The sequence below is a fragment of the Paenibacillus oryzae genome (genome assembly GCF_001675045.1).
GTDB lineage: Bacteria > Bacillota > Bacilli > Paenibacillales > Paenibacillaceae > Pristimantibacillus > Pristimantibacillus oryzae.
Map to the genome: position 1 here is coordinate 115,344 of NZ_LYPA01000071.1, position 115,343 is coordinate 230,686.

At 51.0% G+C, this 115,343-nt stretch carries 103 protein-coding genes and 2 riboswitches (2 of these 105 cut by a window edge); of the genes, 20 read left to right on the forward strand and 83 right to left on the reverse strand.

What is annotated here, in order from left to right; translation table 11 throughout:
• The 15 genes from A7K91_RS19980 to spoIID form a co-directional block, all read right to left on the reverse strand.
• Window positions 1–554, reverse strand: partial view of an S-layer homology domain-containing protein gene (locus tag A7K91_RS19980; protein WP_068686030.1) — the 5' end (the start) only. Its footprint begins 3,640 nt before the window's first position; 554 of the gene's 4,194 nt are visible here — the first part of the coding sequence; it begins with the start codon at window positions 552–554; the stop codon falls past the left edge of the window.
• 476 nt (window positions 555–1,030) lie between these two features.
• A complete protein-coding gene (locus A7K91_RS19985; RefSeq protein WP_068686233.1) occupies window positions 1,031–2,170 on the reverse strand; it encodes a glycosyltransferase family 4 protein in 1,140 nt (379 codons plus the stop codon).
• A 235-nt stretch (window positions 2,171–2,405) separates the two neighbouring features.
• Window positions 2,406–3,176, reverse strand: a complete 771-nt coding sequence (locus A7K91_RS19990) for a WecB/TagA/CpsF family glycosyltransferase (RefSeq protein WP_068686031.1) — start codon at window positions 3,174–3,176, stop codon at window positions 2,406–2,408.
• 9 nt (window positions 3,177–3,185) lie between these two features.
• Complete coding sequence (csaB, locus tag A7K91_RS19995) at window positions 3,186–4,415, reverse strand: polysaccharide pyruvyl transferase CsaB (protein ID WP_068686033.1); 1,230 nt, start codon at window positions 4,413–4,415, stop codon at window positions 3,186–3,188.
• The gene (locus tag A7K91_RS20000) at window positions 4,379–6,502 is read right to left on the reverse strand and encodes a DUF5693 family protein (protein ID WP_245697714.1); all 2,124 of its coding nucleotides are present in this window, start codon (window positions 6,500–6,502) and stop codon (window positions 4,379–4,381) included. Before A7K91_RS20000 ends, csaB begins: the two co-directional genes overlap by 37 nt.
• Before the next feature lie 44 nt (window positions 6,503–6,546).
• On the reverse strand, window positions 6,547–8,262 hold the full coding sequence (locus tag A7K91_RS20005; RefSeq protein WP_068686037.1) for a phospho-sugar mutase: 1,716 nt from the start codon (window positions 8,260–8,262) through the stop codon (window positions 6,547–6,549).
• Between the two features lie 31 nt (window positions 8,263–8,293).
• Entirely contained in the window at window positions 8,294–8,722 is a 429-nt protein-coding gene (gene fabZ / locus A7K91_RS20010) for a 3-hydroxyacyl-ACP dehydratase FabZ (protein WP_068686039.1), read from the reverse strand.
• A gap of 134 nt (window positions 8,723–8,856) precedes the next feature.
• Window positions 8,857–9,423, reverse strand: a complete 567-nt coding sequence (locus A7K91_RS20015) for a CDP-alcohol phosphatidyltransferase family protein (RefSeq protein WP_082967608.1) — start codon at window positions 9,421–9,423, stop codon at window positions 8,857–8,859.
• A gap of 256 nt (window positions 9,424–9,679) precedes the next feature.
• A complete protein-coding gene (locus A7K91_RS26200; protein WP_169833434.1) occupies window positions 9,680–10,183 on the reverse strand; it encodes a DNA-directed RNA polymerase subunit beta in 504 nt (167 codons plus the stop codon).
• Window positions 10,184–10,204: 21 nt separating this feature from the next.
• Window positions 10,205–11,044, reverse strand: a complete 840-nt coding sequence (locus A7K91_RS20025; protein ID WP_068686041.1) for a flagellar hook-basal body protein — start codon at window positions 11,042–11,044, stop codon at window positions 10,205–10,207.
• A 63-nt stretch (window positions 11,045–11,107) separates the two neighbouring features.
• Window positions 11,108–11,971 carry a flagellar hook-basal body protein gene (locus A7K91_RS20030; RefSeq protein ID WP_068686043.1) on the reverse strand — a complete coding sequence of 288 codons (864 nt, stop codon included), beginning with the start codon at window positions 11,969–11,971 and terminating at the stop codon, window positions 11,108–11,110.
• Window positions 11,972–12,126: 155 nt separating this feature from the next.
• Window positions 12,127–13,116, reverse strand: a complete 990-nt coding sequence (mreB, locus tag A7K91_RS20035) for a rod shape-determining protein MreB (protein WP_068686045.1) — start codon at window positions 13,114–13,116, stop codon at window positions 12,127–12,129.
• A 236-nt stretch (window positions 13,117–13,352) separates the two neighbouring features.
• Window positions 13,353–13,640 carry a sporulation transcriptional regulator SpoIIID gene (spoIIID, locus tag A7K91_RS20040; protein ID WP_068686047.1) on the reverse strand — a complete coding sequence of 96 codons (288 nt, stop codon included), beginning with the start codon at window positions 13,638–13,640 and terminating at the stop codon, window positions 13,353–13,355.
• Between the two features lie 174 nt (window positions 13,641–13,814).
• Window positions 13,815–14,582: a M23 family metallopeptidase gene (locus tag A7K91_RS20045; RefSeq protein ID WP_068686049.1), complete on the reverse strand. Its 768-nt coding sequence runs from the start codon at window positions 14,580–14,582 to the stop codon at window positions 13,815–13,817.
• A gap of 65 nt (window positions 14,583–14,647) precedes the next feature.
• A complete protein-coding gene (gene spoIID / locus A7K91_RS20050) occupies window positions 14,648–15,889 on the reverse strand; it encodes a stage II sporulation protein D (RefSeq protein ID WP_245697701.1) in 1,242 nt (413 codons plus the stop codon).
• Window positions 15,890–16,121: 232 nt separating this feature from the next.
• On the opposite strand from spoIID, the gene A7K91_RS20055 reads away from it, so the two are divergent.
• Window positions 16,122–17,102: a quinone oxidoreductase family protein gene (locus A7K91_RS20055; protein WP_068686051.1), complete on the forward strand. Its 981-nt coding sequence runs from the start codon at window positions 16,122–16,124 to the stop codon at window positions 17,100–17,102.
• On the opposite strand, the gene A7K91_RS20060 is transcribed toward A7K91_RS20055, so the two are convergent.
• The 9 genes from A7K91_RS20060 to A7K91_RS20100 form a co-directional block, all read right to left on the reverse strand.
• On the reverse strand, window positions 17,091–18,074 hold the full coding sequence (locus A7K91_RS20060) for a LacI family DNA-binding transcriptional regulator (RefSeq protein WP_068686052.1): 984 nt from the start codon (window positions 18,072–18,074) through the stop codon (window positions 17,091–17,093). The two genes, A7K91_RS20055 and A7K91_RS20060, sit on opposite strands and share 12 nt — an antisense overlap.
• A gap of 146 nt (window positions 18,075–18,220) precedes the next feature.
• Window positions 18,221–19,174, reverse strand: coding sequence for a ribose ABC transporter substrate-binding protein RbsB (gene rbsB / locus A7K91_RS20065; protein WP_068686054.1), 954 nt, complete (start codon window positions 19,172–19,174; stop codon window positions 18,221–18,223).
• Between the two features lie 44 nt (window positions 19,175–19,218).
• Window positions 19,219–20,166 carry an ABC transporter permease subunit gene (locus A7K91_RS20070; RefSeq protein WP_068686055.1) on the reverse strand — a complete coding sequence of 316 codons (948 nt, stop codon included), beginning with the start codon at window positions 20,164–20,166 and terminating at the stop codon, window positions 19,219–19,221.
• Window positions 20,153–21,658, reverse strand: coding sequence for a sugar ABC transporter ATP-binding protein (locus tag A7K91_RS20075; RefSeq protein WP_068686057.1), 1,506 nt, complete (start codon window positions 21,656–21,658; stop codon window positions 20,153–20,155). Before A7K91_RS20075 ends, A7K91_RS20070 begins: the two co-directional genes overlap by 14 nt.
• Before the next feature lie 33 nt (window positions 21,659–21,691).
• Window positions 21,692–22,090 (reverse strand): D-ribose pyranase, encoded by a 399-nt coding sequence (gene rbsD, locus A7K91_RS20080; protein ID WP_068686059.1) that lies wholly within the window; start codon window positions 22,088–22,090, stop codon window positions 21,692–21,694.
• Window positions 22,091–22,189: 99 nt separating this feature from the next.
• A complete protein-coding gene (rbsK, locus tag A7K91_RS20085; protein WP_068686061.1) occupies window positions 22,190–23,095 on the reverse strand; it encodes a ribokinase in 906 nt (301 codons plus the stop codon).
• Between the two features lie 189 nt (window positions 23,096–23,284).
• Window positions 23,285–24,688: a UDP-N-acetylglucosamine 1-carboxyvinyltransferase gene (gene murA, locus A7K91_RS20090; RefSeq protein ID WP_068686064.1), complete on the reverse strand. Its 1,404-nt coding sequence runs from the start codon at window positions 24,686–24,688 to the stop codon at window positions 23,285–23,287.
• A gap of 201 nt (window positions 24,689–24,889) precedes the next feature.
• Window positions 24,890–25,159 carry a DUF1146 family protein gene (locus tag A7K91_RS20095; protein WP_068686065.1) on the reverse strand — a complete coding sequence of 90 codons (270 nt, stop codon included), beginning with the start codon at window positions 25,157–25,159 and terminating at the stop codon, window positions 24,890–24,892.
• Window positions 25,160–25,181: 22 nt separating this feature from the next.
• A complete protein-coding gene (locus tag A7K91_RS20100; protein WP_156739707.1) occupies window positions 25,182–28,673 on the reverse strand; it encodes a S8 family serine peptidase in 3,492 nt (1,163 codons plus the stop codon).
• A 430-nt stretch (window positions 28,674–29,103) separates the two neighbouring features.
• Between A7K91_RS20100 and A7K91_RS20105 the strand changes: the two genes are divergently transcribed.
• Window positions 29,104–29,724, forward strand: coding sequence for a TetR/AcrR family transcriptional regulator (locus tag A7K91_RS20105; protein ID WP_068686067.1), 621 nt, complete (start codon window positions 29,104–29,106; stop codon window positions 29,722–29,724).
• 3 nt (window positions 29,725–29,727) lie between these two features.
• A complete protein-coding gene (locus tag A7K91_RS20110; RefSeq protein ID WP_068686069.1) occupies window positions 29,728–30,075 on the forward strand; it encodes a DUF4260 domain-containing protein in 348 nt (115 codons plus the stop codon).
• 106 nt (window positions 30,076–30,181) lie between these two features.
• Here the strand turns inward: A7K91_RS20110 and A7K91_RS20115 are convergent, their stop codons facing one another.
• The 21 genes from A7K91_RS20115 to A7K91_RS20215 all read right to left on the reverse strand — a co-directional run bounded on the left by A7K91_RS20115 (window position 30,182) and on the right by A7K91_RS20215 (window position 52,381).
• Window positions 30,182–31,153, reverse strand: a complete 972-nt coding sequence (locus A7K91_RS20115; protein ID WP_068686071.1) for a carbohydrate kinase family protein — start codon at window positions 31,151–31,153, stop codon at window positions 30,182–30,184.
• Between the two features lie 103 nt (window positions 31,154–31,256).
• Complete coding sequence (locus A7K91_RS20120) at window positions 31,257–31,883, reverse strand: proton-conducting transporter transmembrane domain-containing protein (RefSeq protein WP_068686073.1); 627 nt, start codon at window positions 31,881–31,883, stop codon at window positions 31,257–31,259.
• Window positions 31,884–31,885: 2 nt separating this feature from the next.
• Entirely contained in the window at window positions 31,886–33,511 is a 1,626-nt protein-coding gene (locus A7K91_RS20125) for a complex I subunit 4 family protein (protein WP_068686075.1), read from the reverse strand.
• The gene (locus A7K91_RS20130) at window positions 33,508–35,367 is read right to left on the reverse strand and encodes a proton-conducting transporter transmembrane domain-containing protein (protein ID WP_068686077.1); all 1,860 of its coding nucleotides are present in this window, start codon (window positions 35,365–35,367) and stop codon (window positions 33,508–33,510) included. Before A7K91_RS20130 ends, A7K91_RS20125 begins: the two co-directional genes overlap by 4 nt.
• A gap of 353 nt (window positions 35,368–35,720) precedes the next feature.
• A complete protein-coding gene (locus A7K91_RS20135) occupies window positions 35,721–37,943 on the reverse strand; it encodes a methyl-accepting chemotaxis protein (RefSeq protein WP_068686079.1) in 2,223 nt (740 codons plus the stop codon).
• Window positions 37,944–38,502: 559 nt separating this feature from the next.
• Window positions 38,503–38,901 (reverse strand): F0F1 ATP synthase subunit epsilon, encoded by a 399-nt coding sequence (locus tag A7K91_RS20140; protein WP_068686081.1) that lies wholly within the window; start codon window positions 38,899–38,901, stop codon window positions 38,503–38,505.
• 205 nt (window positions 38,902–39,106) lie between these two features.
• Entirely contained in the window at window positions 39,107–40,510 is a 1,404-nt protein-coding gene (atpD, locus tag A7K91_RS20145) for a F0F1 ATP synthase subunit beta (protein ID WP_068686083.1), read from the reverse strand.
• Between the two features lie 32 nt (window positions 40,511–40,542).
• Window positions 40,543–41,403, reverse strand: a complete 861-nt coding sequence (gene atpG, locus A7K91_RS20150) for an ATP synthase F1 subunit gamma (RefSeq protein WP_068686085.1) — start codon at window positions 41,401–41,403, stop codon at window positions 40,543–40,545.
• A gap of 183 nt (window positions 41,404–41,586) precedes the next feature.
• On the reverse strand, window positions 41,587–43,092 hold the full coding sequence (gene atpA, locus A7K91_RS20155; protein WP_068686087.1) for a F0F1 ATP synthase subunit alpha: 1,506 nt from the start codon (window positions 43,090–43,092) through the stop codon (window positions 41,587–41,589).
• Window positions 43,093–43,107: 15 nt separating this feature from the next.
• Window positions 43,108–43,656 carry a F0F1 ATP synthase subunit delta gene (locus A7K91_RS20160; protein WP_068686089.1) on the reverse strand — a complete coding sequence of 183 codons (549 nt, stop codon included), beginning with the start codon at window positions 43,654–43,656 and terminating at the stop codon, window positions 43,108–43,110.
• Complete coding sequence (gene atpF / locus A7K91_RS20165; RefSeq protein WP_068686091.1) at window positions 43,653–44,135, reverse strand: F0F1 ATP synthase subunit B; 483 nt, start codon at window positions 44,133–44,135, stop codon at window positions 43,653–43,655. Before atpF ends, A7K91_RS20160 begins: the two co-directional genes overlap by 4 nt.
• A gap of 92 nt (window positions 44,136–44,227) precedes the next feature.
• The gene (gene atpE, locus A7K91_RS20170; protein WP_068686092.1) at window positions 44,228–44,440 is read right to left on the reverse strand and encodes a F0F1 ATP synthase subunit C; all 213 of its coding nucleotides are present in this window, start codon (window positions 44,438–44,440) and stop codon (window positions 44,228–44,230) included.
• Window positions 44,441–44,587: 147 nt separating this feature from the next.
• Entirely contained in the window at window positions 44,588–45,364 is a 777-nt protein-coding gene (gene atpB, locus A7K91_RS20175; protein WP_068686094.1) for a F0F1 ATP synthase subunit A, read from the reverse strand.
• A gap of 9 nt (window positions 45,365–45,373) precedes the next feature.
• Complete coding sequence (locus A7K91_RS20180) at window positions 45,374–45,757, reverse strand: ATP synthase subunit I (protein ID WP_068686096.1); 384 nt, start codon at window positions 45,755–45,757, stop codon at window positions 45,374–45,376.
• Entirely contained in the window at window positions 45,750–45,983 is a 234-nt protein-coding gene (locus A7K91_RS20185; protein WP_068686098.1) for an AtpZ/AtpI family protein, read from the reverse strand. The genes A7K91_RS20180 and A7K91_RS20185 overlap by 8 nt, the downstream gene beginning before the upstream one ends.
• Before the next feature lie 180 nt (window positions 45,984–46,163).
• Entirely contained in the window at window positions 46,164–47,324 is a 1,161-nt protein-coding gene (gene wecB, locus A7K91_RS20190) for a non-hydrolyzing UDP-N-acetylglucosamine 2-epimerase (RefSeq protein WP_068686100.1), read from the reverse strand.
• A 33-nt stretch (window positions 47,325–47,357) separates the two neighbouring features.
• Complete coding sequence (gene upp / locus A7K91_RS20195; RefSeq protein ID WP_068686102.1) at window positions 47,358–47,993, reverse strand: uracil phosphoribosyltransferase; 636 nt, start codon at window positions 47,991–47,993, stop codon at window positions 47,358–47,360.
• Between the two features lie 175 nt (window positions 47,994–48,168).
• Window positions 48,169–49,308 carry an acyltransferase family protein gene (locus tag A7K91_RS20200; RefSeq protein WP_068686104.1) on the reverse strand — a complete coding sequence of 380 codons (1,140 nt, stop codon included), beginning with the start codon at window positions 49,306–49,308 and terminating at the stop codon, window positions 48,169–48,171.
• The gene (locus tag A7K91_RS20205; protein WP_156739709.1) at window positions 49,305–50,177 is read right to left on the reverse strand and encodes a D-alanyl-D-alanine carboxypeptidase family protein; all 873 of its coding nucleotides are present in this window, start codon (window positions 50,175–50,177) and stop codon (window positions 49,305–49,307) included. The genes A7K91_RS20200 and A7K91_RS20205 overlap by 4 nt, the downstream gene beginning before the upstream one ends.
• Before the next feature lie 17 nt (window positions 50,178–50,194).
• A complete protein-coding gene (gene alr / locus A7K91_RS20210) occupies window positions 50,195–51,301 on the reverse strand; it encodes an alanine racemase (protein ID WP_068686106.1) in 1,107 nt (368 codons plus the stop codon).
• Window positions 51,302–51,310: 9 nt separating this feature from the next.
• Window positions 51,311–52,381, reverse strand: coding sequence for a D-alanine--D-alanine ligase family protein (locus tag A7K91_RS20215; protein ID WP_082967627.1), 1,071 nt, complete (start codon window positions 52,379–52,381; stop codon window positions 51,311–51,313).
• A 237-nt stretch (window positions 52,382–52,618) separates the two neighbouring features.
• Between A7K91_RS20215 and A7K91_RS20220 the strand changes: the two genes are divergently transcribed.
• Entirely contained in the window at window positions 52,619–54,832 is a 2,214-nt protein-coding gene (locus A7K91_RS20220) for a hypothetical protein (RefSeq protein WP_068686110.1), read from the forward strand.
• Between the two features lie 139 nt (window positions 54,833–54,971).
• Here A7K91_RS20220 and A7K91_RS20225 read toward each other — a convergent pair whose 3' ends face one another.
• The 16 genes from A7K91_RS20225 to spoIIR all read right to left on the reverse strand — a co-directional run bounded on the left by A7K91_RS20225 (window position 54,972) and on the right by spoIIR (window position 72,860).
• Window positions 54,972–55,928, reverse strand: a complete 957-nt coding sequence (locus A7K91_RS20225) for an ABC transporter ATP-binding protein (protein ID WP_068686111.1) — start codon at window positions 55,926–55,928, stop codon at window positions 54,972–54,974.
• The gene (locus A7K91_RS20230; protein WP_068686113.1) at window positions 55,925–56,929 is read right to left on the reverse strand and encodes an ABC transporter ATP-binding protein; all 1,005 of its coding nucleotides are present in this window, start codon (window positions 56,927–56,929) and stop codon (window positions 55,925–55,927) included. The genes A7K91_RS20225 and A7K91_RS20230 overlap by 4 nt, the downstream gene beginning before the upstream one ends.
• A 30-nt stretch (window positions 56,930–56,959) precedes the next feature.
• Complete coding sequence (locus A7K91_RS20235) at window positions 56,960–57,901, reverse strand: ABC transporter permease (RefSeq protein WP_068686116.1); 942 nt, start codon at window positions 57,899–57,901, stop codon at window positions 56,960–56,962.
• A 2-nt stretch (window positions 57,902–57,903) separates the two neighbouring features.
• Window positions 57,904–58,833, reverse strand: a complete 930-nt coding sequence (locus A7K91_RS20240) for an ABC transporter permease (RefSeq protein ID WP_068686243.1) — start codon at window positions 58,831–58,833, stop codon at window positions 57,904–57,906.
• A gap of 236 nt (window positions 58,834–59,069) precedes the next feature.
• Window positions 59,070–60,773 (reverse strand): peptide ABC transporter substrate-binding protein, encoded by a 1,704-nt coding sequence (locus A7K91_RS20245; RefSeq protein WP_082967613.1) that lies wholly within the window; start codon window positions 60,771–60,773, stop codon window positions 59,070–59,072.
• A gap of 674 nt (window positions 60,774–61,447) precedes the next feature.
• A complete protein-coding gene (locus A7K91_RS20250) occupies window positions 61,448–62,410 on the reverse strand; it encodes a hypothetical protein (protein WP_068686117.1) in 963 nt (320 codons plus the stop codon).
• Window positions 62,411–62,423: 13 nt separating this feature from the next.
• Entirely contained in the window at window positions 62,424–63,698 is a 1,275-nt protein-coding gene (locus A7K91_RS20255) for an ABC transporter permease (protein ID WP_068686119.1), read from the reverse strand.
• Window positions 63,695–64,420: an ABC transporter ATP-binding protein gene (locus A7K91_RS20260; protein ID WP_245697716.1), complete on the reverse strand. Its 726-nt coding sequence runs from the start codon at window positions 64,418–64,420 to the stop codon at window positions 63,695–63,697. Before A7K91_RS20260 ends, A7K91_RS20255 begins: the two co-directional genes overlap by 4 nt.
• Window positions 64,421–64,686: 266 nt before the next feature.
• On the reverse strand, window positions 64,687–66,354 hold the full coding sequence (locus A7K91_RS20270) for an alkaline phosphatase (RefSeq protein WP_425415666.1): 1,668 nt from the start codon (window positions 66,352–66,354) through the stop codon (window positions 64,687–64,689).
• A gap of 246 nt (window positions 66,355–66,600) precedes the next feature.
• Window positions 66,601–67,848, reverse strand: a complete 1,248-nt coding sequence (locus A7K91_RS20275) for a serine hydroxymethyltransferase (protein WP_068686125.1) — start codon at window positions 67,846–67,848, stop codon at window positions 66,601–66,603.
• A gap of 51 nt (window positions 67,849–67,899) precedes the next feature.
• Window positions 67,900–68,511: a TIGR01440 family protein gene (locus A7K91_RS20280; protein WP_068686127.1), complete on the reverse strand. Its 612-nt coding sequence runs from the start codon at window positions 68,509–68,511 to the stop codon at window positions 67,900–67,902.
• Window positions 68,512–68,567: 56 nt separating this feature from the next.
• On the reverse strand, window positions 68,568–69,014 hold the full coding sequence (rpiB, locus tag A7K91_RS20285) for a ribose 5-phosphate isomerase B (protein ID WP_068686129.1): 447 nt from the start codon (window positions 69,012–69,014) through the stop codon (window positions 68,568–68,570).
• A gap of 185 nt (window positions 69,015–69,199) precedes the next feature.
• Window positions 69,200–69,281, reverse strand: a riboswitch (ZMP/ZTP riboswitch).
• A 39-nt stretch (window positions 69,282–69,320) separates the two neighbouring features.
• Window positions 69,321–69,926 (reverse strand): low molecular weight protein arginine phosphatase, encoded by a 606-nt coding sequence (locus A7K91_RS20290; RefSeq protein ID WP_068686249.1) that lies wholly within the window; start codon window positions 69,924–69,926, stop codon window positions 69,321–69,323.
• Between the two features lie 92 nt (window positions 69,927–70,018).
• Window positions 70,019–70,579: a manganese efflux pump MntP gene (locus A7K91_RS20295; protein ID WP_082967614.1), complete on the reverse strand. Its 561-nt coding sequence runs from the start codon at window positions 70,577–70,579 to the stop codon at window positions 70,019–70,021.
• A gap of 190 nt (window positions 70,580–70,769) precedes the next feature.
• Complete coding sequence (locus tag A7K91_RS20300) at window positions 70,770–71,888, reverse strand: L-threonylcarbamoyladenylate synthase (RefSeq protein ID WP_082967629.1); 1,119 nt, start codon at window positions 71,886–71,888, stop codon at window positions 70,770–70,772.
• A 123-nt stretch (window positions 71,889–72,011) separates the two neighbouring features.
• Entirely contained in the window at window positions 72,012–72,860 is an 849-nt protein-coding gene (gene spoIIR, locus A7K91_RS20305; RefSeq protein ID WP_082967615.1) for a stage II sporulation protein R, read from the reverse strand.
• Window positions 72,861–73,044: 184 nt separating this feature from the next.
• Here spoIIR and A7K91_RS20310 point away from each other — a divergent pair, with 184 nt between their 5' ends.
• Window positions 73,045–73,941: an RNA polymerase sigma-70 factor gene (locus A7K91_RS20310; protein ID WP_082967616.1), complete on the forward strand. Its 897-nt coding sequence runs from the start codon at window positions 73,045–73,047 to the stop codon at window positions 73,939–73,941.
• A 53-nt stretch (window positions 73,942–73,994) separates the two neighbouring features.
• Window positions 73,995–74,432: a carboxymuconolactone decarboxylase family protein gene (locus tag A7K91_RS20315; RefSeq protein WP_068686135.1), complete on the forward strand. Its 438-nt coding sequence runs from the start codon at window positions 73,995–73,997 to the stop codon at window positions 74,430–74,432.
• A gap of 99 nt (window positions 74,433–74,531) precedes the next feature.
• Here A7K91_RS20315 and prmC read toward each other — a convergent pair whose 3' ends face one another.
• The 3 genes from prmC to ychF form a co-directional block, all read right to left on the reverse strand.
• The gene (gene prmC, locus A7K91_RS20320) at window positions 74,532–75,557 is read right to left on the reverse strand and encodes a peptide chain release factor N(5)-glutamine methyltransferase (RefSeq protein ID WP_068686137.1); all 1,026 of its coding nucleotides are present in this window, start codon (window positions 75,555–75,557) and stop codon (window positions 74,532–74,534) included.
• A gap of 172 nt (window positions 75,558–75,729) precedes the next feature.
• Window positions 75,730–76,806 (reverse strand): peptide chain release factor 1, encoded by a 1,077-nt coding sequence (gene prfA, locus A7K91_RS20325; protein ID WP_068686139.1) that lies wholly within the window; start codon window positions 76,804–76,806, stop codon window positions 75,730–75,732.
• A 516-nt stretch (window positions 76,807–77,322) separates the two neighbouring features.
• Window positions 77,323–78,423 carry a redox-regulated ATPase YchF gene (ychF, locus tag A7K91_RS20330; protein WP_068686141.1) on the reverse strand — a complete coding sequence of 367 codons (1,101 nt, stop codon included), beginning with the start codon at window positions 78,421–78,423 and terminating at the stop codon, window positions 77,323–77,325.
• A gap of 168 nt (window positions 78,424–78,591) precedes the next feature.
• Here ychF and A7K91_RS26770 point away from each other — a divergent pair, with 168 nt between their 5' ends.
• Entirely contained in the window at window positions 78,592–78,735 is a 144-nt protein-coding gene (locus A7K91_RS26770) for a hypothetical protein (RefSeq protein WP_169833435.1), read from the forward strand.
• 372 nt (window positions 78,736–79,107) lie between these two features.
• On the opposite strand, the gene A7K91_RS20335 is transcribed toward A7K91_RS26770, so the two are convergent.
• The 5 genes from A7K91_RS20335 to abc-f all read right to left on the reverse strand — a co-directional run bounded on the left by A7K91_RS20335 (window position 79,108) and on the right by abc-f (window position 85,221).
• Window positions 79,108–81,480 carry a YcdB/YcdC domain-containing protein gene (locus A7K91_RS20335; RefSeq protein WP_068686142.1) on the reverse strand — a complete coding sequence of 791 codons (2,373 nt, stop codon included), beginning with the start codon at window positions 81,478–81,480 and terminating at the stop codon, window positions 79,108–79,110.
• Window positions 81,481–81,715: 235 nt separating this feature from the next.
• Window positions 81,716–82,030: a thioredoxin gene (trxA, locus tag A7K91_RS20340; RefSeq protein ID WP_068686255.1), complete on the reverse strand. Its 315-nt coding sequence runs from the start codon at window positions 82,028–82,030 to the stop codon at window positions 81,716–81,718.
• 57 nt (window positions 82,031–82,087) lie between these two features.
• Window positions 82,088–82,528 carry an RrF2 family transcriptional regulator gene (locus A7K91_RS20345; RefSeq protein WP_068686144.1) on the reverse strand — a complete coding sequence of 147 codons (441 nt, stop codon included), beginning with the start codon at window positions 82,526–82,528 and terminating at the stop codon, window positions 82,088–82,090.
• A gap of 204 nt (window positions 82,529–82,732) precedes the next feature.
• Entirely contained in the window at window positions 82,733–83,188 is a 456-nt protein-coding gene (locus tag A7K91_RS20350; RefSeq protein ID WP_068686146.1) for a GNAT family N-acetyltransferase, read from the reverse strand.
• 20 nt (window positions 83,189–83,208) lie between these two features.
• Window positions 83,209–85,221 (reverse strand): ribosomal protection-like ABC-F family protein, encoded by a 2,013-nt coding sequence (gene abc-f / locus A7K91_RS20355; RefSeq protein ID WP_068686148.1) that lies wholly within the window; start codon window positions 85,219–85,221, stop codon window positions 83,209–83,211.
• Between the two features lie 453 nt (window positions 85,222–85,674).
• On the opposite strand from abc-f, the gene A7K91_RS20360 reads away from it, so the two are divergent.
• Both A7K91_RS20360 and A7K91_RS26210 read left to right on the forward strand, forming a co-directional pair.
• Window positions 85,675–85,884, forward strand: a complete 210-nt coding sequence (locus A7K91_RS20360) for a hypothetical protein (protein WP_068686150.1) — start codon at window positions 85,675–85,677, stop codon at window positions 85,882–85,884.
• Window positions 85,885–86,070: 186 nt separating this feature from the next.
• Window positions 86,071–89,157 carry an FAD-dependent oxidoreductase gene (locus A7K91_RS26210; protein WP_082967618.1) on the forward strand — a complete coding sequence of 1,029 codons (3,087 nt, stop codon included), beginning with the start codon at window positions 86,071–86,073 and terminating at the stop codon, window positions 89,155–89,157.
• 126 nt (window positions 89,158–89,283) lie between these two features.
• Here the strand turns inward: A7K91_RS26210 and hisC are convergent, their stop codons facing one another.
• The 5 genes from hisC to A7K91_RS20390 form a co-directional block, all read right to left on the reverse strand.
• Window positions 89,284–90,345 carry a histidinol-phosphate transaminase gene (hisC, locus tag A7K91_RS20370; protein WP_068686152.1) on the reverse strand — a complete coding sequence of 354 codons (1,062 nt, stop codon included), beginning with the start codon at window positions 90,343–90,345 and terminating at the stop codon, window positions 89,284–89,286.
• Window positions 90,346–90,728: 383 nt separating this feature from the next.
• Window positions 90,729–91,184 (reverse strand): VanZ family protein, encoded by a 456-nt coding sequence (locus tag A7K91_RS20375; RefSeq protein ID WP_068686154.1) that lies wholly within the window; start codon window positions 91,182–91,184, stop codon window positions 90,729–90,731.
• A 70-nt stretch (window positions 91,185–91,254) separates the two neighbouring features.
• Window positions 91,255–91,779 (reverse strand): GNAT family N-acetyltransferase, encoded by a 525-nt coding sequence (locus A7K91_RS20380; RefSeq protein ID WP_068686156.1) that lies wholly within the window; start codon window positions 91,777–91,779, stop codon window positions 91,255–91,257.
• On the reverse strand, window positions 91,776–92,468 hold the full coding sequence (gene mobA, locus A7K91_RS20385; RefSeq protein ID WP_068686158.1) for a molybdenum cofactor guanylyltransferase: 693 nt from the start codon (window positions 92,466–92,468) through the stop codon (window positions 91,776–91,778). The genes A7K91_RS20380 and mobA overlap by 4 nt, the downstream gene beginning before the upstream one ends.
• Before the next feature lie 121 nt (window positions 92,469–92,589).
• Window positions 92,590–94,263, reverse strand: a complete 1,674-nt coding sequence (locus A7K91_RS20390) for a glutamine--tRNA ligase/YqeY domain fusion protein (protein ID WP_068686160.1) — start codon at window positions 94,261–94,263, stop codon at window positions 92,590–92,592.
• Window positions 94,264–94,500: 237 nt separating this feature from the next.
• Window positions 94,501–94,650: riboswitch (cyclic di-AMP (ydaO/yuaA leader) on the forward strand.
• 4 nt (window positions 94,651–94,654) lie between these two features.
• Here A7K91_RS20390 and A7K91_RS20395 point away from each other — a divergent pair.
• The 4 genes from A7K91_RS20395 (at window position 94,655) to A7K91_RS20410 (ending at window position 97,693) form a co-directional block, all read left to right on the forward strand.
• Entirely contained in the window at window positions 94,655–95,137 is a 483-nt protein-coding gene (locus A7K91_RS20395) for a C40 family peptidase (RefSeq protein WP_068686161.1), read from the forward strand.
• A 139-nt stretch (window positions 95,138–95,276) separates the two neighbouring features.
• Complete coding sequence (locus tag A7K91_RS20400) at window positions 95,277–96,392, forward strand: AAA family ATPase (protein WP_245697718.1); 1,116 nt, start codon at window positions 95,277–95,279, stop codon at window positions 96,390–96,392.
• A gap of 1 nt (window position 96,393) precedes the next feature.
• Entirely contained in the window at window positions 96,394–97,146 is a 753-nt protein-coding gene (locus tag A7K91_RS20405) for a hypothetical protein (protein ID WP_068686165.1), read from the forward strand.
• Between the two features lie 58 nt (window positions 97,147–97,204).
• Window positions 97,205–97,693, forward strand: a complete 489-nt coding sequence (locus tag A7K91_RS20410; protein ID WP_068686258.1) for a GNAT family N-acetyltransferase — start codon at window positions 97,205–97,207, stop codon at window positions 97,691–97,693.
• Here the strand turns inward: A7K91_RS20410 and A7K91_RS20415 are convergent.
• The 5 genes from A7K91_RS20415 to phnD form a co-directional block, all read right to left on the reverse strand.
• The gene (locus tag A7K91_RS20415) at window positions 97,656–98,876 is read right to left on the reverse strand and encodes an EAL domain-containing protein (protein WP_068686167.1); all 1,221 of its coding nucleotides are present in this window, start codon (window positions 98,874–98,876) and stop codon (window positions 97,656–97,658) included. The two genes, A7K91_RS20410 and A7K91_RS20415, sit on opposite strands and share 38 nt — an antisense overlap.
• A gap of 415 nt (window positions 98,877–99,291) precedes the next feature.
• Window positions 99,292–100,098, reverse strand: coding sequence for a phosphonate ABC transporter, permease protein PhnE (gene phnE, locus A7K91_RS20420; protein ID WP_068686171.1), 807 nt, complete (start codon window positions 100,096–100,098; stop codon window positions 99,292–99,294).
• On the reverse strand, window positions 100,095–100,895 hold the full coding sequence (gene phnE / locus A7K91_RS20425) for a phosphonate ABC transporter, permease protein PhnE (RefSeq protein ID WP_068686260.1): 801 nt from the start codon (window positions 100,893–100,895) through the stop codon (window positions 100,095–100,097). Before phnE (A7K91_RS20425) ends, phnE (A7K91_RS20420) begins: the two co-directional genes overlap by 4 nt.
• Before the next feature lie 8 nt (window positions 100,896–100,903).
• A complete protein-coding gene (gene phnC, locus A7K91_RS20430; protein WP_068686173.1) occupies window positions 100,904–101,704 on the reverse strand; it encodes a phosphonate ABC transporter ATP-binding protein in 801 nt (266 codons plus the stop codon).
• A gap of 92 nt (window positions 101,705–101,796) precedes the next feature.
• Window positions 101,797–102,783, reverse strand: a complete 987-nt coding sequence (phnD, locus tag A7K91_RS20435) for a phosphate/phosphite/phosphonate ABC transporter substrate-binding protein (protein WP_068686261.1) — start codon at window positions 102,781–102,783, stop codon at window positions 101,797–101,799.
• Between the two features lie 277 nt (window positions 102,784–103,060).
• Here phnD and A7K91_RS20440 point away from each other — a divergent pair, with 277 nt between their 5' ends.
• Window positions 103,061–104,752 (forward strand): bifunctional metallophosphatase/5'-nucleotidase, encoded by a 1,692-nt coding sequence (locus A7K91_RS20440; protein ID WP_082967620.1) that lies wholly within the window; start codon window positions 103,061–103,063, stop codon window positions 104,750–104,752.
• A 159-nt stretch (window positions 104,753–104,911) separates the two neighbouring features.
• Here A7K91_RS20440 and A7K91_RS20445 read toward each other — a convergent pair whose 3' ends face one another.
• The gene (locus A7K91_RS20445; protein ID WP_068686177.1) at window positions 104,912–105,205 is read right to left on the reverse strand and encodes a hypothetical protein; all 294 of its coding nucleotides are present in this window, start codon (window positions 105,203–105,205) and stop codon (window positions 104,912–104,914) included.
• A 159-nt stretch (window positions 105,206–105,364) separates the two neighbouring features.
• Here A7K91_RS20445 and motA point away from each other — a divergent pair, with 159 nt between their 5' ends.
• Window positions 105,365–106,171 carry a flagellar motor stator protein MotA gene (gene motA, locus A7K91_RS20450; RefSeq protein ID WP_068686179.1) on the forward strand — a complete coding sequence of 269 codons (807 nt, stop codon included), beginning with the start codon at window positions 105,365–105,367 and terminating at the stop codon, window positions 106,169–106,171.
• Entirely contained in the window at window positions 106,149–107,006 is an 858-nt protein-coding gene (locus tag A7K91_RS20455) for a flagellar motor protein MotB (protein ID WP_068686181.1), read from the forward strand. The genes motA and A7K91_RS20455 overlap by 23 nt, the downstream gene beginning before the upstream one ends.
• Before the next feature lie 96 nt (window positions 107,007–107,102).
• Here A7K91_RS20455 and rluF read toward each other — a convergent pair whose 3' ends face one another.
• Window positions 107,103–107,804 (reverse strand): 23S rRNA pseudouridine(2604) synthase RluF, encoded by a 702-nt coding sequence (gene rluF / locus A7K91_RS20460; protein WP_068686183.1) that lies wholly within the window; start codon window positions 107,802–107,804, stop codon window positions 107,103–107,105.
• 62 nt (window positions 107,805–107,866) lie between these two features.
• Window positions 107,867–109,672 (reverse strand): sensor histidine kinase, encoded by a 1,806-nt coding sequence (locus A7K91_RS20465; protein WP_068686185.1) that lies wholly within the window; start codon window positions 109,670–109,672, stop codon window positions 107,867–107,869.
• A 226-nt stretch (window positions 109,673–109,898) separates the two neighbouring features.
• On the opposite strand from A7K91_RS20465, the gene tadA reads away from it, so the two are divergent.
• Window positions 109,899–110,363 (forward strand): tRNA adenosine(34) deaminase TadA, encoded by a 465-nt coding sequence (gene tadA / locus A7K91_RS20470; protein ID WP_068686187.1) that lies wholly within the window; start codon window positions 109,899–109,901, stop codon window positions 110,361–110,363.
• A gap of 6 nt (window positions 110,364–110,369) precedes the next feature.
• On the opposite strand, the gene A7K91_RS20475 is transcribed toward tadA, so the two are convergent.
• A complete protein-coding gene (locus A7K91_RS20475; protein WP_068686189.1) occupies window positions 110,370–110,564 on the reverse strand; it encodes an aspartyl-phosphate phosphatase Spo0E family protein in 195 nt (64 codons plus the stop codon).
• A gap of 385 nt (window positions 110,565–110,949) precedes the next feature.
• On the opposite strand from A7K91_RS20475, the gene A7K91_RS20480 reads away from it, so the two are divergent.
• The 3 genes in view from A7K91_RS20480 to A7K91_RS20490 are tightly spaced (at most 51 nt apart) and all read left to right on the forward strand, a layout consistent with a single transcriptional unit that may run on beyond the window.
• A complete protein-coding gene (locus A7K91_RS20480; RefSeq protein WP_068686191.1) occupies window positions 110,950–112,428 on the forward strand; it encodes a UDP-N-acetylmuramoyl-L-alanyl-D-glutamate--2,6-diaminopimelate ligase in 1,479 nt (492 codons plus the stop codon).
• A gap of 51 nt (window positions 112,429–112,479) precedes the next feature.
• Window positions 112,480–114,321 carry an asparagine synthase (glutamine-hydrolyzing) gene (gene asnB, locus A7K91_RS20485; RefSeq protein ID WP_068686193.1) on the forward strand — a complete coding sequence of 614 codons (1,842 nt, stop codon included), beginning with the start codon at window positions 112,480–112,482 and terminating at the stop codon, window positions 114,319–114,321.
• Window positions 114,318–115,343, forward strand: partial view of a C39 family peptidase gene (locus A7K91_RS20490; RefSeq protein WP_068686195.1) — the 5' portion only. It continues 111 nt past the right edge of the window; the window shows 1,026 of its 1,137 coding nt (coding positions 1–1,026); the start codon lies at window positions 114,318–114,320; the stop codon falls past the right edge of the window. The genes asnB and A7K91_RS20490 overlap by 4 nt, the downstream gene beginning before the upstream one ends.

Consider the following 115,343-nt stretch of genomic DNA (forward strand, 5'->3'; position numbering starts at 1 on the left):
GCGTTTGGCGCACGGCCTGTAATAACGATAGTTCCTGTGCTTTGCACAGTTGTAGCCGAAGAATACAGCATGGTAGGCTGATCCTCCAGGAAGTCATACTCCTGATTTTCAAACTGAACCTTTAAATCATACAGCATCGGGCTATCCCGGTATTCAATATAGATAGACTCCGATACAGTGGAGGAGCCCGCTACGCCTTTAAATGTAATTTTATTCATACCTGGAAACAGGATTACACTGCTCACCGTAACACGATTATCGCCAGTGGTTAGAATACCCGTCGTAATTTCTTCTGTAGTATTTAATTCTCTTTCTGTACCCGTAGGCGTTACCTGTTTAATATTATAGCTAATGGAACTGCCAACTACTCCATTAATGGTACCCGTCAATTCAATATTTTGAGTGGAAACAATCCGCGCATTTTCCCGCGTAGCATTTTCATTAGGAAATAAGAAATAAGACCCCGCAGCCTCAACCTTCTTGGATACGCCATAAATAGGCGTCAGGGTAACAATCAGGGCAATCGTCAAAAATAGTGCCAGCGCTCTTTTCAAAACGTTGTTCCTCCTTGTGCAAATAATCGTTTTTATGAAGTCAAAATGGAAAAAACTCTAGTCGCACCATCGCATACGCAAAACAGCCTCAGCTGCGCTTAGAGACAGGTATTATAAACAATAAGCTTAATGTTCCGCCATGCACGGCATCGTTTCAGTGCGTGAACTCCGACCTCCTGCTTCCACCCGCACATAACTTCCGCTTTCTTATAAATAAACCTCCCTTTTCCTCATTATCCTTTTTCTTCTCCCCGGTTATAGACGCAATAACTTCCGAAAAGTTCTATATCTTTTTTTATCGGCTATTCTCCCGTATATGTTTAGGGCGTGTCTTAAAACTCCGCAGGGGGCGGAAAGGCAGTGATAGATGACCCTGAGCGAGTTTTAAGACACGCCCTTATCACAACACAATAAAAACCTCCGCTCCCGACAGGGAACAAGAGGTTTTGGGATGATTAATAATAATCCATAATGGCTTATTTACCGCGCGTTGCCTCACCTGTCTTGAGCAATCTCAATCGGATGCGTGAGAGCAGCGTTATAAGCGGACGATGCGATTTGTCTACAATGCCGATCAGCTCTGCGCCAATCTGCAGGAAAAAAATTGTCATGCAAATGACGCCGAAGGTAATCCAGTTAGCCGCGCTGGATTGAACCACCGCAGACTGTACGATAGCAAGAACGCCAAATACGGCGGATACTCCCCATATAATCAGCACCGTGCGGCGATGGCTAAAGCCAAGATCCTGCAAGCGATGATGCAGATGGCCTTTGTCAGGCGCAAAAATCGGCTTTTTGTTGACCCAGCGCCTTACGATTGCAAAAAAGGTATCGGACAACGGCACACCGATAATAAGCAGCGGCGTCACAAAGGATACGATCGTCACTTGCTTGAAGCCAAGCATCGACAGCGTAGCCAGGCTAAAGCCAAGAAACAGCGAGCCGGAATCGCCCATAAAAATTTTGGCTGGATGAAAGTTGAACACAAGAAACCCGATAATGCCGCCAAGCAGCAGCGTGCTAAGCAAAATAACAGGCTGAAAACCCATCAGACTTGCCATAACCGCGATGGTTGCAATGGAAATGCCGGAAACGCCTGCGGCTAGTCCGTCCAGTCCATCAATGAGGTTGATGGCGTTGGTAACGCCCACGATCCAAATAATCGTAAGCGGAATGCCGATCCATTCTGCGATAGGCTGCATGGTTTCCCCAAAAGGAACGTTAACCAGGTCAATATGCACATCAAAGCCAAAAACAACTACGCAAGCGGCCGCGATTTGGCCCAGCAGCTTAACCTTGGCCGAAAGCTCGAAGCGGTCGTCCAGAGCTCCCAATATAATAATGATGGTTCCGCCAACAAGCAGCGCATTAATCATATTCACATCGCGAGGACGAAGAAGTCCCTCCGGAATAAAAGGCGACACGGCGAAAAAAGCTCCTACAAACGCGGCATAAATCGCCAGTCCGCCCAAACGCGGCATAATACGCGTATGTACCTTTCGGTGGTTAGGCTTGTCAATGGCCCCGATTTTAAAAGCGAATGTTTTGACGAGCGGCGTCATAATAAGTGCTAAAGCCAGTGCCGCAATAAATCCGATGGCATACAAAAGGCCAATTGGCATGTGTACAACTCTCCTTTTTTGAAAATATAAGGGGACAGGCGAACCGCCATGCTCCGCTTATATTTCACCGCAGAAACGTTCCTTATGCGGCGGCGGCAGCGAAAATGCCCCGGCCTGTTTCCGTTCCAGACCGTATGCTCTTCGCAGACCAACGAAGTGAATTATACTCTCATCGAAAAAGAAACACCAACCCCGTTTTCGTGCAATTTTCATGAAAATTGGTTGCTTTTTAGGCTAAAGGTGTTGGTTTTGTCACGTTTTCTTTGTTGCGGATCACTTTCACGACGAATTTCGGGAGCGCAAGCATCCTTTTGTAACGGCTTGGCTCCTGAAGCAGGCGGTACAGCCATTCCAGCTTCATCTTTTGAAAAACGCCAGGAGCGCGCTTCAGCTTGCCAGACACAACGTCAAAGCTGCCCCCAACGCCCATAATAAACGGAACGCCTAGTTTCTCCTTGTAATCGGCATTCCATCCTTCCTTCTCCATCCCCCTTGCTACAAAAAGCAAATGAGGAGCCAAGGATCGGATTTCTTCAATAATTTCCTCATCCTGCTCAGATGTAAAAAAGCCATTGCGATAACCAACAATTTTGACTTGAGGATACTGAAGCTGGAGCTTTTCAGCAGCCGATTCGATAATGTCCTGCGAAGTTCCAAGCAGGTACGCTCGCCATCTACGCTTTTCTCCCTCTTTCAGCAGCCGGTGCATCAGATCAAAGCCCGTCACCCGCTCTGCAACCGGGCTGCCGCAATAACGGGCCGCCCAGACTACGCCCGCTCCGTCAGGCACAATCAGGTCTGCGCGGGACATTACTTTGGCAAAGCCCGGATTTTCCAGTGCAGCCATCACCATGATGGGATTGGCGGTAACGACATGATGCTGTTCTCCGGCTTCAATAGAAGCTGTTAAATAATGAACCGTTTCGTCCATCCCCATTTTGGAGAACGGAATTCCAAAAATGGATACAGTGGAAACCTTTGTTGGCATTGTTTTCGACATAAGAGGAGCTCACCTCGAACTATATTGACGCATCATTGTCAGAATTTGTTGCGCAGGGCGCTGCGCTTGCTGGCGAAGCGCTTGAATCGTCTCGCCGTGCTTGCTGCGCCAGCCGTCGGCATCGTCCAGCAAGCTGCATGCCGCCGCAACAAAAGCTTCGATATGCATATCTTCCGTCGTGCCGATGGGCTTCAAGTCCAACCGGGCCAAAAACTGATCGATTTTGGGATCATAGGAAATCCCCAATAGCGGAACCTCCCGCCCTGCGGCATAGATAAGCGCATGAAGCCTCATGCCAACAAGAAGCTGGCAGCGGCCCACAGCCAGCAGCATTTGCTGCGGATCATCGCCAGGGTCGTGCAGTTCGGCAGAGCTGCCCGCTCCCAAACGGCTCTCCAGCTTCGCAATCAACTCCTCTGACAACTCGCGGTCCGAGGGCTTATGAAATGGCAAAAATCGCAGAATCACGGGTCTGCGCTGTGACAAGGCTTCCAGCGCGGCTGCGATCCGGGCAATATCCGCTCCATCCTGACGCCATCGGCGCAGTGACACGCCAACAACGGGAACTCCGGCCTGAGGCGTTTCAGTTGAAATCTCCATCTCCGCCTCATTCCCTGATCCTGCCGACTGACCTGCGGACAACTGCCCCGAACTGCCGCTTAATGCGGCAGATGCCATCGCTTCAGCCTTCGGTAAAGGCAAGCCCATAACAGGGTCCGGAACAACCTCTATCCTGTCCTGAGGAATGCCGATCCTGTTTAGCAGCGAAGAGGACTCTTCATCCCGTACCGAGATATAGGCGCTTTTGTTCATAACGCCCGCAATCATGGGATAAAGCCAGCGTCTGTTAACGGGTCCTATGCCTTGCGCATACGCAAACGTCGGCTTGCCCAGCATCTGGGCAAGCTTCATCACCCCGGTATAATAGGGAATGGTTTTAGTGCTTGTTGCATCTTGAAGGAGACTGCCTCCCCCGCTGATGAGGCCATGACTGCTTTTTATGGCTCGCAGCACCTCGGCGGGGCGCATGCGGTGCGCTGACTCCACGCCGTACATCTTGCTGGTCCAAGCAGGGTCCGCACTAAGCACAATCGGCTCTACCTCAAGGCCCAAAGCCTGCCCCTGCTCCTCCAAAGCCAGCAGGATGGAACGAAGCACTGCCTCGTCGCCGCTATTGTTAAATCCGTAATAACCGGAAATAGCTAAGCGGATTTTTGTTGAAACCGCGGCATTACCCATTTACGGAAAGCTCCTTCCGCCACCGTCCAGAGGCCGATCGCAATAAGGCCGAAGATAAGCCCCGCTCCCAGACCCAGAAGAGTGCGAATAATGGAAATATACAGCGGCGTATGAATATGGGTGAAGGTGCTGACCATAGTCAGCTGACCCATTGCTCCAACAATCATTAATACCCATGCCGCGCGATAACGAATCGCAAGGAACAAACCAAGCAAAAGCGGCGGATGTCCCAGCATAAACTCTTTAAATCTCGGCCGAACGCCAAACGCCGATTCCAGCCACCCGCGAATAAGCAGCTCAAGCGGCGGAACTTGTCCATTGTTTCCCGTCCGCGACAAATAATAAAAACCAATTGCTCCAACTATCGCTATGCCAAGAACCCATAACAGCGTAATTGGCTGCTTTAGCAGGGCCAAGCCGCGCTTCAAAACGCCGTTCCCTTCGGAGTCCTCATAAAGGAAAACATAAATAGCAACCAGCACCAGCGGTCCAAAATGAAGCGCGCTTACGCCTCGGAATTGCTCCAGTACCAGACTATACGTAATATTGTTCAGCAAGCCGAACACAATAGGCACGGCGGACAGCGTAATCAACGTTGCTCCGACAAACCAGCCCAGCGCCATGGCCAGACGGCGCGGCGCTGAAACCTCAGGGAAAACCCAGGTCGTCCGGCTCTCCTGCGCGAGCGAAGGATGTCCTGCGCCGCCAACCGTCCAGGCCTCTCCTCCAATCATGCGCCTTGAACCTATCGTTCTGGCATAAATCCGGTTTAATACCCAGATGAGCGCCAACGTCGGCGCGCTCACTGCCGCTCCCAGCGCCAGCGCCTGCTCCAGCAACGAGCTGTTCAGTACATACAGACCCGCCGAACCGGCAAGTCCTAACAGGAACAATGGGATAGCTGTATGAGGAATAAAAGCAGAAATTAAAAGTGCAATCAGCGCAACGGCTCCAAGCACAGACAGCGCGCGCAGCGGTTTTTCCCAGGACGGCTTATCAAATTGGAAGGACTCCGCAACACCGTTCGGGAAACCCTCCTTCTCCAGCAGCGAAATTGCTCCGTCCTCGCCGCCCATGGCAAGAGCCAGCTTGTCTACAGAATCATTCAGACGTCCTGAATCCGTGCTGGATTGCAGCATGGTGTTCAGGAAAAACATTCGGATGTTTCGATCCTTGGCTGCAAGAAGGAAACGCTCCTTCAGAACAGTAGACGAAATCTCCAAACTTTCCTCCGGGGACAGCGAATATAGCCTTACTACATTATATTGACTCAAATAGGCCAGTTTATTAATGCCTTGCTGCGGCTTCTTGAGGTTTTCGATAACCGTCAATCCAATGCCATGATGCTTGAGCAGCTCGCCAAAGCTATCCAGGCTTTTCAGCTCACCTTGATCGCTGGCCCCTTTGGCTTTTTCTCCATCAAACAAAACGCGGGTAGCTCCATATTCCTTCAGACGAACCAATTGAGCATCCGTGCGCTCGCTGTCATATGGAACAACACGATCGGAAAAACGGGGAAGGATATGGAACCCGGCCTCCGTCAGCTCCTCCAGCGTCATGGGGTCAAAATCAAAGGTTTTCAAGTTGAGAGCGGCAAGAGGCTCCTGCACCACGAGACCTTGGCGCCCTCCGAAGGACCAATCGGCATAGCTAACGCCGTAACGATCGAGCCCGTCCCGAATGAGCGGACCAATTTTCTCGGCTTCCTCCGCTCCGCTAAACAGGATATAGGAATGGTTAACCCGCTCGTCCGCCAGCTTGCCTTGCAGCAGAGCGGCATCCCGTTCATTGTAATAAACGAGACGGCCCGACCGCTGCAGCTCCCTGAGCGTGCTTTCATACACGGACATCGTGCCGATACCGGCGTCCTTCAACAGATCAAGCTTGTCCTCCAGATATTGCCTCGGATTGCTTTGCTGCTCCGATACTTCCAAAAGATCAATATAGTCGAATACAAATTCGACGGTATTAGCCGACTGCTCCATTTGCATTCTGGACAGGCCTAGCGGCAACGAAGCCACTACGCCAGCCAGAACGATGATCCAGAGCCACGTTTTTGCACGCCGGTTCCAGCGCTGCCATCTCATTAACACGTTAATCCTCCGTTCCTTTCTTGACGCTGCTGTATGGCCTATTCCTTACGGTCAACACGGGACATAACGGAAGACTTCAAGGCTTGCAGCGCTTTTTCGGCGGCAGCAGGACTCTCTTGCTTTACAGCAAAATAAACCTTGATCTTCGGTTCCGTACCTGAAGGCCTCAGACAGAACCAGGAGCCGTCCTCCAATTTATATTTCAGCACATTTTCCGGACGAAGCCCTTGCAGCCCTGCGCTGTAATCAAGCACCTCGGCAACCTTGACGCCGCCAATCTCGACAGGCGGATGGCTTCTCCAGTCATTCATAATGCCTTGAATCTGCTGCGCGCCGTCCAGTCCCTTCATCGTGCGGGACTCCTGTCCCTCCAGATAAGCGCCAAACGCGCCGTAAAGCTCCAGAAGCACATCATACAGCGTTTTGCCCTGACTGCTATAATAAGCGGCTGCTTCGCAGATCAACAAAGCGGCTACAATAGCGTCTTTATCGCGGGCATAGGTCCCTGTCAAATAGCCGTAGCTTTCCTCATAGCCAAACAGGAAGCTTTTTTCGCCCGTTTTTTCGTAAGCCGTCATTTTTTCGCCGATATATTTAAAGCCCGTCAGTGTGTTTTCCACATCAACACCAAAAGAAGCCGCAATGTCGGCGCCCATTTCGCTAGTTACGATTGTTTTAATGACGACCCCGTTATCCGGCAGACGACCTTGCTCCTTAAGCATAGTAAGCACGTAATACACCATCAGCGCGCCGGACTGATTGCCTGTCAGCACGACATATTCGCCTTCGCTATTCCGTACAACTGCGCCCATCCGGTCGGCATCGGGGTCCGTTCCGACGATAATGTCCGCATTTACCTTTTTGGCCAGCTCGATTGCCAGCGTAAACGCTTCGCGCTCCTCCGGATTTGGCGATTTAACCGTGCTGAAATAGCCGTCCGGCTGCTCCTGCTCCGCTACAATATGGACATTGCGGAAGCCCGCTCCCTCAAGCGCCTGGCGAACAGGCAAATTGCCCGTTCCATGCAGCGGCGTAAATACAACGCTGAACTTTTCTCCAAGCTCTCCTTTGAGCAAATCCGAATTCAAGCTTTGAGCAACTACCGTTTGGACATAATCCCGGTCAGCTGCTTCGTCAAGCCATACCAAAAGGCCCTGCTGTTCAGCATCTTCACGCGACAGGCGCTTCACCTCTCCAAAGCCCTCAATCGCAGCAATGGCGGCAATCACCTGCTCCGCATCCTCGGGAATCAATTGGCAGCCGTCGCTGCCATAGGCCTTGTAGCCGTTATATTCCGGCGGATTATGGCTTGCGGTAATCACAATCCCGCTGGATGCGCCAAGCGCTCTGACGGCAAAAGAAAGCTGAGGCGTAGGACGAAGCGACTTGAACAAATACGTCTTGATTCCGTTGCCGGCCAGCACAAGAGCAGAATCCAGGGCAAACTCCGGCGAGTAATTACGGGAATCATGCGCAATCACCGCGGACGGCGAAGCTTTGCCTTGAGACAACAGCCAGTTCGCCAGCCCTTGCGTCGCTTTGCCGACCGTATAGGCGTTAAGGCGGTTAGTACCGGCGCCCATTACTCCGCGCAAGCCTCCCGTGCCGAATTCCAGATCGCGATAAAAGCGGTCAGCTATCTCTTTTTCCTGCCCAGCAATGCCGCGCAGCTCCTCCTTGGTTGCATCGTCAATAAGGTTATCGTTCAGCCAAGCCTCGTAGGCAGCGGTGTGATCATTGTTTGGTTTGCTCATTGGATAGGTTCCTCCACATTAAGTTAATGATTTAAGGGTTGGTTAAAGCGAACATCAATTCGCCTTCGGCTACAACCTTGCCGTCTACTTTCGCGGTAGCCTGGCCTTTGCCGATCGATCCTTTCAGCCTCGTAATTTGCACCTCAAGCGTCAGCGTATCCCCAGGCATAACCTGCCCTCTAAAACGGAAGCCGTCAATGCCCGCAAAAAAACCAAGCTTGCCTTTGTTTGCCTCCACCATTAGCATCGCTACCGTGCCCACCTGGGCAAGCGCCTCTACAATAAGGACTCCTGGCATGACCGGGTATCTCGGGAAATGGCCGACAAAATGCGGTTCATTCATAGTCACATTTTTAATGCCAACGGCGCGTACGCCCGGTTCTACCTCCAAAATACGGTCAATCAGCAAAAAAGGCGGTCGATGGGGAATAATCTCCTGGATTTGGTTAATATCAAGCATGTTTCAAGCTCCTCTCGTCTATTCACTGGAATAAAACATGTTCATTTCAGTCACACTATACTTATCCCTCGTAAAACTGCAGTTTGCGAAGGTTAAGATAAGGGGGCTTGGCCAAGGACCTGAAGCGTCCGGGGTCAAGCCTCTTTCTGATTCTGCGGCTCCTCAGGTCCGGAGGGCCTTTCGGGCTGCGACGATTGCTTGGGGTTCAATTTCCGGTAAGCACCTGCATAAACAATGGAGGTCAGGAAAGAAAAAGCAATCACCGCCCACAAAAAGCCTTCCGCAAAGGACGCCTGGAAAAAAATAAACATAATGGCGCCATAAAGCAGCACCGTTGTCAGTTTGCCCATCCAGTTGGCCGGCACATTTTTTTTGCCTCGAAAATGAAGGATCAGCCCGCCAACAATCATGCCCAGATCACGCAGAAACAAAGCCCCCGCCGCCCACCACGAAATATGGCCGGCATAAAGAAGCGTCACAATAACTGCGATAATCATCAGCTTGTCAGCTAGCGGGTCCAGCATCTGGCCCGCAGGGGTAATCATCCCGTATCTTCTGGCAATATGTCCGTCCAGCACATCTGTAACTCCCGCCGCTATCACAACAAGAAATGCAGGAATCATATGTCCGCTGGCGAAAATGATTATGTAAACGGGGATGAGAAAAAAACGCAACGCTGTTAACATATTTGGCAGATTCAATCGCACACGCTCCTATACATTCCTGCGGAATGCCCCGCCATCGTTCCCGGTCGCAGGGACTAGCCTGCATTGTCCGGCTGTTTCAGCACCGAGAAACAATCTCTATTATAAACTACCTCCCGTCAAATGGAAACAAAGGGGCTTTCCAGGCAGCAGCCCAAAGCCCCGTTAACGCAAAAAAGCCCTCTGGAAAGCCTGAGCATCAGGCCATACAGAGAGCAGCTGCTTCTCTTCTTCTTCCTGTCGCCTTCCGGCATCAGGACTCCGCAAAAATCAGATCGTAAAGATGTTGCCAGGTAGACCATTCAAACACATCATCCTTGGACGATTTGCCCAGATATACGTACCCGATATACAAACCTGCAAGCAGCATAACAACCATTATGACAGGAACTATGCTTTTGCGAAACAGCCAAAAAGCTACCCGCGCCCAAGTCGGAAAGCGTTTTTCTTCCTCATCCTCTTCAGGCCATGTTGCCTTGGTTTCCTTGGTCCGGCTTTTAGCTTTTACTTTACTATCTCCAGCCTCGGCGCTTTTCCCTCTACCCGAATTCTTCCCTTCGCCGGGAGCGCTATCGCTGCCAGATGCGCTGTTAAGCCGTTGTCTCCGCAGATCACCGCCTGGATAGATGCCCGGATATACGCCGGTTGGACTGTCGGGCGTTCGGTTGCCTCCAGCCGCATTTCCTGTCATTCTGCCGTTGCCGGCTGATTGGCGAGGCAATTCATTCCCATTGGAATTCATCGCATCGTCGGTCATACGCATCACCTTCATTCTAGCCTACGCGCGTATCGAGTTCGCAATGCCCATCATCGTGTCGCTGGACGATAAAGCTCTTGCTGCAAGCTGATAGGCGCGTTGAACATTGATAAGCTCCGTTATCTCGTCGGACAGCTGGACATTGGATTGCTCCAGGAAGCCTTGACGCAGAGCGATTCGATTATCCGGATCAGGTGTGACTTCTTGCACAATATCATCAGGGTTCACGCCATCGGCAATAATGAACAGATTATCGGACACCGCAGTTAATGCCGCAGGCCGGGAAACCTGAAGAAGCTTGATGCTTCCAAGCTCGATGGTATTGTTGGAAGAAACGCCCAGCACCGTTCCGTCGGCATTGACGCGCAGCGAATAACCTCTTGGCACAACAATATTGCCCTCCACCAGGTTGCCGTTAGCGTCAGGCACATTAGCAACAACCGGATAACCATTTTCCGTTGCCAAAATCGTATCACCGTTTGCAGCCATCGTCAACTGGAAGGCTCCATTACGGGTATAGGCTCTTGTATTGGCATCGTCGATTGTAACCTCGAACACAGCACTACCTTCAATGGCAATGTCGGTCAAATTTTCCGTTCCCTTAAGCGGACCCTGGGATAAGTTAGGCTGAATAACAGACAGCTTAGTGCCCCAGCCCTGGTTAAAATCCAGCGCTGTCCGCCTGCCGGGCTGGTTGAAGGTCTCCGGCTGATTTTTCAGATTGGTCAGCAAATCCTCGAAGGTAACCTCTTTTTTCTTATAGCCTACCGTATTTACGTTAGCAATATTGTCAGCCATGACGTCCAGCTTTTGCTGGAGCGCATTCATGGATACCATGGCATTAATCATGGAAGCGTTCAAGACAATGCATCCTCCCCTCGTTCACTTTGTGCAAAAAGCCATGCTCAGCCTATCTTGCACGGGCTAGATTCGGCCGATTTCATTCGCCGCTTTTTGCAGGCTTTGATCGTAGAACTGAATGACCTTTTGGTTGGCCTCGTAAGCTCTCAGGGCCGCCATCAGATCCACGGCAGATTGGGCGGCATCCACATTGGAGCGTTCCACATAGCCTTGACGAACCTCAACGCGGTCTCCCGCGCCGATAAGGGCAGCTTGTCCATTATCATCCGCAAACCGGAAATTGCCGTTGCCTTCCCGTACAAGCTGATTCGGATTTTCGATCCGGGTAATCATCAACTGGTTTCCGACCGCATTGCCGTTGCCGTCCAGGAAGGTTTGGTTTTCCGTCAGCACCAGATCATCAAGCCCAACGCCGGCAGGAAGCTGGATCGGATTGCCGCCAACGTCAAGCACGTTGGAGCCGTCGCTCGCCAGCAAAAAGCCTCCGCCGTCCAGCGTAAACGCCCCGCCTCTTGTATAGCGGATTTCTCCGTTCTGGTCACGCACCGTAAAAAACGCCTGCGGCTGAAACACGGCAGTGCCGTCATCCGTAATCGCTTTGCCGGATGCGTCAAAAGCAAGGCCGTTTAGCTCCAGATTGGAAACAAGGGCAAAATCGGACGAGCGGTTGGTCTGCATCAAATCGCCTTGTACGTGAATGGACAAGCTTTCTTCCGCAAAAACGCCGCTGGTCCAGGTGCCGATCGACGCGCGTTCAGCGTTTTGCACTCCAGTCATGGAAAGCAGCATCTCCGGAAAAGAACGAGTAACCGCATTAATCTGCTTGTATCCCGGCGTATTCAGGTTGGCTATATTATTTGTAACGGTATCGTGACGGCGCTGCTGGGCAATCATGCCAGACGCAGCCGTGTACAAACCTCTCAGCATCGTTATCCTCCTGTCCTGGTTGGCAAAAGTCAGGCCTCTACTTTATATCGGACGAAATTCGGCAAGTCTGAATAGCCGCTGCATGAGACCATAGGCTTATTTCCGCCTCGGCGCGCCCCCCTAAGGCGCCCTACCCGCGAAATGCCCTGCTCCCGCTATTTTTGAAGCTTGTCCAGATTGTCCAGCAGAATGCCTGTCCCTTTCACTACGCAGTGCATGGGGTTCTCCGCTACAAGCACCGGCACCCTTAGCTCTTCTGCCAGCAAAGTATCCAGTCCGCCCAGCAGCGCTCCGCCGCCTGTCAAAATAACACCGCGGTCGATAATGTCCGCCGACAGCTCGGGAGGCGTCTGCTCCAGCACGTATTTTGCGGCCGCAACCACAGACATGACGGGATCCCTCAATGCTTCTCTTACTTCTCCGGTGCGGATCGTAACGCTTTGCGGAAGACCCGACACCATATCGCGTCCGCGGATATCGATTTCCCCGCGCGTGCCATCATCGTAAACCGAGCCTATCTTAATCTTAATATCTTCGCTGGTCCTTTCGCCGATCAGCAGCTTGTACTTATTTTTGATGTACTTCATAATGGCATCGTCAAACTTGTCGCCTGCCACCTTGATGGAGGAAGCCGTAACGATGTCGCCCATGGACAAGACGGCTACGTCCGTTGTTCCGCCTCCGATATCGACGACCATATTGCCGCTAGGCTGGAAAATATCCATTCCAGCCCCGATTGCGGCCGCCTTTGGCTCCTCCTCCAGATACACTTCCTTGGCGCCGCTTCGTTCAGCCGCCTCCCGAATCGCTTTCTGCTCCACCGACGTTATATTTGTAGGAGCGCAGATAAGGATGCGCGGACGGCTGAACCATTTGCGGCCATCAACCCGGTCAATAAACGCTTTCAACATAATTTCCGTAATTTCGAAGTCAGCAATAACGCCATCCCGAAGCGGCCTGATGGCAATAATATTGCCTGGCGTGCGCCCCACCATCCGATGGGCATCCTCGCCAACCGCCAGCACCTTCTTGCTGTCGCTTTCGATGGCAACAACCGAAGGCTCGTCAAGCACGACGCCTTTTCCTTTCACATGAATGGATACATTGGCCGTCCCAAGATCAATCCCGATATCCTTGCTCAGCATAAGGCTAAAGTCCCCCAACCAATAATGTTAATCAACGCTCATAATCGTTCCATTTGCATTATTCGCCAAAAAGGACAAAATTCCTCTATGCACGGCAAAAATAATAAATCGGCACGCAGCCCCATCGCTCCGGGACGGCCAATAGCTGCTGCAAGACTGTTCAAAAACCGCACTCCGATGCAAGGCATGTCTAGAGACATGGCCGGAGCCTTATACAGAGCATGCAAGATGCGACTTTACGCCTTCCCCGCCGCAAGCACCTCCCGCTTTTTCCCGCTGTTCTTTTTATATTTGATCTTGGTCGCTTCTCCTCCTCTCAAATGCCGGATGGATTTGTGGTATTCGAGAATGTGCTTGACCTGATCGGCCAAATCAGGGTTGATTTCCGGCAGACGTTCGGTCAAATCCTTATGCACCGTGCTTTTGGACACGCCGAACTCTTTTGCGATTGTGCGCACCGTATGCTTCGTTTCCACGATGCAGCGGCCTATTTTAATGGTTCGCTCTTTGATGTAATCGTGCACGTTCCCGCCTCCCTGCTGTAGATAGTTTGGTACAGTATATGAGGGGAGTGGGCATATATTCTTTATGTCCAAGCGTGACAAGCCTTGAAAGTGAATAATTTTTCAAAATAACAAAGCGGGCAAGGGAATAATCCCTTGCCCGCCGCGGCTTCAGCTATAGTTCTCTGGATGCAGTTATTCCGTAATATAGTCCTTCGGATTAACGGAATCTCCATTTAGGCGAGTTTCAAAGTGAAGGTGAATGCCTGTTTCGGCTTCCTGCTCGCTGCGTCCGGCCTTAGCAATGACCGTGCCCTGATTCACGCTGTCGCCTTCCTCCACTTCAACGCCGGCCAAACTGTGGTATACGGTAACCAGCCCGTTGCCATGGCTGATTTCAACAATATTACCTAACAAGGGATGGCTATCGGCCCTGGTAACCTTGCCGGACATAGCCGCCAATACATCAAAGGCGACTCCGTCGGGATGAACAAAGTCAACGCCAGTGTGCGGCGCGAAGGTTGAACCCACCTGTACGACAGCTGCCTCCTTGTCGGATTGGCTGCCTTTTTCATCATAAAAACCGACATCAACCTGCAGGTCTTCCACTTTGCTTACCGGCCACTGCATAATCTCGTTGCTTGCGACTTCCTCCACTACATTGCCATCGCCGCCGCCAACACCATTTTCCTGCTTCGTGCCCTCTTGCTGTCCGCCCTCTTGCGTCACCTCAGTGCCGTCTTCCGGAGCCGTTGTTGGCTTGGCCGGATCATTGCCCTGATAGATCCACATTAAGGTTACAATAATTGCTGCCGCAGCCATGAAGATTGCTGGAGAAACCCAACGCTTTGCGAATAGTTTCTTCAGTCCGCTGCTAGATTTGGCGGCAGATGCTCCTCCCAGACTATTTTTGGGAGTTTCTTCGGGTCTTTGCTTCCCTTTGTTTTGGTTTTGATCATTCATTAGCGATCACCTCACTAGCCATTGTTGCCATATCTAACGGCTTTATACGTGAGGCTTATCATTTTTTACGAGGATAGAGTCATTGGTAGCTTAGAAGCTTGTACGATGGAAGCTCCCGAATAATAGTGCTGCAATATATCAACCGCCGTTTTCCCTTCCTTGGCCATGCCATTAGCCCCCCATTGGCTCATTCCGACCCCATGACCCATGCCATAGGTTGTAAAGGAAATCTTTTTCCCGTCAATCTTCCAAGTGAATTGCGACGAGGCCAGACCCAGCTTCTCCCGCACCTCTCTTCCAGTAAACAAAACGCCGTTAATTTTGACCTCCTTTACCCGGTTGCCCTCCGTTTCGGAAACCAGCTTTATAACCGGCTTCCCCTTTGCCGCTTTGCCGGACAAACCCAGCTTGGCATAAAGCTCGCTCTGCCGAAGCTCCGTCTGCTGCTTATATCTCGGCGACAGCTCCTTGTCCCACGGGCTGGCTACGCTTCGCAAATAAGGAAGCTGCAGCTCCCAATACTCCTCCGAATTTTCGGTATAGCCATTGCTGGTGGAAAAAAAGGCCGCTTCAATCGGACCGCCGTTGTAGGTAATAATCAGACCTCTTGTTTCCGCAACGGCTTGCTCCAGCTTTTTGAATGGCTCCGCATCGGCTCCGCCTGGCCAGCGCTCCAAAAGCTCCTTTCTGGGAATATAGACCTGATGCTGTATTGTATTGGTTACATCTGCGCCTTTTTTCTTCAATGCCTCGTCAGAAGCGGATGAAAGCTTTCTTACAATATACGTTCTGGCCGCTATCGCCTGCGCCTTCAGCGCCTCCAGCTCGAAATCGGCCGTCATTTCCCCGGCAAGCACGCCAAGCACGTAGGTTTCCAGCGGAACCTTCTCCACCTTCTTTTTGGCGCTCAAATAAACCTTTACCTGCACCTTGTCCAGCGGCCCTGCCGCCCCGGAGGCCAGCGGCTTGGCTGCAGCAGGTTTCTCCGATGCTTGGAGGCGTCCCTCACTACCCGCGCCGTCTTCTGCTCCATCGCCGGTCGTTACCGGTTCGGATGGGCCCACCTGCTCTTTCGCAACAGCCCCTGCACGCTCACGCACGTCTTCATCCCGCAGGCCTTGTCCTCCCGATGCAGATGCTAAGCTGCGGCTAGGAATGTTATCCGCTCCGGCATTTTGTTGAATTCCTATTTCAGACCCTCTACTGATTCCGGGATGCAGCTTTGAGAGAAACCCCTCCATTCCAAATACAACACCGCCTAGCAAAATTCCGGCCATAAAAAGAAGGCTCCATTGCTTTCCGCTCATCCGCGCTCCTTTCCTCCAGCGTTTTGTATAGAAAACTCCGGCTAAAACGCTCGTTTTGATGATTGTCCGGATACTGTATTCTATGATTGCCTTTGGTAGGTTAGAATGCTATCTCCCCTAGTTGAAGAGAATTCGTGCTAGAGGCATAGAGCATCGATTTGACATAGGAAATGTTTAATTATACGATTGTTATTATGAAACATAGTTCCATTAGATGAAACAGGAGGTCGTTATGAAAGCTATAGTCGTTGATCAATTTGGCCCCATCGAGCACATGAGCTACAGGGATGTAAATATTCCAGCCTTCGGCCCGAAGCAGCTATTAATAAAAGTGGTTATAACAAGCATAAATTTTGCGGATATCAAGGCGCGCCACGGCGGAAAAGGCGCTTCGACTCCTTACATACCTGGTCTTGAGGCTGCCGGCATTGTCGCACAAGCAGGAGAAGAAGTCAGCGGATTTACAGTAGGTCAGAGGGTTTTAGCATTTCCTCAGCAGGGTACATATGCCGAATATGCCGTAGCGGACGAGGCTTTGACCTTTACCCTTCCAGAGGCGGTTACCTTTGAAATGGCGGCGGCCAGCGGCATTGTCGGTTTTTTGTCATGGAAGCTGCTTGCTGATGTAGCCTGCATGAAAAAAGGAGAAAATGTCCTCATTTATGCAGCAGCAGGTGGTGTAGGAGGCGCTTCTATTCAAATAGCCAAGTCTCTGGGCGCTGCCAGCGTCATTGGCATTGTTGGCGATGATTCAAAGCAAATAGCGGCGGAGGATGCGGGCGCCGACCATGTGCTGGTATACAGAGGAGAGGATTTTTCAGCCCAAGTTAAGGAATGGACTCAAGGCAGGGGCGCCGATATTATTCTGGATTCTGTCGGAGGTGAACTGACAACCCTGAGCATGGGCTGCCTCGCCCGCTTTGGCCGTTTGGTCGCATTCGGCAACTCCAGTGGTCAATATGGACAAATCTCAACAGCCGAGCTTCATGCCAGTTGCCGCTCTGTACTGGGCTTTAGCCTTGGCACAACAAGAAAAGAACAGCCGGAAACGTTAAGGGATACGGCCCATCACGTTTTCCGGCTGCTCCAAAACGGGCAGCTTCAAGTTCAGATCAGTCAGAAGCTCCCCCTCGCCGACGCCGCTTTGGGACATCAACTGGTGGAAAGCAGGCAAAGCACGGGAAAACTGTTGCTTCAAGTGTCAGGTTGTTGATTTGGGAAGCAGCCGAACCTCAAGCTCATAGTTTTTGCGCTCGATAGGTTCATCATGGATTTGGCGAATCAAATAATCCATGGCCGTTTTCCCCAACGTATAGATTTGCTGCGAGACTGTCGACAGCTCCGGAAAAACCATATCCATGACGATACCGTCAAAACCGATAATTTTAATTTTGTCTGGAACGGAAAGTCCCAATTCGTGAATGGCCTTTAGCGCGCCCGCCGCCATGAGATCATTGCCCGCAAAAACGCCATCCACGTCCTGATGCATCCGGTAAATCTCCTTCATGGCCTTATACCCTCCAGCTACGCTGAACCCTCCGAATGCGGTCAGGCTTGGCGTATACCAAGGCATTCCGGCACAGCTATCTTCATAGGCCAGCGCCCTCTCATAGGCAGAATGAACATGGGAAGGACCGCAAATATGGGCGATCTTTTGACAGCCGCTCTCCAGCAGATGGCGGATCGCCAGTTTGCCGCCTTCCCTGTTCGCCGCTGTAACCGACAGGATGGGATAACCGTCGTATGGCTTATCGATAGCAACGATCGGAATCGAGCGCTCCTGAAGCGCAACGATTTGCCCGGGAGAAATGGTGTAGGACGAGATCATAATGCCGTCTATCTGTTTGTTAATCAGAGCTTCAATATACATTTTTTCCTTATCGGGATTATTGTCTGTATTGCATAACACCAGCGTATATCCTCTGGCCGCCGCCTCATCTTCGGCTGCGCGCGCAAGCTCGGGAAAAAAGGGATTGAGAATATCCGGCACCATCAGAGCTACTGCGGATGTTTTTTTCCCCGCGAGGCTTCTGGCGATGGTGTTGGGTTTGTAGTTCAGCTTCTTGACGGCAGCCATGATGGCGACCTCCGCTTCCTTGCTCACATAACCGCTCTGATTGAGCAGACGCGATACGGTTGCGACTGAAACGCCGGCCAGCTTGCTGACATCTCGAATTGTCGTCATATCGGCCATTTCCTTTCAACAATCTGCAATTTACCTGGACGAAAACGTCGCTTGCCGCCCCGACAAAAAACAAGTGTGTTCACGTTTTGGGAAAACGTTAGCACACTTGTTCGGAGCAGTCAAGAATACGATGGGAATAAACTAAATCAGTTTCCGGAATCCTTGCTGACGAGCTCCAGATCTACCGGAATGGAGGCCTCTACCTGCTCGCCTTTGGCTACCTTAATTGCAGTCTGCACTGCCAAAATACCCATTTCTTCCGGCTTTTGAGCTACTGTTGCGCTAAGCGCGCCGGAAGAAACCTCCTTCAAAGCATCGTCCGTGGCGTCAAAGCCAACAACGACCACATCGGACATGCCTGCCGCCTCCAACGCCTTCAATGCGCCTAGCGCCATCTCGTCGTTGTGTGCGAATACGGCTTTAATATCCTTGCTGCCTTGAATGATATTTTCCATAACCGTCAAGCCTTTGGCACGGTCAAAATCAGCCGGCTGCTTGGCAGACACCTTGATGCCGGAGGTTTTGGCAATTTCCTCGTTAAAGCCGGCTCCGCGCTCGCGGGCAGCAGAGGAACCGGGGATGCCCTCCAGTTCGACGACATTGCCGTTACCACCCAGCTTTTCGGCAATATATTGAGCAGCAAGAGCGCCGCCCGCTTTATTGTCGGAAGCAATATGACTCACGACAGTTCCGCCATCGGAGACGCGGTCAACGGTAATAACCGGGATACCCGCAGCATTGGCGGATTGCACCGCCGGCACAATCGCCGAAGAGTCGGTCGGATTGATTATAATCACATCGACCTTTTGCTGAATCAGGTCTTCAATAGAGGAAGCCTGCTTGGCCGCATCATCCTGCGCGTCCACGACAGTCAGCTTGGCTTCTCCAGCCAGAGCCGCCCGCTCTGCGCCTTCTTTTAGCGTAACAAAAAACGGATTGCTTTGCGTGGATACAGCCAGTCCGATTGTAATGCCTTCCGTTTTGGCGGGAGTGCCGCCTTCCTCTGGCTTTGGAGAGCTTCCCGGAGCGTTAGTGGAACAGCCCGCGAGCATCATAGCAGTAATGAGGCCTACACTTGCGACTTTCAACATTTTTTTCATAGGATGACCGCCTTTTCTGTTAGTTTGTTGTTGAACATTTATGATTAGCTGCTTGTTTTCTTGCGATCCAGCAAGACGGCAAGCAGAATAACCAGCCCTTTGACCACCTGTTGATAAAAGGATGACACGCCGAGCAAATTGAGCCCGTTATTCAAAACGCCAATAATGAGCGCTCCAATCAGCGTGCCGACGATCCAGCCGCGTCCTCCTGAAAGGCTGGTGCCGCCCAATACAACAGCGGCGATGGCGTCCAGCTCATAGCCCATGCCAGCATTGGCTTGAGCCGAGTTAAGGCGCGAGGTCAGAATAATACCCGCCAGCGCGGATAAGACACCCGTCAGCGTATACACATAAACCTTGAAACGGCCGGTTTTGATGCCGGAAAGGCGTGCAGCCTCCTCGTTTCCTCCAATGGCGTAAACGTTTCTACCAAAGGTTGTTTTCCGCAATACGAAGAACAATCCCCCGAACAAAATCAGCATAAGAATGACGGGGACGGGAACGCCGAAGAAATAACCGCCGCCTATCATCGTAAACGCCTCGCTGTTAAAGCCGGTAATCGGTCTGCCGTCGGTATAGACCAGCGCCAGTCCTCGGAATATCGTCATCGTTGCCAGCGTGGCAATAAATGGCGCAATTCTGGCTTTTGTAATCAGAAGTCCGTTTATGGCGCCCATCACGCCGCCTGCCAGCACGCCGATCAAAACGGCTGTCATCGGGTCTACGCCCGCTCCCATCATGCCTGCGGTAAGCGCCCCCGACAGTGCCAATATAGCCCCTACGGACAAATCAATGCCGCCTGTCAAAATAACAAACGTCATACCAAAAGCAATTAACGCATTGATGGAAACCTGGCGAAAAATATTAAGAATATTGTTTAACGTCAAAAAGTTGGGACTTGCGATAATGAGAATGATAATAATGATGCATAGTCCGATCAGCGGACCAAGCTTTTGCAAGGCGGCTGACAACGATTTTTTATTGATGGCCATGGCCCTTTCCTCCTGTCGCGGCATACATAATGGATTCCTGGTTTATTTGTTCCTTGGAAAGCTCGGCTGCAATTCGTCCTTCATGAACAACAACGACGCGGTCGCTTACGCCAAGCACCTCCGGCAAATCGGAGGACACCATAATGATGGCTACCCCTTGCTCGCTAAGCTCGTTCATCATGCTGTAAATTTCTTTTTTGGCTCCAACATCAACGCCTCGCGTAGGCTCATCCAGAATAAAAATGCGGGGCAGCTTGCCAAGCCATTTGCCAATGGCGATTTTTTGTTGATTGCCGCCGCTTAACGACTTGACGGTTTGCTCAGAATCCCTTGCTTTAATAAGAAAGCGTTTAATCATTTGCTGGGACAAAGCCTGCTCCTTGCCATTTGAAATAATGCCGAACGGAGCAATCTGATCGTAATTGGATATCGACAGATTTTCTCGGACAGACATATCCAGCAGCAGTCCCTGATGCTTGCGATCCTCCGTTACAAAAGCAATGCCTGCTTTGATTGCGCTTGCAGGATTTTTAATATCAACCTTCTGGCCGTCGATATAAATGTCGCCCGACTTTTTACGGTCTGCCCCGAACAACAATCGCATGATTTCGGTTCGCCCCGCTCCCATCAGCCCGGCAACGCCAACAATTTCGCCAGCCTTGACCGAAAAATGAATATCCTTCAAGTTCCGTCCGTCGCTCAAGCCTTCTACCCGCAGCCGCTCTTTGCCGATAACCGATTTCCGGGCGGGATATCTTTCCCCGATTTCGCGGCCCACCATCAAGCGAACAATATGCTCAACCGTCGTTTTGGCTGTTGTTTCCGTTCCTAGAAATGCACCATCCCGAAGAACGGATATCCGGTCGCAAATAGCGAAAATTTCTTCCATGCGATGCGAGATATACACGATGCCAACTCCTTCTCTGCGAAGCTGGTCCATAATGCGGAACAACGCTTCTATTTCACGGTCGGTCAAAGCAGCCGTGGGCTCGTCCATAATAATGACCTCGGCTTTTTTGGATAAGGCTTTGCCGATTTCGATCATTTGTTGCTGCCCGATAGACAATGTTTCCGCTGGCGCTGACGGGTCCAGATCGACGTTAAGGCGGCCAAGGTATTCGCGAGTCAGCCTCGCCATTTCCTTTTCTCGCAGAATGCCTGTTTTTCCGTACGTAAGCTGCCGGCCCAGAAACATATTTTCTGCTACGGTCAGCTTGGGAATAATATTAAGCTCCTGATGAATGATAGCCACTCCGTAACGCTCGGCTTCCGTGGGATCGGCAAATGCCATCTCCCGGCCTTTAACCTTGATTACGCCTGCGTCAGACTTGTATACGCCGGTCAATATTTTCATCAGCGTTGATTTGCCGGCGCCGTTTTCGCCCATCAAAGCGTGTATTTCTCCAGGTTTAAGCCGGAACGCGGCATCCTTTAATACCTGAACGGTAGAAAACGACTTGGAGATGCCGCTCATTTCCACAAGGTATTCCATCTATGACTCCTCCTTTGCCTTTATTTCAACGGTTTATCCGAATATAACGCCCGCCTTCAAAATAATGTTGGCGTACGGCGTAGCTTCTCCCGTACGGATGACCGCTTTGGCTTGTCCCGTTAATTGCTTGAGCCTTTCATGGCTTACTTCCTGTATTTCCGTTTCTCCAAGCATGGACACCACTTGCTTTCGAAGAACGCCGTTGCGCTCCGCCATCTCACTGGCGATAACCGCTTCCTCCACTTCCATATCCCCAAGCACCGCCTCCAGCGTCTCCGCAAAAGAAGGCGTTCCCTGCTTAAGCGCCAAATCGATTCGTTTCACATGATCCGGGATAGGCAGTCCACAATCGCATATAACAATGCAATCCGTATGTCCCATCCGGGAAAGAATCGTAGATATTTCACTATTTAGTATGCCTGTTTTTTTCATCCCGATGACCTCTCGCCGTAAAAGTAATTGTATTGTTTTGCCGAACGGACTGGCCGTCCGGCAGTATCCAATAAACTAAAGCCAACATTGATTCTTCTCTTACTCCGCCATAAGGGCTTCCACCTCTGCGCGCAACGGCATGCCGCTTTGCGCGCCCAGCTTCGTTACGGACAAGGCGCTGGCCGCTACGGCAAAGGCTACAGCCTCCCCTAGCTCCGCTCCTTCGCTCAGCCTGACGGCAAGCGCACCGTTGAAGGTATCTCCCGCTCCCGTTGTGTCCACCGCCTCAACCTTGCGGCCCGGGACATGACCTTGCTCCATGCCCGATGATTTATAATAGGCCCCGTCGCTGCCCGCGGTCATGACAAGGGGATAAGGATAATCGGCTAATAGCTCGTTAAAGCCTCGTCCTCCGCTCTCCTCCCCCGTTACGATGGCAAGCTCATATTCATTGGGGGTGAGCAGATGAATTTTTTCCAGAAGCTCTTGCGGCAGCCGGGTTGCAGGCGCCGGGTTCAAAATAACGCGAACATTTAGCTCATGAGCCAAATCAATCGCCGCCTCCACCGTAGCCAGCGGGATTTCCTGCTGGATCAAAATGATGTCCGAGCCTGCGATGACATCCCGCTTGTCCATAATATCCTCCGGACGCAAGCAATGATTGGCTCCGGGAATGACGATAATCCGGTTGTCGCTGTCGCTAACGGTAATCGCAGCTATTCCCGTAGGTTTATGAGGAACCGTTTTCACATATTCCGTACGAATACCCTCGCGCTCGAGCGCCTCCTTAAGCTGCTGAGCCATAGCATCTTCGCCTACGCATCCAATCATCGTCACCTTTGCGCCTAAGCGGGCGCAAGCTACAGCCTGATTAGCTCCCTTTCCGCCTGTAAAGCTAGAGAAATCGCTTCCAATTACGGTCTCGCCTTGCCCTGGAACTACGCTTGTTTCCGTTACCATATCTATGTTCAAGCTGCCAATTACGGTAATATTCACGTTGGACATCTTGTCACTCCTCACATGGAATCATTGATGTGTGTAATCGTTTACACATTTATGTTTCTCATTTTAGCCCGCATTTCCTCCCTTGTCAATAGCACAGTCCGACCATCTGCGTACCAAAAAATGCAACAAAAAAACAGGAGTCCTTGTAGGTTTCCACAAAGTCTCCTGTTTATGTAAGGGTCTGATGGGTTACGCCCAGGTTGGCTGTACCTTCAGAACCGCAACTTCCTTTTCCCGCTTGTATGCCACTGTGGATTCCGAAGCTTTGGCAGCCACAACCGTTTGGTGAACAACGGCCGCCGGAGCTGGACTTTCCTCAACGGCAGCTTCTCCGTCTCCCTCAATCCGCCGGATGTCGGCTCCCAGGGAAGCAAGCTTGCCTGTAATATCGACATAACCACGGTCAACGTGATGAAGCCCCGTCACCTCAGTTTCACCGTCTGCGCGTAAAGCGGCGCAGATTAGCGCAGCTCCTGCACGAAGGTCGGTGGCGCAAACCTTTGCTCCTGTAAGCGGCACCCCGCCTGTCACAATAGCTGAACGCCCATCCACTTTGATGTTGGCATTCATTTTGTGAAATTCCTCCACATGCATGAAGCGATTTTCAAACACGGTCTCCGTAACCACGCTTGTGCCCTCGGATACAAGCAGCAGCGCCATCATCTGAGACTGCATATCCGTCGGAAAGCCAGGATGAGGAAGCGTTTTGACATCGACGGCTTTAAGAGGCCTGGTGGCCGTTACGCGGATTCCATTATCACTCTCCGCAATTTCCACGCCCATTTCCTGAAGCTTGGAAATAACCGGAGTCAAATGATCCGCGATAGCTCCTTCCACAAATACATCTCCGCCGGTCATGGCGGAAGCGATCATGTAGGTGCCTGCCTCCACGCGGTCGGGAATCACGTTATGGCGCGCGCCCTTGAGCCGCTCTACGCCTTCAATACGAATCATGCCCGTTCCAGCGCCGCGAACTTTGCCGCCCATCGCATTAATATAGTTGGCCAAATCCACGATTTCCGGCTCGCGGGCCGCATTTTCAATCGTCGTTGTACCGTGTGCAAGGGACGCCGCCATCATAATGTTTTCGGTCGCCCCAACGCTTGCAACATCCAGATAAATCTTTGCGCCCTTCAGGCGGCCGTTAACGGAGGCTTCGATAAAGCCCTGCCCCAATGTAATTTCGGCTCCCATCGCCTCAAAGCCCTTGAGATGCTGATCGATCGGACGGGTTCCGATGGCGCATCCGCCAGGCAGCGATATGCGTACCTTGCCGATGCGAGCCAAAAGCGGGCCCATAACGAGAAAAGAAGCTCTCATTTTGCGAATCAGCTCGTACGGCGCTTCGTAAGAAGTTATAATCGGCACCGACACGCTCATCGTTTCGTTGTTGTATGTGGTTTGCGCGCCCAGTGTCTGAAGCACGCTCTGAATCGTCATAACGTCGTCCAGGAGGGGAACGTCACAGATGACGCTGTCTCCTTCCGTCGCCAATAATGAGGCAGCCAATATGGGGAGCACTGCATTTTTAGCGCCGCTGACGCGTACTGTGCCCGTTAAACGCTGGCCTCCGCGGACGATAATTTTTGTCATCTTTGCGTTCCCTCCGCGATTGCATTTTTCTATTTCAATAGTTTATCGCCAATCATTTTTTTCGGTAAGAGCCAAGCTCCAAACAACCACTAACCTTCATCTTAACATCTGATGGCAATAATCGACAAGAGTAAAATAAATTCCATTTATTTACCCCAAGCCTGGCCGTATTACTCCCATTGTTGACATGTTTCGCTGTTGTTATTCGACAAAGTTCCTCAGCATGGCCGTATAGTCCATATACTGCAGAAAAAACTGAGCGATGGCATGGCCAAATACAATTGCGATCAGCACCTGGCACATTCTGGCCCTGGCATTGCGGGGATGGCGAAAAATGGCCTCCCATTTCACTTCTTTAATCAGCACCCATGACAGCACGATGGCCAGCAGCTCAACCGTGATTGCAAACAAGCCGCTTATGCCCTCAAATGCAAACCAGCCGCCTTCTGCCGCAAACAAAACAGGCTCCATTAGGTCTCAGGTCCTCCAATTCTTAACTATTCTTATAGTATCGGAACAACAATGCGGAAAATGAAGCTCTGCTAGCCTGGCCGACCGGCTTAAACAGGTTAGGCTGAACGCCGCTGAGCTTGCCGTCATTTTTCATTGCGCGAAGCATCGGCGCATACCAATCCGTTGCCGATACGTCCGCAAACGGGCGAATGCTTGAGATTTGCGGCTTGATGCCTTTGGCCTTGCCGATCATGACGGCCATTTCGGCCCGAGTCACAGCCTGATCCGGGCGGAAGGTGCCGTCCGGGAAGCCGGTTACCCAGCCTTGCTGTACACCCTTGCTTATAGAGTCGGCTGCCCAATGAGAGCTTTGGACATCCTTAAAGGCCGCCCGCGCTGTTACTCCAGTGGATAAAGGCTTAAAGGCCTTGGCAATCATAGCTACAGCTTCGGCCCTTGTAATGGTGCGGTCGGGAGCGAAGCGGTAGTTGCCGACGCCGTTAATAATGCCGTCGCGGGAAAGAGCCGTTATTTCATCTTTGGCCCAATGATCACCAATATCCCTGAATCCCGACTCCAACTCCTCCACCATAACCTTTAAACGGTAATACTGATCATGAAACACTCCGTCCGCCGTGAGCTTGACATAATAAACGCCTGCCTGCAAAACCAATTCCTTGCTCTGAAGACGGCCGGATGAACTCGTATTGGATGAAATCAACGGGCGCATCTGTTTGTCGTAGCCGTCCACTCGAAGCGATACACTTGTCGGAACATCCGTCACGCTGAGGCTAACCACGCTTTCTTTGGATAGACGGAATTGGAACCAGTCTGTATCGCTAGCCTTGTCAATGACGCCTAAATATTCGCTGCCGGGTCTCATCATAATGGCCTCGTAGCTTTTGTCATTAGGTTCATTCGGGTCGGTCAGCTGAGGCTTGAAATCAATTTTGAGATTGTAGACGCCCGTTACAGGACTGGCATCCAGGGAAATGGCATTATGAACACGAATATAATATTTGCCAGGTGTGACGGATATGACTGGCGTTACTTCCGTGCCGCCTTCTCCATGATCGTCATACAGCACAAGCGACTGCCCTTCGCGCTGCAAGGACAATCCCGCATCCATTCTGGCAGTGCTGACGCTTACGGAAAGCTGCAGCTTGCCAGCTTGCTTAAACTCCATCACATACCAGTCCCGATCAGCTGTTTGGTGGAAGTTTCCTAGAATCGTTGCGTTTTTTGGCTGTAGCACGGCGGCGTCGGCCATACGGTCATTGGGCTCAAAAGCATCTGGCGCAATACCGAAGGTAGAGACCAAGCTGTAAGCAAGCGGCAAGCTTTGATTGGGATTGCCAAAGCTCACTTTGATGTGCTGCTTGCCTTTTTTCACATCAAAAGCAACGGATTTGCTGCTTAGCCGGGCATCCTCAGACCGCTGCAGCTGACCGCCTGCATAATGTGAAATACGAACGGCGGGCATCGTTTGTTTAACAGCTAACAGCCCTTCGAAATCAAGGGTCAGCTTGCCATCGTAAGGCGCATCGATAACAAACCAATCCTCGTCCTTGGATGATGACAGCTCAGCCAAAAGCTGTGTTCCTAGCGGGAATACAGACGCTGTCGAAAGTGTATTGTTAGGCTCGTATGCATCGGCTTCCAGCTGCTCCTGTATCGCCTTATCAATCTGAATCAGGCCATAGCCCGATTGTTGGTCAACGCCAGCAGCTCCCGGGCTTTTTGCCGTTTGACGCAGCAAGGCTCTTATTTGCGCCGGTGAAAAATCGGGATTCCTCCCCCAGGCAAGAGCAGCAGCAGCAGCAACCTGCGGAGCTGCCATGGAGGTGCCCTCTTCCTTCTTATAACCCCCGCCCAGCGCCGTTGTATACACATTCCATGGCGCAATCAAATCCAGCTCCGGCCCAGTATTGGAACGTCCATCCGGAGCGCCTCCCGGCTTGGCCCCTCCCACCGCAAGCACGGTCGGGTAAGCCGCAGGGTATTTGACGGAAGCCTTTGAACCTAGCGAAACGCCGTCATTGCCGGATGAAGCAACAAGTAAAACTCCTTTATTTTCAGCATATTTAACGATGTCCATCATGTAGGGAGAATAGCGGTAAAGGCCCACCGACATAATAATGATTTTGGCGTCTTTACGAATGGCTTGAAGAATGCCTTCGCCCAAATCCTTTTCGGTGCCGTCGCCCCATTTGTCCAGCGCTTTGACCGGCATGATGCTGGCCTTCCAAAGCACGCCGGAAACGCCAACGCCATTATTGCCCACAGCCCCCACTACGCCAGCCACGCTGGTTCCGTGGCCGTTATCGTCCTGAGGCTCTTTTTGAGGGTCAATGAGGTTGATGCCGGGAACCAGATTATCGGCCAAATCAGGATGATTCAAATCTACTCCCGTATCGATCAAGGCTATGGTCAAATCGGTATTGCCGGTTAATTGCTCCCAAGCCTTCAAAGCGCCGATTTCACGTAAATAGGCTTGCCGCGATAGCTCGGGATCATTAGCTTTACCCGTATTCTGCTCAGCCTTTGCAGCTTGGGCCGCCGAAGGCGACGGCGATTCGCCTGCCGTCTGCACGGTCACGCCCCGCTCCTCAGAGCCTGAAAGGGGATCATCAGCAGCGGCGGCAGACAGGGAGTCGGACTTTTTGTCATCAGTGCCGGCCTCCGTTCCCTTTTCGCCGCCTTCGTTTGAAACGGCTGATGAGGCAGACGAGCTGGCGGCTTCGGGTGACGCGGTTGACTTGGCAGAGGAATTGGCAGCTTCGGTTGCTGCTGTCCGGCCGTTGGACAAACTGCCGGCTTCTTTTGAAGGAGCTGACACATTGGACGAATCCATATGTACCGTTGAAGGAGCCTCGCCTACATAGGATACCCCATCCGTTGCGTCCTCATCATCAATCAAGCTGTCCGATGCAGGCGCAAGACCGGAATTTGTCCGTTCCTCCGCCCCTGCCGATGGTGCCGGTGCGGGAGACAGGATGTGCACCATATTGTTCGGGTGCACATATGACACCCCGGCCTCGCCGCGCAGCCCGCTCAGCCATTCCTCGATGTCCACGCCAGCATCGGCGGGACGCACCAGCTCCACCGCCGTTTCACTCTGGCGGTGCAGCACCTCGACCCCGCGCAGCTCCCGCGCCTGCTCGGGGTCGGCCCATTTCAGCAGCCAGCTTTGCGGCTGCTGCGATACGCCCGCGGCGCCCTGCGCGGGCGGCTCTTCTACGCCCGCGACGCTCTGCGCGGGCGACACAATTGCCGGAGCAGGAGCTCCGGCAGCCCTTACCGCCGGCGCAAAGCCGGCTGGTGACAGGCTGCCGAGCGCTATGCTCCACAGCAGCAGCGCAGGCAGCGCGCGCCGGAGGCCTTTGCGCGCCGCCTGCGGCAGGCGAGAAGCGCCCCGAGCCGATGCCGGGGGCGCAAACGATCGCCGCCAGCTTGCGGCGGCGGCATCAATGCCGGACGTTTCGTCCGGCCGCAATTTTTTTTTAAACAGTAAGCCAAAATGTATATTCATTGTGATTCTGCCTTTGCGAAACGTATTTCATCAAAAAACCTCTATAGGGGTCTCTAGATGATAGGCGACCGTGTCTAGAAGTGGGTTTAACGCCAAAATGAATGTGATTTTTATTTGCTCATCAAAAAATTACTGCTAGAGTAATAATTCGATTGAACGGCAAGCAAACCCTTCTTTTTTTCATGAAAAAACGCTCATCCGGCAAAAAACGACAATCCGCCCCGCTTTCTAGGCCTCTTTTGTTATAAGCTTCGTGCAGCGCTCCCCATTTAAGACCGTAGCAGCCCACATTTTTTCAATAAAAACGGTTCAAAACAAATATCAATGCATGAATCACAGATAGAAATATGTTGACTGTTCGTCCAAACAGTTTTAAGATAGAGACAATTAATTTGACTGTTCAACCAAACAGTATTGGAGCGTGAACAAAATGACCAAAACACAATCTGACAACCAGGACCAGCGAAGAAATGCCATATTGGAGGCAGCGTTTTCTTTATTCGGACAGGTGGGTTATACAAAGGCGACCATGAAGGATATCGCAGCCAAGGCAGGCGTGGCGCAGGGATTAATCGGATACCATTTCAGCACAAAAGAAACGCTGCTGGTGGAGGTGGTTAAAGAGTGGATGATCAACAGAGGGCTGAAGGAGGCTTTTGCAAAGCTTGATTTTCACGTTTCACCCTCGGAGCTTCTCCAGCAAGGGCTCCTGCATGTCGTTACCTTTCGGAAAGAAAACCCGGAGTGGTTTACTCTGCTAATCAGCCTTTGGACAGAGAGTGTAAGCAATGAAAAGCTGGCCAATGAGGTGCGTGAGCTGTACAAGGAAATGAAAGCAAGCATCATTGTCATAATTAATTCTTTAGAGCTTGAGCTGAGCCCTGGAGAAAAAGAAACATTGGCGTCGCTCTTCCAGGCTATTTTTGACGGGTTAACCCTGCAATCACCATTGCTGCTATCTCCTGAGCCTCTTTCCTACGAGCAGGTATCGCAGGGTATAGGCTGGATGCTTGACGGAATCAGAAGCCATTCACAGAAAAAAGGAGACTAGATTATGACTAATAAACTGATTAGATTTGAAGGGCTACTTGTGCTGATAGCAGGAACCTATATGTATTTTGCCAGCGGATACCATTGGCTCGCTTATGCGCTCTTGCTGCTGGCGCCCGACCTTTCGATCCTCGGTTACGCCATCAGCAAAAAGGCAGGAGCCCGTATCTATAACGCAGTTCACACGATTACCACGCCTTTGCTGTTATTGCTGGCAGGCTTTGTTTTTTCCATAGATGTCCTCCTGATGCTCGGCTTCATCTGGATAGCCCATATCGGTATGGACCGGATGGCAGGTTATGGCTTAAAATACGAATCTGATTTTAAAGAAACCCACATCCAAAGGATCTGATAGAATCGTAAGCCTTGACGGCATTTCAGCCTGGAATTAGCCGCCCCCTTCACTCTCCAATTGAGCAAGGGGGCAAATTCCTCTTGAGGTTTTACAATAAAAAAGGTTACATACGTTGGTTCCCCAATAACGCCTCTACCTCGCCAAGCGTAGGCAAAGCATCAATAGCGCCGGCCTTTGTTGCAGTTGCCGCTCCCGTTGCATTGGCGAAGGCCAGCCATTCCGCTGCTGTTTTCCGATCCAGAGCAGACAGTCCGGCGCCCTCCTGCTGAAGCCTATACAGCAAACCTCCGATAAAGGAGTCCCCCGCTCCCGTCGTATCGGCAACCTCCACCTTAAAGCCGGACACGGTTACGCTATCGCCTGATTTAGAAAACCATGTAGCGCCTTCCGCCCCGCGAGTATAAATGATATGCTTTACGTCGCCAACAAACAAGGACCGAATGGCCTCTGCTTCATCGCTGATTCCGGTTATAAAACCTAATTCCTCGTCGCTTACCTTCACCATATCGGCAAGAGGCAAAAAGGCCAGAATGGCCTCCCGGCATGCCTCCTCGCTTGTCCATAGCGGCAGACGCACGTTTGGATCAAAGCTAATTATGCCGCCTTGCTGCTTCATCAGGGCAATCGCTTTTTTGTGAGCATATTTCACAGGAGCTTCTATTAAATCCACGGAGCAGAAATGGAGCATGTCGCCAGCAGCAAACCAATTTTCCCCGATATGGCTTTCCGACAAAAGCATATCCGCGCTAGGGTTGCGATAGAACGAAAAGTCCCGGTTGCCGTCTTCCTTCAGGCTTACAAAAGCCAGGGCCGTTCCAGCTTCCCGTGTGCGGAATACATGAGTCACATCGACATGGGCAGCCTCCAGCGTCTCCACCAGATGGTCGCCGAACGCATCTTCTCCCACCATGCCAATAAACGCCGATTCTCCGCCAAGCATCGCTACCGCGCAAGCCACATTTGCGGGGGCTCCGCCAGCCGCTCTGGCAAAGCTGCCAACATCCTTGAGCTGCGCTCCTTTACGGTCCGGTATAAAATCAATAAGCGCTTCTCCAATCGTAAAAACCTTAGCCATTGCTTCCCCGCCTCCTTTTATTTTTCTATACCCTTCCCTTCGTCATGCCTGCCCAAAAGTCCGGTTTCCAGCACCAAGAACCAAGAAAATGGCCTGCAGCCTCTTATAACAGCAAACCCGGAACAAGCCCCAAAACAATGCTTCCCAAAGCGCAAGCCCCTATCATCGTCCGCTGAAGCAAGGAGAGCTTTATTCCGATCTTGTCCGCTCCGTCGTAGCTGCGCATGTACATCTGAACAATAAAGCCAAACAGCGTATAACAGGTTACGGCAGCAGCGGCAAGGAGCGAGGCGCCAACCCAATACAACCCCGCCGACACCGTCTCCAGCAAAATAAACAGCCGTCCAAAAAAACCGCCCGATACAGGAAGTCCCGCCAATGAAAGCAAAAGCGCGGTCATAGCCGCAGCCAGCCAAGGGGAACGATAATACATTCCGCCAAAGCCTTTTAGCTTGCCATGTCCGGCCTCTTGTTTGACTGCCCCAGCTATTAGCAGCGCTCCCGCCAGCATCAGACCAAAAGCCGCAGCCTGAAGCAAAAATGCTCCTTGCGCTTCAAGCCTTCCGGTACGGAGCGACAAACCAAGCGGCACCAGCAAAAAGGCGGCGTTCACTCCTGCGGCCAAGGTAATCAATGCCCGTGCATGCTCCTGACGCAGACCGGCGATGGCAGAACATATACCTAGCGCCGCTGCAGCAAGCAGCACAAAAGCAGCAGCCAGCTCCAGCATGTTTATCCCCCCGCCCTTGTTGCCGTGATGTGTTGCACAAATCCTTCAATGCTGAACTCTGCCATACCCGTCAATACGGTCGGAAAACAGCCCAATACAATAATAAAGGCCAGCAGCACGATCATCGGCAACGCTTCAGCAAACCTTGCATCCCGCTTGACGGCCAGTTCTTCCTTTACGCCCCCGAATAAAACAGGCAATACGCCGCGCAGAGCATAAGCCGCTGTCAAAACCAGGCCAAACATCGCTCCAAACGCCAGCCCGCGATAACCTTCGAATACTCCTAACAGCGAAAGGAAATTCCCCAAAAATCCGGACATCCCCGGCAGGCCAAGCAAAGCCAGGCTTCCCGCAAGCCATATTCCGCTCACAAACGGCATGGGCCTCAGCAGCCCGCCTATGCCGGACATCTCCGTCGTGCCGATTCTCTCCTGCAAGCTGCCTGCAACCAGAAACAGCAAGGCAAAAATGAAGCCATGAGACAGCATCTGCAAAACGGCTCCTTGCATCCCCAGCTCATTAAAAGCTGCAATGCCCATCCATACTACGCCCATCTGGCTGAATGCCGCGTAACCCAGCATACTCTTTAAGTCGGTTTGCCTCCAGGCCAAAATAGCGCCATATAACAGCTGACACAGGCCCAGCAGCGCTATTGCCCCAGCCAGCTCCGCAGCCTGCACAGGAAACAGAAACAGCCCATATCTCAAAAATCCGTATGCGCCAGCCTTCAGCATAACTCCGCAATGGAGCAAGGCAACCGCCGTTGGCGCCTCCTTATACAGCTTGACACACCAGGCATGAACGGGGAGCGCTGCAGATTTTATCGCAAAACCCGCCAGCAAAAGAATAAAAGCTCCCCACTCCGTTCGCTCGCCCATAGGCGCAGGCCGCCATTCCCCAACTCCGTTAGGCCATAGCTTGTTCCACATGCCGGGTTCAGCCAAGTTGGCTGCAATATCCCGGTACAGGGAGCTATAATGGCCGATCAGCGCTTCGCCTTCCTCCAGACGGAAGCCGGCTCCTGCAACAAGCACAGTAATGCCAAGCAGCAGCAAAGCAGACCCTACACCGTTGCTTGCCAAAAACAGCTTCGCCGCTTTTTCCCTGCCGCTGCCTCCCCAAGTCCCGATCAGCAGAAATAGTGCAAGCATCGACATTTCCATAAAAATAAAGAACAATATAACATCCCGCGCCAAAAATAACCCGATAAGCCCTATCTCCAGCAGCAGCAGCCAGACCAAAAAGGAGCGCTGACGCTTTTTGACGTATAGTGACGCCACCATCGCTACAACACCCAGCAGCGTAGTTAGCAAAAGCAGCGGCAGCGACAATCCGTCAATGCCAAGAGCATAGGTCAAGGAAATCTGCAATTCCCCCTGAAACCCTGCGGGCGTTTGCAGCGCCAGATTAGCCCATTGTACAAGCTCGTCATAACCAGCGGAAGCCTGTCCTCTTCCAAAATCCGCATATAGCCATAATGACAGAGCCAGCGGCAGAAGCGATGCAAAAACGGCAACCCGGTAAAACCACTGGCCTTTATGTAACGGAAGCAGGAGCAAGGCCAATATGCCTGCAGCCGGAGACCATACAATCAGTGATAATAGGGGCAAGCTGTGAAGAAAGCTCATAACAGCAGCTCCTTTCCTGCAGCAGCTATCAACAACAAAACAAGCAGCGCCAGCGCAATCCAGCCGTATTTTCTTTTTCCCGGCTTACCAAAGTCCCTTATCGTTCGCCCCGATAGTTTTGCGCCCGATGAAAGAAAACTGGCCGTTCCGGCGGAAAGCGCACTCTCCATTCCCCTAACTATAAACTTAAAGGCAATCAATAACACATACGGCACTATAACCAGCAGCTTGTCCAGCCAAGCTTCGATAACAAGCAAAACACGCGTAAAGCTATAGCTTCGCGCATCTGCTTGTCCTTGCAGCTCCTGCTTGCCATCTGCCGCTTTGCTTCTGGAATAATGACGGCGCCAGGCAGCATAACAGCCACTCAAAGCAACAAAAGGCGATACGGCGGACAGCCCCCAATTAACCTGCTGCAAGGAAGTCCCCGGCGTCAGCCAGCCGGACACCGCTTCACGCCAATTTACAACAGTTAAACCGAATCCCAATACAAGTAGCAGAAGAATCACGACAGGCAGCTTCTCCATCAGGAAGGCCCATCTGAGCTTCAAGTCCTTTGGGTCCTCCTTTTTGGAGGAAGACGTTCCGGCGAGCATCGCGTTGGTTACAGCAAAGGCCAGCCCAAAGCCGGAGACAAGCAGCCCCGCTGCAAGCAGGGGACTAACCTCCAGCGCGGCAGAAAAAACCGCCCCCCTGGTTTCGTAACCTGCAATTGGCAGCAGACCTGACAACCCAGCTCCTCCAATCACCGCACCCGCCACGGCAACAGCACCGAAGCGCGAGCTGCCGCATAGCGCAAAAACAAGCAAGCTGGAATAAATCATAAGGAATAACAAAGCCAAATTGCCTTCTGCCCGCAGCCCCATGCCAAAAACACTGAATAAAAAGCCGCCTTGGCTTATCCATACATAACCAAGCATGATACGGCTATCCCGTTGTGCCAGGGCGAATAAGGCTGCAACAGCAGCAGTGCCTCCACCCGTCCACATCAGGACATCCATTGCGGCGGGCGACGCCCGAAAAAGATCATAGGCCCGGGCAATCATAAATACGCCTGCCGTTCCCATCAGGCCAAGCCCGATAACGGAGGCCGCTGAAGCCGGGTTTCGAAGTAAGCCCGGCAGCCAGCCGTGGAGCGGAAGCTGAGCGGCTTGACCGGCAGCTCCCAGAAATAACAGCAGCGCGCTTGCCGTGGCAATACCTGTCGCCGTCAAGCCGCTCCGCCCCTCGAACACGCTTTCCAGCGTAGTGAAATCCAGGCCATGATCGGGCATATACCAGAATAATAGAAGCAGCGCGGCAATAAAACCGGCGTTCCCGATAGCAATAGAGAGAAATGCCTTGAACAGAGCATCCTTAGTCCCGTTTTGCCAATAACGGAGTCCTGCCATGAGCAGCACGCTTGTTCCGGCAATTTGCCATAATACAAAAAAAGTGAACAAGCTATCGCTTATCGCAAGACCCGACATAGCAAAGGCAAACAGGGACAAATAATTCTGCCATGCGCTTTGTTCGCCATCTGGCTCTGTTTTCTTGACTGCCGACCACAAACCCGCCAGCATAATAAGCAGCATGAAGGCGCAAAGCACCACTGAATTAAAGCCCGTAACCTCAAAGCCCATCCGCAAGCGGTAACTATCCAGCGTGATCCAGTCAAAGCTGTATGTATAATCCAAGGCGCCGCCCGAGGCTCGCTCCATCAGCACCAGCACGGACAAAATAAAAGCCGACACATACGCTGTCATCGCGAGCAGTGAAGCCAGCTTCCTGTAGCTCCTGCCCAGTGCGGTCTGCAGCAGAAAAGCGGCAAACGGAAGCAGCGGAACGATCCAGGCCGCTTTTGCATACATATCCATGTCCGCCCTCCTCTCTTCCAAATGGTCGCTATCGTATCGTGAAATAAAAACAAAAGGGCCGAGCAATTTTTCAGTCGCAGCGGCCCGGAAATATGACAATAACAGGGTCCTTTTTCCCCTTTACAATTATAGCAAAAGCTCCAACACCCGTCTATGTTTCCGTCGATTCCTGCACGCTGGAGGCGTCGCTCCCCCCAGGCACGGAATAGGAACCTTCAGCTCCTGGCGGCATTGCACCGTGCTTGTCCATACCGTGTCGTCATTCAACAATTTACGCATAAAAGCTAAGGCCGATCTCATTCCCCTTCAAGGAAAGAGCTCTGCCTTATCTGTTGGAAGACTATTGGCATGGCTTAACGAAGGCGGTTTTTGGTAAGCCGGAATTGGCCGATTAGCAGCTGGAGCTGCCTCGTTACCGCCTCTACGCTTTGGGAGGTTTGCTGCACATTGTCCATTTCGGCGGTCAATTCCGTTACTTTTCCCTCTACATCGGCGGATACCTCTCTATTCTCGCGGCTCACCAGCGCAATATTTTCAAGAAGGCCAACCACTTCGTTTACCGCTTCCGTTTTTCGCTTATCGGCGCTTCCGGCTTCGGCCAGCGTATTCATTGCCGCAGCTATAAGCTGACTGCCTTCTTCAACGACCTTCGTTCCTTCTTCCATAGAGGAAAATGCCCTTTTTGCTCCCGCATAGATGTTTTGTGTGATGGCATGCACTTCCTCCGTCGACTCCTTGGTTGAATTGGCCAGCTTGCGGATTTCATTGGCAACCACGGCAAAGCCCTTTCCTTGCTCTCCAACTCGTGCAGCCTCAATCGACGCATTAAGCGCAAGCAGATTGGTTTGAGCGGAAATTTGCTGAATGACTCCCAATACAGCTTGAATCTGCTGTACGGTTTCCATAAAGCTATGTACCGTTGCATTGGTTTCTCCGACCTTAAGGGAGATCTGGTTCATTTTTTCCCCTATTCGATCCACCTCGGATTGTGCGACGCCAATCTGGGCGGCAGCCTGCTCCTCAAGCCCAAGCAGCGTTTGACGCATGGCATCTGCCGCTTCCTTAGCCGTTTCGATATCCTGAAGCTGTAGCCTGATGCTGCCTATCATGTCGGTTATGCGGCGGTTAACTTCACCTGTAGAGCTTACGGTGTTGGCTGCCGAGTCCGCCATAGCAACCTGACTGGCAGAAACATCCGCGGTCGCCAGCTTCACCTGCAGCATAATCCCTTCAAGCGAATCCATCATGTTGTTCATCCACTTCGCAATATCCTTAAGCTCATCGTTGTCAAAATGCTGGAGCGGCAGCCGCTGCGTCAAATCGCCTTTTCCCTCCGCATTCATTCGGATAAAGCGGGTCAAGGAGCGAATGTGCCGAACAAGACGCGTATCCTCCTTGCGTTTAAAAGGACCTATCCCGACCAGACCTGTCAGCAAAGCCAGCAAGCCTGCGGCTCCGCCCAATTGCCAAGCCGATAAATGATCCCCTGCCATGCCGGCAAAGACGGCAATAACGATAGCCGGAAGCCAAACCTGCAGGAGGCTTAACCTGCGCTGCCGCCAGCCAAGACTTCTAAGCCGATAGACCTCCTCCAGATCACCTTCGCACATCATTCCCCATTGGTCGGGACAATGAGGAAGCTGGAACGTTACTCCCTTTCCAATTACCGGAATATGTCTGTAATCGGAGTAGCCGGGAAACGCAACATCCAGATTGCTGCCGTTGGCGATTGTTTTGGCGACGCCGGGATGCAGCTCGCCGGTTGCGGGGTCCGTAAAAAGCAGCTCAAGCTCGGTATGCTCACGAACGGAGACAGTCCCCCATTTTGTCGTTACGCCATCCTTCAAATTTTCGCCATGCGTAAACGTCCGGTCCTCAAAGCGGCTGCGCGACAGAGCTGTACCCGGCTTTATGCCCCGCTCCAGCCCGGGCTTCGCCATAAAAACATAATTATCTCCTGAATCGGGGTAAATATGGCCGGATTCACGCTGAATCAAATCTCCAATGACATCATTGGGGATGCGTCCGCAGAGCGTAGCTACAGCTTTATTTTGTACATGAATGGAATACATGAAGGTTAATGTCATCGCATCGTGGAAGGAAGAGCTTCTGGGTCCTATTGTGAGGGTCATGGGGTCTGAATAAGGGCCAAACAAGCAGTGCTGCTTTGACTCCGCCGACAAGTATTGCAGGCCTTGGGCCAAGGGGCTGTCCTTGCTGTAATGGGCGCCGATATGTGACGTGAAGGTGGAGGCCAATACAGTTCCTGCTTCATCCATTAAAAATAATTCCGTAACATCCGTCGCTCTGGAGTAGGTCATTCTCATGAGGTCTGTCATTCTCCCCAGCCACTCCGGGGATAGTTCTTGTTCGACGGACAGGGGCATATGTTCCTGAATCCTTTGGCCCAGCCGTTCGATTAATAACCACTGACTGGAGGCCCAGCTCATTAGCAGCTCCTTGCGGGTATCGGCGAACCCCTCAAAGGTTTGCTCGACATCCACTTTTAAATCCTTGTTAAGTTGCCAGGATATCCATAATGGAAACCCCGTCTTAAAGCCCAGCCAATCATACATGCCGCTCCCCTCCATCTCTGCGAGTGATAAGCTTGACTTCACTTATCTCTTTGTATGTGAACTATCTTAACATAATCATTTGTTTTTTTGTGATAATTTTATAATTTATTTGTCGAAATATGTATGAACAATATCGCATACGAGGTGTCTGCAAGTAGTACCATGGTCGGAAGCTAGCTGCGCGCTACGGATATTCTTGACCTTTAAAGGCTGGATTTGATGAAATGTGCATTTGTAATGGTCAGGCATGACCGTAAGAGCTTAGATTCAGCCCCAAAACGCGGCTTTTTAGCGTCTAAAGGACACGGGTGACCGTTGCTCAAAGCTAATGTGTCCATTTGAGGCTCTAACGGTCATCGGTGACGGCAGGTGGGACTGCATACGGGTAAACGGCAGCTATCGACGTCCATTTTGAGAAGAAGGTTACCGTCTTCCGTATTCAACACTCTTGCTCGATGAAATCAAGCGCTGATTAAACGGTTGAGCCGATTTTTTTCACGCAAAAAACCTGCAATATCCGGTTGGACATCACAGGTTTTTTCAGGCTGTTAGCCTTTATTTATTTGCCCCGCACATGAAGGCGGTTCATCGCGCGCTGCAGAGCCATCTCTGCACGCCGGAAGTCAACCTCATCGCGTCTGGCAGCTAACCGCTGCTCCGCACGCTGCTTGGCAGCTTCGGCACGCTCGATATTAATATCTCTGGCAAGCTCCGCACTTTCCGCAAGAATAATGATTTTATCCTTGCGGACTTCTACAAAGCCGCCGTTTACGGCTACGATATCAACAGTGCCATTGCGTTTGATCGTTACGGGAGCGATGCGAAGCGGAGTAACAAGCGGAATATGGTTTGGCAATATGCCAAGCTCGCCTTCCACGCCTGTAACCACAACCATGTTCGCCGTCTCTTCGTAGACCTTGCGCTCAGGCGTTACGATTTCTACCAAAAAGGTACTCATGTGGATTCCTCCCGCCTTTCGCTATTAGTTCATGTTCAAAAAGTACGGTTTTCAGTACCGAGAAGATGGGATGAAGCTAGAAATGGAGGAGCGGAGCGTAGTTTTAGCTACGTGAGCACCGGACATTTCGGCTGAATCCCATATTCGACGCTGACTATGCCGCTTGGCATACTTCGTAATGGAAATTGGACTTTTTGACCGACCTCTAAAGCGTGCTGGCTTTCTCCACGGCTTCTTCAATGACACCTACATAACGGAAAGCTTCTTCCGGAAGATGGTCATATTTGCCCTCGAGAATTTCCTTAAAGCTGCGAACCGATTCTTTAACCGGCACGTATTTGCCTTTAATGCCTGTAAACGGCTCGGCAACGTGGAACGGCTGAGACAGGAACAATTGGATTCTGCGCGCGCGCGCAACTGTAATCTTGTCTTCTTCGCTAAGCTCGTCCATACCGAGGATCGCGATAATATCTTGAAGCTCTTTGTAGCGTTGAAGAATTTTCTTAACGCCTTGAGCAACATTGTAATGCTCTTCGCCAAGCACATCCGGGTTCAGGATACGGGAAGACGAAGCAAGCGGGTCAACCGCTGGGAAGATACCCATTTCGGAAATTTTACGCTCCAGGTTTGTCGTTGCGTCCAAGTGGGCAAACGTTGTTGCAGGAGCCGGATCCGTATAGTCATCCGCAGGAACGTAGATCGCCTGAATGGATGTTACGGAACCTTTTTTCGTCGAAGTAATACGCTCTTGCAGCTGGCCCATTTCTGTTGCCAGGGTTGGCTGGTAGCCTACCGCGGAAGGCATACGTCCGAGAAGGGCGGATACCTCGGAGCCTGCTTGCGTGAAACGGAAGATATTGTCGACGAACAGCAATACGTCGCGGCCTTCTTCATCACGGAAAAACTCCGCCATGGTCAGACCTGTCAAAGCTACGCGTTGACGCGCGCCCGGCGGTTCGTTCATTTGTCCGAATACCATTGCCGTTTTGGACAATACGCCGGAGTCTTTCATCTCATGATACAAGTCATTGCCTTCGCGAGTACGCTCGCCTACGCCGGCAAATACGGAAATACCGCCATGCTCCTGGGCAATGTTGTTGATAAGCTCTTGGATGGTAACCGTTTTACCTACGCCAGCGCCGCCGAACAGGCCGATTTTACCGCCTTTGGCGTATGGAGCAAGCAAGTCGATAACCTTGATGCCGGTTTCCAGAATTTCGGATTGCGTCGACAGCTCGTCGAACGCAGGCGCTTGACGGTGAATTGGCAAATTCACGTCGGAAGTTACATCGCCAGCTTCGTCAATCGGCTCGCCCAGAACGTTAAATACGCGGCCTAGGGTAGCCGTGCCTACTGGAATCGTAATCGGAGCTCCGGTATCAACGGCCTCCATGCCGCGAACCAGACCATCCGTTGTGCTCATCGCAACGGCACGCACCAGGTTATCGCCGAGATGAACGGCAACCTCAAGCGTCAGATTGATATCTACACCGCCAGCTGTAGCCGCTTGTTGAATCTTGACGGCGTTCAGAATTTCCGGCAAGTTGCCGCGTTCGAACTCAAGGTCGACGACCGGGCCCATGACGGATACAACGCGTCCTTTTTTCATTGCTTTCCCTCCTGCTTCCTTCTTATATGAACTTACGACTGTGCACTAGCTCCCGCAACGATTTCCGTTATTTCCTGGGTAATCGCAGCCTGACGCGCCCGGTTGTACGTAAGCGTCAGTTGGTTGATCATCGTTGTAGCATTTTTCGTTGCGCTGCCCATCGCAGTCATACGGGCGCCGAATTCACTTGCTTTGCCGTCTAGCAGGGCGCTGTAGATCAGCGTTTCCGCATATTTAGGCAGCAGTGCTTCCAACACGCCTTCAGGCGATGGCTCATACTCGTAAGTGGAAACCGTTGCGCCTTCGCTAATCGCATCCAGAGGCAGCAGACGGGTTTCTGTCGGAATTTGCGTAAGAGCATTAACGAATTTGTTGTAATAAATGTACAACTCATCGTAGCTGCCGTCTGCAAACATGCTTACCGCCGCAGCTGCAATGGTTTTGATATCCGCAAATACGGGAGCATCCGACAAACCGATGACTTCGTCAACCATTGGCATATTGCGCCGGCGGAAGTAATCACGGCCTTTGCGTCCGATAACGAATAAGGCATATTCATCGCTGGAGGAATGCTTTTGCGCAATGGTTTGCGTCAATTTACGCAAAATATTGGCGTTGTAGCCGCCAGCAAGACCACGATCGGAGGTAATAACGAGATATCCCGTCTTTTTGATCGGCCGCGATTCCAGCATAGGATGCTTCACATCCGTAGAAGATGCGGCGATGCTGGCAACAACCTCTTTCAGCTTATCGGCGTAAGGACGCGCCGATACAGCCGCTTCCTGCGCTCTTCTGAGCTTGGAGGCTGCTACCATCTCCATCGCTTTGGTGATTTGCTTCATATTTTGCTTGCTCTTAATTTCGCGTTTAATATCGCGCATGCCTTTTGCCATTTCATTTCACCCGCCTTCGTTGCCCGGAGCGTAAACTGCCGGGCGTAGTAAAGGGATCTGCGCAGCATATCCTTTCGGCTGCCCGCGCAGACTGCTGAATTACAGCCTTTTGAAGGCTGACCTGCGTTTAACACGGCCGTGATAAACGCACCGTTTCAACTTATACTCCCTATGGTTACACTTTTAGGCAAAGCTTTTTTTGAATTTATTGATCGCGTCAACAAGCGCCTTTTCATTATCCGGCACCATATCTTTGGTATCGCGGATTGAAGCGCCGATTTCCGGATGGTTTGAATCCAGGAATGAATGGAATTCTCTTTCAAAGCGGAGAATTTTATCGACGGCAATATCGTCCAAATGGCCTTTAACAGCCGAATAGATGGAAATAACCTGCTTTTCAACCGGCATAGGCTGGTTGACGTTTTGCTTCAGAATTTCCATGGTGCGAGCGCCGCGGTTCAGACGGGCAAGCGTCGATTTGTCCAGGTCGGAGCCGAACTGGGCAAAGGCCTGCAGCTCGCGGTATGCCGCAAGGTCCAGACGCAGCGTACCGGCAACCTTCTTCATCGCCTTGATCTGCGCAGAGCCGCCTACGCGGGATACGGAAATACCGACGTTAACCGCTGGACGTTGGCCGGAGTAGAACAGATCCGCTTCAAGGAAGATCTGGCCGTCCGTAATAGAGATAACGTTTGTCGGAATATAGGCCGATACGTCTGATGCTTGAGTTTCGATAAACGGCAGGGCGGTCAAAGAACCGCCGCCGAGCTTGTCGCTCAGCTTGGCCGCACGTTCCAGCAAGCGGGAATGCAGGTAGAATACGTCGCCCGGATAAGCCTCGCGGCCCGGCGGACGGCGAAGCAGCAAGGAAAGCTCGCGATACGCGGCAGCTTGCTTCGACAAGTCATCATAAATGATCAGGACGTGCTCGCCCTTGTACATGAAATATTCACCCATTGTGCAGCCTGCATAAGGAGCCAGGAACAACAACGGAGCAGGCTCGGAAGCGCCGGCCGTTACAACGATGGTGTAATCCATCGCGCCGTGGCGGCGAAGGGTTTCCACAACGTTTGCAACAGTGGATTGCTTTTGGCCAACGGCAACGTAAATACATTTTACACCGTTGCCTTTTTGGTTGATGATCGCGTCAATCGCAATCGCCGTTTTACCTGTTTGGCGGTCGCCGATAATCAGCTCGCGCTGGCCGCGGCCGATTGGCACCATCGCGTCGATTGCCTTGATGCCCGTTTGCATAGGCTCGTGAACGGATTTCCGGTCGATAACGCCCGGAGCCGGTGATTCAATTGCACGAGTTTCTGTAGTGTTGATTGGGCCTTTGCCGTCAAGCGGCTGTCCCAGAGGGTTCACAACGCGGCCCAGCAGCGCTTCGCCAACCGGAACCTCCATGATGCGGCCAGTACGTTTTACCTGGTCGCCTTCGCGGATATCCGTGTATGGACCGAGGATAACGACACCGACATTGCTTTCCTCAAGGTTAAGGGCCATGCCCACTACGCCGTTTGCGAATTCCAGCAATTCGCCCTGCATCGCATTTTCGAGGCCGTGTACGCGTGCGATACCGTCACCGACGGTGATGACAGTGCCAACATCCACGACTTGAATTTCGGATTTATATTGTTCGATCTGTTGCTTAATCAGCGTGCTGATTTCATCAGGTCTAATACTCAATTCGCTCACCCCTATCTACAATGCTTTAGAATTTAGCGTTTTTTGTAAACGATCCAGCTTGCCGGACAAGCTACCGTCATACAGACGGTCTCCGATGCGGACTTGAATGCCGCCCAGCAGCGCCGGCTCGACAATTTGCTCAGCAATAATTTTTTTACCTGTAATGCCTCCGAATTGAGCCTCTACTCCGCTCAGCTCCTGCTCCGTCAGCGCTTTGGCCGTATAGACGGTAGCATGAGCCTGGCCAAGAGCCTGGGCTGCAATCCTCGTGTAGGCTTCGTACACCGCTTCCAGAATAGACTCCCGTCCACGCGACAGGATAAGCACAAGCGCGTTCAGAACGACCTGGGAGAGCTGGCCGCCAAAAGCGGACTTCAGCGCCTCCACTTTTTTGGAGGTATCTACGTTTGGAAGGGAAAGAAATTTGCCGATTTCGGCATCCTGCTTCAACGATTCGGCGATCAGCTTAAGCTGCTCTTCCACTTCGGGAACAATACCCTCGGAAGAAGCCAGCTCAAACATCGCCTTGCCGTAGCGCTTCGCTACTACCGTGTCGCGGCTCATTTGCTTCCAACCTCTTTCAGATATTGGTCAACAAGCTGCTCCTGCGACTTTTCATCCACTTGCTTCTCAATAATTTTGGAGGCAATTTTTACGGAAATACCGCCAACCTCTGTACGAAGTGCGGCAATCGCTTTGTTTTTCTCGCTTTCAATATCTTTAAGCGCGGCATCCTTAAGGCGATCCGCCTCGTTTTTGGCCGTCTGCACAATCTCCTCAGCCTGCTTGGAGCTTGTAGATCTTGCTTGCTCCAGAATGCCGTACGCTTCCTTGCGAGCCTGATCAAGAGCGGCTTTCTGCTCCTGCAGCGATTCCTCGGCTTGCTTGCGGCTGGATTCAGCCGTATTCATCTGCTCAAGGATCAGCTGTCTGCGCTTTTCCATAACACCAAACAGTGGACCAAACGCCCATTTATTAAGCGCCAGATACAGTGCAATAAAAGAAATGATCGTAATGATGGTGCTTGTTGGATGAAAATCCATATTCGCACTCCCTTCCCGTTTCTGGGTGACCAGTAATCAAAACAAAGGCGAAGAGGGCTAGGCCTTCCCCGCCAATCGCTCAGTTCTGCTGCTTATCTGAAGAAAGCCAAGAAACCGATAACTACGCCGATGATTGGTACTACTTCGACGATACCGGCGCCGATAAACATGGTTGTTTGAAGTGCGGATTTTTGCTCAGGCTGACGCGCGATGCCTTCAACCGTTTTGCTGACGATCATACCGTTACCGATACCTGCGCCGATAGCGCCCAGACCTACTGCGATTGCTGCTGCCAATACTTCCATTTTGAAAATCCTCCTCGAAAATATGTTGTTTTTTAGTAAATTCGGTTTTGCATAAAGCTTGTCTTGCTTTTGGGTATATGGAACCCTGGATGACCGAAAACAAATCATTTCGATAACCAAAGCTTGTTGCCTTGCAAGTAATGGGCGCTAATGCTTGTGCTCCACCTGCTCATGATCGTCATGCACGGTCGCCTGCGAGATATAAACCATCGTAAGCACCGTAAACAGGAACGCCTGAATAGCGCCGACAAAAATACTGAAGCCTTGCCAAGCGATCATAAACGGAATGCCGAAGTACCCGATTTTGAGAATCGTCGAGATCAAAACCTCGCCTGCGTAAATGTTGGCGTATAGCCGCAGCGCCAGCGTAAGCGGTTTTGCAAACGTCTCAATGATGTTGACGGGCAAAAACACCGGATATGGATGCAGATAATGGTGAAGGTAATGCTTGCGGTTCAGTTTTAGACCCAGATAATGGACCAGAACAAACACCACAAGCGCAAGTCCCGCCGTTACCGACAAGTCGGCTGTAGGGGATTTCCACCAAGCCATATGAGCGGCTCCGCCGTGGCTGTTCAAGTAGTCCGCGGTAATGCCAAGCCATTCCATCGGCTCATGAATATCGGTCACGACCAGTAACGGCAGTCCCAGCAGGTTGGATATAAAAATGAACATAATCAATGTCATACCCAGAGCCAGATAAGGCCTTACCTTGTGAACCGGCATGGAGCTCGCGATGGTGGAATGCATAAATTCCGCAACCCACTCCATAAAGTTTTGCATCTTGGATGGATTTTCCACCGAGAGATTGCGAACCGCCAGCCGCGCCACTACAAACGTAATGACACAAGAAACCAGAATGGCGAATATTGCAGACAAATCAAATTTGAGACCATTCCATTCTACAATGGGGAATAAATGCATAGTACAGTATCACCCCTTTCCGCTGCTGTTTTCTTTCATCGTGTGCATAATGGCTGCCGCCAGAATCAGAAAAGGCATGATCATAGTTCCCGACAAGGCTGCCGGCATATTAATAATGTCCGGGTATCGGTACGCGATCATCGCAAGCAGCAGCACGGAAGCGATCCGGCTGCCAAAGCCAATTCCCTTTCTTCTTGCTTTTTCCTGCATCGCGGCCTCCGCTATCATGCCAACCCTGCGTCTCAATAAAAACGCATTCATGGCGCTGACCGCAAGACCGGAAGCAATTCCAAGCGACACGGTCCTGATGTCCGGCAAAAACGCCCACAGGATGAGACATGCCGACAACAGGTAAAGCAACCAGATCGTCGCCGTTTTCATAATGTTATCCATCGGAGTCCTTCAACACCTTCCTGACAATCAGAATAGCTGAAAGCAGACCGACGGCAAGACCGACCAGCAGTCCTCCGGCCATCCATTGCTTGGGATCGCCATAAAGGTTGCCTGCCATTGAGCCGAGCCAATAACCCAGAAGAACACATACTCCGACATCGATGCCCAAAGCTCCGACAAGCGCCGCAGCTTTCCATGGATTGTCTTGTTTGCCCTTTCCGTTCATAGGTCTCCAACCCCTGTCAATCCTCATTTATTTTATCCAAGCGGATAAAGGTTTGTCAATTGTAATTCCCATGCGTATTCTCGCATTTAGGGCGTCAAAACCCTTGCGGGACAAGGTCTCTCAGGTTTTACAAACCGTACAGCGCTACTGTACGCTGTATATTTTGCCACATATCCGTCACTATTCCGTAATTTGTGAACTTTTTGTGAACGCCTGAGGCCTTTCCTTTCTTTTCCCAAAATGATGCAAAATCCCGTCCACAATTCGTTCCGATGCAGCTCCATCTCCATACGGGTTGGCCGCCTGGCTCATCCGGCAATACAGAGCTGTATCATTAAGGAGCGCCTTGGCCCTTGAATAAACCGTCTCCTCATCCGTGCCTACCAGCTCAAGCGTTCCGGCTTTGATCCCCTCGGGCCGCTCCGTCGTATCGCGAAGCACCAGCGTCGGTACGCCAAAAGAAGGCGCTTCCTCCTGCAGCCCGCCGGAATCCGTCATAATGAAGTAAGCATGAGGATAGAAGTTATGGAATTCAAAAACATCCAGCGGCTCAATCAAGCGAATACGGGGGTGATTCCCCAAAATTTCATTAGCCGGCTCCCTAACCGCAGGGTTGAGGTGAACCGCGTATACAATAGCAATATCCTCGTGCTCATCCGCAATCCGTTTGACCGCGCGGAAGATGTTGCGATGGGGCTCGCCCAGCGCTTCGCGCCGATGGGCCGTCATCAGGATCAGCCGTTTTCCCTTGCTCCATTCCAATACGGGATGGGTGAAGGAATCATCCACCGTATATTGAAACACATCCGTTGCGGTATTGCCCGTCACATAAATGCTTTCTTCGGACTTATTTTCCTTGCGCAGGTTATTCGCCGACCAGTCCGTCGGGGCAAAATGAACATCGCTCAGAACGCCTGCCAGCTGACGGTTCATTTCCTCGGGATACGGGGACATTTTGTTCCAGGTGCGAAGTCCCGCTTCAACATGTCCAACCTTGATTTTTTTCAAAAAGGCAGCGTAGCTTGCCAGAAACGTCGTTTGGGTATCGCCATGCACCAGCACAATATCGGGTTTGGCTTCCTCCAGCACTGGCTCAAGCCCCTCCAGCACGCGTACAGTAGTCTCCGTCAGCGTCTGGCGTTCCTTCATAACATTCAAATCGTAATTAGGTTTGATCTCAAAAAAATCAAGAACCTGGTCCAGCATTTGGCGATGCTGGGCCGTCACGCATACCAGCGATTCAATCTCTTCCTCTCGACGCTGAAGCTCCAGCACCAATGGCGCCATCTTGATGGCTTCCGGACGCGTTCCGAATATCGTCATTACTTTTAGTTTGGTCAAAAGTTTCCACTCCTACCTCTTAATCAAGACATCCTAGTTTGTGCCGAACATCCGGTCTCCGGCATCGCCCAGACCAGGAATAATATAGCCCTTTTCATTGAGACGCTCGTCCAGCGCGGCAATGTAAATATCCACGTCGGGATGCGCTTCCTGAACCGCGCGCACGCCTTCTGGCGCCGCAATAAGGCACATCAGCTTGATTTGCTCGCAGGAGCGCTGCTTAAGCGAGGAAATGGCTGCAATGGCAGAACCGCCCGTCGCCAGCATGGGATCGATTACGATCAGCAGACGCTCATGGGCATCGGTAGGCAGATTAATATAGTATTCGCGCGGCAGCAGCGTCTCATGATCCCGCGCCAGGCCGATATGGCCTACTTTGGCGGAAGGAATCAGCTTCAGGATGCCTTCTACCATGCCCAAGCCTGCGCGCAGGATCGGCACGAGGCCCACCATTCTGCCGGAGATGACTTTGGCTTCGGTTTCCGCTACGGGGGTACGCACGCTTATCGTGTCCAGCGGAAGATCTCTCGTAATTTCATACGCCATTAAGGTCGCGACTTCATCCACCAATTCACGAAAATCCTTCGTGTTGGTTTCCTGGTTCCGGATAAACGTCAGTTTATGCTGAATCAGGGGATGCTCGCAAATAACTACTTTGCTTTTGCTCATGGAGCGCAATTCCTCCCAGGTTTCCTTTGTGGGGCGGCCATGTCTGTAGCATGGTCACAATCCCATTCATTATAGCATTGTACTATAGCCGTTGCATCCTGCCAGCCTAAAAAAATGTAAGGCGCAAACCGCTCCCTCTCCGAGCGCAAAAAAACCGCTTGCCCGCACCGGAAACTTATTTCCCGGAGCGAGAGCGGTTTTGAATGAATGCAGTACCGTGTGGAACCATAGCCGACATCACCCAGGCCGCAGCGGAGGAGACCAGCACTACCGCCGCGAAGTGGACCAGCGTTTGTCCGATCAGCAGCTTCTCCGCCCCTGCCACACGGGCAACGAGCCGAACTGCTACGATTCCGGCGGGATGCAGCAGATACAGCCACAGGCTGAACGAGCCAAGCAAAGCCCGATAACGGACGGAAACCCGCAACGAGAGATGAAACATGCACCACACTGCCGGCAAAAGCATCGCATACATACTGTCATGCCTTGGCCATCCTACCTCCCGAAGCCAATACGCTTCGACAAGCAAAAGAGCGAGAGCAGCGGCAAACAATCCCATAGCAAGCCAACGGCTCCGGGTCCATGGGGCAGAATGCCGGACCCGTCGTGGAACATTACCAGCTTCATAACGCTTCTCCTGACGATGCGTCGCTTGCTCCCGCCTTGCCGCCAGCAGACCAAGCACCAGAAACGGCGGGGCAAAAAAGAAACCGTTGCGGGTATAGTCCATCCATTGAAACATCGATTCGTACAGCCCGTTCAGGACCGGAATTCCGGCCGACCATCCATAATAACTGTCGCCCAATAGACCAATGGCATACAGCAGCGCCGCTGCGGCTCCAGCCGCCCAAAGGGGCAACAGCCGGTAAAGGGCGTATACAATCGCCATGCCGAAAATCAGCGCGGGAAGATACCACAAATGATAAAAGGTTCCGTCCATTAGCAAATCTCGGATCACTACGGCCGCCGAAAGCTCTCCCTTGAAATCCCCCTTATATGCGTTGAAGGGAAGATAGATAAGAATGGCTGCAACATAGATTAGCGCCACTTTTCGCAAGTAGCCCAGAAGCAGAGAAAAATCGGCAGCGGTATTCCCGCTGACTTTTCGAAAAAAGAAAAAGCCGGACGCCATAAAGAAAAAAGGCACCGCAAGGCGGGCCAACGCGCCGGTCAGCCAGAAGTCGGCGTCTTCTCCCCAGGACAACAGTGGTCCGGTGTGCACCGCAACAACCAGCAGCGCCGCAATAACTCTCATGTATTGAACGCCGCCGTATTGTCTTTTGGAAGAACGGGTTAGCCGGGTTTGATCTATCATGTAGCAGCCCTTCTGGTCATTGTAATGATATAACCGTCCATATTGTTGCCGGATACAGCAAAGGCGTCACAGTCCGGCAGTTGAATGGATGCACCCTGCCCACCCGCCTCCACGTACAAAATATCACAGATCTCACCGTTCCCGCTCCAGGTCAGGCAGCCATTCTGCGGTGTAAATGTCTTGATAAAGGCAAGGTATTCCTCCAGACATAAATCCATCTCCTGAATCAATTGGCTATGGGGAGTACCGACATAGCGAAAATGCCAAGGCTCGCAGGCAATGGAGGTAATGGACTCCTTGCCTTCCTTATACCGCTGGATAAAGCCATAATCCGCCGCCTTTTGCTTGAAAGCGAGGCATGCTCCCTCGTCCGGAAAAGCGGGAGCGATGAAATCAAGAGGAGTGCCCGCAAGACCAACATCAACGGCAAGACCCGTCTGGTGTTCGCTGCAGCCCGGATATGCTACGTATTGGGATGTATAAAGCGGACCATTTTCCGCAAGCGACGTTTCGTAAATCTCCTCCTGCTCCTGCCGTGTCCGGTAACCGCTGACCGCCATAATGTCCGTTTCTCCACCGGCAGCCTTAATCAATGAGGCAAGCATCTTCAAACATTCCGATTCCAAAAGGATGCGATCCTCCAGAAGGGCAAAGCACCCCGCCTTTAACGCAGGCTCAAGCTCATCATCCGATGGTTGAGCCACTACAGGGTGATTACGGTTGACCAAGAGCAGCTTCCCTCTGTGAATATCATCTCTGCTCAGTTCAAGCCTAACCCGTCGGGCATGCTGCTCCTTGTTTATTCGTTCGGTCCCGACGCTCCAATTTTTCTTCAGTCCCTTCATCAGCCCAACCTTGACAGCCCTCACAAGCTTCACCTTCCCCTTTATGAAATATAAACCCTCTCAACTCGCGGGGACAGGGATGAGGATACCTCCTGCGGCACGCTGCTCAGATGCATGGCAAGCTCGGCTGCCGCAATGCAATTGCCGCCCTGATTCCCGATTAGCACTACAGGCGTTCCCGCAGGACATGCCCGCGGCAGCTTGACCATTAGCTGGTCCATACATATCTTGCCGACTATCGGAGCTCTCTGTCCTTCAACAAGCACCTCCGCATGCCGCAGCCCTTGATGCCAGCCATCGGCATAACCAATCGGCACCGTTCCAATCCACTCTTCCCCGCTTGCCGTGTAGGAGTTGTCGTAGCCAAGGCTTTCTCCAGCTACAAGCTTCCTGACCGCAATCAGGCTGCTTTTCAAAGCCATCGCCGGCTTCAAAGCAATCTCAAGGCTGGGCTTGGCCGGACTAAACCCATACATGGCTGCGCCAATCCGAACCATATCCATAGAGAGGCCCGGAAACCGCAAGGCAGCGGCGCTTCCGGCGCAATGGCAATGGCGAGGCTGAATGCCAGACGCCGCACACCAGCCCAGCATCTCCTGAAAACGGACGTATTGCCGTTCCAGGAAGGACGTATCCGCTTTGCCCGCCGTCGCAAAGTGGGTATAGAACCCATCCACCTCGATATCGTCGGCCTTCAGCCAGGGCACAAGCGCCTCCCATTCCTCCAGACTGCGCAAGCCAAGTCTGCCAAGGCCCGTATCCGCCTTGATATGAACCTTAAGCTTGCCGGGCAGCTTACCTCCAAGCTCCTTGCGCATGGCGTCAAACCAATCCGCTCCCGCAACCGTGATCATCAGCTCGTGACGCAGCGCCTGAAGCACATCGGCGGGGTGAATAGGCGTCAGTATTAAAATCGGCAATTCAATACCTTCAGCCCTCAAATCCAGCGCTTCCTCCAAATAAGCAACCGCCAGCCGTTCCGCGCCTCCGTCAACGGCCATCCGGGCGGACTCCGCCGCGCCATGGCCGTAGCCGTTTGCTTTGACCACCGCCATTAGCCTCACTCCATCCGGAAGCGCGTCCCTGATGGCCTTTACATTATCCCGGATAGCGCCCAAGCTGATTTCCGCAACTGTTCCTCTTCCCATGACCTCACCCTACCTCGCAAATTGAAGCCGTCGTTTTTCTTCATGTCTGGCAATGCCGTAGTCCAGCAGACGATCCAGCAATTCGCCATATGGAATACCCGAGGTGCGCTCCCACATGACGGGATACATGCTGGTCCCCGTAAATCCCGGCAATGCATTAATTTCGTTCAAAAAGATACCGCCTTGTCCATCGACAAAAAAATCAACCCGCGCCAGACCAGCGCAATCAAGCGCTATATAAGCTCTAAGCGCAAGCGTCCGAATCTCCTCCAGCAAATGAGATGGCAGCTCCGCCGGAACCGACATTCTCAAGCTTTGATCCATATATTTGGCTTGAAAATCGAAGAAATCAACACCATGCAAAAATTCCCCCGGCAGCGAAGCCACGGGCGCCCCGTTGCCCATCACGGCGACCTGTATTTCCCGCCCAACAATTTCTGTCTCCACGACCAGCTTGCGATCATAGCGAAACGCCTGGACAATACCTGCTTCCAGCTCGCTTCGCGACGGACAGCGGCTGATTCCAATGCTGGAGCCAAGAGATGCCGGCTTTACATAACAAGGATAGCCGACCTCTCCCTCTATCCAGTCCATCACGTCTTCCCTTCCATCAAGCCACTGCTCCGGGCTGAGGGTGACATGTCTGGTTTGCGCAATGCCCTCCTGCTCCAGCACCTTTTTGCACATTGCTTTATCCAAAGTCAGAGCGGCGGACAAAACCCCGTTGCCGACATATGGAATATCCAGCAGCTCCAGCAGTCCTTGCACCGTGCCATCTTCGCCGTAGGAGCCATGCAGCAGCGGCAGGACCGCTTTTTTTCCCGGAAGACTGAAATAACGGCTCAATACCTCTCCAATACTGCCTGCAGGGTCGCCGCCTGCCGCCGTCAGAACCAGCTCCTCCTTGCTGGCAAACGGTTCCTTCATGGCCCCGTTGCAGCTCCATAGCCCGTCTGTTGTTATATAGACCGGATAAACGTCATACCGGCTCCTATCCATTGACCCAAGCACCGTAAATGCCGTGCGCAGCGAAACCTCATGCTCTGCCGAACGCCCTCCGTACAACACAAACACCTTCATTTTCACAACAAAAAACCTCCCCGCGTGTCTCGATATCCTTGTCTATAAGATACCGCTCCAACGTTAAGAGGCTTATAAGCAAACCATAAAAAAAGCTTAACGAATTCTTTCAGTTATTATAAATCCATGGACCAAAGTTTACTTTTCAATACCACAACTTCTATAAATGTATTCATTTTTGGGCTCTGCAAGCCGTTAATAGTAAGAGTAACAGGTTCCAAAGAAAGGAAGGATACAGTGGGAAAAGAAAGCAGTTGGAAAATGTTGCGCGCAGGCTTCAAGGGTGCATTCGCCATCCTCTTGGCCGCAAGCCTGGTTTTAAACGGATGGACAGGCAGTGCAGGCGCAGCTGAAGAAACCGTCACTGGCGTTGAAATTAATTATGACGAGTCCGATTATGACAACAGCAGTTCCGCGCTGAAAATGTACGTGGAGGACGACAAGGTTATTGTTAATCTGTTTGCCTCCATCTCCGGCTCTTCCTCCAAAAAGGATGTCACTGCGGAAGCGTCCTGGAAAACCTCCAGCAGTTCTGTCGTTAAAGTCGATAAGGGCATTTTGACCGGCGTAGGTTCAGGCACTGCAACGATCAGCGCAACCTACAAAGGCTATACAGCCTCCATCAAGGCAACCTCCCAGTACGTATACGACGAAATCGTATTGATGGACGGTGACAAGGAAGCACCCGCAGTCATCAGCGAGATCCAATTAGGAGAGTCTCTCGACTACACCCTCGTTGGCCGCAAAAACAATGTCTCGACTTCTATTGCCTCCGAAGCGGTGTGGACAACAACAAGCTCGTCTGTCGCCACAGTGGATGAAGGTAAAATTACGCTAGTTGGAACGGGCACAACAACCATTACCGCAAAATATAAAGGCAAATCCGACAGCGTCAAGCTAACCGTCACATCGCCTTACAAATCCATCGACCTTGTTGCTCCCCTTGAAAACGGAGTGCTGGAGCTTGAGGTAGGGACAGATGATACGGCGCTCACGGCAACGGCTTCGCCAAAATTGGGCGGAACAATAGATGTCACACAACAAGCAACATGGACAAGCGCCAACACTAAAGTATTGACCGTCGTCAAAGGGGTCGTAACTCCAGTTGCGCCGGGTAAAACCAAACTGACCGTCTCTCACCTGGGCGTCACCAGCTCGATTGATGTTGTCGTGCGAACGCCATATCAATTCATGAAGCTGACGCCGGAAAAAGAGCTTCATATTCAGATGCAGCAATCACCGGTTCAGGTACAGGCCGAGGTTTTGAACAACAGTAATATTTCATATCCTGTTACAACAATGGCGGAATGGACATCCTCCGATATTCTGATCGCTACAGTCGTAGACGGCAAAGTGACGCCAAGATCGCCGGGTACGGCAAAGGTGACCGCTTCCTATAAGGGCGTTAGCCGCAGCATTGATGTTGTGGTATATCCCAGCATCACCAAAATAACGGCGGAAAAAACGACGCTGGATGGCTTCAAAGGGATAGAGGGCGATTTGCCAAAGCTGACCGCAACTACCTTTAACGGCTCCATGGTTGATGTGAGCAAGCTGGCTGTATGGACCGTTTCGGATACCAACATCGCCACAGTAGAAGGAAACAAATGGACAGCAAAGGCAATTGGCGAGGTAACCCTAACAGCCAATGTACAGGGTTATCAGACAGAGGTTAAGCTTATCGTACATGTGAAACCGCTCAAATTGCTGGCGGAAAGCAAGGACGTAAGTATCGTTATCGGCAAAACCGTCAGCTTGCCCAAGGTTACGGTCATAAATGAAGACGGGGAAGAAGAAGATGTTACCTCTACTGTCGTTTGGACAACCAAATCCGACAATCTCGTCATTAAAGATACAACAATGAGAGGATTGGAAGCCTCGAGCATTGCGCTTACAGGAACTTATCTGAATAAAACGGTTTCGGTGCGCATCAAAATCGAAGAAGAAATCGTTAAGCTGGTAGCCGAACCAAGCCAGGTTGAACTGAATCCCGGCCGCTCCAAAACGATTAAAGTAACGGGATATTACAAAGACGGGAAAACCATATCGGTTGGCTCCAAGGTGAACTGGAGTATTGCCCAGACTTCTGTTGCCACACTCACTGGCTCCTCCGGCGTTAAAGCCGTCGCACCCGGCTCAACGATCTTGAAGGGTACTTATCAGGAGCAAACCGTACAAATCACGGTTGTGGTTAAACCAAAGCTGAAGTCGCTACAGCTATCAATCAAATCGCTGCAGCTCAGTCCTGGCGCATCCCAAAACATATCGCTTCAGGCCGTTTATACAACCGGCAATCCGGTTGTTGTAACAGACACTGCAACATGGACAAGCTCGAAACCTGGGGTTGCTACGATTAAAGACGGAAAAATAACGGCAGTCGCAAAAGGCAGCACATCCATTAAAGCCACCTTTGACGGAAAAAGCGTAACTATACGCGTAACTGTAAAATAGACAGCAGGATATCAGTCTCAATTAAAAGACTTCAAGCAGCGATCATAACCTGCTTGAAGTCTTTTTAATTCCTTGATAAAGGTGCAAAAAAGAGGCATCCTTGTCATCGACAAAAATGCCTCCTTATATTCAAATTCGATTATGCATAATGACAAGCGGCAAAATGGCCTTTGCTTACTTCAAGCAGCTTTGGCGCATCCTTTTTGCACTTGTCGGTCGCAACCGGACAGCGGGTATGGAACTGACAGCCCGTTGGCGGGTTGATTGGACTAGGCAGATCGCCCTTCAATACGATACGCTCTCTTGTCGCTTCAACTTCCGGATCAGGAATCGGAATTGCGGACAATAGCGCGCGCGTATACGGATGGCGCGGATTATCGTAAAGCTCGCTGCTTTCCGCAAGCTCCACGATTTTGCCTAGGTACATAACAGCAACACGGTCGCTGATGTGTTTAACCATAGACAAATCATGCGCAATAAACAGGTACGTCAACCCCATCTTGCGCTGCAAATCCTGCATCAGGTTAACTACCTGCGCCTGAATGGAAACGTCAAGGGCAGAGATGGGCTCATCCGCGATAATAAATTTGGGATCTACCGCAAGCGCACGAGCAATCCCTATTCTCTGGCGTTGTCCCCCTGAAAACTCATGCGGATAACGTGTGGCATGGTCCGGATTCAGATTAACCAGATCCAGAAGTTCTTCTACTCTCTTTTTCCGCTCGGCACGGCTCGACACCAGATTATGAATGTCCAGCGCTTCCCCGATAATGTCTGTAACCGTCATCCGGGGATTAAGGGAAGCATACGGGTCTTGGAAAATCATTTGCATATTACGGCGCAACGATTTCAGCTCTGCGCCCTTCAGCTTGTAAATATCTTTACCTTCAAAGGTGACGCCACCGCTGGTCGGCTCATACAGACGCATAATGGTTCGTCCCGCTGTCGATTTGCCGCAGCCGGATTCTCCTACAACGCCAACCGTTTCACCACGGGCAATACTAAAGCTGACTTCATTGACAGCCTTCAGAATGTTACCGCCGCCCAAATTAAAAAATTTGCGCAGGTCTTTTACCTCTACAAATGAAGAACTCATACCGGCACCTCCCCTTTGGCATACGGATGCAAGAGCCAGCAAGCTGCTCGCTGCGACTCGCTACCCTCAATATCCACCAAATCGGGACTATTGGCTACGCAAACCTCCATCGCCTCGTCGCAACGCGCACAAAAGCTGCAGCCGGCAGGCGGCTTGATCAGATCCGGCGGCGTGCCGAAAATCGGAATCAGCGGTTCGTCTTTCTTTTGATCCAAACGAGGCAGAGAACGAAGAAGGCCTTTAGTATAAGGATGCTGCGGGTTTTTGAAAATTTCCCACTTCGTACCTTGCTCCACTATTTTCCCCGCATACATAACAATTACTCGATCGCAAACGTCGGCTACCACGCCCAGATCATGCGTAATCAGAATAATGGACGTATCGAGCTTGTTCTGCAGGTCTTTCATGACGCGCATAATTTGTGCCTGTATCGTTACGTCAAGTGCCGTTGTAGGCTCGTCCGCAATTAGCAGTGATGGATTGCATGCAAGAGCAATCGCGATCATAACGCGTTGGCGCATGCCTCCCGAAAATTGGTGCGCATATTGCTTCAGACGAGATGCAGGGTTTGGAATGCCGACCAGGTTAAGCATTTCGATAGCACGTTCCCGCGCCTTGCCTTTGCTGACTCCTTGATGCTTGATCAAGCCCTCCATAATTTGGTCGCCTACTGTCAAGGTGGGATTGAGAGATGTCATGGGGTCCTGGAAGATCATACCAATCTTGTTCCCACGGACCTTTTGCATTTCCTTCTCCGAAAGATTCAATAATTCCATCCCGTCAAACTTGATCGACGAACCTGGCTTAATCCAGCTTGGCGGTGAAGGATTCAACCTCATAATGGATTGAGCCGTTACGCTTTTTCCGGAGCCAGACTCACCTACGATGGCTACAGCCTCGCCTTTTCTAACCTCAAAACTAATATCGCGAATAGCTTGAACCTCGCCGCTGTACACTTGGAAGGACACGCTTAAATTTTTAACTTCCAGTAATGGTTTCATGATATGGACCTCCTCTCTTGAAGAAGCTGATTATTTTTTCAGTTTTGGGTCGAATGCATCACGCAAACCATCCCCGAACACATTAAAGGCAAAAATTGTCAAGCTCAGGAAAAAAGCCGGGAACAACAAGCGCCAAGGATAAATCGTCATCGCTTTTACGCCATCGTCAATCATCGTCCCCCATGAAGCGGCCGGGGACTGAACTCCCAGACCCAGGAAGCTCAGGAAAGCCTCAGTAAAAATAGCGTTTGGAACGGTCAGCGTAAGGGTAACAAGAATAGGCCCCATCGCATTAGGAATAAGATGGCGGAAAATGATTCTCATCGCACCGGCGCCAAGCGATTTGGAAGCAAGCGCGTATTCCTGATTTTTGAGCTGCATAATTTGAGCACGAACAATCCACGCCATATTGATCCAACCTGTAATGGACATAGCGACAATAATCGTTGTTAAGCTCGGCTCCATAACCACAAGCAGCAGGATAACAACCAGCAGGTAAGGAATGGAGTAGATAATTTCAGCAAAACGGTTCATCACTTCATCCACTTTGCCGCCGTAATAGCCCATAATACCGCCGTAAATGATGCCTATGATCAAGTCGATCAGAGCAGCCACAATACCTACAAACATGGAGATTTGCGCGCCCTTGAAGGTTCTTACCAGCATGTCGCGTCCCAAATCGTCCGTACCGAACCAGTTTGTTCCATTTGGCACCTTGTTGGTACTGGACAGATCATTAGTAAAGTGGTCAAAGGGTGAAAGCCACGGTATAAGAATGGCAGCTGCAATGATACCCACAATTATCCAAAAACCGGTCATCGCCAGTTTGTTCTCCATCATCCGCATACGGATGTCCTGCCAGGAGGTCAAGCTTTTGCGGGTAACGGCTTCAGCCGAATACTCATCCCGCTTCAGTTTTCTAAATAGCTCCGGCTTCAGAAACGACGGCGTGCTTTGTTTTTGCTCGGACATGACTATTTGGCCCCCTTTCCGGTTCTCATACGCGGATCAACTAATACATAAGCAATGTCCGCGAGGAAACGAGTAGTCATCAGCAGAACCGCATAAAAAATGGTTGTGCCCATAATGAGCGGATAATCCCTATTTATAACACTCTCAACAAAGAACTTCCCGATGCCTGGAATCGCGAAGATTTTTTCAATGACGACAGAGCCCGTAATAACACCCGCTGTGAGGTAACCCAGATAGGTTACAACAGGCAGCATGGAATTGCGAAGCGCGTGTCGCACCACGATTACATAACCGGAAAGGCCTTTGGATTTGGCAGTTTTAATAAAGTCTGAATTCAATACTTCAATCATTGTGGAACGAAGCAATCTTGCGATAACAGCGATTGGCCCAGACGCAAGCGCAATAGTAGGCAATACATAATCCATCGGATTTTCCAAACCTGCAACCTCAAACCATCGTAACTTGACAGCAAAGAAATACTGCAATAGTGGCCCCATTACCATACTTGGCACGGCTAGCCCGATAACAGCCAGTATCATGGCCACATTATCCAGAAGCTTGCGGTGATGCATAGCTGCAATAATACCTAAAGTGCAGCCAACTACAACAGACGTAATAATAGCAGAGATACCCAGTCTGAGAGACGGGCCAAAGGAATTGGCAATCATTTTATCAACGGATTGGAATTTCTTTTTCATGGAAATTCCAAGATCGCCCTTAACCAGGTTTTTCAAATAAGTTCCGTATTGGACAATCAGCGGCTTGTCCAAGCCATAATAGGCCTCCAGGTTTTTCTGGACCTGTTCACTGGTTGCTTTCTCCGACTGCAAGGGGCTGCCGGGGATAGCGTTCATTAACAGAAATGTGGCCGATACCAATACAAACAGCGATAGAAGCATAAATATAAACTTGCTTGCAATATAGCGGAACATTTCGTCACCCACTCTCTTCCAAATCTTTATGTGCATTTCAAAAGGGTATATATAGTTAGCTATATATACCCTTTGAAATTTGCTGTTGTTAGAGCCAGACCGATGAAATACAAGAAACGTGATGCTACTCTCGGGATGATCTCTTACTTCGTCCACGCCGGAAGCCGATGCCGCCAAAGACGACATCGGCCCTTTGCGCCGCCTTCGCTCTATGGTTGCATTTAGATCAGAGTGGGTTAGTTAGTTTTTTTACCGAATACCCAGTCCAGGTGACCGGAGTAGTCGGAGAATACGCCTTCGAAGCCTGGTTTAATCAAAGTAGGCGTCGTGTAGTAGTAAACAGGCATTACACCCATTTCGTCAATAGCGATTTTTTCTGCTTTAGCCAGCATGTCCATGCTCTCTGCTTGAGTAGCAGCAACCAACGAGCCGTCAAGCAGCTTCTGTACTTCAGCATTGTTGTATTTGCCATCGTTATTGCCGGACAGCGGGTGAATCAGATCATACGTAAAGTTGATCGGATGGTTGATGTCTGCGCCCCAACCGGAACGCGCAATATCAAATTGGCCCGCTTTTCTTGATTCCAAGAACGTACCCCACTCTTGGTTCGCAAGCTTAACTTCAACGCCAAGCGATTTACGCCACATATCAGTGAGCGCTTCAGCCAGCTTCTTGTGAGCTTCACTTGTGTTGTACAGCAATGTTACTTCCGGGAATGAACTCAAGCCCAGCTCAGAGAGACCTTCTTCCAGCAATTTTTTTGCATCTTCAACATTTTCGCTAATGTAGTCGGTGTCCGGATACATTTCACGGAATGTTTTACCTTCAAGGCCTGCGATGCTTGGTGGTACAAGAGCGTGCGCAGGAGTTTGGTTTGCTTGCAGAACGTTGTCAATCAAAGCTTGTCTGTCAATTGCCATGGCCAAAGCTTTGCGAACCTTGGCATTATTGAAAGGAACCTTGTTATTGTTAAACAGGTAGTAGTAAACAGAAGCAACTGATGTAACTTCCGCTTTGCCATCAGCAATCAGACCGCCAACCAAATCAGTTGGAATGGAGCCCGCTTGAGCACCGATCCAGTCGATTTTATCCGTTTCAAACAGATTGTAAACAGTGCTGTCAGACTCAACCAAAGAAATGTTAACTGTGGTGAAGTTGATGGCATCTTTGTTGTAGTAATCAGGGTTTTTCTTCATAACCAGCTTGTCGTTATGCACCCATTGATCCAGAAGGAAAGGACCGTTGGAAACGATAGACTTGGCTTCTGTGGCCCAGTCATCCGCAGCATCCACTGTTGCAGGGTGAACAGGCAGGTAGGTGTAATGTGCAAGCAAGCTTGTGAAGTAAGGGGCTGGCGTGAACAGCTTAACTTCCAGTGTGTAATCTCCAGTTGCTTTTACGCCAACTTGGTCGGCATCTGTAATTTCACCTGTGTTGTACTTTTCGCCATTTTCGAGATAGTAAAGCATATATGCGTATTCGGAGGCTGTCTCAGGGTTCAACGTACGCTTCCAGGAATATTCAAAATCAGAAGCCTTTACAGAATCGCCGTTGCTCCATTTAGCATCGTCGCGCAATGTAATGGTAAACGTTTTGCCATCTTCGGAAACTTTGATTTCCTTCGCAATTGCATTCTCGGGCTCGCCATCCTTGTTCAGACGGGTCAAACCTTCATACAAGCCAGCAGCTACGATACCGGATTGAGCATCCGTCATAAGAGCTGGATCCAAGCTAGGCGGCTCGCTCGCCAGTGTGAAACGGAATTCTTGAGGAGCTTCTTTTTCTCCGCCCGTCTCAGTGTTGCCGCTTCCGCTGTTTTCTGTGCCGCTGTTAGTCGGCGTAGGCTTGTTACTGTTGCTTGTGCACGCTGTGAGCAGCATGCTGAACGCAACAATAAGAACCAGCATAAATTGTGCCGGTTTTTTGAAACTTCCCTTCACACTAATCAACTCCCATTTTCTATAATAATTTTTTTGTTAAAACCAAATGCTGGGTAAAGCCTCGAAACTTGGATCATGTCATGATTATTAACATGAAAAACTCGTTTATTCGATGTTTATCAATATACATCTTTAATTAAACAATTGTCAACTCGAAAGTTCACTTTTTTTGTCTAAGCAGCCCTAATTTTTACTATTTCCTGACGTTTTTCTTTTATGAGTCGCGTTTCAGAGTTATTTCTTTAACACATTAAAGCGGATTTGCATTAATACGCGATTGCATTAATGCAAATCCGCGATAATGCGGCTCTGTATTACTGCCCATTTGCACTGATGCGATTAAGTATTTGGGTAAGATTACCGGATTTTTTCTGTGATATCCGTCATGGATAGCGGCATTTAAGGGAATTATAATGTATAGCAACGCATACGGACCTTTATAGAATTGGCGAGAACGTTAGTCTCCGTCAAGCAATGTCCATTTTACAGAAAAGTAATATTCATACATTTATAAAAATTGAAATCATAGTTATTATATCAAAATGGAAGAAAAATTATTATCCCCTTCCTGAAATCATATCATTAATTTCTTCATCTATAGTTGAAGAAATATGAATCAGAATGTACCAATAACCTGCAAAAAAAACGACCCCCGTTGGCGGGAGCCGGAGCAATTAATTTTTAATTTCCTCGAATGTTGCATCGTATAGGCGAAACATGGTTTTATAGCCCGATTCATCAATCTTGATCCCTACATCAAGCCTTCCCTCCAGCTTTAACGGCTTTGACGTATACCTCAATTTGGTTCCATCTTTAACAAACACAATCATAATCTTATTCCAATAGGTTTCATCTCCGTTGTCGAACGGACATTCGGCGCCGGGTTCAGGAATCAGCAGAAACCAGTTTTTGTCGAAGGACAACACCTCGCCCATAAATCCTTTAATGTTGACAGTTTGACGCTCCTCGGATAGATCCCAAAATGCCGCTGAAGGCGTCGTTTGATCCTCATTGTCAAAAAACTGATCCCATCCAATTAACGGCAACGTATTTGAGGATGCGCTGCGGCCCGATGGTTGACCGCCCGAATCCGTAACAGCTTTAGCGCTCGCAATAGCTTTAGCATTCGCAGCAGGCTCGACTTGCCGGGAAACCGGTTTTGGGGTTGCCAGCCCAGCCGGAGCAGCTTCCTCTTTAGCTGCTTCATTGCCTTGCTCCTGCTTTACTGTTTCAAGACTTTCTGTTTCCTGCTGCTCCGTGACAGCAGGCTTCATGGCGGGCGCAGGCTCTATAGTGCCTGCGGATGCGTCATTGGCCATATTTAAACTTTTGAATTCCATTTCCCGGGATACTGATTCCGTCGCTTGCTGCAAGTCCCCTGAAGGAGAAGGGTTTATTCCGGCTGTACGCCCCTGCTCTGCGGCTGCCGCCTGCCCATTTTCTCTTTTATCGGGTGTCAGCCCGCTATCTAACGTCTCGGATGGTTCCGTCGCGTATCCCTGAGCATCCTGAAAAAAGCCTGTTTCGGCATTAAGCTCTGACTTTTCCGCACCGCAACCTCCAGCTAGACATAAGGAAGCCAAAAGCAATGCCGGCAGCAGAACGTAGCGATGCCTGTTAAACGCTGACCTTTTCATAATATCCCTCCTCTTAATTGCGAAATAAGGAAATGGCGTCAATCCGATAAACCCGAAGAGCAGGTATGGCCGAAGCCACCACGCCAAGCGCCAGCGCGAACAGCAGGAACGCCCCCTCGTCTGTCGCCATTCCGTAAGGAGCTAGCTGAATCCCCGTTTTCTCAAAAAGAACGTCTCCAAACAGCCACGCCGCCACCCTCCCCGACAGGCTGCCCAGCAAAATGCCGCCCGCCGTAAGAGCCACGCCTTCACCAATCAGGCACATAAAAATAAATCGTCCCGGCTTCCCGATTAAACGGAGCAGTCCGACATCGCGTTTTTTCTCTGCCATGGAAGAGGTCAGCGCCAGAAGCAGAGTCGAAGCCGCCAGCATTGCGCATACTCCCATAACGATCAGCAGCAGCTGCGAGCCGCTGTCAACCACGTTCAGCACATCGGCAACCGCCTTGCTGGTGTATACAGCCTGAACCCGATCCAGCTCGTCATACTTGTTTTTGAGCTCGCTTGCGCCCAGCAAGGTGGCAGGCTTTATAATGATAGCTGTTACTTCGCGAGGTCCGGAATCAAGGCCATGCACAATCCATGCATGATCCATGGACGTAAAGATGGCGCGGTCATCTCCAGTGCCCAACTTTGGCAATACGCCCACAATTGTGTAAATAAAGCTGTCATGATGATCTGCGCCAGGCCTGTCCTGATCATTTCCTGCGTCGCTGTCATGAGCCAAGCCTTCATCATCGTGATCGTTTGAGACGTGATTTGTCTCATCAGGATCATACTCAATTGCCTGCACCATACCGTGCGAGCCAGTAAAGGTATCTCCTGTCTTCAAATTCAGCGCTCTGGCTGCGGCATACCCGATTACAACCTCGCCAGGCTCCCGATAAAGCCTTCCGGAGTTCAGTTTTCGATCATCATAGCGGGAAGGGAAATAAGCAGGGTCAACGCCTACAATAGGAAACCCTCTATAGCTGTCGCCGCTCGTTACGCCAAAAGCCATTTCAACCTCGCTGCTGCTTCTGACCTCTTCCAAAAGAGCCAGAGGCACGTTGCCGGTAGGCGAACCAATCCTGTAAAAGGTATGGAGCACCAGTTGGGACGAGCTCCCTTCCGCTCCAATGACCAGCTCGAACGGGCCGTATCCTTTTTGAGCCCCATGCTCCACTCCATCCCGGCTTAACAGCATCAGCGTAAATAAAGCTACAGTCAGCGCTACAGCCAAAATCGTAATGCCGCACAGTAGCTTCCTTCTTTTTATATGACTCCAGACATAGCTCCAGGCACTCACGCGCCGACACCTCCCGCCCCAGCCGCCTTGTATCCATTTTCCTTGGGCTGCTCACGCCGCCCTGCTCCGTTTATTTCGGAAATGTGAAGCTTGACAGGAAAGAGCTCGGCCAAGTGAAGATCATGAGTAACCGTAATAAGCGTTGAGCCGTTTTCCTGACAAACCTCAAGCAAAAGCCGCATGACCCCGTCAGCCGTCTCCCAGTCCAGGCTGCCAGTCGGCTCGTCTGCAAGAATAAGCGTCGGGCGATTGGCGATTGCCCGAACAATTGCGGCTCTCTGCTGCTGACCCCGCGACAATTTGTGCGGAAGCTTGTTCATATGCTCCAGCAGCCCCACTCTGCGAAAATAGTGCTCAAGCAGGTCGGCCCGCTCTCCTCGACTTAATTTTTTGCCCAAAACAAGCTCCACATTTTGCCGGATACTCAAGGAAGGAATTAAATAAAAATCCTGAAAAACATAACCTATCCTATCCGCCCTGTAAGCATCTCTTTCCGGCTCGCTCATGGCGCTTAAATCGAACCCGGAAATTTCCAATTTTCCGGAATCCGGCTTCAGCACGCCGCCCAGCATGTGCAGCAATGTGCTTTTACCGCTTCCGCTTGGGCCCAGCAGTGCAATTCGTTCGCCCGTTTCAACGGACCACCGTTTAATCTCGATGATCGGCCTCTCGTTTTGTTGAATCCTGTAGGACTTGCAAAGACCTTCCGCTTGTATCATCATAACCACCTTGGTATCTCCCCCAATTTCAAGGCCTCATCCAACAAGGGACTATCCGAAAAGTCTGTTACGGTGAATAGTGATTCAGCAAAACCGGTACCTTCCGGAAAAAGGTGTCTTGGAAGCTCAAACAAAAGCGGATAAAAAAACTCGCCCTCAAGACACCCTTTTCCCTCCGGTCCCCACAACTGAATCATAATTCATTCCGCTTGACTTTTCGGACAGCCCCTTCATGAGTGTTGTTCAATAAAGTTCGCTCTTTTAAAGGATTATGACTTCACAATACGCTCGGACAAGCTATCCCATGTCAGCTTCAAGCCCGTTAATGAATTAAAGGCCTCCAGCGGCAGATAAAGCTTGCCATTATCCACATTGCTGGTCAGCGCAGCCGAATTGCCGTTTAAGGTAACAGCGCCGCTATCCAGTTGAACGGAGATGACCGTTGACCCTTGGGAGATCGTGGCTGTGCGGTTCGCTCCATTCCATTTCACGCTAGCCCCAAGCGCTTCCCCCAGAGCTTTTGCCGGATAAAGAATCTCTCCGTTTCTTGCCACCTTGAATTTGGGATACAGGTATTTTGCCTGAAGCGCCGCGCTTGTTCCTGCCAGATCAAGCCCCAGCACCTCCGCGGAAGCCGTCGCTACACGCGTATTGTCGATTTGTCCCTTGACCAGGTCGGCAATCGGCCCATAAGCCCAGACACCTACGTCAACCGCCGAATGGCCGTGTCCGCTCCAGCCTACGAGAAGCCTTTTGCTAATGACCGCGTTGTAGGCTCCCTCTTGAGCGTACGAAGAGCCGTCTCCGGCGAGAATTTGCTCCGCTTCTTCATCGGACAAATCTTTTATCCAGGTATTGGAGGACACAATGCTTTTAACCTCCGCAATCGTTGTTGCGGACTTCAGCTTGGAGGCAATAAACTCCGAAGAGTTCTTTTGCTGATCCCACAGATCAAGGTTCAACTCATAAATGTTGTCGCGCGACAGCGACAATCCGCCTGTCTCATGATCGGCTGTAATAACAATGGACGTATTTCCGTCCGCTTTCGCAAACTCAAGGGCTACCTTAACCGCCGCGTCAAAATCCAGAACCTCCTGTACAGTGGAAGGGAAATCATTGGCATGAGAGGCATGGTCTATCCGGCCGCCTTCAATCATAACGGCAAAGCCCTTGTCATCCTTGGACAAAATGTTCAAAGCAGCGTCCGTCATTTCAGCCAGCGACGGCGTTTCTGCTGTGCGATCCGGGACATAAGCGACATGCGAGCTCCCAAACAGCCCCAGCACTTTATCGCTATCGCCCACTTGCATCAGCCCTGCCCGATTCGTTACATATTCGTAGCCTTTATCCTCAAAATCGCTAATAATGCTTTTATCCGAACGCTTCCCCTTGTCATCCTTGCTCAAGAAGTTAGCGCTGCCTCCGCCCAGCAAAACGTCAATGCCGCTGTCCAGATATTGCGAGGCAATCGCATTTTCGTTATCCCGGCTTCTGACATGGGAGCCGTATACGGCAGGCGTTGCATGGGTAATACGCGCGGTCGTGACAAGCCCCGTCGCTTTTCCGGCCGCTGTTGCAGCTTCAATAACGGAAGCAAACGGCTTGGAGACATCCTCGTTGGAGACGCTTATTGCGGCGTTGTATGTTTTATGGCCGGTGGCAAAAGCCGTGCCCGCAGACGCGGAATCCGTGACGACGCCGGAAACAACGGCGCCTCCGTCCTCTCCGCGGTCAGCGTAAGTAGTCGCTTGGCCTACATAGATGCTATCCAGCGTGAGATGGTCCACATTTTTGTTGTACATAAGATAATTTCTTGCAGCGGTTACTTGAGCCGGACCCATGCCGTCTCCAATCAGCACAATCAGATTCCGGGAGGAAGTTGTCCCGGCCTCTGAACTTTTTGCGGAATCCTCTGCCGCAAATGCCATTGGAGTCATCATGACGGACATTGCCATACACCCCGCCAGAACGGCGCGAACTGCTTTCTTTTTCAAAAAAATCTCCTCCGCTTTGAAACCGATTTAAAATCTATTTCATTATGAAAGCGAATCGTAAACGGAGAATTAGAGCAAAGTTAAGAAATAGTAAAAGAGGGCATTCATTGAAACAAAAAAAAGCCGCCGGGCTAATGAAAGCCCAAGCGGCGCTTGATTGGTGTCCTGCCAAACGGGGCAGGGCAACCCTTAATATTTAATGGACGGGTAAAGAGGGAACTTGGCTGTCAGGTCAGCGACCAGACCGCGAGCTTTAGTCAAAACAGCTTCGTCCTCCGGATTTTTCAACACCATAGCAATGACCTCGGCAATAACCTTCATAGCCGCCTCATCCATGCCGCGTGTTGTAGCTGCAGGCGTGCCGATCCGAACGCCGCTTGTAATAAACGGGCTGGTTGGATCAAACGGAATGGCATTTTTGTTGGCAGTGATGCCAACGGAATCCAGCACATGCTCCGCTACTTTGCCTGTAATGTTCAGGTTGCGCGTATCAATCAGCATCAAGTGGTTGTCTGTGCCGCCGGAAACAATGTTCAGGCCTTTAGCAACAAGCTCCTCGGACAACACTTTGGCGTTGTTGATAACGTTTTGCGCATATTCCTTGAAGGAAGGCTGCAGAGCCTCACCTAAAGCTACTGCTTTGGCTGCAATGATATGCATCAGAGGGCCGCCTTGAGTGCCAGGGAAAACCGCTTTGTCGATTGCCGCCGCCCACGATTTGCGGCAAAGAATCAGGCCGCCGCGAGGACCGCGAAGCGTTTTGTGCGTTGTTGTCGTAACAAAATGGGCGTGAGGCACCGGATTCGGGTGAAGTCCGGCAGCGACAAGACCAGCGATATGAGCCATGTCGACCATAAACAGCGCGCCTACATCATTGGCGATAGCAGCCAGCTTTTCAAAATCGATCGTACGCGGATAAGCGCTTGCTCCGGCAACCAGCATGCGAGGGCGATGCTTGAACGCCAGCTTGCGAACTTCCTCGTAATCAATAGTGAAGCTGTCTTCCTGTACGCCGTATGCAACGAAGTTGTACAGCAAGCCGGAAGCATTAACCGGGCTGCCGTGCGTCAAGTGGCCGCCATGGGCCAGGTTCATGCCCAATACGGTGTCGCCAGGCTTCAATGCAGCCAAATACACAGCCATGTTGGCTTGAGCGCCGGAATGGGGCTGAACATTGGCATGCTCCGCGCCAAACAATTCCTTGGCACGATCGCGAGCCAGGTCCTCAACGATATCAACATGCTCGCAGCCGCCGTAGTAACGCTTGCCCGGATAACCCTCGGCATATTTATTCGTAAGCACCGTGCCCATAGCTTCAAGCACCGCTTCGCTCACGATGTTTTCCGATGCAATCAGTTCGATGTTGTCGCGCTGGCGTTGCAATTCAAGTCCAATCGCCTTCAATACCTCTGGGTCTTGCTTTGAAATGTTTTCCATGTTCAAGCTCCTCCTTGTTTATCATTCATTATGGTTGGTAGAAGTTGCAGATTAGTTGCAGTGCCCGGAGGCGTCCTCCTGCCCGGCAGCAGGATGAATTTCATAGACGGCGCGAACGCCGCCAATCAATTTCGGTCTTGTATAAGCCATCGTGACATGAGCTTCGCCGATTGAACTGACAGACGGCCTCACGGGCACTGCCACGGGACGCAAATGCATGCCGATAAACGTATCGCCGATATCGATGCCCGCATGCGCCTTCACGGACTCCACCAGACAAGGGTCCTTCAGCCGGCTATAAGCATAAGCCGCCATAGAGCCTCCCGCTGTGCGTACCGGAATGGCGTGTACGGGATCCAAACCATATTTTTCGGCAGCATGCCTCTCCAGCACCAGCGCCCGGTTCAAATGCTCGCAGCACTGGAATACCGGCACAAAGCCGATATCCTTGCGGGCCGCTTCAATGCCTTCATATAAAGCCGAAGCAGTCTCCAGCGCGCCCGCCGTACCGATGGCGCGTCCCAACACCTCGCTGGTACTGGTTCCAACAACTATCAGTTGACCGGGCTTCAAGCCTCCCGCTTCCGACAATTCGCGAACTGCCGTTTCCACTTGGGACGACCAGAGCCGAAGCTCTGGCGTAATGTGATTGTTCTGACTCATGCTGAATTCCGCTCCTTTTGGGTTAAACCGATTCTTGCAAGAAGGGACGGGAAAATTTACTTCTTCTCCTCCAGCTGCATCACCTTACGAATGCGTCCTGCATGACGCTCCCCGCCTGAAAACGGCGTTTCAAGCCAAGTGCGGACGATTTCCTGAGCCAAGCCAGGTCCAATGACCCGTTCGCCCATGGCAAGCACGTTAGTGTCGTTATGCTCCCGCGTTGCCTTGGCCGAAAACAGGTCGTGCACCAGCGCGCAGCGAATGCCGGCGTGCTTGTTCGCCGCGATGGACATCCCGATGCCCGTACCGCAAATCAGAATGCCGCGGTCCGCATCGCCTTGGGCCACCAAATCGCATACCGGCAGCGCATAGTCCGGATAATCAACGGACTGCTCGCAGTCGCAGCCCAAATCCTGAATGTCGTGGCCCAGCGATTTCAACAACGGAACAATTTCATCCTTCAAGCGGTAGCCGGCATGGTCTGCGCCAATGGCTATTTTCATCGTCATCTCTCTCCTCATCGTTCTTTCTCCGAATTCGGGCTTCTTTTTGCCAAACAAGCCCTATGACGATAGTATACCTTTTCTTCAGACAAGAAACGACACCAAAGAGCTTGTGCAAAAGCGAAAAAGCAAGCATACCGGATGAAAACAAAAAAAGAGCATGACATGCTCCTACCAGCATGTTTGCTCTTTGCCCAGGCGACCGGCCGTATACTCCGATGCTCCACCGTGGTTATCCCACTTCCGTCGCCAGTTACATCGGAATCCGTATATGTGAGTCCATCATATCGCAAACTTGCAAAATAATCAATCCGCTTCTGTGCCGGAAAATGTGGAATCCGAATCCAGCTTGTCCAGCAGCTTGCCAATTGCCTCCTGTATTTCTTGCGAACAGCTCTCGTAGGTAGATAACGAGCCTCCAAACGGATCTGCGATATCAAAGCTTGGAATCGTCTTCTCCAGCTCCAGCATCCTCTGTCTTTCCTCCTTGGTTAGCTGGCCGCCAATCGCCCCCCTCATCTGCATGTCGCTGTACAGGCTCTCCAGCTCCGAAATATTCGCCGCCACGGCCGTATCGCTATATACAAACTCTTTGAGCGTATAGGTCTTGTCCACCGCTTCGGGATGATAATGCAGCACGTCCCGCTTATGCCCGCTTGTCATCGTAAGAATCAGATCCGCCCATTCAACGGCTTCCGCTGTAAGCCGGCTTGAGGAGCCGGCGTGGGAAACCTTTCTCCGGCGCAACGATTCCAGCGCATTCCCGGACACAGGAAGCCCGTCCACCGTAGAGACGCCCGCCGAACGCACCGACACAGCCATGCCTCTCGCCTGCGCCATCTCTCGCAGCAGGGCCTCGGCCATCGGGGAACGGCATGTATTGCCCGTGCAAACAAACAAAATCGATTTCACAAAGCCCACCCCTTCCTTTATTTCCATCATTCATTGAACAGGCTCTGGCTGAGCGGGAGACCCCGTCTCCCATGTTTTCAGTCAGTCATATCTTAGAGGATAAATAAAATGCCAAATATGAATAAAATAGCCCCGCCGCAGGCTTCCCCGTATTCGCCCAAATTTCCGCTTACCTTTCTGCCCAGCAGCAAACCAAGCATTGACATCAGACCGCCCAAAATGCCGAATAAAGCAACCGTCAGCCACAAATTTGCGGAAAACACGCCCAGCGTAATGCCAACCGAAAAAGCATCAACGCTGACGCTGAAAGCAAGGACAAGAAGCCCCCATAGCGACCGGTGATCCAGTGACCGGACCTCCTCTCCCCGAAAGGAGCTGTACATCATATGAACGCCAAGCAGCACTAGAAGCACGCCTGCCGCCGTTGTCGCCATTTTGCCAAGCAGACCGCTTACCAGGTGGCCGGTCCATACACCGCCTAGCGGCATTAACACATGGAACAGGCCGATTACAAAGCCCATCTTGGCGATATCCCTAAGCCGAATGCCTTTTAGCCCGATGCCGAGCCCCAACGAAAAGGCGTCAAAACCGAGTGCCAGCGCAATAAATAGCAGCGTCAGCGCTTGTCCGATAATTGCATGAGCATCCCACACGCCATCTCTCCCCCATGTCCGCAGCGTTCTTTAAACCAGCATATGCGGACGAGGGGCCAAACATGTCCCGATCGAGACTATGGCTGCGACTGCGACTGCGACTGCGACTGCGACTGCGACTGCGACTGCGACTGCGACTGCGACTGCGACAAGTTTATCCTGAAATCAGATGCCTAGCAAGGTCGAGCTGTCAGTTCAGCTTAATAACTTTGCTGGCTGCTTTGCTCAAGCGGTTCATCAATGCCCGGCCTATCCCTTCTTCGGAGCAGGACTCCGCCCATAAGGATACGGCTCCCTCTTCGTCAAAACGGCGCAGCGCGGCATACAAGCGGGCAGCCGCCTCGTCAAGCCTCTGACGGCTTCCCATATTCATTTTCACATCAGCTTCATACCGACGAATGCTTTCTGAAAAAGCCAACACGCCTGTTCGTTCGCCGCGAGCTGAGGCCTCTGCCAGCCGGGCCGCAATATATGCCTCCGTTTGCTCGGGGCTGCCCTCCACCAGCGTCAACTCGCCTTGTGGCGCATAATGAATATACTTCATCCCGGGCGAGCGGGGAGCTTCCTCTTGATCCGACAAGCCATCCTCGCCTCCCAGGACAGCAATATCCGGAAGAGCGCGCCGCAGCTTTTCCAGCGTTATCCCTCCCGGTCTCAAAATAGCAACGGTTTGCTCATCCAGCAGCTCGACTACGGTGGATTCAAGCCCCACTCCGGTTGCGCCGCCATCCACTATCCCGTGTATCAATCCATCCAAGTCGTCAAGCACATGGGACGCTTCCGTAGGACTAGGCCTGCCGGAGCGATTAGCGCTAGGCGCTGCGACGGGACAGCCCGCCCGCCTGAGCAATTCCAGTGCCAAAGGATGATCCGGCATGCGAACGCCGACCGTAGGCAGGTTAGCCGTCACCAGCGGCGATAACGCCCCTGATTGCACTGGCAGCACTATGGTCAACGGCCCCGGCCAAAATAGCTCCATCAGCTTCCCCGCAAGCGGCGGATAAGGCTTAACCAGCTCATCCAGTTGACCGCTATCCGCGATGTGCACGATCAGCGGATTGTCCGACGGGCGCCCCTTCGCTCTGAAGATCCCGGCAACCGCATCGGTATTTCGCGCGTCCGCTCCCAGGCCGTACACCGTCTCCGTAGGAAAAGCCACGAGCCCGCCTCCCTGAAGCGTCTCCGCGGCCTCCTCAAGCCATGCGGCAGCCTCATGGGTTCCGCATCTATTATTGTTGTGCTGCGCATCCTGATCCCGGAATGAGCCCTTCACATTATCGTTATAAGTCGTCCATCTTTTGGTTTCCATCATTTCTGCGTGTCATTCCCTGTTCTATCCATGTAGGTATTGCCTTTGAACCTTGCCGGTTCACGGCTATTATAACATGACTAAAAGTTTGTGTTCAAAAATAATCCCGACCTTGAACAATCTCTAAAACAAGGATTTGAACCAGTTAATAATTCCTTCAATCAGCTCCCATAAGAAAAACCGCACCTCGGGAGCTTCTTCTTTGCTGTCACCATCCCCTTCAGCCGTCGAGGAGGAAGCATCTCCGCCCAATTCTGTCGATGCTGCCGCTTCGTCTTCAAGGCCTTGGCCGTTTACTGTATCAGATCGCGAGCTTTGGCTGCTCGTCTTCCCTTCGGCAGCAGCCGCCGTTTCGTTTGCCGATGCCGCAGACGCTTCTCCCGTAGCCGCATCGATGAAGCATAATGGAGGAAACAGCACGCACCACCAGTTTTGGCCTTCGCCTTCGCCGATTGTAATCAGCAAAGCTTCATACTCTCCGGCAGGATACACCTTGCTGCCGTACATTTTGGTCGGAAACTGAACATTGCCCAGAATGGCCGATGATTGATGGGGAAACCCTCTGCTCTCCAGCACGCCTGCCACTATGCCCTCCACCTCCGGCAGCCGGGACTGTATGACCTCGCGCGCTTCGGAAATATCGTTAAGGCCAATGGCCCAGCTGTTCATTGCTTTTACCACTTCATCCCGCACAACACGCTTGACCGCCTGGTCGGCAGGACTGTCGGAATTGGCCAAAATACGCAGCCGAATGGCTTCTTGCGGAATATCACCTTGCGCCACTGCCGCATCCATGCGGCCGGCTTCCCAGCTCATCACCAGCACAAGCAGCGCCATTATAATAAAACCGTATGATTTACGGTAAGAAAATCGGTAGGGTCTTAGAGATGAAGCATCAGATAAAGGACGAGTCGTAATCGAAAGAGTAGAATCGGATGAATATGAAGGATAAAGGGAATAATTACGGGACATTACACAAGCTCCTCTCGCGCACCCGCCGGTGCGTCTGCTTGCGTTCCGGAACGTCTCTATCCCCAGTATGTCCGCCTCTCTCAATCTATAAACCTATTCATTTGCAAAAAAGAGGGCTATGATTGCTATATTGAAAAAATAGAGCGACTATCAAGCATCTTTCCAAAAAGAAGGAGTGTTGACATTGCAGCAGCCCCCTTTATACGAAACCTATCGCCCTCTCCTGCTGGCCTTGGCCTACCGCATGCTTGGCTCCCGAAGCGACGCAGAGGATGTGGTGCAGGAAGTATTCACCCACTATTTTCAGCTTGATCAGGACAAAATCGAGCATTCAAAGTCATACCTAATCCGCATGACAACCAATCACTGCCTGAATCTGCAAGGCTCGGCCTATAAACGAAAAGAAAGCTACGTTGGAGAGTGGCTGCCGGAACCATCTGTCCTTTATGATGATGGCGCATCCCATGACCCTGCTCTCTTGTGGGACAAAAATGAAACCGTCACTTATGCCATGCTCGTAATGCTGGAGCATCTAGGGCCCGTTGAGCGAGCCGTTTTTCTGCTGCGGGAGACACTCTCCTATGAATATGCGGAAATTGGCGATATTTTGGGCAAAAGCGAGGCGGCCTGCCGAAAAATCAACAGCCGGGCGAAACAAAAGCTTCATGCAGACAAGCCCGCGCCAGCCTTTAACCACGAACGCGCCGGCGCAATGGCGCAGGCGTTTATCAAAGCGGCGGAAACCGGGAATACAGAGACATTGCTCTCCATATTGACCGAAGATGCCGTATTGCTGTCCGACGGCGGAGGAAAAGCTCGCTCTGCCATCTTGCCCATTACGGGGAGGCGCCGCATTCTTGCTTTTTTTGCTGGTCTGCACCGGAAAGGCAGGTTCGAGAATGGTTTTCTTCCTGCCGTTGTTAACGGCCAAGCGGGCATGGTGCTGCTATCGGAACAATCGCCCCATATGATTTTGACTTTCAGATGGGACAAAAAAGGCGAAAAAATCGAAGCCGTTTATATTGTGGTCAATCCTGAAAAGCTGAAGCATGTCACAAAACGGAATGCCATCTTGTCTTAAGAGTATAGCCGATCCTATAAACCGGCTCATCTCATGACAAGGGGCGATTAACCATGAAAACAAGAATGCTGATGCACCAGGAGCATCCCGAGGCCTATAGCGCTATGATGGGGATGGAGAAATTCATTAATTCTTCCAAGCTGGACAAAACACTTGTAGAGCTGATAAAAATTCGCGCCTCTCAAATAAACGGCTGCGCTTTCTGTATCCATATGCATACAAGCGACGCTCGTAAAAACGGCGAAAGCGAAAAACGGATTTACGCGCTAAACGCCTGGAGAGAAACTCCATATTTTACGGATGAAGAAAGGGCTGTTTTAGCGCTGACGGAAGCTATGACGCTTATTGCAGGAAGCCACGTGCCAGACGAGGTATACGACGAGGCCGCACGCCATTTCTCCAACAAAACGTTGAGCGAAGTCATTATCGCCATCATTACCATCAACGGCTGGAACCGTCTTGCCATTGCAACAGGCCGCATCCCCGATTAAGCAGCTGAACGGGCCAAGCAATCTAGTATGGATAGCAACCGAACGAGCCTTTCTAATCGCTGTAGACGCGGCAAACGCACAAAAGCTCATGGGGCAACATCAGGCCCCATGAGCTTTTGTACGCACGGCTACAATATGCCGCTTGATTCCATTCAAGTCCGTCACGATGGAGATATCGTCCCATATCTCCATTTCCCGCATCCATGCCGCCACAATTTCCGGCTGGCCCATGCCCAGCTCGAACGCCACAATGCGCGGCATGGCAGGGAGCAGCGGCAGCTGCTCCAGCATGACACGGTACGGGGCCAGCCCGTCAGTACCGCCATCCAGCGCGAGATGCGGCTCATAGTCCCGCACCTCGCGCTGCAAGCCGCTCAAATCCGCCGCCGGAATATACGGCGGATTTGACACCAGCACATCGATGGCAACGGCCCCATCGATAGCAGCTCCACCGCGCCCCGCGTCAATGAAGGGCGCGAGCAGGTCGCCCTGCGCAAATGCCAGCCGACCCGCCACACCATGGCGGCTGGCGTTCTCGCGGGCGACCTCCAGCGCGTCCGGGGACAGGTCGGACGCGGTCACCCGCCAGCCGGGACGCAGCGCTGCAAGCGTCACGGCGATGGCGCCGCTGCCCGTGCCGACATCAACGACTGTCGGCATGGCATTTTTCTCGCTGTCAGCAGGCCCTGCCGACCCGCCCGCCTGTCCTGCAACAGTTGTTGCTGACTCAGGGCTGCCCCACAGGCGGTCCGCCGCCTCCAAAACGGCCTCCACCAGCAGCTCCGTTTCCGGACGGGGAATCAGCACCGCAGGCGACACCCGGAACGAACGGCCGTAGAACCAGCCTTCTCCTATAATGTATTGAAGCGGCTCGCCAGCCCCGCGCCGGGCGATTTTGCTTATCCACTGCTCCGCGCGATCGACGGGAAACGGCTCGTTCCATCGGAACAGCAAGGACGCTTTGTCCAGCTCCAGCACATGCATCAGAAACAGCTCCGCATCGTTCCGCGCCTCGTCTACGCCTTGCCCGGAGAGCCATTCCGCAGCTCCCGCGCAAGCCTGCCGAAGAGTGCAGCCAGGCTTAAACCAATCCACGCTTTGCTGTACTTGATTTTCACCATTCATAAACTCGCCGCACCTTTCAATTCTGTTCAACGCCTTTCATGAGAAAACCCCTGCCGCATCCGCGTCTTAAACGCGGCCATGACTGGCAGAGGTCAGTTTCTTGCTTTGCAGAGGTCAGTTTCTTGCTTTGCAGAGGCCTGTTTCTTGTTTTGTATGAAGAGGTCCTTCGGACTTAGACGCCCATACTCTCCCGCTCCATGATTTCAGCCTGCTCCGCAATGGTAAGCGACGAAATGATGTCGTTCATATCGCCGTTCATGACGGAATCCAGACGATGCAGCGTAAGATTGATGCGGTGGTCGGTTACCCGGCTTTGCGGAAAATTGTACGTGCGAATCCGCTCGCTTCGATCTCCCGTTCCCACCTTGCTTTTGCGCTCGCCCGCATATTTGGCTTCTTCCTCCTGACGGCGGATATCATAAATCCGCGCGCGCAGAACCTGAAGCGCCTTGGCCTTGTTGTCGTTTTGGGATTTGCCGTCCTGGCAAGTCGCCATAATGCCCGTCGGCACGTGCAAAACACGAACCGCGGATTTGGTTGTATTGACGGATTGCCCGCCGGCGCCGCTGGAGCAGAAAGTATCAATCCGAATATCCTTGTCAAGGATTTCGATTTCTACATCCTCAACCTCCGGCATCACCGCGACGGTCGAAGTCGACGTATGAATGCGGCCGCCGGATTCCGTTACCGGAATACGCTGAACGCGATGCGCGCCGCTCTCATATTTCAGCTTGCTGTAGGCCCCTTTACCGTTGACCATAAAAATAACTTCCTTGAAGCCGCCCAAATCATTTTCGCTGAAATCCATCAGCTCGACTCTCCAGCCTTGGGAGTCGGCATATTTCGTATACATCCGGTACAAATCGTAAGCGAACAAAGCCGCTTCGTCGCCGCCCGCCGCGCCGCGGATTTCCACAATGACGTTTTTGTCATCGTTAGGGTCCTTTGGCAGCAGAAGAATTCTCATCTGCTCCTCCAATTGCTCCTTGCGCTCGGACAATTCTTCAATTTCCATCTTTACCATTTCGCGCATTTCGTCGTCCAGCTTTTCGCCTTGCATAAGCTTGGCGTCGTCCAGCTGAGCAACTACGCTTTTATATTCCGTGTACGCATCAAATGCCTCTTGTAAATCCGACTGCTCCTTGGACAGCTCGCGGAGCCGTTTGGGATCAGAGGACACGTCCGGATCGCATAGCAGTTCACTCAGCTTTTCATACCGGTCGGCAAGCGCTTGTAATCGGTCAAACACAGCTATTCACCTCTGTTTTGTTTCCTGATCTTATTCCTTCAGTATACCACATCATAAGCCGTCTATCGATAGATGTTCATAATCGCCAAGCGGTATTTCTATCCACAAATTGTACACAACCTGTGCACATCTTGTCCACAAGCCTTCAAAAAAAACGCCATTTCCATCAATTATCCTAACCTGCAATACTAAATTGCTTTTCATTCCATCATCTTGTGATATTTAACTACATCTCATTAATCGCAAGTACACTCACCAGACATGTTCACATGACATTCCGACTTTCCGTCAAAAAAATGATTTACAGCCTGTCCTGCCGCATCCTTGCCCAATCCTTCTTCCATTCACTTGCAGCCTGCAAACCCCAAACAGCCCGCAGCAAGAACTGGCTGATCCAGTCTTGCTGCGGGCTGACTATTAAGTTGAAGCACGGGTCAAAGCCGCCGATTTACAGTCTTATACTCCATACTTCAGCCTTAGCCTTAGTCTTAAGGTTTAAGGTTTAAGATTTAAGATTTAAACATTAAATCTGAAGTGCATAACATCGCCGTCGCGTACAACGTAGTCCTTGCCCTCCAGACGGAGCTGGCCTCTCTCCCGTACAGCCGCCATAGAGCCTGCGGCCGCCAAATCATCATACGACACCACTTCCGCACGGATAAAGCCGCGTTCAAAATCGGTATGAATGACGCCGGCAGCTTGCGGAGCCTTGGTGCCTTTGCGAATAGTCCATGCGCGCACCTCTTGAACGCCGGCCGTAAAATACGTATACAGGCCAAGCAGCTTGTATGCGGCATTAATCAGACGATTCAAGCCGGACTCCGTCATGCCCAGCTCAGCCAGAAACATTTCTTTGTCCTCGCCCTCAAGCTCGGCGATTTCAGATTCCACTTTAGCGCTGATCGGCACAACCTCCGCGCCTTCCTCCGCAGCAAACTGGCGAACAAGCTGAACGTATTGATTTCCTTCCGTATCGCCAGCTTCTTCCTCGCTCACGTTGGTGGCGTACAGAACAGGCTTCATGGTCAAAAGATGCAAATCGCGGATCAAAATCCTTTCATCATCGGACAATTCCAGACTGCGAGCCGGCTTGTCATTGTACAGGGCATCCTTCAGACGCTCCAGCACTTCAACCTCCTGCGCAATCTTTTTGTCGCCGGATTTCAGGTTTTTGCGGGAACGCTCAATCCGTTTTTCCACCGTATCCAAATCCGCCAAAATCAGCTCAAGATTAATGGTCGTAATATCCCCGATGGGGTCAACCTTGCCTGCAACGTGGGTAATATTTTCATCAACAAAGCAGCGAACTACGTGAACGATGGCGTCAACCTCGCGAATATGGGCCAAAAACTTGTTGCCCAATCCTTCGCCCTTGCTTGCGCCAGCAACCAGACCCGCGATATCCACAAATTCAAAAGCGGTTGGCACGATGCTTTTAGGCACCACCAGCTCAACCAGCTTGTTCAAACGCTCGTCAGGCACTTCAACAACGCCTACATTGGGATCAATTGTACAAAATGGATAGTTTGCAGACTCAGCGCCCGCTTGCGTAATTGCATTAAACAGAGTAGATTTCCCTACGTTTGGAAGACCTACGATTCCAGCTTTCAAAGCCATTTATTAGACACTCCTCATATTCCGAAAGTAAGCAACTCAAAACATTATACCCCAGCAGCCCCCGCAAGAAAAGCATCTGGCTCAAATCCCGGCCTGCGCTTGTTGCCTACTAACCGGGTAGAGCGCCCCGTAAAACGACATAATAAGGTCAAGGAGGTGGAAGCCGCTATGGAAAACAAAAAGCACAAGGGCAACTATAAAGGAACAACCGCCATGAAGGCCCAAAACCAGGACATGGCTTTTGTCAACGACAACCTGGAGGACGCCAAATCCGTTTCCAACTTTTCGGGCAAAAAGAAAAGGACCGATTAACGACCCCGAATGGTCTTCAATAGTCCTTAACAGTCTGCAACGCAGTCCACAACGTAGTCTGCAACGCAGTCCGCAACGAATCTGGAGCACACCAGTCATCTAAGTTGCTGCCGGAATTGTCATCCGATCGCCTTCTGAGCTGCCTGCTGGTCCGTTTATCATCCGCTTTCCGGTCATAAATGACCGTTAAAATGGCTAAAAGCGGGATTAACAAAATCTAGCGGACACAGATGTCCGCTAGAACCCGAAATTAAGACAAATGGCGGGAAAATAGAGCTCTTGCGGACCAAAATGACCGTTACAAACGGATTTTTGCTAAGATTATCGTTTTAACGGCCACAAACGTCCGCAGAAGCTCATCTTTTCCTCAAACTACATGCGCAGAGGGGCTTCCCGCAGCTCTTCCCGCTTCTGCAAATAGCGGAAAAACGCGGTGGCTGCTTCCGCTCTTGTTACCTTTTTCTCCGGCAGGAACTTGCCGTCCGACAGACTCAAAATTTTCAAGCCCACTGTAATGGCGGCTTGCCCCTTGTTCTTGATGGCGTCGGCATCCTTGAAGGATACTTTGAACATATAGTCATAGTTCGCCAGCGTGTTGTACCCCAAAGCGCGTACGATAAGCTCCGACATGTCATCCCGCGTTACAGGCTCATCGGGATTAAAGGCGCCGTCGCCCAAATCAATCAGGTTTTGCTGGAGCGCCGTTTCTACATAGGCGAAATAATCGGAGTCTGCAGCTACGTCTGCAAACGAAGCTGCGGCAGCTGAATTTTTAACCATCGCTTCAAACTCATATGAACGTCCGTTATTCCTTGCCAGAACGAGCATTTTGATCAATTCGCCCCGTGTGATGACTGCGCCCGGCATGACTTTACCGTCCTTCAGGTCAAGAGCACGGTAAGCTACCATCAGCTGCAAGGCCTCTTCCGCCCAGTGTCCCTCGGCGTCCGTTGCTCTCGGCAGCTCCAGACTGGTAACTGCGCCCGTCGCTTGGCTTCGCCATTCCCCGCTTTGCGCATCCAGAAATAACGACTCGGGCCGATCCTTGTCAGCCAGCTGATAAATCAGTTCAATATCGCTCTTCAACTCCGCTCTGGCAAAGGCAGGGTCCCCTGCCGCACGCATCAAATTCACCTTATCAAGAGACAATAACATGCCATCCAGCGTATATTGCTGATTGACCCGGTAGGTCAATTGAACATCATAATAGTCCATCCACTTGGCCAATGCTTCAGGACGAGTAATCAGCGCCGGCGCTTTCGCAGGGTACTCAAAAGGCCGGATAGAGCTGTTGTAGGATCTGACTTGACCTGAAACCGCATCAATGGATACATAAATGCTATCGTAGTCAACAACGGCCCCATTGACCTTCCTCTGGAATTGGATATCGTAGCTGTAAATCTCCTCTGGCTTACGGCCTTCAAAAATCTTTGGAGACGGGGAAACCGTATATAACTCGTGGCTCATCCATGGCAGCTGCTGCTTGACAAGCTCCTCCGCTTTTGCAATCGCTTGTTCCAACGTTATGCTCTTGCTCTCCGTGGCTTCTCTGTTCCTATAGGCGTAGTAGCTTTCTATTTCGCCCGTGCTGCCGTTTACTCTGGCAGAAATATTGCCGGATTCGCCGCCTTCCCTTTTGACGGACCACTCCAGATTCCAGGAGGAGCTGGTTTTGCTATCTCCCTCTTCGCGAGACTCCGTATAGCCGGTTCCCCGGAGCTCGCTGCCCTCCGGCAATGGAAATGCCTTTTCAACCGCTGCAATGGCGTCTTTTTCCGATATCACTGTTGGCTTGGGCTTGGCAGCAAGTGGTTCTATTGTTAGCGATGTTTTGGCTGCTTCGCCATAGTAATAGCCGTAAGCATCACCATATTCTGCTTTCTGGCCTGTTACCGCATCAACCGCCACTGCCCCCATTCCGTAGCCCAAGCGAGGAGTTTGCTCATCCGCCGATGCGTTATAAGGCAGCACATACCGAAGCTCAAGTGACGCGGCATCCTGAAGCGCCTTCGCGGCCTGCTCCATGCTCAAATAATCGCCTGCTTTGGGAAAAGCGATGGTTTCGTCCCAATTCAGCCTGAAGCTCTCAATATGACCTTCGCTATTGATGGCCAGATCAACATAATTGCCCAAATAAGGAATGTCGCCCACCATACGGTCAAAACGGATTTGATGTGAAACAGCTCCGCTAAGCGGAGGCAGCGGCATAACGCCATACGACTCGTTCAGCTTGACTTGGGAGGAATAGGACTTCGCAATCTGACTAATAAATTCTTCCGCCAGCTTCAACGCTGCGGACCGATCCACCTTCAGCGGATAGGTCGCTTGAGCTGAAGATGTATATTGCTCATTGTAAAAGCTCAGCAGCTGACCGCTGACAGCATCCAGAGAAGCTCTGATGGAGGCCGTCTGCTTGCTGTTATTGCGTTTAACAAAATTCATTTCCCAATAGCTTCTTGTTCCATTGACCAGCTTGTTCGTCCTGTAGCTGGAGCTTTGCAGCTGAAAATCGTCAGGAATGCGGACATATTGGCGAAGCAGCTTTTCAGCCTCCGCTTTGACTATTTTGGCGTCTTTTTCGTCCGCCTTTACACCTTCGCTGTTTTGCGCTTCTGACAGCGCTAACAATTCATTCACATTGCTGGCCTGTTCTTCAGCCATAACCGGCACGCTCCAGATGGAGGCAGCCATGGTTACAGCCACAGCCAGCGCAAGCCTGCTTTTTTTCCTTTTTCCTCGATTCATCAATGCAACACTCCTCAGCATTCATTTTTTTTGGGGATCTTGGTTTTCTACCACGGGTAAGCTAACATGTCGCACATGCGCTTCAATGTATGTAAATATCTTCTAGTTCCTACCCCTTTAGACGCTTCAATCCGTCAAAAAGTTGCACAAAAAAACCGCATTTCATCAGCTCGGGGCAAATGAAATGCGGCTTCGTCATGCGCTATATCAGAATGGCATAGCTGAGGCAAGCGGCTTACAGCTGGTTGGAGATTTTTGCTTTAAGCGAATCTTTGCTTTGCAGACCAACCATTTTGTCAACGGGCTGGCCGTCTTTAAACAGAATCAGCGTTGGAATGCTCATAACGCCGAATTGGGAAGCCAATTCCGGCTCTTCGTCCACATTGATTTTGGCAATGGTCGCTTGACCCGCCAGCTCGGAGGAAAGCTCCTCTACAATTGGAAGCTGCGTTTTGCAAGGGCCGCACCATGGCGCCCAGAAATCTACAAGAGAAACACCAGCTTTAATGCTTTCAGAAAAAGTATCTTTGGTCAATGCTACTGCTGACATGATCATCATTCCTTTCATCTATCCATTGTGTATGATTAAGGGAGTAACCCGTCTCACCTATTGTTCGGCGTTTGGCACTTTGTCGCAGGCCTGAATTTGCCCCAGCACATCATTAATGGTAATGCCGCCAAAGTGCTCTTCCAGCTTTTTCTCCGCCGTACAGAAAATGCTGAACATAACCTTGTTCATATTGGAGCCGACTACGCAATCCATGCCGGGGTCCCCGGAGCACCAGCTGGGAATTAATGAGCCTTGGGCCATTACTCTGTAGACGTCGGCCAAGGTTACAACGGCTGGATCAATCATCAGGCGGTAGCCGCCGCCGGAGCCTTCACGGGTATCGACGTAGCCGCTTTTACGCAGACCGCTCATTACTTTGCGGACGCGAGCGGAATGAGTGCCGACGTTTTCAGCGATCAAATCGCTGCTGGCCATCTTATCCGGCAAATAGGCCAAATAAACAAGACTGTGTACGGCAATCGTAAATTCACTATTCACTATGCGCGGGCCTCCCTGCTTTATACTGTAATAATATCTATTACAGTTGAATCTGTCAAGGGGGTTGGCTCTGCCCATTTCCGGTGAAACGCCTTCAAGCCCGCAAGCGTCCCCTGCTTTAGCTTGCTGCAGCGCCCCCCATTCTATACTGGCACGCATGAACCGTTTTCAGCGGATGGTCATTTGACACGACAGAGGAAATCTTTAATTCCACAAGGAATAGTAACCATCCTCATCTGGCTCCATTGGATCAAACAAAAACCCGGCGCTTTGAAAGCATTTTATGCAAGCGGCGTTATCCGTCTCAATACCTGCATGCCATCTTTTGATTTGCTTTAGCTCCGGCAGGCTCATTGCCTTAGTTAAGATTGCTCTGCCATATCCTTTGCCGCGCAGCTCCGGATTTACAACAATGGCAATACTCCCCGTGTTCTGTCCCTCCTGCTGCTCCTGCTCAATCATAATAACCCCAACAGGATCATTTTCTGAAAATGCTACCCAAACGAAGTAATCAAGGCTTGATTGTACATAGCTAAACCATCCTTGCAGCGGAAGCATGCCTTCCAGGCGGCGCTTCACTTCCGCGTCCTGGAACCACGCCTCAAGCATCATTAAATCCTGTTCTTTGAGCATTTTCAGCCTATTTATTACAGTATCCATCCGATTTCCTCCCGCCGCCTTTAATGATCCTGCATCTCCAGCCACTGTTCCATCCATTCGTCGATATTTTCCTGCAGGGAAGCCCGTTCGTTCCAAGCTTGCTGCAGCCGCTCCGCTGCCTTGGCGGCTTCTGCTTCTCCGGCTTGCCCCATTTGATCCATTTCGGCATCAAGCTCCGCAATACGCCGCTCCGTTTGCTGAATTTTGGCTTCCAGCTGCTGACTGCCGGATTCCATTTGTCTGCTGGACGCAGAGGAGGATTGTTTATTGCCTGCTTCCCTTCGTTGCCGGCCTTTCTTTTCTTTTTTCAGGCTGCCGGCCATTTGATTTTCATTCCCCTGACCGGCAGTAACTGGGCTCCCTTTTTGACCATCCTTCTGGATTTCATTAGAGATAACACGACTTTTCCTTTTGACGCTCTCCGCCTTGTAATCATCGAAGCCGCCCAAATAAATGTCCAGACGACCGCGATCCAGCTCCCAGATTTTTTGTGCCAGACGGTTAATGAGATAACGGTCGTGAGTGACGATCAGAAGCGTGCCCGGATAATCCTCCAGCGCTTCCTCCAGCGCCTCACGGGAAGCAATGTCCATATGATTGGTTGGTTCGTCCAGAATGAGCAGATTCGGCTTCTTCAACACGAGCAAAGCAAGCCGCAAACGGGTCCATTCTCCCCCGGACAACATGCCGAGCGGCTTAAATACTTCTGTTCCATAAAACATATACGCAGCCAGCGCATTACGGGCTTCTCCTTCTTCCATCCCTGCTTCTGTCCGAAAATAGTGAAGCACAGTTTGTTTGGGATCATCCGGCGGGTGCTGTTGAGGCAAATACCCCAATTCAACCCGCGAGCCTATATTTATTGCTCCGTTATCCGCTGCCAGTTCCCCTAACATCAGCTTTAGCAGAGTCGATTTGCCTGAACCGTTGTCCCCGATCAGCATCACATTTTCGCCATAATGAAGCTCTCCGGAAACTCCGGCCAACACAAGGGTTGCGCCGTAGCTCTTATTCACATCCTGAAACACGACGGTTTGCTTGCCCGACCGTTCGGTTGGCTTTAAATCAAATTCCGCCTCTTTGCGGTTGATGGCCGGACGCTTCACCCTTTCCATCCTGTCCAGCGCCTTTTGCATGCTCGCCGCACGTCTGAAAAATTTACCGTTATCTCCGATCCTTCCCCATTCCATCAGCTGCTTGATTGTTTCCTTCATTTTTTTGATCTGCTTCTGCTGCTCCTGGTAATCCGCGAACTGCCTGAGAACAAGCTCTTCCTTCTCCTTGGCGTAACGGGAATAGTTCCCGTGGAAAACGGTGGTTTCACCATCCTCCAGCTCCACGATTTTGGTGGCAACCCGATCCAGAAAATAACGGTCGTGGGATACGATCAGACACGTGCCCGGATATTTCTGCAAAAAGTCCTCCAGCCATTCCACAGCGGACATGTCCAGATGATTGGTTGGTTCGTCGAGCAGCAGCAGACCCGGCTTCAACAGCAGCTGCGAAGCAAGAGCAACCTTCGTTTTTTCACCGCCTGACATGGATTGAAACGTTCTGGAATACCATTCTTTTGGAATGCGCAGCCCTTCGGCAACGCCATCAATGGTCGATTCCAGCTCATAGCCGCCTTCCGCCTCGTAACGCTCCTGAAGTTTGGCATAATCTGCCAGCAGCGATTCCAGCTCCCCGTTTTCCAGACCAGGATAAGCCATTGCCGCTTCCAGCCGCGACATTTCATTGCGAGCATGCAGCAATTCGCGGAAAGCCAATGAAAGCACGTCGTAAACCGTTGCCCCCGCCTCCGCGCCCGACATTTGCTGAAGATAACCGATGCTTATATGCTTGGCAATGGCAAGCATGCCATCGTCCGGAGACTCCTGCCTGGCAAGCAAACGCAGCAGCGTTGTTTTTCCGCAGCCGTTTCGCCCGACAAGTCCCGCCTTTTCCCCTTGATGGAGCTCGAAGGTTACATTCTCCAAAACAAGCTGAGCGGCATTGTATTTTTTAACATTTTGGCAATTTATAATTAACATGAGGGTTCCTCCTAGTATCAGAGGCCCTACCCCGTTTCCGTATATAAAAAAAGGGCGCAGGGAAAATTCCCTACGCCCGGTATCGCTTCAGGTCAAGGTAGGAGCCTTTTCGTTAGTTGTAATGTCGTATGGTTAAAAATGGACAGACCTCTCCCGTCTTGACCAAAACCATGCATGATGCCAGCCATCGCAATGGGCAGCCGGCTCACTTGGACATTGACTAACTCCCGATTCATCCTACCTTCACCTCCTTTAGAGGTAGTTCAAAAAGTCTTCTCGGTACTGAAAAGCGAACTTTTTGAACACCTGTTTTTTCACATAATTATTTGAAAGTATAGCATGCCCAGGGGCTGCCTGCAAAGTATACATCTTTTTTTCATTAGATGTCATGAAGGAATCAGCGGCGCGAATACAATTTAAAGAGTCTCCAATTACGGCAGGGAGGTGAGTAGGGTGGGCTGGTTTGGAAGCAAGTGGGTAGTCGTCAGGACCGAAAGCGGTTCCCGTGTAGACGATATCGACCGGCTGGACGCCATCTTCAAAAGCAATGGGATGAAAACCAAAATTTCGTTGGAAGGCAGCTCGATCAAACGCATTCAAGTTCGCAAAAAAGATGTAGATCGGGCAAAGGAGTTAATGCAAATCTTCGATGACGAGCGCTGATGCCTGGGCGGCGCGCCGCAGCTTGAAGCCCGGAAAGCAAAAAAAGGGTTCCTTCCATAACGGAGGAGCTCTTTTCTTTATGGTCGTAAATCCCTTTATTTTGTTGCACTGGCAGTAGGGAAAATGATACCATTTATACGATTCTGGCCCTTTTTTTCAGCAAATTAAGAAAAGAAAGGAACGACTATGAGTACGACACCTGTTAAGAAAAAGGAACATATTCCACAGCTGCAGCTTGTTCGGGCAATCGCTATTATCGGCGTGTTATCGGTGCATGCCAGCGCGGCTGCAACAGTCACGATGAAGGATTCCGCATATTTTTTCCTTTATAACTTTGCCAATACCTTTATGCGCTTTGGAACCCCCACTTTTATTTTGCTAAGCAGCTTTGTGCTTTTTTACAGCTATTTCAACCGACCGCTGGACGGCAAGCTGATTAAAGGCTTCTACAAAAAAAGACTTCTGTACATAATCATTCCTTACATTCTGTTCTCGGCTATTTATTTCGTTTACGGAAAAATAAGGGCGGATTTGCCTTATTTAACGTCGGATGCGCTCCTGCAATTTCTGGAGAAGCTGGCCAAGGGCGAGGTCTATGCCCATCTGTATTTTATTTTTATCAGCGTTCAGTTTTATCTGCTGTTCCCATTGCTTTTATGGGTTGTGAAGCGTTGGAAAAATACCGTCTATTGGCTCATACCAACGGGATTTTTGCTGCAGTGGGCCTTTTTTCTGATGAATGAATATTATTGGCGTTTAGAAATGAAGGGCAGCCTGGCTCCCTCCTACTTTCTCTTTTTCTTTACCGGAGCGGCGATTGGCATCTTTTTTCCGAAGCTGAAGGAATGGTTTGCCGTCACCCGTGAAAACGCCAGTCCAAAAAAAATAGCCGTCTGGTGCTTGACCTTCGGCATCTGGCTCACTCTGGCTTTGTCGCATGTCATGCTTTATTACAATGTACGGGCTAATGGAACCCGATATCATATTTTGATTTACGAGTTTTTATGGAGCTTCCATACTTTATTTTCGGCGCTGGTCGTCATTGGCCTGTCCTTCTTTATTTACAGACATATGCCGATTATGTTGTCCAAGACCTTGTACAGGCTGGGCCAGCTTTCCTTCGGCGTATACCTGATTCATCTGATCTTCCTGTTTATTTACGATGACAACGTGCGCCACTTCGGCTCGTCAATGCTGGAGCATGCCCGATATTTCGGCAGCTTTGTTTTTATGCTGGTTGGCTCCTGGCTTGTTGTTGGTCTCGTCACGCGTTTTGTTCCGTATTCATGGGTTCTCTTTGGCACGGCTCAGAAGGAGCCTATGCCGCTGGAGGACTATCACCTTAACCGTAAAAAACGTTTCGGGTGGAAGTGGCTGATCGCTTCGGCTCTGGCTGTTGCCGTAATTGCAGGCGGAGCCGCCTATTTGTGGATGAAGGACAAGGATACGACTAATCACAACAAGCGGCAGGAGCTGCTTGCCGTTGAGTCCGCCGAGCAAATACAGAAGCAATATGACGTTATCGTGGCGGGAACCGATCCCGAAGGTATTGCAGCCGCGGTATCCGCTGCACGAAATGGCTTGTCCGTCCTGCTGGTTGACGGCAAGGACCGCGAAATTCTGGGCGGGCTGATGACGGTTGGCGGGCTTAATACGCTGGACCTGAATTATTCGCCCAAGCAATCCTCCATACCCGGCAGCGGGCATAATTTCCTGAACAAAGGTATTTTTCAGGAGTGGTATGATCAGGTTGAAGGCACCTCCTTTGATGTCAACACGGCCGCCAACGTTTTCTACAAAATGGTGAAGGCGGAAGAAAACATTGATCTGCTCATGGGCACCCGCTCCATGGAGCCGCTGGCTAGTGAATCTGCCGACGGCATTTGGAAGGTTAGCGGTATGCGCATTGTGACCGGCGACGGTCAGGAGCTGGAGGTTGCTGCGCAAGCCGTTATCGACGCCACGCAGGATGGAGATATAGCAGCAGCCGCAGGCGCGACGTATACGCTTGGACGGGAGGATATCGGCAATGGGGATGCCCAGATGGCTGTTACGCTTGTGTTTGCGTTAAAGGGCATGACGCAGAGCATTTGGGATTCCTTCGGAAAACATCCCGATACAGGCATTGATGCCATGAGCGCCTGGGGTTTCCCGAGCGCCAAAAACTATGAATCCAGCAACCCGGAGCGCGTCAAGCTGCGCGGACTCAATATCGGTCGGCAAAACGACGATACTATTTTGATCAACGCCATGCATATTTTCGGCATCAATCCCCTGGACCCCGCCAGCATTAAGGAAGCGCTGGAGATCGGAAATGCGGAAGCGCCGCGAATTGTCGAATATTTAAAAACCACTTTTACCGAGTTCAAAGACCTGGAGCTGGCATATACCTTCGACGAATTGTATGTTCGCGAATCACGCCATATTCAGGGAGAATACCGGCTGACGATGGCTGATTTGCTGGCAAACCGCGATCACTGGGACGCCATCGCTTACGGCTCCTATGATGTGGATATTCAGGCGGCCAGCCATCTGGACACCGGCTACGTGCTGTATTCGCCAAAGCAATACGGCGTGCCCTTCCGGACGCTGGTGCCAAAAACAGTGGATCATTTGCTGGTCGTGGGACGGGCTGCAAGCTTTGATTCCTTGCCGCATGGCAGTGCAAGGGTCATTCCGCTGGGCATGGCAACAGGCGAGGCTGCGGGAGCGGCAGCCAAGCTGGCCAAGGACCACGCGGTTACGTTCCGGTACATGTCCGGCTCGAAGGAGCTTATCGGGGAGCTGCGCGGCGTATTGGCTTCACAAGGCATGGATCTGAAGATGGAAAGCTTTGAAACCCCGTATTACATGAACCACAAGGCATACAGGGGATTGACGGCAGCGGTGAGCATGCTGCTAACCAGCGGCAACCATGACAATAAAGCGTTTGATCTGGACGGGAAATCCAATATGCAGCGAATCGTATACAGCCTGTATCGCGTGAAGCAGCAGCATTCGGACTTTTTCCATGGCGACCCCGCTGCCGCAATTGCGGGAGTGGAAAACGCGGCTGGACAGCCGTTGTCCGTTGAACAAACCGTCAAAACCATTGCAAATGCCATGGACAATGCAACCGCCGCCGCCGTCACGTTAGAGGATTTTGTGGCAAACGGCTGGTTCGCGCAGGAGACGCTGGATTCTATCGCGGATTCGGCATCGATTACGAATGGCGAGTTTTTTATGCTGATTCGCGATCTGGTTGAATATTATGCGGGAGTGGTTTACGAGTAGCCGCACCAGCACAAAAGAGCAGCTTTCAGGGTCTGAAAACGACTCCGAAAGCTGCTCTTCTCTTTTGGAAATGAAAGCACATTGACTTGTCCATCAAGCTCCTGCTGATATTATGATTCCAGCTAATTATGCGCCGATCAACCTTTTCAGCACCTTTAGAAACTGAGCCATCTCTTCGTCTGTACCGACTGTCACCCGCAAGTAGTTATCAATGCGCGGCGAATTGAAATATCTGACCAAAATCCCCTGCTCTCTAAGCTGCTTGAACAAGTCCGCCGCCGAATAAGAGGGATGGGAGATCAGCAAAAAGTTGGCTTTGGAATCGGTCACAATAAAGCCTAATTCCTTAAGGCTCGCAATGATCCCATCGCGCGTAGCCACAACCTTGGCCGTTGTTTCCTGAAAATAAGCCTCGTCCTGCAAGGCCGCCACGGCGCCGCGAAGAGCAAGACGGTCCATCGTATAGGAGTTAAAGGAATTTTTGATCCGGTTTAAGCCATCAATCAGCTCCTCGGAGCCAAAAGCCAGGCCAACGCGCAGTCCCGCAAGCGAACGTGATTTGGACAACGTCTGGATAACCAGCAGATTAGGATATTCCGGCACTAGCTTAACAGCCGATTCTCCGCCAAAGTCAATATAGGCTTCATCAATAATGACGACCCGGTCTGGATTGGCCTCCAGCAGCTTTCTGACCTGATCCAGCGGAATGAGGATGGCTGTTGGCGCATTAGGATTGGGAAGAATCATTCCGCCATGGTCTCCCGCAAATTGATCAATCGGAACTTGAAACTGCTCGTCCAGCGGAATAAGCTTGGGCGTAATGCCGCACAGCTTGGCGTAAACCTTATAGAAGCTATACGTAATATCCGGGAACAGCACTGGGCGGGCGGGATCAAAAAATGCCGCAAACGCAAATGCAAGCAGCTCATCCGAGCCATTTCCGGCAAACGTCTGCTTGGGAGACAAGCCATAATAATTGGCTGCGGCCTGCACCAGCTCCTCACAGGTCGGGTCGGGATAAAGGCGAAGATCGGCGTTTGCGGCCTCCTTCATCGCCTCCAGCGCCTTGGGCGAAGGCGGATACGGATTTTCATTCGTATTCAGTTTAATATAGGTCTTGTCCTTTGGTTGTTCTCCAGGCACATACGGCTCAAGCGAGGAGGCCAGGGGGGTCCAATATTTGCTCACCATACCATCTCCTTTTTTTTAGAGGTAGTTCAAAAAGTTCGCTTTCCATTACGGGACTTGCCTGGCGGCAAGGCCGGCATCGAATATGGCATTCAGCCGAAATCTCCGGTACTCACTTAGCTCCCACTAAGCTCCGTTCCTCGATTTCTAGCTTCATCCCATCTTCTTGGTACTGAAAACCGAACTTTTTGAACCTTGATTTTTAGTGGTAGTCCAAAAAGTCCGCCTTCCATTACGGGACATGACTAGTGTCAAGGCCGGCGTCGAATATGGCATTCAGCCGAAATCTCCGGTACTCACTTAGCTCCCACTAAGCTCCGTTCCTCGATTTCTAGCTTCATGCCATCTTCTTGGTACTGAAAACCGAACTTTTTGAACACCTTTTAGATTTTTTTCAGAAACGGCCTGACCAGCATCAAGCCGATCCAGGCGCCCAGCGTATTCAGGATGATATCGTCAACATCAAAGCTTCCCCGTTTGGTTAACAGCTGCACCAGTTCAACGATAAGGATGAGCAAGGCGCACCATGTGATGACGGGAATTGAAGCACGAAGCTTTTTGTTCAGTAATGGCATAAAGACGCCAATGGGTATAAACAATATAATATTGCCAAACAAGTTTTTAATCCAGATATCGCTATTCATCCGGCCAATGCTATTGATATAACTCTGGATGGTTTTAAACGGCACAAGATTATAGGAATAACCCCACATTAAATACCGTTGGCGAAAATAAAGCAAATAAAGCATGACCGCTGCATACACCAGCAGGCACAGCACCACCATCCAATTAAACGCCGCGTTGCGGCTATAGGCGTTGCGAAAAAGTTTGACCTTCATCACCTCCCTGCACAAGATTTAACTCTGCTAGCAGCATTCCGTTGTTGTTAATCATCATTCTCTCCGTACGTCAATACTCCAGCCTCAAGCCCATTATAGCGAGGTCTCTCCTCACTCCATCAAGCTCCGCAACACCCGGAAGCAAACCCCATTGCGAAAAGCCAAACCGGGACAGCAGCGCCAGGCTTGGCTTGTTATGGCCAAAAACAAATCCCACCAGCGCCGTTAGCCCCAATGAAGGGCATGCCTCAATGGCTTTGGAGACCAGCAGAGAGCCAAGCCCGCGGCCGCGATGCTGCTCGGCGATATAGACGCTGATCTCCGCAGTTGCCCGGTAGGCCGGGCGCCCATAGAAGGATTGAAAGCTCAGCCATGCGAAAACCTCTCCGTTTTCCCGCTCCCGGGCTACCCAGATCGGCCTATGCTGGGGAGAATGCTCCAAAAACCATTCCATTCTGTCATTGACAGTAACAGGCTCCAGGTCGGCCGTTACCATCCGTCCAGCTATAGTTGAGTTATAGATGTCAACGATGTCAGCCAAGTCGGCAAGCTTAGCGTCTTCTATGACCACGTCCGGCTTGTTCGGCCCATTCATGCTTTACGCCCCTCCAGTTGCCCCTTCAAATAAGCCTCGTATTCCTCGGGGGTATTCAGATTGATTGGACTATACCCCGGCATCTCCAATTGGAGAAACACCGCTTGCAGCTCCCACAGCAAGCCCATCAGCCGGCGTTCGCCCCGTTCCAGCGCAGCCTTTGCCGCTTCCGCAACGGATGTATGGTACAGCCCGTGAAAAGGCTGTCCGGGCAAACAAACAACATCTGCCTCGCCGCCAATCAGCTTCTCCAACACCTCAATAAGAGAAAGCGAAACATCCGGAGAGTCACATGCCGTCACAAAGACATAGCCTTCCGGCAACGACTGCAGCCCTGCATGCAAGCCCGCCAGAGGCCCTTGTCCGGGATAGCTGTCCGTGACAAACCGGATTGAAGGTTTTGCATTAGAACGGCCCTCTTGTCCGTCACGCGGGTAATCACGGTTAGCTTCGGGAACATGGTTAGGATGAACAGCGACAGCGGCATCAAGCCATGGAGCAAGCGCCTCCCGATACGCCACTTCCTTCTCTCTGCTCCCGCATGCAATAACAAGCTCTCCAGCAATGGGAGCGATTTGCTTTGCAAGGCGCAGCAGCAGCGGTTCGCCGTTTATGGGGAGCAGCGCCTTATCGCGCCCCATGCGGGAGCTTTGCCCCCCGGCCAAAATAAGTCCGTTCAAATAGGACATAGGCTCCAAATGCCCCCTTGCCTTCCAGGATGGGGCAAGCTTGCCCCTTCTATTGCTCTAGCAAACGGCCCGCCAAGCAAAATGCCTGACGGGCCGACCTTATGCTCCCTTAGGGCGTGTCTTAAGCTTTGGAGGGATCAAACGAGCTTTTCAGGGAAACGATGCGGTTAAACGCCAGCTTCTCCGGAGTGGAGTCCTTGGCATCCACGCTGAAATAGCCGTGACGGAAAAACTGGAACTTGTCTCCTCCCGCCGCTTCCTTCATATTGGGCTCAACGAATCCTTGCTGCACCTCAAGCGAGTTAGGATTGATGCGCTCCAGGAAAGGCTTTTCGGCCTCCTCAGGATTGTCCACAATCAACGGCTCATACAAGCGGAAGTCCGCTGGCACTGCATGAGTGGCTTCAACCCAATGGATGGTCCCTTTTACCTTGCGCTCATTAAAGCCGCTGCCGCTTTTGGTTTTGGGATCGTACGTACAATGCAGCTCCACAACCTCACCGTTTTCATCCTTGATGACGTCCTGGCATGTAATGAAATAAGCATGCTTCAGCCGAACCTCGTTGCCGGGGAACAAGCGGAAATATTTGCTGGGCGGATTTTCCATAAAATCGTCCCGCTCAATATAGATTTCACGTGAGAACGGAATTTCGCGGATACCCATCTCTTCATTTTCAGAGTTGTTTTCTGCGGGCAGCAGCTCGCTTTGTCCTTCAGGATAGTTGGTAATGACCACCTTGAGCGGACGAAGCACCGCCATTGTACGCAGCGCCTTCAGCTTCAGGTCCTCCCTGATAAAATGATCCAGGTACCGCTCATCCACTACGCTGTTGCTTTTGGCAACGCCGATTTCGCGACAGAACGAGCGAATGGATTCAGCCGTATAGCCGCGGCGGCGCATGCCGCTGATGGTCGGCATCCGGGGGTCGTCCCAGCCGTCCACGATTCCTTCGTCCACCAGCTGCTTCAGATAACGCTTGCTCATTACGGTATTGGTTACGTTCAGGCGGGCAAATTCATATTGGCGCGGAACGGCTTCCATCTCACATTCCGCGACAGCCCAGTCGTACAATGGGCGATGATCCTCAAATTCCAGCGTACAGATGGAATGGGTGATCCCCTCGATCGCATCGCTTAGCGGGTGGGCATAATCGTACATCGGGTAAATGCACCAGGCATCTCCCGTGCGATGGTGATGGGAATGGGAAATACGATACAGCACGGGATCGCGCATTGTAATATTGGAGGAGGCCATGTCGATTTTTGCTCTCAGCACGCGCGCTCCGTCCGGGAATTCGCCCCCGCGCATTCTTGCGAACAAATCCAGGTTTTCCTCTACGCTCCGGTTGCGGTATGGGCTCTCCTTGCCAGGCTCCGTCAGAGTGCCTCTCATTTCGCGCGTTTGCTCCGCAGTCAGGTCGCAGACATAGGCTTTGCCCTTCTTGATCAGCAGCAAGGCGCGATTGTACAGCTCCTCGAAATAGTCGGACGCAAAGCGCAGCTCCTCCCAATCAAAGCCCAGCCAGCGCACATCCTCCTGAATCGCTTCAACATATTCTGTATCCTCTTTTACCGGATTTGTATCATCGAAGCGAAGATTTGTTTTTCCGTTAAACTCGTCGGCCAGCTCAAAATTCAAGCATATCGACTTGGCGTGGCCTATATGCAAATATCCGTTAGGCTCGGGCGGAAAACGGGTGATAATTTCCTTTACGCGGCCTTCCTTCAAATCTTCCACAACTATATTTTTAATAAAGTTTGAGGATGATGTCTTGTTCCCGACTGCTTTCTCCATCGCGACCAACCTTTCTTAACGCATTAATTAATAACTTTTATATCCCTTTATAATACACAAAAATGGGTTAAAATACACTTCCCGAGCAGGATAAAGCCAGTGAAAACGCCATTATTCGGGGCTTCTGTCGGAGACTGCCGTCAGAGTCGGTCTCCGTTTCCGTTGAAAGTTTATTAGAATCTTCTCACATTCAACACGAAACTACAATTTCGTTTTAATATAAGGCTTAGAAATCTGAACGACATACAGCCTAATTCCCGCAAGGGAAACGGGGGAACCACTTTGGGTGAATTGATTTCGGCTGCTGCTCCGCAGCTCCTGCGAGATCATAGGGAACCTTTCAACCGAACCCCACAGCTAACCTCGTCGGCGCCGGAAGGAGTTTCAAGATTTGAAGAAGAAACTTAGCGCGTTATTACTCGGGCTTGTCCTGCTGCTAACTTTTCAAGCTGGCAGCGCTTTCGCGAGCTCCGAAATGGATGGCATCATCGATGAATTGATTGGAGTTAAATATCAGTATGGCGGTTCCACCACCAGCGGATTTGATTGCTCCGGCTTCACCGGTTATGTCTTCGCAAAAATGGGTTTGGATTTGTCCCGCAGATCGGTTGATCAAGCAAGCCAAGGCGAAAAAGTCGCCAAAGCCGACTTGAAAGCCGGCGATCTTGTGTTCTTCGACACATCGGGCAAAAACAATGGCAACATTTCGCATGTTGGCATCTATGTAGGAAACGGCAAATTCGCTCATGCTTCCACACGAATCGGTGTGACGATTGATGAGCTGGATTCCTCTTACTACAAAACCCGTTATGTAACCGCTCGTCGTGTTATGGATGATAGTGCTTTTGAAAAATACGCAGTAGCGGCCGAATAAGCCGTTATGCAGCAGCCCCGTGCAAATCTTGCACGGGTTTTTTGCGTGTAGTGGTGCGTTGGACGTATAATTTTAATTTTGTTACTATATACTTGGTTGTAGGTGTAATAAAATTACGGGAGTGAGTGCCGTGTTAAAAATGTTTTCTGTTTCAAATTATCGAGCCTTCAGAGATCCAATTACAATAGACTTTACAAAGGTTAGGGATTATAAATTCAATGATGCTTGTATACAAAGCAATCTGATTTCCAAGGCTATTTTATATGGCAAAAATGCTGTCGGAAAATCGAATTTAGGCTATGCATTAATGGACATTCGCTCAATGCTTTTGCCAAATCATTCTAAAATAATGGGAGACAGCCTAGGTTATCTGAACGCGTATTCAGAAGAAAGTGCCGCCGCTTTTACCTACCATTTTAAAATTAACAATCGTGAAATAAGATATTATTATGAGAAACGCTCAGCAACCGAGATTCAGTTTGAGGAACTCCACATTGATAATCAACAATTATTTATGTTCAACTTTGCGTCAGGTGAAGGAGACTTTACAAACTTACTTCAGTATGAAGAGTTAAAACATTTAAACTTAGACCATTGGGACAATGAAACGTCCGTTACACGATACATCATAACAAACGCAAAGCTGCAAGAGCTTTCCATCCTTAAAGATTTTAATAATTTTGTTTCGGGCATGGCTTTTATGGAAACACGGTCTAGCGGAGTAGCGTTCGAAGGTCCCCGTATAGCTGATAAAGGCCTAACACGTACAATAATTGAAGAAGATTTAGTTGATGATTTTACAACCTTTTTAAACCATGCCGGAATTAATATCTCACTAAAAAAAGATGTCAAACCTGATGGTGAGAAAACACTGTATTTTGATTTTGCCCGACCGTTGGAATTTGTAAAAAATATGTCTAGCGGGACCAGGGTATTAACGGCATTATACGCAATCTTGAGAAAACTAGATGAGGTTTCATTTCTGTACATTGATGAATTTGATGCAAATCTCCATTTTGAATTAGCTGAATATGTGTTGAATCTATTAATTCAGAAAAGAAATTGTCAAATTTTCCTAACCACGCATAACACAGATTTGATGAGTAATAAAATCATGCGTCCCGACTGTTACTTTGTTCTGTCTTTCAATGGAATAGTATCTGTTGCAGATGCCACCACCAGGGAATTAAGAGAAGGCCATAATTTGGAGAAGTTATACCAAAGCGGTGAATTCGATAGAACGGTGAGTGAATAAGTTGTCACAGAAAAAGATACTTTTACTTGTAGAAGGAGAGAAAGAGGAACCCAAACTTCTGTCTCACTTTTACAACCTTTATGGTGTCCATAACGTTCATATTGTTTCCTACAAAACAAATCTGTATGCCTTCTATCAACGATTAAAAAAAGAATATGCTGATCCATCTGGAAACATTGAGTATGAATTTATTGATTTACCGCTATTTCTAAACAGTTACTTTAACCTGCAAGGTGATGATAAACTAAGTAAAAGTGATTTCCAGGATATTCTTTTAATTTTTGATTATGACCCACAGGACCCCTTATATGCTAGCAATAAGTTAATAGAACTGGTTACTAACTTTGCAGACTCTACAGATTTGGGAAAGCTATACATTAATTATCCTATGTTGGAGTCATATAAAGATATAGATAATTTAGAAAGTGATGATTTCTTAAGCTCAGTCTTACATTTTCAAGAACTTCACAAAATCGGAAGCCACAAACAAAATCCATACAAACGTTTAGTTGCATCTCGAACTTGCATTTCTAAAATTGAGAATATCAGTAAAGAAGAAGGAAATAAAATCATAAAGCTCCACTCCAATAAGTTAAATGCACTTATTCAGAGCAATACTTCAAGTATGAATACAAAGTATATAGAACTATGTATCGCCCAATGCGATAGATTAGTTACAGATAATCAGATTTGGGTTATCAACACTTCACTTATTCATTTTTTAGATGAATACGGGGAGATCAGACATGATTAAACATATATTCTCCATCCAAAAACCGGATAGTAAACCAAAATGCCAAGTCGAGCTGACAATGAAGCCTATGGAGGAAACGCACGCTGCCCTCATTTGCCAGTGGGCGTATGAGCCCCCTTACCATATCTATAACTTTCCCGCATGGGAAGATATGAAAAAGGACGAAATCGAATTTGGCGATCCCGTCCTGCGCAAGGAGCAATATTGGGTGGCTGTTAACGAGGCTGACGAATTGATCGGTTACGCTCAGTTATTCCCCATGGGGGGCGTCACCCGACTTGGGCTTGGCCTGCGTCCCGACCTGTGCGGCAGAGGCAAGGGCTCCTTGCTTGCGCAATCGGCGGCTTCATTGGCCCTTTCCCTTAAACCGGGCAACGAGATCGACCTGGAGGTTCTGACCTGGAATCAACGCGCAATCCGCGCCTATGAAAAGGCGGGATTTGTCATTACGGATACCTATTTCCGGCTTTTACTTCAAGGCGATACGGGAGAATGCCATTGCATGGTTTTTACCCCGGATTATCGGTGCTATCCACAAACAAAATAACCCCGTCCCGGACCAGCACAGATATTGTACGAATCCATTCATGCGTATCCAGATCGGTATAAGCACGGGAAACAATAGAACGGCGGCGATGACTTAATTGCACCAGATTGGGAATGTAATAGGGACGCCAGCTCCAATTTACATGCCTGAACTGCTCTTCTCTCAGCCAGCCTCCGTTCGTTCCCCGGCAGAAATTAGCTGACAGCTGAATGCCGTCGCCATTGCATATGTATACTCTTATACAGCTTTCATCCAGAGCGGGAAGCAGCCGCTCCAGCCATTCGTCCGTATCTTCCACTACATCCTCGCGCCCTGTCATGTCCATAAGCTGATCGGCTATTTTTTCCGCATGAACAAGCCAATGGCGCTCTTTAATGACATGCCGTTTCAGATTGCTTGCCAGCTCTGCCTCCACGAATGGCGCAAACGCTTCGGGCGAGAGCAGCTCAGGCTCCGCCTTGGCAAACAAAAAACCTTGCACATATCTGGCTCCGGCTTGAATGGCCCGCTCCAAATCCTCCTTTGTTTCAACACCTTCAAACAATAGCGATGCCCCAATTTGCTCTGCCAGCTCCGAGAAGGAGCGCAATACGCCGAAGTAACCGTTATGAGTTCCGCTCTTTTTCACCATATGCATATCAATCTTCAATAGATTGGGCTGAATCTGGGCGATTCGGTCCATGCTGCTGAAACCGATGCCTACATCGTCTATTGCGATTTGACAGCCGTTGGCACGGTAACGGTCAATAACGCCCCTTAAGATGTCCATAGGACCATTAAAGCTCTCTTCGGTAATTTCAATAACAATTCTATTGGGCGGGAGCCGGTATTTCTCCAGCATAGCTAACATTTGAAGCTCCCCGCTGGCTCCGGTATGATATAGCCACTCCGGTTTAAAATTCAGGAATAGCAGCGGCGGCATTTCTTCTCCGCCGATTCGTCTAATCGCGGTTTCTCGAATATAACCATCCACTTTGAGATGTTCATCCATTGGAACAGAGCTATCGGCGAAAAAAGAGCCCAGACTTCTCGCAACACCGTTGTTCACCACTCTGCCCAACACCTCGTAGCCCGCTATAAGCCCGGTATCCATAGCAATGATGGGCTGGTAATATGGCCTGATTAAGCCTGGCGGCAAACCTTCGGGAAGCGGATGCGGCATATGATTAGGTAACGGGGTCATCGCGCTCACCTCAATGTCATAGTTGCGTCAGTTTTTCTGTCATAATGAACCACCTTCATTGTACGAGAGAGTAAATCCAATGTAAAGAAAGGATTGGGGCCAAAAGGTTTAACTGACGCAGCGTATCAGGCGCTTTACAACAAATCCTTCAGCCTCTTCAAACAGCAGTCAGCTACAAAAAAGGTCAGGTCCCTGATGGCTCCTGACCTTATTCCAAGCTATTGCCACAAATAGCACAGTCATTCATGACCCTAACACTTCTCATATGCCGCATTTTGCTTCTAACACTCATAAATGTCCGCTACACGCACCACCTGACGTAATGTCCACACATTATACCTGTAAGATGTGCCTGTACGCAGCAGTTGCGCGTTGTTCCTGTACATTTGCTTGCCCACTGCTCTTTACACCAGCTTTAAACCAGCTTTTTGCGAATGTAGCCGGACAGGAGGTCAATTAATGTAATCATGACAACGATGCCCAGCAAAATAATGCCGACGCGCGGCCAATTGCGAGCGCTTAGTGCAAAAATCAAGGGCGTGCCGATGCCGCCGGCGCCGATAACGCCAAGAATCGTTGCGGAGCGGACATTGATTTCAAATCGGTACAGCGTATTTGACAGAAACCCCGGCATAACCTGTGGAAGCACGGCGAACCACATCTGCTGCAGCCGGGTAGCCCCGCATGCCAGCAGCGCCTCCGACGGACCTGGATCAATATTTTCCACCTCGTCAGCATACAGCTTGCCCAACATGCCGATGGAATGCAGTCCCAGTGCCAGCACCCCCGCAAAAGAGGTTGGCCCCACTGCCTTAATAAACATTAACGCCATAATGATTTCCGGGAACGTACGAATAACGCTAAGCATCATCCTGCCCGAACCGCTTAACCAGCGGAAGCGGCTCATATTGCGCGAAGCCCAAAACGCAAACGGAATACAAAGCACAGCGGAAATGACCGTGCCAAGCACCGATATGGCAAGCGTGTCAAGCAAGCCGCGCAGCAAATCCTCGCCTTCAGGCAAATAAACATAGTTCCAGTCCGGTGAAAAAATACCCGCCGCTATCGCCTTCGTTACCTGACCCGCAGTTTCCTTCAGACCGTCCATGGGTACGCCGGATAATGCCCAGATATAAACAAAAGCCAGCGCAACTATAATAACTAGACGAAACGGACTTTTGAGCGGTTTAGGCCGGACTACTCCGGCTTCTGTTTTCATCATAGCAATTTCTCCCGCAGCTTGGTGCTGGCATAATCAATCAGCAGCACAATTACAAGCGTCATCAGAATAATGGCGCTGGTCTTGTCATATTCAAGAAATCCCAGCGTCGCTTCATAATAAAGGCCGATTCCGCCCGCTCCAACGAGGCCTAGAACAGCGGCGGCACGCACATTGATTTCAAAAGCATACAAAACAAACGAGGTAAACTGCGCTGCGAGCTGAGGCACGACACCAAAAACAATAAGCTGAATCCGGTTCATGCCGACCGCCGTCATAGCCTCCAGCGGCCCCCGGTCAATTGTCTCCAAGGCTTCATACGTCAGTTTAGCAATCAGTCCCAGAGAAAACACCGCCAGAGCAAAAATGCCGGGAACTGGTCCCAGTCCAAAAATGGCAACAAATATAGCAGCAAGCAGCAAATCCGGCAGCGTTCGGATCAAATTAAGCAGGAACCTCGCAGGATAATACACCCAAATATTAGGGGTAAGATTGCCAGCGCAAAAAATGGCGACAGGAATGGCGCCTATCGCGCCAATAGTTGTGCCAAGAAGAGCCATTCGGATCGTTTCCAGCATGCCCGGCAGAATGTTGTCCATATAGCTCCAGCGGGGAGGAACCATCTCCCGCAGCAATTTCATCATTTCGGGGATTCCCTCCAGCAATTCGCCAAAGCTGGCCTCCGTCTGCTTCGCGCTGGCAATAAGCAGCAGCAATACGAGAGCAGCCGTCAAAACATGCTTGATGCGTCCCGGCGGCTTGGGGTGAATTGAGACGGCAGCACTTTGCGGAACGCCCATTTGCGTTTTCATGCCGTAATCCCCTTCTGCCCGGCCGGCGCGTTTCCTTTGTCCAACAGCTCATCCTCCTGGATCGGACGACCGTAAATGGCGGCAAAACGTTCATTCGTCGCATCCGACACCGGTCCGTCGAATACAACTTCTCCCGCCCGCAATCCAATAATTCTCGTTGCATATTCACGAGCCAAATCGATAAAATGCAAATTGACTATCGTCGTAATGCCCAATTCCTGATTGATGCGCTTCAAATCGTCCATGACCTGCTTAGTCGTCAGCGGGTCCAGCGAAGCGACGGGTTCATCGGCAAGAATGATTTTGGCCTCCTGAGCCAACACGCGGGCAATCGCTACGCGCTGCTGCTGACCCCCGGACAGCTGATCCGCTCTTATATAGGCTTTATCCGCGATGCCAACCCGCTCCAGCGCGCCAAAGGCCAAATCCACATCAGCCGCCGGAAAGCGCCCTAGTATGCTGCGCAGCGTGGAATGATAGCCGACTCGTCCGGCAAGCACATTGCGAAGCACAGTTGATCGTTTCACAAGGTTGAAGCTTTGAAAAATCATGCCAATATCCCTCCGAATCATCCGCAGCGCTTTGCCATGGGACTTCGTGATGGATTTGCCGTTAATGATGATGTCGCCTTCTGTAATATCGTGGAGCCGGTTGATGGAACGCAGCAGCGTCGACTTGCCCGCCCCCGACAGCCCAACAACGGCTATAAATTCCCCCTGCCCGATCGTCAGGTTAATCTTATTCAGTCCCTTGGTTCCGTTGGGATATTCCTTGGATACCTGGCGCAGCTCAATCATTATGACATGCCTTCTTTCTTGAAAATGTTTCATTCCAACGCGCAAAAGACCGGACAGCGCAAGAAACGCTGGTCCGGCCTGTTCGCTGCTTACTACTCTGTTTTCACTTTTTCGTTATACTGGCGCACAATTTCAAAATTGCTGTCTTTGGATTCAACATAACCCTCATGTGTATAAATTTCCTTGATGATGGCATGGCCTTCTTCGTCTTTGCCGATATCAATGAAAGCTTTTTTGATTTTGTCCACCCATTCCGCGCTCATGTCGGAGCGTACGGAAATGGTGTCATTAGGAATGGGCTCGGTGAAGGCCAGGATGCGGGTTTCTTCAAATACAGTGGGATAATCCTTGGTCACGATGTTGCGGGCATCCTGAAAAATAGCGGCCGCATCTACATCGCCGTTCAGCACAGCCAATACGCCTTGGTCATGCCCCTTGACGGTAATCGGCTGAACATCCTTCAGCGGGTCGATGCCGTTATCCAGCAGCAAGCCGGCAGGCCATACATAACCGGCAGAGGAGGTTACGTTTTGGTAGGCGATTTTGGCCCCTTTCAAATCTGCTACGGACCCAATCGGAGAATCCTTTTTCACAATGAACAAAGCTTTGTAGAAGTCCACCAGATTTTCGGTTGGAGCTCCAGTGACGTCATCCACGCCGAAACGCTGCGCCTGCAGAATGACTTCAGCCGCTCCTTTTTCTTTAGCAATGACATAACCAGTCGGGGGCAGGAAGCCCACATCTACCTTTTTGGAAGCCATAGCTTCAATAATGGTATTAAAATCTGTCGATACGCTAACCTTTACCGGGATGCCGAGTCGATCGCCAAGCAGCTTTTCCAGCGGCTTTGCCTTGGCTTCCAGCGTTTCTGCATTTTGGGAAGGCACAAACTGCACGGTCAATTCAGTTGGCGAATAGCCCTCGGAAGCAGCTTCCGTATGCGCAGGCGTTGATGTGTCAGCGCCGGGGCTGGGCGAACCCCCATTGGCGCCATTGCTGGAGGTTTTGTTGCCGGCTCCGCAAGCCGTCAGCAGCAAAACCAGAAATAAAACAGAGATCAATAAAGCAGACTTCTTCAAGTGAACACCCTCCAAAACGAATCTTGTATTTTTGTGCACTTGTCCACTATAAGCAAGGTATATTTGGTAAACATCAATTTCATTTCGTATTTTTGTAAAATTTGAGGAAGGGCTGTAAACCGCCGCTTCATCTGCTAGAATAGCCTCATTATCATTCAGCTCGACATAGAAACGAGCCATACAGGGAGAGAACGCTGTGGCAACAAACCCGATAAACCCGACGAACTCATCAAAGAGAGCCGGCTCCAGAGCCAGTACGGCGGTCTGCGACATTATAATGACCAGCGACATTCATGGCGCCATTCGCCCCATCGATTACCATACAAACGCCCCTCGCCGGGAGGGGCTTGCCATGCTGTCATCGCTCATTGCCCGCGAGCGCGAAAGGGCTCCCGAGCTGTTGCTTATCGACAACGGCGATCTTTTGCAGGGTTCGCCGCTGGCATCCTACGCCGCCGCTTTTACCGGTCAGCAGGAGGTTCATCCCTTCATCAGCGTTTTGAATGAGCTTCGCTACGATGCAGCCGTTATCGGCAACCATGAATTCAATTACGGCCTTCCATTGCTGCGCAAGGCGGCGCTGGACTCCCGTTTTCCCTGGCTGTCCGCCAACATCGTTGCCGCAAAAGAGCAGCCGCTGGCTGGCGAGCAGACGTTATCCGTTGATCCATTGCCAAGAGTCGAGCATGCGAACAAACCAAAGGAAGATGATGCAGAGAGTACACGTTCCTCTGTTCTTCCTATGCCTGCCAAGGGCTTGTCCCCCGCTTTTGGGCCGCCTTATCTGATCAAAACGTTATCCTCCGGCGTAAAAGTAGCCTTGCTTGGCGTCACAACCCATTACATTCCCAATTGGGAGCTGCCCGGCCATATAGAGGGTCTGACGTTTCTGGACGCTCTGGAGACAGTGCGGAGCTGGGTTGCATATATTCGCAAGCATGAGCAGCCGGACGTGCTGGCGGTCAGCTACCATGGCGGCTTTGAACGCGATCTACAAAGCGGCGAGCCGACAGAGCGATTGACCGGCGAAAATCAAGGGTACGCCATGTGTACGGAAATCGAAGGCATCGATGTGTTGTTGACCGGACACCAGCATCGCCGGCTGACGGGTGAAATAAACGGAGTAACCATTGTCCAGCCGGGTGTCTCGGGGGCGTCGTGCGGCCGCATATCCATTCAGCTGGAGAAGTGCGAGGGCGAGAGGTGGCGCATTGTAAAAAAAGAAGCCCGGCTTTTGGACGCCAGCTCGGAAGGCAATAGCCCGGATAACACGGTATTGGAGTTGACGGAGGAGTCCGAAGCGGCTGCCCAGGCTTGGCTTGACCAGCCCATCGGCGTGCTGGAAGGCGATTTGTCGGTTGATGACCCCTTGTCGCTTCGGCTTAAGGAGCATCCCTTTATGGCTTTTGTCCATCAGGTGCAGATGGAGGCTACGGGCGCTGAATTATCAAACGCGGCTTTTTTAAGCGAGCAAGGCGGCGGTTTTTCGGGAAGCATCACCATACGGGATATTTCGTCCAACTTTATATATCCCAATACGTTAGCTGTTCTCAGGCTGAGCGGGAGGGACATCAAGGAGGCGCTGGAGCAAAGTGCTCGTTATTTTACGCTGAACGATGCGGGGGATATTGAGGTTCATCCGGATTATCTTCGGCCCAAGCCGCAGCATTACAATTACGATATGTGGGGCGGCATTCATTATGAATTAAACATTGCCAAACCTCCAGGCTCGCGAGTGGCAAAGCTGGAGCGCGACGGGGAGCCGCTGGATATGAACAGAAGCTACTCCGTTGTTATGAACAACTATCGGGCTTCCGGCGGAGGGGATTATACGATGTATGTCGGCAAGCCGGTTTTGCATGAAGGAGCGGACGACATGGCCGCTCTGGTGGAACGATATATCCGCAAGCATCAGCCGCTGGCTGTTCCGAAGGCAGGGAATTGGCGGGTGACAGCCTCGCGTGACTGACCATCGCCTGTTAGGAAGAGACATTTCGATTTTGTTGCCGTAACCAAATACCGAAATCCAGCGGCAAAAGGTAAAGCGCCGGCGCCGAGCTGACTGGCCGCTGGAGTAAAAAACGGACGGCTGCCATCAGACGGCGCAGAGTCAAGGCGGATGCTTGCCTCAAATCAATCGAATGATCTGAATAACATTGTCCCCTTGCGTTACCTCGATTACATGATGTTTGTTGTTATAGGAAACGGCTCCTTGCCCGACTTCAATCACCGGATGTTCTCCCAAACCGAAAAACACATCGTCCGCCAATGCTTCCATGACTTCGCTTCTTTCTTCCTCGCCCAGCGCCTCCCACTCATCCTTTTCCATTTCGAAAAATGTGAAATTTTCTCCTATTTTCCCCACCGCGGCAGTCAATTCCGCTAGAATATCGCTGTATTCTCTGGCATGGCGCACTCCCATTTTGTTCACAACTCCTTATTTTTACGGAACGAATTCCGTTTACTCTAATTTCAGAATACCCTTTTGACGATATAAATAGAAGTAGACAAACGCAAACGCCTGTCGCCTGTCACCGGCGACACAGAAAAATGCAGAAATACATACTGGACGGGGTGTAGGATGAAGAACTCAACAATTATTGGTCTCGTGTTAGGTCTTATCGGAATATTCGGCGGGATGGTGGTCAAGGGAGCAAAGCTTTCCGCTCTATTGAATCCCGCCGCCTATATGATTATTATTTTGGGGACTATGGCTGCCGTTATGGTTGCTTTTCCAATGTCCGAGCTAAAAAAAGTCGGTTCTTTGTTTAAAATCGTTTTTTCTACCCCCCAGCTGCCCGAACGCGAACAGCTCATTCAGCGCTTTATGGAATGGGCATCCATTACGCGCCGCGAGGGCTTGCTGGCATTGGAAGCAAAGGTCGATGAAATTGAAGATGATTTCCTCCGCAACGGCATGCGTATGATTATTGACGGAAATGACCAGGACCTCGTGCGTGACGTATTGCTGGAGGATATCGCTGCCACAGAGGAGCGCCATAAAGCCGGCGCCTTGATCTTTACACAGGCAGGCACCTATGCCCCTACGCTCGGGGTTCTCGGCGCGGTGGTTGGTCTCATTGCCGCATTGGCGGATATGAGCGAGATGGAAAAGCTGGCTCACGCTATCGCTGGCGCGTTTATCGCGACGCTGCTAGGTATATTTACAGGATATGTATTATGGCATCCCTTTGCCAACAAACTCAAACGTATTTCCAAGCAGGAAATTCAGATCAAGCTGATGATGCTGGAGGGCTTGTTGTCCATTCAGTCCGGCGTTTCCACCATTGCGATTAACCAAAAGCTGTCTGTCTTCCTGACCCCTACGGAGCGGAAACAAATGAGGGAGAAGGAGGAAGGGGCCGTTGAGCAAAAAGCACAAGCATGATGACCACGAAGAACATGTAGACGAATCCTGGCTGATTCCCTATGCGGACTTAATGACCCTGTTGCTCGCGCTATTTATCGTGCTTTATGCCATGAATACCGTCGATATCAAAAAGTTCGAGCAAATGTCGCAGGCTTTTAAAATCGCCTTAAACGACGGCGGCGGCATTCTGAACATGCCTTCCGTCACGCAGGACGGCGATGACACCAGCAAGAAAAAGAAGGATAACGAAAATCAGGACAGTCAAGAGCAACAAGAGCAGAAAAACCAGGAAAACAAGCAAAATGAAGAAGATAAAATGTCCGAAAACGAGCTTCAGGAGCTGATAAAGCGAGAGGAAGCGGAATTTGAGGATTTAAAGAAAAAAATTGATGCGTATATCGAAAAAAACGGCTTGGTATCCGATTTGGAAACCCATATGAATTTATCGCAGCTGGTTATTACCATCAGCGACAAAGCGCTGTTTTCTCCAGCTCAAGCCAATTTAAAGCCTGAGGCAAGAGAACTGGCCGTGGCCATCGCCACAATGCTTGAGGAATATCCCGACTATGATGTTGTGGTTGCCGGGCATACGGATGATACGCCAATCAACAACAGCCAGTTCCGCTCGAACTGGGATCTAAGCACCATACGGGCCGTCCGGTTTCTGGACGTCATGTTGGAGAACAAAAATATTGATCCGCAGCGCTTTAGTGCGATCGGTTATGGCGAATATCATCCCGTAGCGGAAAATGATACCGTCGAAAACAAGGCAAAAAACCGCCGCGTCGAGGTTTCCATTCTCCATACGTACATCGATAGCCGCAATGTACAAACCTTAAAGGCTTCGAAATAGGCCAAGGCTTGACCGGAATTTAGTCACAACAACAGAGAGCCGGCGGCAATCTCCCTGAACAGGGAGTTGCCGCCGGCTCTCTGTTTTGTACTATATCTATCTTGGGTTGTAATGAAGCAGGTCGAACAGCTCCAGACGTTCGTCCTCCGTCAAATCGCGCCACTTGCCGCGCGGCAGGTCTCCCAGCATAATGTTCATAATGCGAATCCGCTTCAAATGCCGGACATGGTAACCAAACGCTTCGCACATGCGGCGAATTTGACGGTTTTTACCCTCGGTCAGCACTATACGAAACATCCGCTCCCCGATTCGGGTCACCTTGCAAGGCAATGTCATGCTGCCCAAAATACGAACTCCGCTGCCCATGCCCTTCAGGAATGAATCGGTCACTGGCCGGTCTACCGTCACGATGTATTCTTTTTCGTGTTTGCCTTCAGAGCGCAAGATCGGATTAACCACGTCACCGTCATTCGTCATCAGAATAAGGCCCTCGGAATCCTTATCCAGTCTCCCAATAGGGAAAATACGCTCCTTGTGTCCAACAAAATCAACAATATTGCCTTTAATATGTAGCTCGGTTGTGCTGGTTATGCCAACCGGCTTGTTTAGTGCAATATAGACCGGGCGCTTGCGTTCTCCGATGCGGCGGCCGTTTACCCTCACATCGTCGCCGGGCTCAGCCTGGCTGCCCAGTTCGGCTATAATCCCGTTAATGGTTACTTTGCGGCCTTCAATCAGCTTGTCCGCTTCGCGTCTTGAGCAAAAGCCCGTTTCACTAATAAACTTATTAATTCTCACAGCTGCTTCACCCCGTTCAAGCGTATCCTACACCAGGAAAGGAATTTGTGCAACAATCCCTTTTACCCGGCCACCGCATCCCTTAAGGCAGGCAGCGTTACTTTTACGGAGGTGCCGATATTTACCTGGCTCTGGATATCCATCGTGCCCTGGTGGCTATTAATGATACGTTGGCTCACCATAATGCCAAGACCTGTTCCCGTTTCCTTGGCGGTGAAAAAGGGATCGCCGATTTTGGAGATCATATCCTCCGGTATCCCGATACCCTCATCGGTAATGCTGATCGCTACGCTTCCGCCCTTTCGCTGAACGGAAATATGGACTACCCCGCCGCCGGGCATAGCCTCGATTGCGTTTTTGAGTAAATTGATAAACACCTGCTTTAGCTGATTTTCCTCGCAGGAGATGGAGCAGTCCTCCTCTGTAAACACTTGGCGAAAAACGATATTATGCAGATGCGCTTCGCTGTCCAGAAAAACCAGCACATCCTGCAGCACGTTCCTGACATCCTTCGCTACAAACTTCGTTGCCTGGGGCTTGGCCAAAATCAGAAATTCCCCCACAATCAGATTAATCCGGTCAAGCTCCGAGAGCATCAGCTTTACATGAGATTGATTGAGACTGCCGCTCTGCTGCTGCAATTGCAGAAACCCCCGCAGCGTTGTGAGCGGGTTTCGTATTTCATGCGCCACGCCTGCCGCCAGCTGGCCAACCGTGGTCAGCTTCTCCGAACGGCGAAGCAGCTCCTCCATCCGATTGCGAGTTCGCATGTCCCGGCAAATGCTTGCAAATCCTGTAATTCTCCCGTCGGTCTCCCGTATCGGGGATAAGGTAACGCTGACCGGGATCATCTCTCCCCCCAGTGTCTCGCGAACCGTTTCGTGGGCGGGCAGTTTTTTTCCTTTTTTCAATTGCTCAAGCATATGGCGAATTTCCTTGATTTTGGACTCCGGAATGGTAGGATGTACCGTACCTAACACAACGGATTGCTCGTAACCGAATAGCTGCTCGAATGCACGGTTCACCTGAATCACCTTCCCGTCCACATCCATCAGATGAATGGCATCGTTGGAATTGTTGATAAAGGATTCCAGATACTCCTTCATATTGCGATTTTCCTCAAATGCACGCCGCAGCTTGTTCATATAAATGCTCAAATTCTGAGACATGGCATTGATTTTGAGCGCAAGCAATCCGAATTCATCCTTTCCCCGAATCTGAATCGGCTTTTGAAAGCGGACAGACGACACTTCATTCACCTTCCACAAAATATCCTTTAACGGCCGCATCATAACGCCAACGAGCCAATATACCAGGACAATAGCCGCGATCATAAAAAAAACGGAGTACAGCAAGGTGTAGTCGCGCTTTACCGATACAATGGATTTGATGATGGACTGGTCGTACACAATGGCAATGTCATAGGAGGACCCGTCATTGGGTTCGTAAAGGGTCATGTAAAGCCGCTTATCGTCATCCTTCGCTTCCATCAGGCGAAAGGGATGGCTGGAATCGGCTTGCGGAATGCGCCCAACGTTGATAGCATTTAAATGACGGCTTTCACTTCCGTATCGCAGCTGTCCCGTTTCCCGGTCATATACCGAAACCGCCACTATGGCTGGATGAAACTTCTGAAGTATCGCAATCATTTTTTCCGGATGTTCGGAACCCGCAGGTTGATCGTCAGCTCCCGGCTTCTCATATTCGGCTATACTATCCATTAACTGCACGGAAATGCTCTTCATGGATTCAAGCAGTATATTTCGAACTCCCTGAACCATGGAGTATTCGCTCAAAAGATGGTAGAGCAATAAGACGGAAACCAGCATGAGAGTAATAACGATTGACAGTTTCGACTTTATCGACAATGAACGACACATCCTTTTGCCAAGATGATTCAATAGTTGCATATCTCCTAACCTATGCACAGTCTATTAACATCATCAACAGGGGTTATACACAACAGTGGATTTTTTGTGGATGGATATGTGGATAACTTCCGCGTTATCCACAGAATTATCCACCGCCTGTTAACATCGGAACTTTTGTTCGTTGTACAAACCTTGATTTTGAAGTGAATGGAGCCTAGATGTCATGAGAAGAGAACAAGAAGATCAAGATTGGATGCTGGAAGCAATCGCGGAAGCGCGCAAGGCCGAAGCCATCGGTGAGGTGCCAATCGGAGCTGTCATTGTTCGTGATGGACAAATTATCGGCAGAGGCCATAACTTACGAGAAACGACCCATGACCCTACAGCCCATGCGGAAATGGTAGCCATCCGGCAGGCTTGCGAGGCCATTGGCGCCTGGCGTCTGCTCGACTGCACTTTATATGTCACGCTGGAGCCTTGTCCCATGTGTGCGGGCGCAATCGTTCAATCGCGCGTCAAGCGAGTGGTGTATGGAACAACGGATCCCAAGGCCGGCTGCGCCGGAACGCTTATGAACCTGCTGCAAGAGCCCCGTTTCAACCACGAAACGGAGCTCACAAGCGACGTCCTGCAGTCTCAGTGCGCGATGCTGCTCACTCAATTTTTTCGACGGCTAAGGAATCGATAATTTATTTTATTGTTTGCTTTCGGTTTTGCCTGGCAATTGGATTTCGCTGCGTTGAATATGCTGCAGGGCAACAATCAACTGATCAGCCTCCTCACTGATAGCGAGCACGGCAGGGTCCGTCAGACTGCCTCTCGCCTCGGCGATTTCGTGAAGCTTGTGCCTAAGCGATTGCAGCTGTGCAAGTAAGTAGTTTTTATCCATGTTCGCTTAAAGGCACGCTCCTTATCTCGTCGTGGTGTGGAATAGTACCATTATACTCTTTGCGCCAAAAAGTTTTTGTAAAAATCTGTCGACAACCTCCACCAAATTTCAGGCATTTTTCGACAAAATAAGGATATTGTCGATTTTTATAGGACTATTGGCCCTGAAGACTCCTTGTCCCTCGTCATGTATGACGGCGCGCAATTGTAATATAAGAAGACATGAAGTAAAATGACTTCATGATGCTGTATGGGGCAGAATCGCCCATCCGTCAAGCATCTGTCTTTATACAAGCCTTATTAAATAACAAAACAATTAGATGAAGGATTCTGCAACGGACCTTCTTTCGCATTGCATTCAGAATAAATATGAAGGGGCTGATGGCATGCTGCTGAGTTCCTTATTTAAGGATATTCCTTATACGCTGCTGGCAGGCAGTATCGACATTCCCGTTACGGGCATTGCTTTCGACTCGCGCGAAGTTGAGCCGGGCAGCCTGTTTATTGCCATTGCCGGCTTTACGGTTGACGGCCACGATTTCACCGCCAAAGCCGTTGAGCTTGGCGCTGCGGCTATCCTTGTTGAGCGCGATGTAACGGTGGAAGGCCCCGTTACCGTATTAAAGGTCGAGGATACTCGCGCAGCTATGGCCCGCCTCGCGGCAGCCTTCTACGGCAATCCCTCGGATCAGCTACAGGTTATTGGCGTAACGGGCACAAACGGAAAAACCTCCTCGGCCTATTTTATTAAATCGATTCTGGAGGAATCCGGGCAGACGATGGGCGTTATCGGCACCATCGGAGCTTTGGCCGGCGGACGGGCGCTGGCGACTCGTTCAACGACGCCGACAACTCCGGAATCGCTGCATCTGCAGCATATGTTCGCGGACATGAAGGAGTCGGGAGTAACCTCCTGCGTGATGGAAGTGTCCTCTCACGCTCTCAGTCTGCATCGTGCTGCAGCCACCAATTTCCGCATTGGCGTCTTTACCAACCTGACTCCTGATCATCTGGAGCTTCACCGCACGATGGAGGACTATTTTGAAGCAAAGGCCATGTTATTCGACATGACCACGGAAGCAAACGTCATCAATCTGGACGATGAATATGGGGTCAAGCTCGCTGAGCGCCTGAAGGACAGGGAAGCCCGGCTGGTCACCTATGGCATCGAGGCGACGGCTGAGGTTTACGCCACGGATATCCGGCTGGAGGCCGATCATACCTTTTATATCGCCCATACGCCTGAAGGCAGCATTGATATCAGCGTCAAGCTGCCTGGGCTGATCTACGTTTACAACAGTCTTGCCGCTGTAGCCTGCGCCTATGCGGCTGGCATTCACCCTAGCCATATCGCCAAAGGCATCCGCGCCGTCTCCAGCATTAAAGGACGGCTGGAGGTCGTCTACCAGGACGAAGACCGTAAGGTCGTTGTCGATTTTGCGCATACCGAGGATGGATTGGAAAAAGCGCTCACGACTTTAAAGCCGTTTACGAAAGGACGGCTGATTCTGGTATTCGGCGTTTATGCAGCGCCCGGAGAGCTGGGCAGTCCCAAACGGAGCGCGATGGGCAAAGTAGCAGCGCAATACGCCGACCTTAGCATTGTCACCTCCGATAATCCGAAAAATCAGGATCCCGATGCCATCATAGCGGAGGTATCCGCAGTTGTAGCTGCCGAAGGCGGTCAATATATCGGCATCGTGGACCGCAAGGAAGCCATTCGCCATGCCATCGACATCAGCCGCAAGGACGATGTCATTCTGATTGCCGGCAAAGGGCATGAAACAACCCAGGTGATTGGGAAGACCGAAATTCCGTTTAATGAAGCGGAGATTGTGCAGGAGTGGATCAGCGGCAAGGCTTGATGCGCCGCCCCTCCCGCTTTTAAATCTGAGCAAAGGAATGGCAACTTCATTATGTGTGGATTTACTGGATTTGCAGACAGCCGCCTGGAGGCGGACAAACATGCCATCATTCAAGACATGATGGATACCATCGTGCATCGCGGCCCCGACAGCGGGGGCGTTTATTCAGATGAATCGGTTACGCTCGGATTTCGGCGTCTCCAGATCATCGACTTATCCCCGGAAGGCAGCCAGCCCATGTACAATGAGGACAAGAGCTGCATTCTTATTTTTAACGGCGAAATCTATAATTATCAAAGTCTTCGGCAGGAGCTGCTGGACAAGGGCCACCACTTCACCAGTCATACCGACAGCGAGGTCATCTTGCATGGCTACGAGGAATACGGCACCGATATTCTGAAAAAGCTGCGCGGCATGTTTGCGTTTGTTATCTGGGACCGCAACAGCGGCACCTTGTTTCTGGCCCGCGACCATTTCGGCATCAAGCCGCTTTATTACAGCCAGCACACAACGGACGGAAGCCTGCTGTTCGGCTCCGAAATCAAGTCGTTCCTCAAGCAGCCCGCTTTTGTCAAGGAGCTGAACAAGGACGCGCTGAAGCCGTACCTGACCTTTCAATATTCCGTGCTGGATGAGACGTTTTTCAAGGGCGTGTTCAAGCTGCGTCCGGGCCATTATATGATTTACAAGAATGGACGGCTGGAAACGCATCAATATTGGGATGCCGCATTTGACGCCAAGGACGGTACTCTCAAGGATTACGTCGAAAAAATCAAGGCAACGATGACGGAATCTGTCAACTATCATCAGATCAGCGATGTCAAGGTCGGCTCCTTTCTTTCGGGCGGCATTGACTCCAGTTATATTACGGCTCTATTGAAGCCTAACAAAACCTTTTCGGTCGGCTTTAAGGACCATGAAGGCATGTTTAACGAAACCAATCTCGCTCACGAGCTGTCGGATATACTCGGCATCGAAAATCATCGCAAAATGATCAGCGCCGACGAATGCTTCGAGAAGCTGCCCATCATTCAATACCATATGGACGAGCCGCAATCCAATCCCTCCTCCGTCCCGTTGTATTTCCTTGCAGAGCTGGCAAGCAAGCACGTGACCGTGGTGCTTTCCGGCGAAGGGGCGGACGAAATATTCGGCGGCTACGCCTGGTACGACTCCACGCCAGCGATGAAGAAATATGCCCGCTTGCCCTTCGGCCTCCGCCGTGCCGCTTCAAACATCGCCAAGGGGCTGCCGCGAAACCGGATTTCGGCTTTCCTGGTGAAGGGCGGGCAAAAGGTAGAGGAGCGTTTTATCGGACAAGCGAAGGTGTTTGAGGAAGCCGATGCGCTAAGCGTGCTTCAGCCGGATTACCGGGGCGGCCCCTCCGTCTCCAGCATTACAGAAAAGGTGTACGCCAACATCCAGGGCAAGGACGACGTAACCAAAATGCAATACCTGGACATGAAGCTATGGCTGCCGGGCGATATTTTGCTCAAAGCGGACAAAATGAGCCTCGCCCATTCCCTTGAGCTACGCGTGCCTTTTCTGGACAAGGTGGTCATGGAGCTGGCCGGACAAGTGCCAACGCCGCTTCGCATCCATCCCGAAAATACGAAATACGCGCTTCGCACTGCCGCCAAAGAGGTGCTGCCGGAGGAATGGGCCAACCGCGAAAAGGTCGGCTTTCCCGTCCCGATTCGGCATTGGCTGCGCGAGGAAAAATATTATGGCATCGTCAAGGAGCTGTTTCAATCCGAAACGGCCGGCATCTTCTTCCACCGCGAGAAGCTTGTGGCGTATCTGGAGAAGCATTATTCAGGAGAAGCCAACTACGCAAGATATATATGGACGGTTTATGTTTTCCTGATTTGGTACAAGAGGTTTTTTGAATGAAGAAAAACAGAAGAAATCAGCGTGGTCGAATCCTTCAAGTCATCATAGCGCTGCTGTTGATCGTGCTGGCCGGCATCATCGTTATTCGTTTAATGGATACAGAAGAACAGGAAACCTTCCTTTCCGAAACTCATACGAGCGGTACGAACGGTATTGCCGCTAATCAATCCCCCGCTCCTACGCCAACGCCAAAACCAAAGCAAGGGACCGTTATCGTTTCGGTAATGGAGGAGGCGACCGGACTTCCGGTGGTTGGCGCCGAGGTTAGCCTGACAAGCCTTGGAGCAGTTGAAGCTCAGGAAAAAATAGTGACTGGCGCGGATGGCACTGCAAAGTCAGGCCTGCTGAATTACGGCGATTCTTACGTGATCAGCTTGACCGGAGCCGCAAGCGCGTATAGCCTGGATGGCAACGAAATTCCTGTAACGATTGAAGCCCCCACCCAAAAGGCCGAAATGTCCCTCTCGTTGAAGGAGCACGTCAAGGAGATAAGCCGCGCCGAAGACGGAACCGTAACCATCTCCAAGGTATATATGGACATACCGGTCATTATGCAAAAGCCGGAGCTGCCGAACGGATGTGAAATTACCTCATTAACCGCCGTCTTGAATTATTACGGCTACACGGCAGATAAGCTGGATATGGCGGATAACTATTTGCCCAAGGAAGGCTGGACCCGAAAGGACGGCAAGCTGTATGGCGCGAATCCCGACAAGGCTTATGCCGGCGATCCCCGCTTGCAGCCCGGCGGATTTTTCAGCTTTGCGCCGCCTATCATTGCTGCTGCGGAGTCTTACATCGCCGATAATGGGGGCAGCCATACGGCAACGGACATGACGGGCAGCACCCGTGAAGAGATAGTGGAAAAGCTGATGCAGGGCATACCGGTAGTCGCATGGACAACGCTTGATTTGTCGGCCCCGAAAATCGGATATTCCTGGCGTTTCCATGACACGGGCGAGCTATTCAATGCTCCAATCAATCTGCACGTTGTTGTCCTTAACGGCTACGATGCCGATAGC

Coding starts and splice junctions, on each gene's coding strand:
- A7K91_RS19990 (WP_068686031.1), bottom strand. CDS start 3,176: ATGTCGAAAACAATGCCAACAAAGGTTTCCACTGTATCCATTTTTGGA.
- csaB (WP_068686033.1), bottom strand. CDS start 4,415: ATGGGTAATGCCGCGGTTTCAACAAAAATCCGCTTAGCTATTTCCGGT.
- A7K91_RS20000 (WP_245697714.1), bottom strand. CDS start 6,502: ATGAGATGGCAGCGCTGGAACCGGCGTGCAAAAACGTGGCTCTGGATC.
- A7K91_RS20005 (WP_068686037.1), bottom strand. CDS start 8,262: ATGAGCAAACCAAACAATGATCACACCGCTGCCTACGAGGCTTGGCTG.
- fabZ (WP_068686039.1), bottom strand. CDS start 8,722: ATGCTTGATATTAACCAAATCCAGGAGATTATTCCCCATCGACCGCCT.
- A7K91_RS26200 (WP_169833434.1), bottom strand. CDS start 10,183: ATGACCGACGATGCGATGAATTCCAATGGGAATGAATTGCCTCGCCAA.
- A7K91_RS20030 (WP_068686043.1), bottom strand. CDS start 11,971: ATGCTGAGAGGTTTGTACACGGCTGCGTCTGGCATGATTGCCCAGCAG.
- mreB (WP_068686045.1), bottom strand. CDS start 13,116: ATGCTGAGCAAGGATATCGGGATTGATCTTGGGACGGCCAATGTATCC.
- A7K91_RS20045 (WP_068686049.1), bottom strand. CDS start 14,582: ATGAATGATCAAAACCAAAACAAAGGGAAGCAAAGACCCGAAGAAACT.
- spoIID (WP_245697701.1), bottom strand. CDS start 15,889: ATGAGCGGAAAGCAATGGAGCCTTCTTTTTATGGCCGGAATTTTGCTA.
- A7K91_RS20055 (WP_068686051.1), top strand. CDS start 16,122: ATGAAAGCTATAGTCGTTGATCAATTTGGCCCCATCGAGCACATGAGC.
- A7K91_RS20060 (WP_068686052.1), bottom strand. CDS start 18,074: ATGACGACAATTCGAGATGTCAGCAAGCTGGCCGGCGTTTCAGTCGCA.
- rbsB (WP_068686054.1), bottom strand. CDS start 19,174: ATGAAAAAAATGTTGAAAGTCGCAAGTGTAGGCCTCATTACTGCTATG.
- A7K91_RS20070 (WP_068686055.1), bottom strand. CDS start 20,166: ATGGCCATCAATAAAAAATCGTTGTCAGCCGCCTTGCAAAAGCTTGGT.
- A7K91_RS20075 (WP_068686057.1), bottom strand. CDS start 21,658: ATGGAATACCTTGTGGAAATGAGCGGCATCTCCAAGTCGTTTTCTACC.
- rbsD (WP_068686059.1), bottom strand. CDS start 22,090: ATGAAAAAAACAGGCATACTAAATAGTGAAATATCTACGATTCTTTCC.
- rbsK (WP_068686061.1), bottom strand. CDS start 23,095: ATGTCCAACGTGAATATTACCGTAATTGGCAGCTTGAACATAGATATG.
- murA (WP_068686064.1), bottom strand. CDS start 24,688: ATGACAAAAATTATCGTCCGCGGAGGCCAGCGTTTAACGGGCACAGTA.
- A7K91_RS20095 (WP_068686065.1), bottom strand. CDS start 25,159: ATGGAGCCTGTTTTGTTTGCGGCAGAAGGCGGCTGGTTTGCATTTGAG.
- A7K91_RS20100 (WP_156739707.1), bottom strand. CDS start 28,673: ATGAATATACATTTTGGCTTACTGTTTAAAAAAAAATTGCGGCCGGAC.
- A7K91_RS20105 (WP_068686067.1), top strand. CDS start 29,104: ATGACCAAAACACAATCTGACAACCAGGACCAGCGAAGAAATGCCATA.
- A7K91_RS20110 (WP_068686069.1), top strand. CDS start 29,728: ATGACTAATAAACTGATTAGATTTGAAGGGCTACTTGTGCTGATAGCA.
- A7K91_RS20115 (WP_068686071.1), bottom strand. CDS start 31,153: ATGGCTAAGGTTTTTACGATTGGAGAAGCGCTTATTGATTTTATACCG.
- A7K91_RS20120 (WP_068686073.1), bottom strand. CDS start 31,883: ATGCTGGAGCTGGCTGCTGCTTTTGTGCTGCTTGCTGCAGCGGCGCTA.
- A7K91_RS20125 (WP_068686075.1), bottom strand. CDS start 33,511: ATGAGCTTTCTTCACAGCTTGCCCCTATTATCACTGATTGTATGGTCT.
- A7K91_RS20130 (WP_068686077.1), bottom strand. CDS start 35,367: ATGGATATGTATGCAAAAGCGGCCTGGATCGTTCCGCTGCTTCCGTTT.
- A7K91_RS20135 (WP_068686079.1), bottom strand. CDS start 37,943: ATGTATGATTGGCTGGGCTTTAAGACGGGGTTTCCATTATGGATATCC.
- A7K91_RS20140 (WP_068686081.1), bottom strand. CDS start 38,901: ATGAGTACCTTTTTGGTAGAAATCGTAACGCCTGAGCGCAAGGTCTAC.
- atpD (WP_068686083.1), bottom strand. CDS start 40,510: ATGAAAAAAGGACGCGTTGTATCCGTCATGGGCCCGGTCGTCGACCTT.
- atpG (WP_068686085.1), bottom strand. CDS start 41,403: ATGGCAAAAGGCATGCGCGATATTAAACGCGAAATTAAGAGCAAGCAA.
- A7K91_RS20160 (WP_068686089.1), bottom strand. CDS start 43,656: ATGAGCCGCGACACGGTAGTAGCGAAGCGCTACGGCAAGGCGATGTTT.
- atpF (WP_068686091.1), bottom strand. CDS start 44,135: ATGGATTTTCATCCAACAAGCACCATCATTACGATCATTTCTTTTATT.
- atpE (WP_068686092.1), bottom strand. CDS start 44,440: ATGGAAGTATTGGCAGCAGCAATCGCAGTAGGTCTGGGCGCTATCGGC.
- atpB (WP_068686094.1), bottom strand. CDS start 45,364: ATGCATTTATTCCCCATTGTAGAATGGAATGGTCTCAAATTTGATTTG.
- A7K91_RS20180 (WP_068686096.1), bottom strand. CDS start 45,757: ATGGATAACATTATGAAAACGGCGACGATCTGGTTGCTTTACCTGTTG.
- A7K91_RS20185 (WP_068686098.1), bottom strand. CDS start 45,983: ATGAACGGAAAGGGCAAACAAGACAATCCATGGAAAGCTGCGGCGCTT.
- upp (WP_068686102.1), bottom strand. CDS start 47,993: ATGAGCAAAAGCAAAGTAGTTATTTGCGAGCATCCCCTGATTCAGCAT.
- A7K91_RS20200 (WP_068686104.1), bottom strand. CDS start 49,308: ATGATAGATCAAACCCGGCTAACCCGTTCTTCCAAAAGACAATACGGC.
- alr (WP_068686106.1), bottom strand. CDS start 51,301: ATGGGAAGAGGAACAGTTGCGGAAATCAGCTTGGGCGCTATCCGGGAT.
- A7K91_RS20215 (WP_082967627.1), bottom strand. CDS start 52,381: ATGAAGGTGTTTGTGTTGTACGGAGGGCGTTCGGCAGAGCATGAGGTT.
- A7K91_RS20225 (WP_068686111.1), bottom strand. CDS start 55,928: ATGAGTTCTTCATTTGTAGAGGTAAAAGACCTGCGCAAATTTTTTAAT.
- A7K91_RS20230 (WP_068686113.1), bottom strand. CDS start 56,929: ATGAAACCATTACTGGAAGTTAAAAATTTAAGCGTGTCCTTCCAAGTG.
- A7K91_RS20235 (WP_068686116.1), bottom strand. CDS start 57,901: ATGTCCGAGCAAAAACAAAGCACGCCGTCGTTTCTGAAGCCGGAGCTA.
- A7K91_RS20240 (WP_068686243.1), bottom strand. CDS start 58,833: ATGTTCCGCTATATTGCAAGCAAGTTTATATTTATGCTTCTATCGCTG.
- A7K91_RS20250 (WP_068686117.1), bottom strand. CDS start 62,410: ATGAAAAGGTCAGCGTTTAACAGGCATCGCTACGTTCTGCTGCCGGCA.
- A7K91_RS20260 (WP_245697716.1), bottom strand. CDS start 64,420: ATGATGATACAAGCGGAAGGTCTTTGCAAGTCCTACAGGATTCAACAA.
- A7K91_RS20270 (WP_425415666.1), bottom strand. CDS start 66,354: ATGACTCCAATGGCATTTGCGGCAGAGGATTCCGCAAAAAGTTCAGAG.
- A7K91_RS20275 (WP_068686125.1), bottom strand. CDS start 67,848: ATGGAAAACATTTCAAAGCAAGACCCAGAGGTATTGAAGGCGATTGGA.
- A7K91_RS20280 (WP_068686127.1), bottom strand. CDS start 68,511: ATGAGTCAGAACAATCACATTACGCCAGAGCTTCGGCTCTGGTCGTCC.
- rpiB (WP_068686129.1), bottom strand. CDS start 69,014: ATGAAAATAGCCATTGGCGCAGACCATGCCGGCTACCGCTTGAAGGAT.
- A7K91_RS20300 (WP_082967629.1), bottom strand. CDS start 71,888: ATGGAAACCAAAAGATGGACGACTTATAACGATAATGTGAAGGGCTCA.
- spoIIR (WP_082967615.1), bottom strand. CDS start 72,860: ATGTCCCGTAATTATTCCCTTTATCCTTCATATTCATCCGATTCTACT.
- A7K91_RS20315 (WP_068686135.1), top strand. CDS start 73,995: ATGAAAACAAGAATGCTGATGCACCAGGAGCATCCCGAGGCCTATAGC.
- prmC (WP_068686137.1), bottom strand. CDS start 75,557: ATGAATGGTGAAAATCAAGTACAGCAAAGCGTGGATTGGTTTAAGCCT.
- ychF (WP_068686141.1), bottom strand. CDS start 78,423: ATGGCTTTGAAAGCTGGAATCGTAGGTCTTCCAAACGTAGGGAAATCT.
- A7K91_RS26770 (WP_169833435.1), top strand. CDS start 78,592: ATGGAAAACAAAAAGCACAAGGGCAACTATAAAGGAACAACCGCCATG.
- A7K91_RS20335 (WP_068686142.1), bottom strand. CDS start 81,480: ATGAATCGAGGAAAAAGGAAAAAAAGCAGGCTTGCGCTGGCTGTGGCT.
- trxA (WP_068686255.1), bottom strand. CDS start 82,030: ATGTCAGCAGTAGCATTGACCAAAGATACTTTTTCTGAAAGCATTAAA.
- A7K91_RS20350 (WP_068686146.1), bottom strand. CDS start 83,188: ATGGATACTGTAATAAATAGGCTGAAAATGCTCAAAGAACAGGATTTA.
- abc-f (WP_068686148.1), bottom strand. CDS start 85,221: ATGTTAATTATAAATTGCCAAAATGTTAAAAAATACAATGCCGCTCAG.
- A7K91_RS26210 (WP_082967618.1), top strand. CDS start 86,071: ATGAGTACGACACCTGTTAAGAAAAAGGAACATATTCCACAGCTGCAG.
- A7K91_RS20375 (WP_068686154.1), bottom strand. CDS start 91,184: ATGAAGGTCAAACTTTTTCGCAACGCCTATAGCCGCAACGCGGCGTTT.
- A7K91_RS20380 (WP_068686156.1), bottom strand. CDS start 91,779: ATGAATGGGCCGAACAAGCCGGACGTGGTCATAGAAGACGCTAAGCTT.
- mobA (WP_068686158.1), bottom strand. CDS start 92,468: ATGTCCTATTTGAACGGACTTATTTTGGCCGGGGGGCAAAGCTCCCGC.
- A7K91_RS20390 (WP_068686160.1), bottom strand. CDS start 94,263: ATGGAGAAAGCAGTCGGGAACAAGACATCATCCTCAAACTTTATTAAA.
- A7K91_RS20400 (WP_245697718.1), top strand. CDS start 95,277: ATGTTTTCTGTTTCAAATTATCGAGCCTTCAGAGATCCAATTACAATA.
- A7K91_RS20410 (WP_068686258.1), top strand. CDS start 97,205: ATGAAGCCTATGGAGGAAACGCACGCTGCCCTCATTTGCCAGTGGGCG.
- A7K91_RS20415 (WP_068686167.1), bottom strand. CDS start 98,876: ATGACCCCGTTACCTAATCATATGCCGCATCCGCTTCCCGAAGGTTTG.
- phnE (WP_068686171.1), bottom strand. CDS start 100,098: ATGATGAAAACAGAAGCCGGAGTAGTCCGGCCTAAACCGCTCAAAAGT.
- phnE (WP_068686260.1), bottom strand. CDS start 100,895: ATGGGCGTTCCGCAAAGTGCTGCCGTCTCAATTCACCCCAAGCCGCCG.
- phnC (WP_068686173.1), bottom strand. CDS start 101,704: ATGATTGAGCTGCGCCAGGTATCCAAGGAATATCCCAACGGAACCAAG.
- A7K91_RS20440 (WP_082967620.1), top strand. CDS start 103,061: ATGACCAGCGACATTCATGGCGCCATTCGCCCCATCGATTACCATACA.
- A7K91_RS20445 (WP_068686177.1), bottom strand. CDS start 105,205: ATGGGAGTGCGCCATGCCAGAGAATACAGCGATATTCTAGCGGAATTG.
- motA (WP_068686179.1), top strand. CDS start 105,365: ATGAAGAACTCAACAATTATTGGTCTCGTGTTAGGTCTTATCGGAATA.
- tadA (WP_068686187.1), top strand. CDS start 109,899: ATGAGAAGAGAACAAGAAGATCAAGATTGGATGCTGGAAGCAATCGCG.
- A7K91_RS20475 (WP_068686189.1), bottom strand. CDS start 110,564: ATGGATAAAAACTACTTACTTGCACAGCTGCAATCGCTTAGGCACAAG.
- A7K91_RS20480 (WP_068686191.1), top strand. CDS start 110,950: ATGCTGCTGAGTTCCTTATTTAAGGATATTCCTTATACGCTGCTGGCA.
- asnB (WP_068686193.1), top strand. CDS start 112,480: ATGTGTGGATTTACTGGATTTGCAGACAGCCGCCTGGAGGCGGACAAA.